The 115343-nt window shown below is 34.1% G+C and carries 98 protein-coding genes, 2 tRNA genes, 6 pseudogenes, 1 riboswitch and 1 other annotated feature (1 of these 108 only partly in view); of the genes and pseudogenes, 50 read left to right on the top strand and 56 right to left on the bottom strand.

Annotation, left to right across the window (positions count from 1 at the left end; all coding sequences use genetic code 11):
• The 22 genes from AK212_RS08950 to serS form a co-directional block, all read right to left on the bottom strand.
• On the bottom strand, nt 1-1196 hold the 5' portion of the coding sequence (locus AK212_RS08950; RefSeq protein WP_049394887.1) for an MFS transporter. Its footprint begins 181 nt before the window's first position; only the first 1196 of its 1377 coding nucleotides appear in the window; the start codon lies at nt 1194-1196; its stop codon lies beyond the left edge, outside the window.
• A gap of 28 nt (nt 1197-1224) precedes the next feature.
• Nucleotides 1225-4242, bottom strand: coding sequence for an NADH-dependent flavin oxidoreductase (locus AK212_RS08945; RefSeq protein ID WP_049394883.1), 3018 nt, complete (start codon nt 4240-4242; stop codon nt 1225-1227).
• Nucleotides 4243-4324: 82 nt separating this feature from the next.
• A complete protein-coding gene (locus AK212_RS08940; RefSeq protein ID WP_049394886.1) occupies nt 4325-5230 on the bottom strand; it encodes an FAD:protein FMN transferase in 906 nt (301 codons plus the stop codon).
• Nucleotides 5231-5637: 407 nt separating this feature from the next.
• Nucleotides 5638-5862, bottom strand: coding sequence for a hypothetical protein (locus AK212_RS08935; RefSeq protein ID WP_244881432.1), 225 nt, complete (start codon nt 5860-5862; stop codon nt 5638-5640).
• A gap of 45 nt (nt 5863-5907) precedes the next feature.
• On the bottom strand, nt 5908-6387 hold the full coding sequence (gene rlmH, locus AK212_RS08930) for a 23S rRNA (pseudouridine(1915)-N(3))-methyltransferase RlmH (protein WP_037552500.1): 480 nt from the start codon (nt 6385-6387) through the stop codon (nt 5908-5910).
• Between the two features lie 404 nt (nt 6388-6791).
• Nucleotides 6792-7592 (bottom strand): MBL fold metallo-hydrolase, encoded by an 801-nt coding sequence (locus AK212_RS08925; protein WP_053030343.1) that lies wholly within the window; start codon nt 7590-7592, stop codon nt 6792-6794.
• 578 nt (nt 7593-8170) lie between these two features.
• The gene (locus tag AK212_RS08920) at nt 8171-8962 is read right to left on the bottom strand and encodes a two-component system regulatory protein YycI (protein WP_053030342.1); all 792 of its coding nucleotides are present in this window, start codon (nt 8960-8962) and stop codon (nt 8171-8173) included.
• A complete protein-coding gene (locus AK212_RS08915; protein ID WP_053030341.1) occupies nt 8963-10297 on the bottom strand; it encodes a YycH family regulatory protein in 1335 nt (444 codons plus the stop codon).
• Nucleotides 10287-12113: a cell wall metabolism sensor histidine kinase WalK gene (gene walK, locus AK212_RS08910; protein ID WP_053030340.1), complete on the bottom strand. Its 1827-nt coding sequence runs from the start codon at nt 12111-12113 to the stop codon at nt 10287-10289. The genes AK212_RS08915 and walK overlap by 11 nt, the downstream gene beginning before the upstream one ends.
• A 12-nt stretch (nt 12114-12125) precedes the next feature.
• Nucleotides 12126-12827, bottom strand: coding sequence for a response regulator YycF (gene yycF, locus AK212_RS08905; protein WP_011274375.1), 702 nt, complete (start codon nt 12825-12827; stop codon nt 12126-12128).
• A 518-nt stretch (nt 12828-13345) separates the two neighbouring features.
• Nucleotides 13346-13418 (bottom strand) — tRNA-Asp (locus tag AK212_RS08900).
• Nucleotides 13419-13426: 8 nt separating this feature from the next.
• A tRNA-Glu gene (locus AK212_RS08895) sits at nt 13427-13501 on the bottom strand.
• Nucleotides 13502-13732: 231 nt separating this feature from the next.
• Entirely contained in the window at nt 13733-14626 is an 894-nt protein-coding gene (locus tag AK212_RS08890) for a hypothetical protein (protein ID WP_053030339.1), read from the bottom strand.
• Nucleotides 14627-15185: 559 nt separating this feature from the next.
• A complete protein-coding gene (locus AK212_RS08885) occupies nt 15186-16469 on the bottom strand; it encodes an adenylosuccinate synthase (protein ID WP_053030338.1) in 1284 nt (427 codons plus the stop codon).
• Nucleotides 16470-16747: 278 nt separating this feature from the next.
• Complete coding sequence (gene dnaB / locus AK212_RS08880; protein WP_053030337.1) at nt 16748-18142, bottom strand: replicative DNA helicase; 1395 nt, start codon at nt 18140-18142, stop codon at nt 16748-16750.
• Nucleotides 18143-18513: 371 nt separating this feature from the next.
• Nucleotides 18514-18960: a 50S ribosomal protein L9 gene (gene rplI / locus AK212_RS08875; RefSeq protein WP_016930923.1), complete on the bottom strand. Its 447-nt coding sequence runs from the start codon at nt 18958-18960 to the stop codon at nt 18514-18516.
• Nucleotides 18957-20924: a DHH family phosphoesterase gene (locus tag AK212_RS08870; RefSeq protein WP_053030336.1), complete on the bottom strand. Its 1968-nt coding sequence runs from the start codon at nt 20922-20924 to the stop codon at nt 18957-18959. The genes rplI and AK212_RS08870 overlap by 4 nt, the downstream gene beginning before the upstream one ends.
• A 27-nt stretch (nt 20925-20951) precedes the next feature.
• Entirely contained in the window at nt 20952-21878 is a 927-nt protein-coding gene (locus tag AK212_RS08865) for a YybS family protein (RefSeq protein ID WP_244881434.1), read from the bottom strand.
• Between the two features lie 123 nt (nt 21879-22001).
• Nucleotides 22002-22970, bottom strand: a complete 969-nt coding sequence (gene metX / locus AK212_RS08860) for a homoserine O-acetyltransferase MetX (RefSeq protein ID WP_053030334.1) — start codon at nt 22968-22970, stop codon at nt 22002-22004.
• A 69-nt stretch (nt 22971-23039) separates the two neighbouring features.
• A riboswitch (SAM riboswitch) is annotated at nt 23040-23141 on the bottom strand.
• A 100-nt stretch (nt 23142-23241) separates the two neighbouring features.
• The gene (locus tag AK212_RS08855; protein WP_053030333.1) at nt 23242-23571 is read right to left on the bottom strand and encodes an AzlD domain-containing protein; all 330 of its coding nucleotides are present in this window, start codon (nt 23569-23571) and stop codon (nt 23242-23244) included.
• A complete protein-coding gene (locus AK212_RS08850; protein WP_053030332.1) occupies nt 23568-24263 on the bottom strand; it encodes an AzlC family ABC transporter permease in 696 nt (231 codons plus the stop codon). Before AK212_RS08850 ends, AK212_RS08855 begins: the two co-directional genes overlap by 4 nt.
• 494 nt (nt 24264-24757) lie before the next feature.
• On the bottom strand, nt 24758-26044 hold the full coding sequence (gene serS / locus AK212_RS08845; protein ID WP_053030331.1) for a serine--tRNA ligase: 1287 nt from the start codon (nt 26042-26044) through the stop codon (nt 24758-24760).
• Nucleotides 26045-26130: 86 nt separating this feature from the next.
• Nucleotides 26131-26329, bottom strand: a binding site (T-box leader).
• A gap of 366 nt (nt 26330-26695) precedes the next feature.
• Here serS and AK212_RS08840 point away from each other — a divergent pair.
• Nucleotides 26696-27508: an NAD(P)H-hydrate dehydratase gene (locus tag AK212_RS08840; protein WP_053030330.1), complete on the top strand. Its 813-nt coding sequence runs from the start codon at nt 26696-26698 to the stop codon at nt 27506-27508.
• A gap of 97 nt (nt 27509-27605) precedes the next feature.
• Here the strand turns inward: AK212_RS08840 and gyrA are convergent, their stop codons facing one another.
• The 6 genes from gyrA to dnaA form a co-directional block, all read right to left on the bottom strand.
• Complete coding sequence (gene gyrA / locus AK212_RS08835) at nt 27606-30305, bottom strand: DNA gyrase subunit A (RefSeq protein ID WP_053030329.1); 2700 nt, start codon at nt 30303-30305, stop codon at nt 27606-27608.
• A gap of 96 nt (nt 30306-30401) precedes the next feature.
• Entirely contained in the window at nt 30402-32336 is a 1935-nt protein-coding gene (gene gyrB / locus AK212_RS08830; protein WP_053030328.1) for a DNA topoisomerase (ATP-hydrolyzing) subunit B, read from the bottom strand.
• Nucleotides 32337-32345: 9 nt separating this feature from the next.
• Nucleotides 32346-33461 (bottom strand): DNA replication/repair protein RecF, encoded by a 1116-nt coding sequence (gene recF / locus AK212_RS08825; protein ID WP_053030327.1) that lies wholly within the window; start codon nt 33459-33461, stop codon nt 32346-32348.
• Nucleotides 33458-33700, bottom strand: coding sequence for a S4 domain-containing protein YaaA (gene yaaA, locus AK212_RS08820; protein ID WP_174841934.1), 243 nt, complete (start codon nt 33698-33700; stop codon nt 33458-33460). Before yaaA ends, recF begins: the two co-directional genes overlap by 4 nt.
• A 394-nt stretch (nt 33701-34094) precedes the next feature.
• Complete coding sequence (gene dnaN, locus AK212_RS08815) at nt 34095-35228, bottom strand: DNA polymerase III subunit beta (RefSeq protein WP_053030325.1); 1134 nt, start codon at nt 35226-35228, stop codon at nt 34095-34097.
• A 300-nt stretch (nt 35229-35528) separates the two neighbouring features.
• Nucleotides 35529-36887, bottom strand: coding sequence for a chromosomal replication initiator protein DnaA (gene dnaA / locus AK212_RS08810; protein WP_053030324.1), 1359 nt, complete (start codon nt 36885-36887; stop codon nt 35529-35531).
• Nucleotides 36888-37569: 682 nt separating this feature from the next.
• Between dnaA and rpmH the strand changes: the two genes are divergently transcribed.
• From rpmH to AK212_RS08760, 10 genes are all read left to right on the top strand, one after another.
• Complete coding sequence (gene rpmH / locus AK212_RS08805) at nt 37570-37707, top strand: 50S ribosomal protein L34 (RefSeq protein ID WP_000240855.1); 138 nt, start codon at nt 37570-37572, stop codon at nt 37705-37707.
• Nucleotides 37708-37819: 112 nt separating this feature from the next.
• Nucleotides 37820-38170: a ribonuclease P protein component gene (rnpA, locus tag AK212_RS08800; protein ID WP_174841452.1), complete on the top strand. Its 351-nt coding sequence runs from the start codon at nt 37820-37822 to the stop codon at nt 38168-38170.
• A 156-nt stretch (nt 38171-38326) separates the two neighbouring features.
• Nucleotides 38327-39706 carry a tRNA uridine-5-carboxymethylaminomethyl(34) synthesis GTPase MnmE gene (mnmE, locus tag AK212_RS08795; RefSeq protein WP_053030322.1) on the top strand — a complete coding sequence of 460 codons (1380 nt, stop codon included), beginning with the start codon at nt 38327-38329 and terminating at the stop codon, nt 39704-39706.
• Nucleotides 39707-39822: 116 nt separating this feature from the next.
• Nucleotides 39823-41700 carry a tRNA uridine-5-carboxymethylaminomethyl(34) synthesis enzyme MnmG gene (gene mnmG, locus AK212_RS08790; protein WP_053030321.1) on the top strand — a complete coding sequence of 626 codons (1878 nt, stop codon included), beginning with the start codon at nt 39823-39825 and terminating at the stop codon, nt 41698-41700.
• Nucleotides 41700-42422 (top strand): 16S rRNA (guanine(527)-N(7))-methyltransferase RsmG, encoded by a 723-nt coding sequence (gene rsmG / locus AK212_RS08785; protein WP_053030320.1) that lies wholly within the window; start codon nt 41700-41702, stop codon nt 42420-42422. The genes mnmG and rsmG overlap by 1 nt, the downstream gene beginning before the upstream one ends.
• Nucleotides 42423-42467: 45 nt before the next feature.
• A complete protein-coding gene (noc, locus tag AK212_RS08780; protein ID WP_053030319.1) occupies nt 42468-43307 on the top strand; it encodes a nucleoid occlusion protein in 840 nt (279 codons plus the stop codon).
• Between the two features lie 157 nt (nt 43308-43464).
• Nucleotides 43465-43827 carry a DUF3147 family protein gene (locus AK212_RS08775; RefSeq protein ID WP_053030318.1) on the top strand — a complete coding sequence of 121 codons (363 nt, stop codon included), beginning with the start codon at nt 43465-43467 and terminating at the stop codon, nt 43825-43827.
• Between the two features lie 18 nt (nt 43828-43845).
• Complete coding sequence (locus AK212_RS08770) at nt 43846-44238, top strand: DUF3147 family protein (protein WP_053030317.1); 393 nt, start codon at nt 43846-43848, stop codon at nt 44236-44238.
• Entirely contained in the window at nt 44207-44743 is a 537-nt protein-coding gene (locus tag AK212_RS08765; protein WP_053030316.1) for a TetR/AcrR family transcriptional regulator, read from the top strand. The genes AK212_RS08770 and AK212_RS08765 overlap by 32 nt, the downstream gene beginning before the upstream one ends.
• A 260-nt stretch (nt 44744-45003) precedes the next feature.
• A complete protein-coding gene (locus AK212_RS08760) occupies nt 45004-45576 on the top strand; it encodes a helix-turn-helix transcriptional regulator (RefSeq protein ID WP_053030315.1) in 573 nt (190 codons plus the stop codon).
• A gap of 59 nt (nt 45577-45635) precedes the next feature.
• Here the strand turns inward: AK212_RS08760 and AK212_RS08755 are convergent, their stop codons facing one another.
• The 5 genes from AK212_RS08755 to AK212_RS08735 all read right to left on the bottom strand — a co-directional run bounded on the left by AK212_RS08755 (nt 45636) and on the right by AK212_RS08735 (nt 52985).
• The gene (locus AK212_RS08755) at nt 45636-49289 is read right to left on the bottom strand and encodes a Spy0128 family protein (RefSeq protein ID WP_053030314.1); all 3654 of its coding nucleotides are present in this window, start codon (nt 49287-49289) and stop codon (nt 45636-45638) included.
• Between the two features lie 412 nt (nt 49290-49701).
• Nucleotides 49702-49896: a VraH family peptide resistance protein gene (locus AK212_RS08750; protein ID WP_053030313.1), complete on the bottom strand. Its 195-nt coding sequence runs from the start codon at nt 49894-49896 to the stop codon at nt 49702-49704.
• 26 nt (nt 49897-49922) lie between these two features.
• Nucleotides 49923-51806 (bottom strand): ABC transporter permease, encoded by a 1884-nt coding sequence (locus AK212_RS08745; RefSeq protein WP_053030312.1) that lies wholly within the window; start codon nt 51804-51806, stop codon nt 49923-49925.
• Nucleotides 51796-52554, bottom strand: a complete 759-nt coding sequence (locus AK212_RS08740; RefSeq protein ID WP_053030311.1) for an ABC transporter ATP-binding protein — start codon at nt 52552-52554, stop codon at nt 51796-51798. Before AK212_RS08740 ends, AK212_RS08745 begins: the two co-directional genes overlap by 11 nt.
• 23 nt (nt 52555-52577) lie before the next feature.
• The gene (locus tag AK212_RS08735; protein WP_053030310.1) at nt 52578-52985 is read right to left on the bottom strand and encodes a YxeA family protein; all 408 of its coding nucleotides are present in this window, start codon (nt 52983-52985) and stop codon (nt 52578-52580) included.
• Between the two features lie 351 nt (nt 52986-53336).
• Between AK212_RS08735 and lepB the strand changes: the two genes are divergently transcribed.
• The 3 genes from lepB to AK212_RS08720 all read left to right on the top strand — a co-directional run bounded on the left by lepB (nt 53337) and on the right by AK212_RS08720 (nt 57397).
• Nucleotides 53337-53912, top strand: coding sequence for a signal peptidase I (lepB, locus tag AK212_RS08730; RefSeq protein WP_053030309.1), 576 nt, complete (start codon nt 53337-53339; stop codon nt 53910-53912).
• Nucleotides 53913-54094: 182 nt separating this feature from the next.
• Complete coding sequence (locus AK212_RS08725; RefSeq protein WP_053030308.1) at nt 54095-54751, top strand: hypothetical protein; 657 nt, start codon at nt 54095-54097, stop codon at nt 54749-54751.
• Between the two features lie 12 nt (nt 54752-54763).
• Nucleotides 54764-57397, top strand: a complete 2634-nt coding sequence (locus AK212_RS08720) for an AAA family ATPase (protein ID WP_053030307.1) — start codon at nt 54764-54766, stop codon at nt 57395-57397.
• 10 nt (nt 57398-57407) lie between these two features.
• On the opposite strand, the pseudogene AK212_RS08715 reads toward AK212_RS08720, so the two are convergent.
• Nucleotides 57408-57877: pseudogene (locus AK212_RS08715) on the bottom strand (transposase); the annotation flags it as partial.
• Nucleotides 57878-58207: 330 nt separating this feature from the next.
• Here AK212_RS08715 and AK212_RS08710 point away from each other — a divergent pair.
• Both AK212_RS08710 and AK212_RS08705 read left to right on the top strand, forming a co-directional pair.
• Entirely contained in the window at nt 58208-59275 is a 1068-nt protein-coding gene (locus AK212_RS08710; RefSeq protein WP_053030306.1) for a zinc-ribbon domain-containing protein, read from the top strand.
• Nucleotides 59275-60687 carry a zinc ribbon domain-containing protein gene (locus AK212_RS08705; protein ID WP_053030305.1) on the top strand — a complete coding sequence of 471 codons (1413 nt, stop codon included), beginning with the start codon at nt 59275-59277 and terminating at the stop codon, nt 60685-60687. The genes AK212_RS08710 and AK212_RS08705 overlap by 1 nt, the downstream gene beginning before the upstream one ends.
• A gap of 39 nt (nt 60688-60726) precedes the next feature.
• On the opposite strand, the pseudogene AK212_RS13395 reads toward AK212_RS08705, so the two are convergent.
• Both AK212_RS13395 and AK212_RS08700 read right to left on the bottom strand, forming a co-directional pair.
• Nucleotides 60727-60852, bottom strand: a pseudogene (locus AK212_RS13395) (rhodanese-like domain-containing protein); the annotation flags it as partial.
• Between the two features lie 132 nt (nt 60853-60984).
• On the bottom strand, nt 60985-61980 hold the full coding sequence (locus AK212_RS08700) for a YeiH family protein (protein ID WP_053030304.1): 996 nt from the start codon (nt 61978-61980) through the stop codon (nt 60985-60987).
• A gap of 115 nt (nt 61981-62095) precedes the next feature.
• On the opposite strand from AK212_RS08700, the gene AK212_RS08695 reads away from it, so the two are divergent.
• From AK212_RS08695 to AK212_RS08635, 13 genes and pseudogenes are all read left to right on the top strand, one after another.
• A complete protein-coding gene (locus tag AK212_RS08695; RefSeq protein ID WP_053030303.1) occupies nt 62096-62917 on the top strand; it encodes a LysR family transcriptional regulator in 822 nt (273 codons plus the stop codon).
• A 391-nt stretch (nt 62918-63308) separates the two neighbouring features.
• Nucleotides 63309-63509: pseudogene (locus tag AK212_RS08690) on the top strand (GNAT family N-acetyltransferase); the annotation flags it as partial.
• A 71-nt stretch (nt 63510-63580) separates the two neighbouring features.
• Nucleotides 63581-64123: a GNAT family N-acetyltransferase gene (locus AK212_RS08685; RefSeq protein WP_141763617.1), complete on the top strand. Its 543-nt coding sequence runs from the start codon at nt 63581-63583 to the stop codon at nt 64121-64123.
• A gap of 345 nt (nt 64124-64468) precedes the next feature.
• Nucleotides 64469-64954 (top strand): annotated as a pseudogene (locus AK212_RS08680) (FGGY-family carbohydrate kinase); the annotation flags it as partial.
• A gap of 602 nt (nt 64955-65556) precedes the next feature.
• Nucleotides 65557-66114: a TetR/AcrR family transcriptional regulator gene (locus AK212_RS08675; protein WP_016930942.1), complete on the top strand. Its 558-nt coding sequence runs from the start codon at nt 65557-65559 to the stop codon at nt 66112-66114.
• Between the two features lie 126 nt (nt 66115-66240).
• Nucleotides 66241-67125, top strand: coding sequence for a beta-keto acid cleavage family enzyme (locus AK212_RS08670; RefSeq protein ID WP_053030300.1), 885 nt, complete (start codon nt 66241-66243; stop codon nt 67123-67125).
• Complete coding sequence (locus tag AK212_RS08665) at nt 67125-68093, top strand: 3-hydroxyacyl-CoA dehydrogenase NAD-binding domain-containing protein (RefSeq protein ID WP_053030299.1); 969 nt, start codon at nt 67125-67127, stop codon at nt 68091-68093. The genes AK212_RS08670 and AK212_RS08665 overlap by 1 nt, the downstream gene beginning before the upstream one ends.
• Nucleotide 68094: 1 nt before the next feature.
• Nucleotides 68095-68568 (top strand): thioesterase family protein, encoded by a 474-nt coding sequence (locus tag AK212_RS08660; RefSeq protein ID WP_053020143.1) that lies wholly within the window; start codon nt 68095-68097, stop codon nt 68566-68568.
• A 140-nt stretch (nt 68569-68708) separates the two neighbouring features.
• The gene (locus tag AK212_RS08655) at nt 68709-69896 is read left to right on the top strand and encodes a betaine/proline/choline family ABC transporter ATP-binding protein (RefSeq protein ID WP_016930946.1); all 1188 of its coding nucleotides are present in this window, start codon (nt 68709-68711) and stop codon (nt 69894-69896) included.
• On the top strand, nt 69893-70525 hold the full coding sequence (locus AK212_RS08650; RefSeq protein ID WP_053020142.1) for an ABC transporter permease: 633 nt from the start codon (nt 69893-69895) through the stop codon (nt 70523-70525). Before AK212_RS08655 ends, AK212_RS08650 begins: the two co-directional genes overlap by 4 nt.
• Nucleotides 70526-70543: 18 nt before the next feature.
• Nucleotides 70544-71500, top strand: a complete 957-nt coding sequence (locus AK212_RS08645; RefSeq protein ID WP_053030298.1) for an osmoprotectant ABC transporter substrate-binding protein — start codon at nt 70544-70546, stop codon at nt 71498-71500.
• Complete coding sequence (locus AK212_RS08640; protein ID WP_016930948.1) at nt 71500-72159, top strand: ABC transporter permease; 660 nt, start codon at nt 71500-71502, stop codon at nt 72157-72159. The genes AK212_RS08645 and AK212_RS08640 overlap by 1 nt, the downstream gene beginning before the upstream one ends.
• 24 nt (nt 72160-72183) lie before the next feature.
• A complete protein-coding gene (locus AK212_RS08635; RefSeq protein ID WP_002502244.1) occupies nt 72184-72948 on the top strand; it encodes an alpha/beta hydrolase in 765 nt (254 codons plus the stop codon).
• Between the two features lie 216 nt (nt 72949-73164).
• Here AK212_RS08635 and AK212_RS08630 read toward each other — a convergent pair whose 3' ends face one another.
• From AK212_RS08630 to AK212_RS08620, 3 genes are all read right to left on the bottom strand, one after another.
• Nucleotides 73165-74106 (bottom strand): ketopantoate reductase family protein, encoded by a 942-nt coding sequence (locus AK212_RS08630; RefSeq protein ID WP_053030297.1) that lies wholly within the window; start codon nt 74104-74106, stop codon nt 73165-73167.
• A gap of 87 nt (nt 74107-74193) precedes the next feature.
• Nucleotides 74194-74412 (bottom strand): hypothetical protein, encoded by a 219-nt coding sequence (locus tag AK212_RS08625; protein WP_231119761.1) that lies wholly within the window; start codon nt 74410-74412, stop codon nt 74194-74196.
• A 252-nt stretch (nt 74413-74664) separates the two neighbouring features.
• Nucleotides 74665-76239 carry a BCCT family transporter gene (locus AK212_RS08620; RefSeq protein ID WP_053030296.1) on the bottom strand — a complete coding sequence of 525 codons (1575 nt, stop codon included), beginning with the start codon at nt 76237-76239 and terminating at the stop codon, nt 74665-74667.
• Between the two features lie 183 nt (nt 76240-76422).
• On the opposite strand from AK212_RS08620, the pseudogene AK212_RS08615 reads away from it, so the two are divergent.
• Nucleotides 76423-77012 (top strand): annotated as a pseudogene (locus AK212_RS08615) (GNAT family N-acetyltransferase).
• A gap of 579 nt (nt 77013-77591) precedes the next feature.
• Here the strand turns inward: AK212_RS08615 and AK212_RS08610 are convergent.
• Entirely contained in the window at nt 77592-79316 is a 1725-nt protein-coding gene (locus tag AK212_RS08610) for a glycoside hydrolase family 3 protein (protein ID WP_053030295.1), read from the bottom strand.
• An 18-nt stretch (nt 79317-79334) separates the two neighbouring features.
• Nucleotides 79335-80171, bottom strand: a complete 837-nt coding sequence (locus AK212_RS08605) for an HAD family hydrolase (protein WP_053030294.1) — start codon at nt 80169-80171, stop codon at nt 79335-79337.
• 46 nt (nt 80172-80217) lie between these two features.
• Here AK212_RS08605 and AK212_RS08600 point away from each other — a divergent pair, with 46 nt between their 5' ends.
• The 8 genes from AK212_RS08600 (at nt 80218) to uidA (ending at nt 90066) form a co-directional block, all read left to right on the top strand.
• Complete coding sequence (locus AK212_RS08600; protein WP_053030293.1) at nt 80218-81435, top strand: helix-turn-helix domain-containing protein; 1218 nt, start codon at nt 80218-80220, stop codon at nt 81433-81435.
• A 396-nt stretch (nt 81436-81831) separates the two neighbouring features.
• A complete protein-coding gene (locus tag AK212_RS08595) occupies nt 81832-82470 on the top strand; it encodes a bifunctional 2-keto-4-hydroxyglutarate aldolase/2-keto-3-deoxy-6-phosphogluconate aldolase (RefSeq protein ID WP_053030292.1) in 639 nt (212 codons plus the stop codon).
• A gap of 4 nt (nt 82471-82474) precedes the next feature.
• Nucleotides 82475-83485: a sugar kinase gene (locus tag AK212_RS08590; RefSeq protein WP_053030291.1), complete on the top strand. Its 1011-nt coding sequence runs from the start codon at nt 82475-82477 to the stop codon at nt 83483-83485.
• Between the two features lie 15 nt (nt 83486-83500).
• Complete coding sequence (locus tag AK212_RS08585) at nt 83501-84904, top strand: glycoside-pentoside-hexuronide (GPH):cation symporter (RefSeq protein WP_053030290.1); 1404 nt, start codon at nt 83501-83503, stop codon at nt 84902-84904.
• Nucleotides 84905-84919: 15 nt separating this feature from the next.
• Entirely contained in the window at nt 84920-86323 is a 1404-nt protein-coding gene (uxaC, locus tag AK212_RS08580; RefSeq protein ID WP_053030289.1) for a glucuronate isomerase, read from the top strand.
• A gap of 12 nt (nt 86324-86335) precedes the next feature.
• Nucleotides 86336-87382: a mannonate dehydratase gene (gene uxuA / locus AK212_RS08575; RefSeq protein WP_053030288.1), complete on the top strand. Its 1047-nt coding sequence runs from the start codon at nt 86336-86338 to the stop codon at nt 87380-87382.
• Between the two features lie 18 nt (nt 87383-87400).
• Nucleotides 87401-88243: an SDR family oxidoreductase gene (locus tag AK212_RS08570; RefSeq protein WP_011276885.1), complete on the top strand. Its 843-nt coding sequence runs from the start codon at nt 87401-87403 to the stop codon at nt 88241-88243.
• 17 nt (nt 88244-88260) lie between these two features.
• On the top strand, nt 88261-90066 hold the full coding sequence (uidA, locus tag AK212_RS08565; RefSeq protein ID WP_053030287.1) for a beta-glucuronidase: 1806 nt from the start codon (nt 88261-88263) through the stop codon (nt 90064-90066).
• Nucleotides 90067-90128: 62 nt separating this feature from the next.
• Here the strand turns inward: uidA and AK212_RS08560 are convergent, their stop codons facing one another.
• Nucleotides 90129-90518: a VOC family protein gene (locus AK212_RS08560; protein WP_053030286.1), complete on the bottom strand. Its 390-nt coding sequence runs from the start codon at nt 90516-90518 to the stop codon at nt 90129-90131.
• A gap of 36 nt (nt 90519-90554) precedes the next feature.
• Nucleotides 90555-91022, bottom strand: coding sequence for a bacillithiol transferase BstA (locus AK212_RS08555; RefSeq protein ID WP_053030285.1), 468 nt, complete (start codon nt 91020-91022; stop codon nt 90555-90557).
• A 259-nt stretch (nt 91023-91281) separates the two neighbouring features.
• On the opposite strand from AK212_RS08555, the gene AK212_RS08550 reads away from it, so the two are divergent.
• Nucleotides 91282-92055, top strand: a complete 774-nt coding sequence (locus AK212_RS08550; protein WP_053030284.1) for an inositol monophosphatase family protein — start codon at nt 91282-91284, stop codon at nt 92053-92055.
• A 116-nt stretch (nt 92056-92171) separates the two neighbouring features.
• Here AK212_RS08550 and AK212_RS08545 read toward each other — a convergent pair whose 3' ends face one another.
• The 5 genes from AK212_RS08545 to AK212_RS08525 form a co-directional block, all read right to left on the bottom strand.
• Nucleotides 92172-92915 (bottom strand): cyclase family protein, encoded by a 744-nt coding sequence (locus tag AK212_RS08545; protein WP_053030283.1) that lies wholly within the window; start codon nt 92913-92915, stop codon nt 92172-92174.
• A 151-nt stretch (nt 92916-93066) separates the two neighbouring features.
• Nucleotides 93067-95316, bottom strand: a complete 2250-nt coding sequence (gene metE / locus AK212_RS08540) for a 5-methyltetrahydropteroyltriglutamate--homocysteine S-methyltransferase (protein WP_053030282.1) — start codon at nt 95314-95316, stop codon at nt 93067-93069.
• Entirely contained in the window at nt 95313-97151 is a 1839-nt protein-coding gene (locus AK212_RS08535) for a bifunctional homocysteine S-methyltransferase/methylenetetrahydrofolate reductase (RefSeq protein ID WP_053030281.1), read from the bottom strand. Before AK212_RS08535 ends, metE begins: the two co-directional genes overlap by 4 nt.
• Nucleotides 97105-98280: a cystathionine beta-lyase MetC gene (gene metC, locus AK212_RS08530; protein WP_053030280.1), complete on the bottom strand. Its 1176-nt coding sequence runs from the start codon at nt 98278-98280 to the stop codon at nt 97105-97107. Before metC ends, AK212_RS08535 begins: the two co-directional genes overlap by 47 nt.
• Entirely contained in the window at nt 98277-99380 is a 1104-nt protein-coding gene (locus AK212_RS08525; RefSeq protein WP_053030279.1) for a PLP-dependent transferase, read from the bottom strand. Before AK212_RS08525 ends, metC begins: the two co-directional genes overlap by 4 nt.
• An 810-nt stretch (nt 99381-100190) precedes the next feature.
• Here AK212_RS08525 and AK212_RS08520 point away from each other — a divergent pair.
• The 4 genes from AK212_RS08520 to ychF all read left to right on the top strand — a co-directional run bounded on the left by AK212_RS08520 (nt 100191) and on the right by ychF (nt 103416).
• On the top strand, nt 100191-101018 hold the full coding sequence (locus AK212_RS08520) for a ParB/RepB/Spo0J family partition protein (protein ID WP_053030278.1): 828 nt from the start codon (nt 100191-100193) through the stop codon (nt 101016-101018).
• Nucleotides 101019-101200: 182 nt separating this feature from the next.
• Nucleotides 101201-102082 (top strand): mechanosensitive ion channel family protein, encoded by an 882-nt coding sequence (locus tag AK212_RS08515; RefSeq protein ID WP_053030277.1) that lies wholly within the window; start codon nt 101201-101203, stop codon nt 102080-102082.
• 21 nt (nt 102083-102103) lie between these two features.
• Complete coding sequence (locus AK212_RS08510) at nt 102104-102307, top strand: DUF951 domain-containing protein (protein ID WP_053030276.1); 204 nt, start codon at nt 102104-102106, stop codon at nt 102305-102307.
• Nucleotides 102308-102318: 11 nt separating this feature from the next.
• On the top strand, nt 102319-103416 hold the full coding sequence (ychF, locus tag AK212_RS08505; protein WP_053030275.1) for a redox-regulated ATPase YchF: 1098 nt from the start codon (nt 102319-102321) through the stop codon (nt 103414-103416).
• Nucleotides 103417-103527: 111 nt separating this feature from the next.
• On the opposite strand, the gene AK212_RS08500 is transcribed toward ychF, so the two are convergent.
• Both AK212_RS08500 and AK212_RS08495 read right to left on the bottom strand, forming a co-directional pair.
• Nucleotides 103528-103719 (bottom strand): hypothetical protein, encoded by a 192-nt coding sequence (locus AK212_RS08500; protein WP_011276869.1) that lies wholly within the window; start codon nt 103717-103719, stop codon nt 103528-103530.
• A 64-nt stretch (nt 103720-103783) separates the two neighbouring features.
• Nucleotides 103784-104590 carry a glycoside hydrolase family 25 protein gene (locus AK212_RS08495; RefSeq protein WP_053030274.1) on the bottom strand — a complete coding sequence of 269 codons (807 nt, stop codon included), beginning with the start codon at nt 104588-104590 and terminating at the stop codon, nt 103784-103786.
• Between the two features lie 287 nt (nt 104591-104877).
• On the opposite strand from AK212_RS08495, the gene rpsF reads away from it, so the two are divergent.
• From rpsF to rpsR, 3 genes are read left to right on the top strand one after another with little or no spacing between them, the layout of a single operon-like run.
• Entirely contained in the window at nt 104878-105174 is a 297-nt protein-coding gene (gene rpsF, locus AK212_RS08490; protein ID WP_053030273.1) for a 30S ribosomal protein S6, read from the top strand.
• Nucleotides 105175-105195: 21 nt separating this feature from the next.
• Nucleotides 105196-105708 (top strand): single-stranded DNA-binding protein, encoded by a 513-nt coding sequence (ssb, locus tag AK212_RS08485; RefSeq protein WP_053030272.1) that lies wholly within the window; start codon nt 105196-105198, stop codon nt 105706-105708.
• Between the two features lie 47 nt (nt 105709-105755).
• Complete coding sequence (rpsR, locus tag AK212_RS08480; protein WP_002447994.1) at nt 105756-105998, top strand: 30S ribosomal protein S18; 243 nt, start codon at nt 105756-105758, stop codon at nt 105996-105998.
• A 239-nt stretch (nt 105999-106237) separates the two neighbouring features.
• Here rpsR and AK212_RS08475 read toward each other — a convergent pair whose 3' ends face one another.
• Nucleotides 106238-106495: a hypothetical protein gene (locus tag AK212_RS08475; RefSeq protein WP_053030271.1), complete on the bottom strand. Its 258-nt coding sequence runs from the start codon at nt 106493-106495 to the stop codon at nt 106238-106240.
• Between the two features lie 217 nt (nt 106496-106712).
• Between AK212_RS08475 and AK212_RS08470 the strand changes: the two genes are divergently transcribed.
• Together AK212_RS08470 and AK212_RS08465 are read left to right on the top strand one after the other, a co-directional pair.
• Nucleotides 106713-107456 (top strand): amidohydrolase family protein, encoded by a 744-nt coding sequence (locus AK212_RS08470; protein WP_053030270.1) that lies wholly within the window; start codon nt 106713-106715, stop codon nt 107454-107456.
• Nucleotides 107457-107642: 186 nt separating this feature from the next.
• Complete coding sequence (locus AK212_RS08465; protein WP_011276862.1) at nt 107643-107891, top strand: GlsB/YeaQ/YmgE family stress response membrane protein; 249 nt, start codon at nt 107643-107645, stop codon at nt 107889-107891.
• A gap of 227 nt (nt 107892-108118) precedes the next feature.
• Here AK212_RS08465 and AK212_RS08460 read toward each other — a convergent pair whose 3' ends face one another.
• Nucleotides 108119-108352: a hypothetical protein gene (locus tag AK212_RS08460; RefSeq protein WP_053030269.1), complete on the bottom strand. Its 234-nt coding sequence runs from the start codon at nt 108350-108352 to the stop codon at nt 108119-108121.
• A gap of 455 nt (nt 108353-108807) precedes the next feature.
• Between AK212_RS08460 and AK212_RS08455 the strand changes: the two genes are divergently transcribed.
• Nucleotides 108808-109437 (top strand): LysE family translocator, encoded by a 630-nt coding sequence (locus AK212_RS08455; protein ID WP_053030268.1) that lies wholly within the window; start codon nt 108808-108810, stop codon nt 109435-109437.
• A gap of 23 nt (nt 109438-109460) precedes the next feature.
• Nucleotides 109461-110039: pseudogene (locus AK212_RS08450) on the top strand (histidine phosphatase family protein).
• A gap of 376 nt (nt 110040-110415) precedes the next feature.
• Here the strand turns inward: AK212_RS08450 and AK212_RS08445 are convergent.
• The 4 genes from AK212_RS08445 to ahpC all read right to left on the bottom strand — a co-directional run bounded on the left by AK212_RS08445 (nt 110416) and on the right by ahpC (nt 115157).
• Nucleotides 110416-111042 (bottom strand): NDxxF motif lipoprotein, encoded by a 627-nt coding sequence (locus AK212_RS08445; protein ID WP_053030267.1) that lies wholly within the window; start codon nt 111040-111042, stop codon nt 110416-110418.
• A gap of 136 nt (nt 111043-111178) precedes the next feature.
• Nucleotides 111179-112864, bottom strand: coding sequence for a hypothetical protein (locus tag AK212_RS08440; protein WP_053030266.1), 1686 nt, complete (start codon nt 112862-112864; stop codon nt 111179-111181).
• 185 nt (nt 112865-113049) lie between these two features.
• Complete coding sequence (gene ahpF / locus AK212_RS08435) at nt 113050-114573, bottom strand: alkyl hydroperoxide reductase subunit F (RefSeq protein ID WP_053030265.1); 1524 nt, start codon at nt 114571-114573, stop codon at nt 113050-113052.
• Between the two features lie 14 nt (nt 114574-114587).
• On the bottom strand, nt 114588-115157 hold the full coding sequence (ahpC, locus tag AK212_RS08430) for an alkyl hydroperoxide reductase subunit C (protein ID WP_053030264.1): 570 nt from the start codon (nt 115155-115157) through the stop codon (nt 114588-114590).
• Nucleotides 115158-115343 lie beyond the last annotated feature (186 nt).

Here is a 115343-nt window from a genome sequence, read left to right as displayed (position 1 = left end):
ATTTTGATAATCCCTGATGCAGTACCTGCTTTTTCTGACGGAACATTAGATACAGCTGTAGATAGCGCTGGTGTCGCAAAGAAACCTAATCCTAAACCTATAAAGATAAAGCCGATGCACGCTACAATATAATAAATCATGTTAGGCAACGAAGTGAAGGCTAAAAGTATAATACCCACTGTAATTGATATAGGACCTAGCATAAGTGGCAATTGCGGTCCTCGATTTTGCATAAAACGTTCACCTACACGTATCATTAATAAACTACACAACATATATGGAATTGTAATTAAACCTGCTTGTGCTCCTGTTAAATGTTTATCATCTTGAACATAGATATTAAATAATGCAAGTGAGCCTATATCCATATTCACCATTAAATTAGCTAATGTTGTGCCAATATAAATATTATTTGAAAATAAACTAAAATCTATGAAAGGTTCATTTTGACGTTTTTCAAATATATAGAAAGCTATTAATGTCACAATGAATATGGCAATTAATATTACAATAATAGGATTTAACCATCCAATTCTATCACCTTGAGTTATTACTATGTTAATACTTAACATCATAATGACAAAAATAATAATACCAATAATATCAAATTTTTTATTATGTGCAGATTCATCTTTAGATTCTGGTATGCCTTTAAGCAATATTAAGGCAAGAATTGAGAAAATGATTGACAACACGAAAATCCAACGCCACTCAATAAAAGTGGCTATCATTCCAGCAAATAGTGATGCTAATCCTGTTCCACCATATGAACCAAATGACCAATAACTTAGTGCCTTTTGTCTTTCTTCACCATGAAAGAATGAATTAATTAACGCAATAGTTGCTGGAAGTAGGCATGCTGCAGATAAACCTTGTAACACTCGACCTACCAATAATAAAAGTGGCGCATGAGATATAATCAGTGCAATAGACCCAAGTATACTAAGTATCAAACCTGCGTAAGTAATTTTAACTCGACCTAACTTATCAGATAAACCTCCTGCTACAACTATAAATACACCAGTTAAGAGTGATGTGAGACTGACCGCAATGTTAACAATACTCATATCTACATCATAGAAACGTTGAACATGTGGTGCGATATTCAAGAAAGACTGTGCAAACAACCAATATGTGAGAATCCCTAAAATAATCGCTACAATGAGTTGTTTTCCTTTATTAAACTGTTCACTCATCATTAAATGTCCTCCTGTTCTTCTTTATTTATTTCATTACAGCACTTTGACCAGCGATGCGACCAAAAGTGAAAATATCTGCCAGTGCATTACCACCTAGACGGTTACCCGCATGTATACCACCAGCAACTTCACCAGCTGCATACAATCCTTTAATGATATGACCTTCTACATCAACGACTTGTGCATGTATGTTGATTTTCAAACCACCCATAGTATGATGTATTGCAGGTTTTCGTGGTGTCGCATAGAATGGTGCTTTTTCGATTTTTAAATCAAATGCATTTTTATTGAAATCTTCATCATGTCCTAGTTCTACGAAAGTATTATATCTTTCAATCGTATTCACAAAAGTAGTTGCATCTATGTTTAATTTTTGAGCTAACACTTCTAAGGTATCAGCTTTTATTAAAGTGCCATCTTCTAATTCTTGATTTATTTTGTCTTCAGTCGTATTCATAGCTAGCGCTTTAATATTTGCGTCTGCAATAATATAGAAGATGCCGTCTTTTTGTTCTAATGCTGCCTTAGATAATACATCTCTACTTTCAAATTCGTTAACAAAACGATGGCCTTCCTTATTAATGAAGACGAAGTTTGAAGGTGTCACGATTAATCCTGTGAATAATGCACCTGTCTTAGGATCAGAAATCGGCATCATTTGAGAGAATCCCATACCTACGATGTCAGCGCCTGCTTGCACACCTAAACGTATACCATCACCTGTAATTGCAGGAGAATTTGTTGTTTTAATATCATCTGGAATGTTATCCCAATACGTATTATATTGTTGTATCATTTTAGTATTCGCTCCAAAACCACCTGTGGCCAACACTACGCCGTGACGAGTGTGAATCTTAACTTTAGCACCATTTGCTTTACGTGCTTCAATACCAACAACTTGATTACCTTCTTTAATTAATTTTTCTGCAGTAGTTTCTGTAAAAATACGACCATGATGCTGTTTAACGTAGTCTCCTAGATTTTCAATGTACTCTAAACCTTGTGCTTTCATTGGTTTATGACCACGACGCCATAGTGCACCAACAGGCATATCTACAAATGAACGATCAAAATGTACCCCTTTATCTTTCAACCAGTATACTGATTCCAAAACATTATCTGTGAGTGTTTTAACTAAATCATAATCACCTGAAATTTCGACATTATTACGATCTTTACGTCTTCCACCTAGATACGTTTGAATGCGATGTAATTCAACAGAATCGAAAAGATAATCATCTTTATTGCTACTTTTTTCAAGGTAATCTTTAATTTGACGCTTTAAAGTATTGAAATCTTCAAGATAAGCCTCATCTATATCCTTTTCATCATGATTTAATAACTGTATCAATGTGTCTTTTTCACCAGCGAGTGCAGGGAATGCACTTTGCCATTTAGGCTCAGCAGCATTGACTTGACCACCTGTTCGGATGGTATTGCCACCTATAGCCGCAAATTTCTCAAGCATGATGACTTCTTTTCCTTCGTCTAAAACCGTAGCAGCTGCACTTAAACCAGCACCACCTGTACCAATCACGACTACGTCAGTCGTCTCTTCAACGACCTCATCAGACCACTGAACGACTGGTTTAGGACGTGCTCGTAAAATATCTGGATCTTCGCCTGCTTGTTCAATTGCATCTGCAATGCCCTGTACGATGCCTTCACTTGTTACTGTCGCACCTGATATGACATCGACATTTAACGTTTGTCCATTGATGATATCTTGAGGTAAACGTTCAAAAACTGGGTTCGCTATACCTTCAGACTCTCCACTATCATCTACTTCAATACTTACAATTTTATCTTCCGACAATTGAACTTTCATTGGTAGATTGCCATTATGACCTTTTGCATAAACATGATACGTGCCTTTGTTAAATTTCACTTTTTTATTTTGTAGTGCTTTTAATCTTTCATATTTACGATGTTCTTCTTCTTTATCTAAAATCATGAAGTCCATCACTTTCCATAGAGGAGATGGTATGTGAAGTATTTTTTGGTCATGTATATCGACAAATTGTTCAACTTCTTCGTTTTGTGAAATTTTATCCGTCCATTGAGGTTCTACTAAATAGGCTTTCCCAACACTTAAAAGATCATAACCGAGTTCAAGGGCATGTTCTGCATCTTTTCGTTGCGCAATACTACCAACACCGATTAATGGAATTTGTGCCAATTGTGCACTTTGCATTTTATGATATTTATTAATTAAAGGTTCTGTATCTTCTTGATTCACTATGGACGTACGTTGATAACTGTTTGCTGATATATGGAAGTAATCGGGTTCATATTTTGCTAAAGTATTTAGTAAAAACATTGTATCTTCAAAACGTATGCCTGGCTCTTCAATTTCTTCAGGTGAGAATCGATATCCTATTATAAATTGAGAAGCTTCATTTTCATCAACGACATGTTGAACTTTTGTTAGTACTTCGATTGGGAATCGCGTACGTTTTTCACGACTGCCTCCCCATGTATCTTCTCTTCGATTAGAATGCGGAGAGAAAAATTGTTGTAATAAGTATGTGTTGGCACCATGAATTTCAACACCATCAAATCCTGCTTCTATAGCACGACGTGTCGCTTCTCCGAAATCTTCTATCATCTGATTGATTTGAGCATGTGTCATTTCTCTTGGTGGTACCGCATCAGGTCTTAATGCTGCAATAGGACTCGCAGATATGGGTTGTTCACCTTCATTGAACTTAGGATTCGCCATTCTTCCAGCATGATAAAGTTGTAAAATCGCTTTTGACCCCTTAGATTGAATCGCTTCTGCTAGACGTTTAAGTCCAGGTATTTTGTCATCGTTATCAATACCTATAGCTCCTGGGAAGCCTCTCCCATGGTTTTCAACAAAACAACTTTCAACAATAATTGCTGAAGCATCACCAGCCCTAAATTGATAATAATCAATCATTTCTGATGTAACACTTCCATCAAAATATCCAGCTTGGATAGTCATGGGCGCCATTAATACTCTATTTTTTAATTCGGCACCACATTTAAATTTAAAAGTATCAAATAATTCTTTACTCATAGCAATTCCTCCTAATACATTGTGATTTTTTTCACATTTATACTTAAAAATAAAATACTCTTTATGAGTATTTTTTAAAATTTTATAAATACCTTTGCATTTTTGAAGTCATTAAAACGTTTCCATCTCTTGTCACAATGATGCCTTCAACACCATCTATGAGGTTTAATAATTCAATATTTTGTTGTGATTGACCAAAACTACAAATTGTACTCCATACCTCGCCATCAATCCCATGATCAGATATGATTGTCACGCTAGCGATATCATTATCTACAGGATACCCTGTATTGGAATCCAAAATATGATGAAATAATTGATGTTCCTGTATGAAATAGCGTTCATAGATGCCTGAAGTAACAACTGATTGATGCTCTACATTTAATGTAACGAGTGATAATGCATCTTTATAAAAAGGATTGCGTATACCTACATGCCATTTTTCTAGAGTTTCCGGTTGTCTACCAATTGTTAAAACATTACCACCTAAATCGATAATGGCAGAAGCTACACCATGAGATAAAAAGTATTGCTGTAATTGATCAGCAAAATAACCTTTTACAATGGCTCCTAAATCAATCTCCATTCCTGGTCGTGTAAGAAATACTTCATGTGTCTTTGAATTTAGAACAAGATTTTCAGGATTCATACACATTAAAGCGCGTTGTATATCTTCTTCTTTAGGTTTCAATGCATCTTTGAAACCAATTTTCCATAATTTAACTAATGGCCCTATCAATATGTTCATCTTAAAATTAGAAGATAGTGTAGTTTCATAACCATAACGTATCATGTTAAACATCTCAGGATTAACCTTGACTGGTGCGATACCTGCATGTTGATTCACATTCATCAAATCTGATTTTGGATCATTAGCACTAAATTGAGATTCCCAATCATGAATTTTTAATTCAGCTTCTTGAAGTAATGTACTCGAATGTTGATGTTCAATCGATAAACGTATCACCGTCCCCATTGCTTTAACCATTAGCGTTTCCACTTTTGATTCCCCCTTTCTACGTGTATCACAACGCTAATATGTATATAAATTTTAAAAGCTATTTTAAATGAAATTATTACCTTAGTTTCTACATTCATATTAACACAATTTCAAATATTTGATTTTTACTTATTTAGATGTTCATAATTATGTCAAAAGTTAATCAAAGTATAAATTTTACTATTTTAAAAAATTCTTTATTATATATTTTTAATAAAAAAGAGTAGAACAGAAGCCGTACAGAATTCTTTATTCCATTCTTCACACAGTATTATGATCTGCAACAACAACTATTGATATTCCATTAGTATATATGCTGTATACCAAAATAAAATAAGAAAGCATTTCCTTTAGATTTTTATAGTTCTTAAAAATATCTAATTCCTTTAAATCATTTATATTAGAATACTCACTATAAAGAATATTTTCTTTTTTAGCAATTCTAAATATTTCATCTTGGCTAATAGATAGAAATATTGTTTGTTCCATTCATCATATAATTTTAAATCATGTGATCCTAGAGTATGTATATGTAATAGTGTCTTATGGTATTCACTAAAATTTATTTTACCTTGTTCTTTCATCATCTTATAGGCTTTTTCTACTTCTATGTCTCTCATTCGACCCCTTTCAAAGATAAATTTTTCACAATCTATTTTTTAGTTTTATTTGTGGTACGCTTCGCCTCGCATAATCTTAAATGCTCTATATACTTGTTCGATTAAGACGACGCGCATCATTTGATGTGGAAATGTCATTTTACTGAATGAAAGTGCGTAGTTGCTGCGTTTTAAGACGTCTTCATGTAATCCGTTTGATCCGCCAATCACAAAGACGAAGTCACTTTGTCCTTGTGTCATGCGTCGTTGCATCTCTTCAGCTAAACCTTCTGATGACAACATTTTACCTTGTATTTCTAAAGTGATGACTGTAGCTTGTGGCTTTATTTTAGCTAATAAGCGTTGGCCCTCTTTTTCTTTCACTTGTTCTATTTCTTTATCGCTCATATTTTCAGGTGCTTTTTCATCGGGTACTTCAATAATTTCAATTTTGGAATATGCACCTAATCTTTTTTCATATTCTGATATAGCCTGTTTCCAATATTTTTCTTTTAATTTACCCACAGCTAAGATTGTTATCTTCATAAAATCCTCCATAGATGTTAATAGTTATCCTACTTATCCACAAGTTATCAACTTGTTAACAGAATTCCCTCTAATTATAACAGTAATGTATACGAATTACGGTAAAATCTTTTAAAATATCCCCATTTCTTGTGATTATCCTTGTATATATGTGGATAAGTCTGTGAATAATGTGAGTATTTCTGTGTGTATTATACACAAAAGTGGATAACTCACCCTCATTTTAGGGATAACTTTAAGTAAGTCTTAAATATTTATTCACAGATTTAAGCTAAATCTTGTTATAATAAGGTTCATTTTGAATAATCATGTATAGTCCAAATTATTAGATAATTAACTCAATACATAAAAAAACGACCTACTTACAAATACTAAGTTTATAAGTAGGTCGTTCGTCTAATTAATTACAATGTATATATCGGTGTAGCTTGTGCTTTATCTGTATCACATAATAGCACTTCTTTTTCAGTGTCTATATCATGTTCATTTAATACTTGTCCAACGCTCATACGTGCTAAATCTTTCATATTGTTATCTTGTGATAAGTGTGAAAGGTAGATACGTTTCGTATTACCTGTAATCACGTCCGTCATCGCTAGTCCTGCATCTTCATTAGACACATGCCCCATATCACTTAAAATACGTTGCTTCGTCTTCCAAGGATAGCGACACATACGTAACATATCCACATCATGATTACTCTCGAACATAAAAGCATCACTACCTTGAATCATACCTTTCATTCTATCTGAAACATAGCCTGTATCTGTGATTATAGTAAATTTCTTATAATTGTTATGGAAAATGTAAAACTGTGGATCAATCGCATCATGCGATACATTAAACGATTCAATATCAAAACCTGCAATTGATTTTGTTTCATACGGATTAAAAATGAATTTTTGATCCATTGGAATTTTACTATCCTTCTTCTCTATTGCTTTCCAAGTATTTTCATTCGCATAAATTGGTAAACCATATTTACGCGCAAGCACACCCAAACCTTTAATATGGTCACTATGTTCATGAGTAACTAGAATGCCGTTTAAATCTTTTATATTTCTATCAATTTGACTAAATAACGCTTCCATCTTCTTGCCAGTGAGTCCAACATCTACTAATAGACTGCCTTTATCACTTTCAACATAAGTGGCATTCCCTGTACTACCACTCGCCAATACACTCATTCGTATCAAGCGACTCATCCTTTCTACTTCCGATAACTTACACTATATTTTAGAGTGCCTTCAGTCTAATTCCTTATATTCTGCACTCTTTAATTAAAAAAATGAAGTTTCGAACAAACCATATCATTCGAAACATTCCAGTCCTCTAAAATACCTTTATATTATACTATATCAATACAAAAATTAAAGTTCCAATCCCTTGTTTATGTACAACACTCACACATATAAATAAAATAAGTGCATGAGACCATCGTAGCCCCACACACTTACTATACTTTCCACACCAAATACCATTTCTTTCTAATTAAGAACAGAGAGGTACAGAGAATGGTATTCTATTAAAAATAACCATTCACACACTTACATACGCAGTTCTAAGATAGATAACGAAACAGAGTTGCGGAGACTCCTAGGGGAGCAGTGCTAGTCGAAGACTACAGGCTGAGACAGCACCCCAGGAACGCGAAGCAACTTATGTGAGTGATTATCTATCTAAGAACTATTTTACAAGACCGCGGCTCGACCCAGCCCCCTAGGCAAGCGTCGCAACAAATTGAGTAAATATTCATCTAAGAATTTCTTTACAACCCTGCTCCCTAGTTATCAATCACTTTAGGATTTGATGATGTCGCTTCAACATAATAGGTCTTCACATCTTCCTTACCTTTATGCTTCACTTTAATTTCCCAGTTTGCTTGCAACAACTGCACGTTCGTTTCTCTCACAACAGAGTAATATCCTAATCGTGCATCCAACACTTCATCGCCTGATTTTAAGTAACGATTAAAGTATAACGTTTCAATTGCTTTACGTGGTGTAATGACCTGTTTCTTAGGATTATTATCACTCTTCGCAGGTTCAATCTTATTCATTGCAGATTGCTCATAACTTGTCGCTTTACCATCATTTACATTAAAACGTAAACGTGCTTTGTTATTATTCATCAAAGGATAACCTTCATACGTCTGCTCGTATGTCACAGCATTAGATGAAACATCGCCAAGTTGATACATCTTACCATTGTAAATGTTGCTCATGATATAGTCTTTTAAATCACTTAAATTACTATCACTCACATTAACCGTACTATCGATTTCACCTGTTAACGTATTACCTGAATCCTCCGTTTCTAATGAGGACTTACCTTTCGCATAACTCTTAAAGTCTTTAGATTTAGCCGTAATCATCTGCATCTTCGTACCACTCACATCTTTATTTAGCAGATCATTCGAAATTTTAATTTCTTCTTGTTGAAATTTAACTTCATTATCACTTTCAGATTCATTGATTTGAGACTTCGTAACCTTATTCACGTAAATCAATACAAGCAGGATATTGACTAGAATAAATACGAAAATAAACAATGTCTTCGTTCGTTTCCAATTCATTTATTCAAGCCTCCCATCCTCATAAGCATACCAATCGCCATCGTATTGAATATACCACGTTGGCACAAGCTCACTATTACGCTGCACTTCTATATCATCTTTATCAGGTCGATCATCCTCTTTATAGCCAATGACCATATTCGTAACCTTTTCAAAATCTAGGTTATGATTATTTGCCAATGAAGAACGCACACTTTCAACGCTATCCAGTGACTTCGTTTCACCCTCTAAAGGTACACTAGAACGTAATAAAGCGCGTTTATAATCATAAATACCTTTGTCTCCCCAAGTCACTTCAATATCATTTAATTGCTGATCATTAAATGTTGGATAGCCATTGAGGAAGAGTTGATACGTCAATTCACCGGATGAATTATCTGTATTGAACAGACGGAAATCATCGTTAAAGAAGCCACCATGCCCATTAATATATTCAAATGTGCTTGGAATGGTTGAGTCCATATCACTCGAACTCGATTCATCTTCAGATAAATTTTTATAATGATATTTTTTACTTTCATCATTATAGTTCGCTACACCAGTGTTGTTATTATACGTCGTCGAACCACTCTTACCGCTTCGGATAATCACTGAGTCATCAAATAAAATCGCATTCATCGTTTCGACTGGAATCGTATCATAAACCATACGGTATGAACGCATATCTTTCGGATGACTTGGTGCGAATATATGTGTCGCTTTATCAATCGTATCTTTATTCGTAATCACTTCTGAATATTTCTGCATTTCATTATTTAAATGATCCATCACTTTAATAAAGTGATTTGCCTTTGCAGTCATCGTTACTTTCATAACTTCATGACGGTCTTCGCTAATCGCAAACAATTCTAAATTACCTTTAGGGTTTTGGCTAACGATGATTCGATTAAATTTGAAATTTTTAGGTACTTTCGCTGATGAATTTAACACTTGGCCTAAATACGTTGTTAAAGGCATATCATAAGTGAAATCCAGTACAGTAAAGTGGTGGTCATTTAACATAGGGATATTTAAATTATAATCTCGTTGAATGTGTTCCACTTTACTGACTTCGTGATTTTTCAATGTACCTATGACTTGAGACAACTGCGCTCGAGAAGGTGCCAAACCTTTCACTTTATCGCCTTTAACTTCTACAATTTGATACGGCGCTATGACATTTTCGATATTGGCAGACATGGGCTTGCCGATTGTCTTAGTATTGCTCTTTTTACTATCTGTACTATCGATGTTATTCAAGTCTGGCGAGAAATTCCATACCATAAACGTTAGTACCACACTCATCATGACTAATAGGAAAAGAATAATCGATTTAATATGTTCTTTACTCTTCATCCCAATCACCGTCGTCTATAACTTCACATGGAAGTGTAATAAATATCGATGTACCTTGTCCTTCAACACTGTTTGCCCAAATACGTCCATTGTGTGCTTCTACAATCTCTTTCGAAATGGCTAGTCCTAAACCAGTACCACCCATTTTACGTGTACGCGCTTTGTCTACACGATAGAAACGATCAAAGATTTTATCCACTTTGTTAATCGGGATACCGATACCATTATCTTTAATACGAATCGTCATACGATTATATAATGCATTCTGTTTCACGTGGAACTCGACGCGTTTTTCACCACGAGAGTATTTCATCGCATTCGTAATAACGTTATCAAACACTTGCGTCATCTTATCTGGATCGATTTCTGTGAAGATCGTTTCAGATGGAATTTCACGTACAAATGTCGTGTCTTTTGCTGCCATTTCATGACGATTAATAATCTTATTGATAAACATGTTAAAGTCGACAATTTCTTTCGTAATTTGTTCAGATTCGTTATCCATTTTCGATAATTGAAGTAAATCATTAACAAGACGAATCATTCGTTCTGTCTCTTCACGTGTAACAGATAAGAATGATGGTGCTAAATTGTCATCTTTCCAAGCACCTTCTTCAAGTGCCTCTATATAACTGTTCATAGATGTTAAAGGTGTACGCAATTCGTGTGATACGTTTGCAACGAATTCACGACGTTCACGTTCAACTTGTTGTTGCTCAGTAACATCATGTAATACCGCTATGTAACCCGTCACAAATCCAGTTTCTTGAACAATTGTACTGAAATTCACACGCGCGATAATCCCTTCCTCTTCATTCATATCTAATAAGAAACTATCGTTATTCTCTTGAATTTCATCTAATGAGAACTCATCTTCTAAATTCAATACACTAAGCATATAGTAGCCAATTAAGTCTTCTTTAGCCATACCTAACATTTTGATGGCCATGTCATTGACGATACGTACACGACCACGTCGGTCTGTTGCGATAATACCGTCACTCATGTGTGTGATAACTGAGTCTAATCGACGTTTTTCACTCTCAGTATTCGCTTGTGCTTCTTGAACACGCTTAGATAGGTTATTGAAGGCTAAAGCTAATTCACCGATTTCGTCATTACCATATATCTTAACGCGTTGTGTGTAATTACCTTTAGACATCTCTACCGTCTGATTACGCATATCCGTAATCGGCCTTGTAATCGTCCTTGCGATAAAGAAACCAAGTATCACTGTAATGAATAGGGAAATCGCAGTACCAATAATGAAGATTTGGTTGATGTTGTTCAACTGATTATAGACATCATTGATATTCGATTCTATGTAAATATTACCAATCGTCTCATTGCCATTTTTGACTGGCAAATTGTAAATCCAAATTCGTTCTTTACCGCTGCCATAGTCTTTTAAGACATTATGACTATTAGATTCACCTAGCGATAAGGCTTTTTGAACGGAGTTATCATTTACCTTTTGATTGATCATATTATGCGATGATATCTTCGCTGTAGCCATTATGATTTGATCTTTATCAATAAAACGAATTTCTTCAATTTCTTGACGGTTGGCATACTCATTTAATAAACTTTGAACTTCTTTTTGAGCATTAGATGGATCATCTCTATATATCCGCTCAATATTAACTTCAAGCTGTGTCGCATATTGCTTAATATTCTTCATGAAGTTATTTGTCAGTTCTTTTTCTAAACTATTAGTGAAATACAGACCGATAATCTGCATTCCAATAATAATCAATAACACATAAACAATAACGAGCTTGGTGTGAAGGGATTGTAACTGTTTCAGCCACTTCATAGTCGCAAACTCCTAATCGTGTTGTTGGAGGAAGTATCCAACGCCTCTACGTGTCACAATATACTCAGGGTGTGAAGGATCGTCTTCAATCTTCTCACGTAAACGACGAATCGTTACGTCAACTGTACGCACGTCACCAAAGTAATCATAGCCCCACACAGTTTGTAATAAATGTTCACGTGTCATCACTTGACCCATATGTTTAGAAAGATAGTGGAAGAGTTCAAACTCTCTGTGTGTCAATTCAATATCTTCTCCTCGCTTCTTAATAGAGTAAGCGTCTGGATAAATCACAATATCTTTGATTGTAATTTCATTTGTCGTACCACTTACCTCTTGCGCTGGCTGAGAATAATGACGACGTAAGTTCGCTTTCACACGTGCGATTAATTCACGTGTACTGAACGGTTTCGTAACATAGTCATCTGCACCCAGTTCAAGGCCTAATACTTTATCGATTTCAGAGTCTTTCGCTGTTAACATAATAATAGGCATTTCAAATTTCTTACGTACTTCACGGCACACTTCCATACCGTCACGACCAGGTAACATGATGTCTAATAATACGATATCTGGTTCTTCTTCATATATTAAATCTACTGCATCATTACCATCATAGGCACAGTAAACATCATAACCTTCTTTTTTCAAATTAAATTCTAAGATGTCCGCAATTGGCTTTTCGTCATCGACAACAACTACTTTTCTTGCCATATCTATAAACCTCATTTCTCAAATTATAGTTCTATATTTCAATATTCATTCTTATAAATTAGTAAAGATTAAACTGTGATTTGATGCGTTTTAATAAGTTTATAGCGCATATTAATCTACTATATAATTTACCATTAATATTCATGTAATTCTATTTTCATATTTAAAATTATAGAATAATATTCGTTTAAAGTTTACCACTCTAATTTAATATTACAAATAAGTTAAACCCTTTGAATACGGGACAAAAGTCGTAGTGACGCCTATTCAACGCATTATTACAGAAAGATGATACGACTCAATAGTTGTGTAGCAAGCGTTCTATTTTAAACCGATGATTAATATTAAGATTCTGTTGCGACGTCATCTATTTGTAATGCAAATGAATGTCTTACAATATTTTGATTTAGTTTGTATTGATTTTTTGGGAAAAGATTTCAAAAAGGGATTAAAAATAATATATGATAAATAGCATGATGAAGGCATAAAAAAATGCCTATCCTTTTGGATAAGCAATACGGTCTCGACGGGAATCGAACCCGCGATCTCCTGCGTGACAGGCAGGCGTGTTAACCGCTACACTACGAGACCTAAAAAAATGGTGACTCCTACGGGACTCGAACCCGTGTTACCGCCGTGAAAGGGCGGTGTCTTAACCGCTTGACCAAGGAGCCGTTCTTAAGCACAAGATAGATTATAGCACAGGCTTTATTTTGAAGACAAGACATTTTTTACATAATTTTAATATTTTTTTATAAATCCCTTAATTTTTAGAAAAGCATTATTGTAACAAGGATTTTAAGATAAAATATGTACCATTTTATAATCTTTTTACACTCATATTTGTATAAAAAATAGGCACTGAACGAATCAATGCCTATTTGAAAGTTGATAATAGTATTTAATTAGTGAGTTTTTCTAATTTGTTTCCTAGAAACTCTTACCATTAATTCCATAGGGTTTAAAGGCGATATAAATTTATCAGTATCAAATCTTGTAGTGAATAACAAATTATCCACGTCGATTACTGAAAGTTTATATCTTCCTTCTATTTTTTCAAGATAAGTAATAATACAACAATATATATCATTACCATTGTTCATTAAATTAGATATACCATTAAATGATTGTTCTAAATTTTTTCTATTTCTTGAGGAAATAGAATATGATTCTGGAAAAATCACATCAAAATTTTCACCATTTTCAAATGTTAATATAAAATGAGTTTTAATATCATAACTAATATCTCTAACTTTTCCAAAAACATTTATTGTTTCATTGATATTATTATCATTTATTTCATTAATACTTAAAGCTTTTGTTGGAATTCTACTACCTTTCAATCCAGTGTTTGGAGTTTTATTGGGGTTTGATATAATGGCAACAGTAGTATTTTTATCTTCATTTGTTTTTTCTCTTTTCTTGCTAATAGATGAGTTTTTAGTCTTTTCTTTATTACCTTTATTCTTAGGAGCTAAATATTTATTCATAGCATACTGAATCTTACTTCTTTTATCTCTAGAAGTTAAACCATTTTCAATATATTCTTTACCTCTTTCATTACTTACTTTACGACTTCTACTAAAAGAGTATGGACATTCTTCTATATGATTATGCTTTTTATATGTTCTAAGATATGGTTTAGCCCCATTTACATAAGTTAAGTTACAATTGCATCCTGGCGTGGGACAATATAAATTTTCTATTATGATACTGAAATTTGGGTGATTCTTAATTTTTTCTACATCAATTGTTTCTTTAGTACTTTCTTTGATATACACAGCTTGTTCGATTTTCATAAAATCTTCCTTTAATATTTATTTAGCTGCAAAATATGTCTTTACTTTTCGATTTATATGATGTAATATTGATTTTGTCGAAAAAATACTACATATAATAAATAGACAGTGTGCTATAAACTGGTTAATAGTATATTAACTATACCATTATAACATAGTGTCTATTTATTGTCTATTTAAATGATAAAAGGAATCAAAAATATTTTTGATTCCTTTTATCATTTTTCTTTTATAATTAATACAAAACCTAAACATTACTTTGTTTCTTAATTAAAGATGCGAAAACGAGTGTATTGCTCACTTCCACACCTTTTTCACGGGTTTCAGTGAGCAGGTTTTTCGGCAGAAATTCTCAAAAGCTCGACAAAACTTGAGAAACAGTTTTGCTCACTTTTCGATTCTGCTCAAAACCTAAACGCTCACTTCCACACCTTTTGATAGACGGGCTACGAAAAGCAGGTCGTTCGACAATAATACGCTAATCGCTTAAATCACAGAACGATTTTCGCTCATAGCTCGTTATTGCTCGCGACCTAACCGCTTTTCTTCACACCTTTTTCTACCATAATTGTTCTAATAAATTTGTTTGATCACGGTCTGGACCTACTGAGAAGATTGAAATACGTACATTACATAATTCAGAAATGCGTTCTAAGTATTTACGTGCATTGTCTGGTAATTCTTCCAATGTACGGCAACCAGTGATATCTTCTTTCCATCCTGGTAATTCTTCAAAGATTGGTTTACAACGGCGTAATTGATCAAGGTTAGCTGGATATTCTGTAATTTCTTCTCCATCTAATTCATATGCAGTACAAATCTTCACTGTATCAAGACCTGTAAGCACGTCGATAGAGTTAATTGATAAGTCTGTAATACCGCTAACACGACGAGAGTGACGTAAGACAACTGAGTCAAACCAACCTACACGACGTGGACGTCCTGTTGTTGTACCGTATTCACGACCAACCTCTCTAATATGATGTCCATCTTCATCAAATAATTCTGTAGGGAATGGACCGTCACCTACACGAGAAGTATATGCTTTACATACACCAATCACTTTAGATACGAAAGTTGGGCCTACACCTGTACCAACTGTTACGTTACCTGCAACAGGGTTACTTGAAGTTACGAAAGGATATGTACCGTGGTCAATATCTAACATGACACCTTGTGCACCTTCAAATAAAACTTTTTCTTCAGCTACAAATGCATCGTCTAAAATTTTAGAAGTATCCGTAACAAATTCTTTTAGACGTTGACCTGCAGCATAGTATTCATCAAAGATTTCATCGAAACGTGGGCAAGTTTCATTAAACATACCTTTGAAATATGCATTTTTAACTTCAATGTTTTCTTTTAAACGTCTTTCGAATGTTTCTTTTTCTAATAAATCAGCCATGCGGATACCAATACGTTGTGCTTTATCAACATAAGCTGGTCCGATACCTTTTTTAGTCGTACCGATTTTATTATCGCCACGACGACGTTCTTCATATTCATCTTGTGCTAAGTGATATGGAAGAATGACTTGCGCACGGTTAGAAATACGTAAGTTTGAAGTAGATACACCACGTTCATTTAAAGCGTCTAACTCTTTTAATAATGCAACTGGATCTACAACAACGCCGTTACCAATCACTGCTAATTTATCTTTGTAAAAAATGCCTGATGGTACTAAATGTAACTTATAAGTTTCTCCACCAAATTGAATCGTATGACCTGCGTTATTACCTCCTGAAAAGCGCGCAATAACATCTGCTTGTTCCGCTAAGAAATCTGTAATTTTACCTTTACCTTCGTCTCCCCATTGTGTCCCAACAACTACGATTGATGACATGTGAGCACCTCCAAAGTTTTCTCAATTAACCATTAAGTATTCTATCAATACGAACCTTATAATGCAAATAAAAATCGAACATTAAATTTAAGACATATCACATCATTACTTAAATATTATTCTATTCAATAAATCTTTTAAAACGTTGATATTTAGCGTATTAAAGTTCTTTTTATCAAAAATCATTATACATACTTAGGCTTAAAAATCATTGCCAAAACAAAATAAAAACCGTACATTTAAGTTTCCATATCTTTAAATGTACGGCAAAAATATTTTTATGACATGTCTGCATGTGCATAATCAATGTCTGTAAATTTATTATATTGTTTCATAAAGTGTAGCTTCACAGTCCCTGTCGGACCATTACGTTGTTTAGCGATAATGATTTCAATTTCGCCATTTTCATCATTTGATTGTGGTTCGAAACCTGCGTCATCATCCTCACCCTCGCCACGATTATAATAATCATCTCGATATAAGAAGGCAACGATATCAGCATCTTGCTCGATAGAACCAGATTCACGAATATCACTCATCATTGGTCGTTTATCTTGACGTTGTTCCACACCACGAGATAACTGGCTTAGTGCGATAACAGGACATTCTAATTCACGCGCAATCGCTTTTAATGTACGTGAAATCTCAGATACTTCTTGTTGTCTGTTATCAGAAGCACGAGAACCACTACCTTGAATTAACTGTAAGTAGTCAATCACAATCATATCTAAACCGTGCTCTTGTTTTAAACGACGGCATTTAGAACGTAAGTCTGTAATTCGAATACCAGGTGTATCATCGATAAAAATTTTGGTACGTGATAATTTACCTACTGCAATTGTAAATCGATTCCAGTCTTCTTCTGTCATCGTACCTGTACGTAATCGGTTAGAGTCCACATTACCAGAACTACAAATCATACGTGTTGCTAATTGGTCTGCCCCCATCTCGAGTGAGAAAATACCAACAGTATAATTACCTTCATGTGTCGCTACCTTTTGCGCAATATTAAGAGCGAAGGCAGTCTTACCTACTGAAGGACGGGCTGCTAAAATAATTAAATCATTTCGGTTGAACCCAGCTGTCATTTGATCTAAATCGCGATATCCGGTAGGGATACCCGGTGTTTGACCACTATTTTGATCGAGTTCTTCAGCTGTTTCATAAACTTGCCCTAATACATCTCTAATATCCTTAAATCCATCACTTTGTCGATTAGATGATAGTTCAAGAATGCGTCGCTCTGCATCACTTAAAATCGCATCTAATTCGAGTTCATTATCATAACCATCATTCGCAATGCTATCCGCAGTTTGAATTAATCTGCGCTTCAATGCATGATTTGAAACGATATTTGTGTAGTACTGAATATTACGTGTCGTTGGTACATTATTTGAGAGTTCCGCTAAATATTGAGGACCACCAGCCTCACTTAATGTACCTTCTTTAGTTAATTGATCCATTAACGTTACGACATCAATTTCATCACCATCTTCATTCAGATTCATCATCGCTCTGAAGATGTGTTGGTGGGCACCTCTATAAAAGGACTCAGGAAGAAGCACTTCCTGAGTCGAATTAATCAATTGTGGATCTAAAATAATTGCACCTAAGACAGATTGTTCAGCTTCATTGTTATGTGGCATTTGTTTTTGCTCATACATATTATCCATTGATTCATACACCTCTAAATCTAATCCATCTATAGTTTCTCAAACGCAGTGCAACATTGTTCAATTAAATTTTAATTCTTGTTTTACTTTTTCAAGTTAAATAATAACTTTATTTTTAAAATTACGATTTTGAAGAATTCCACTTAAGATAAAATAGTAAATTCTTTTTAGAAAAAGAGAAATTTTGTGGTTGGATAACGAAGCGTAGTTGAAAGACTCCCGAGGGAACAGTACAAGTTGAAGACCTTAGAATTACCCACAGATTTATCTGTGAGGTAATTCTGGCTAAGACTGTACCCTAGGAAAGCGTATCAACATAAGCGTAGTTAAAAGCCAACCAACAAAATTTCTTTCCGCTAGGAAAGGAAAACTTACTTTTCTACTGTATGAACACGAATAGTACCTTCAACTTCTTTATCTAATTTAACAGGTACATTTGTATAACCTAATGCATGGATACCTTGAGGTAAATCCATTTTACGTTTATCAATTTTAATATCATGTTGTGTTTTAAGTGCTTCAGCAATTTGTTTTGTACTTACAGAACCAAACAATTTGCCACCTTCACCAGTTTTAGCACTTACTTCAACTTCGATTTCTTCTAATTTAGCTTTTAATGCTTTAGCGTCATCGATTTCTTTTTGTCTGTCCGCTTCAGCACGTTTATTTTGTTGTTCTAATTGTTTTAAATTACCTGGAGTTGCTTCAACAGCATAGTTATTTTTAATTAAAAAGTTATTAGCATAACCTACTGGTACATCTTTAATTTCGCCTTTTTTACCTTTACCTTTAACGTCTTGTGTGAAAATTACTTTCATGCGTCTTCACTCCTACTCATTTGTTCTGTAATTGCTTGTTGTAATTGTTCAATCGCTTCTTCAATTGATAATCCTTTCAATTGCGTTGCAGCGTTCGTTAAGTGACCGCCGCCACCTAATGCTTCCATCGTTAATTGAACATTAATAGAGCCTAATGAACGTGCTGAGATACCTATTAAGTTATCTTCACGTTTAGCCACAACATAAGAAGCTTCTATACCTTCTAAACTTAACAACTCATCCGCAGCTTGTGCAACTGTAACAGGATGATAAATTTTTTCGTTAGAACCATGTGCTATCGCTATACCATTATCTTGAACTTCAACTGTTCGAATAAGCTCTGAACGATTAATATACGTATCGACATCATCTTTTAAGAAATGTTGTGTTAATATCGTATCTGCGCCGTGAGCACGTAAATAGCTTGCAGCGTCAAACGTTCTAGAACCTGTACGTAATGTGAAGTTACGTGTATCAACGATAATACCTGCATACATGACTGTAGATTCTAAACGTGTTAAACGTTGTTCAGTTGGTTGATATTCTAATAACTCTGTCACAAGTTCTGCTGTCGAACTTGCGTAAGGTTCCATATAAACTAATAACGGGTTAGAAATAAAGCTTTCTCCTCGTCTATGATGGTCAATGACCACTTTACGGTTAGCTTTATTTAAAATGTTCTCATCTAATACCATCTCTGGTTTATGTGTATCCACAACGACGATCGTAGATTTAGATGTCATCATATCCCAAGCTTCATCTGATGTGACGAATCGCTCTTTCAATTCTGGTTTCTTATCGATTTCATCCATTACACGACGTAATGTTGGATCAATATCTTCCTCATTCAAGACTACGTAGGCTTCTAAGTTATTCATTAATGCGAATCTTGATACACCTATCGCTGCACCAATCGCATCTAAATCGGGACGTTTGTGTCCCATAATAATTACTTTGTCGCCTTCGGTTAAGATATCCTTTAATGCATGAGAAATAACACGCGCTCTTACACGCGTACGTTTTTCCATCGGGTCAGTCTTACCGCCATAGAATCGTACATTTCCGTTCATATTTTTAATTGCTACTTGGTCACCACCGCGACCTAATGCTAAATCTAAACCAGATTGTGATAACTCACCAAGATCAATTAAGTTCTCAGTACCTTCACCGACACCGATACTCAATGTTAATTGGGCACGGTAACCAACACTTTTTTCGCGTAGTTGGCTAAGAATTTCAAAGTTCGATTCTTCAACTTCGGCTAATATTTTTTGATTTAAATACGCAACGAACTGGTCAGAATTATAACGTTTGAAGAAAATATTATATTCTGATGCCCAACGACTAATCACTCGTGTTACCATTGAGTTGATTTCAGAACGTTGTGTGTCGTTCATATTTTGCGTGATTTCATCATAGTTATCTAAGAATAATGTTGCAATAATCGGTTTTGATTCTTCATATAGTTCATTGGTATGCACTTCATCTGTGATATCAAAGAAATATAGACAATTTTCCTCTTCAGAATGACGTACATGGTAATGATATTGGCCATGTTCGATTTCGACTTCCTGTACCTTTTCCAACTGCTTTAAAATATTCGGAAAAACTTCATTGACTGGTTCTGAGATGACATTCGTTTCTAAGTGTTCAGACATGTACTGGTTAATCCATTCAATATGATCATCAGCATCAAGAACGACCATGCCAATTGGCAATCGTTTAATTGCCCTATTGCTTCCAGCCGAGATATGACCACTTAAATTATCCACATAATTATCCATTTTCAACAAGGCCTGTCTTACTAATACAATGCCAATAATAATCATCACGACTAAAATAGCTGCTGCAATAGTCGCGACTAATGGTTTAAAGATAAACCATACTACGACAAGTGCAATTGAAGTAAGTACCATTAAAATAAATGGTATGAGTAATGCCTTCTTAGTGGATTGACGGTTCATTATTCCACCTCTATTCACTTTTTAAAGTCATTTTTTAATCATTCGTTTTAAATTAATTCCTAAATCAAGTACACCAAGTAATGCAATGATATGTGTTGCTGGTGTAATAATTGTCCCCACAACCATCAGCAATATCGTTACAACATTTGGAATACGTTTTGCTTTACCAAAGAAATGAATTAAACTCAATCCTTGGATATACATCAGTAATGATAACACAACTTCGAAATTTAATACGATGCTTTGGAAAGTACTTGGCCCTGTTGCGAACATTACGCATAATAAAACAACCATATAAACCCAAAGTAATGAACGATTAAGTTGCCAAGCAAATAATGGTTTAAAAATTGGTGTAGCTACTTTAAATTTACGAAGAATTGGAAATGTAATAATTAAGTTAATTAAGACTAAAATAAAGACTATAACGATTATAAAACTTGGAAGCTGGACTGCCATTTGACGGAACCATTCTTCTAGAATCGTTTTATAATCTGATTCTACGCCTGTCGTTACAACCGCATTGTGCATTGCATCTTTGAAAGGCTTAATTAATGTCGTAGCGCTAGGTATCTTTTTAAACGTTTGTAATAGCATAAATGCGACTAAAGTAAATATACTTAAATATGTTGTAGCTATAAATAAGATGCGTTCTTTAGAGGCACGTTCTTTCAATAATTGGCCAATAATAAAGCTAAGTATTAAAACTAAAATCATGGCACTTAATACAAATGTATTACCCAATAATGTGGCAAGAATAACTGTGATTAGCGCTCCAATTCCAAATGATGGAATAGATTTATTCCATAAAATAATGCCTGGAATCGTAGCGAATAAACATAGAATCAGCCCTAGTATTGGTAATACATACGTAACTAAAGCAACCATAACAAGTGCAATTGTTCCTATAATTGTTGCTTTAGGATGTACTTTTGAAAACACATTCGCCACTCCTATACTTTTTTTGACTATAACCTCTATTTTAACCTCTAAGCAAAATTAAAACAAATTGTGAAGATTGAGTAATATACGATTCCATCATTGCGTGTTTTCTTCTATATTCTAACTTACCCGCTTCATCTATTTTCGTTTGAAGTTCGTTACTTTAAGAAAATGATATAAGTTCGGTGCCCAGTCATTGAAATTTAATAAAAAGCCATCATGACCTACATTATCTGGAACGAAGAAATGGCGATGATATTTAAAACGCTCCCCTACTGCTCTCACTTGATCATCTGGATATAATAAATCATCCGTGAAGCCCATAGTTAAAACCTTTGTATCTAATGATTGATAAACGTCATCCACATTTGTACGTCCACGGTCAACATTATGACTATCTAATACATTTAACATTGTTAAATAGCAGGATAAATCATAAGTTTCTTTAAATTTATTACCTTGATGTCGTTGATAGCTTACAACTTCGTCGGGTGAAAAGCGTTGATCATAACTTTTAGATGACCGATACGTTAGAAATCCTAATTGTCGGGCAATACTAAGGCCTTCTTTGCCACCAAGATGAATCGCCTCACGTGCAATTTCGTTGAACGCACGACTATACGATGACGTCTTATCCGTAGCCGCTAGAATAACCGCCTTATCCACTTGAAATTGATGGTTGTAGAGCAGTTCCATAACTTGCATTCCACCTAAACTACCACCAATTAAAATATTAATCTTGTTGAAACCAAGCGCTTGAATCCCCATTTCAATTGCTTTCACAATATCCCTCAACGTTAAATGCTCCGGAAAATTAGGATCAGTTAAAGGAGAACTTGAACCAAAGGGGCTACCGATGACATTGAACGTAAGAAATTGATAATCATAAATCGGCATATAACCGCCATCTATGATTTCACGCCACCAACCAGGCGCATCATCTGTGCCATATGTTAAATGATTACCAGTTAGCGCATGGCAGACCACAACAAGTGGTTGCCCCGCATAGCCCACATGTTCATAACGCAATTGTAAGTTTTTAATCATTTCGCCTGATTCAGTTGTAAAAGGTCCTAAATTTAATGTTTCTACCGTGTAATTGGTCATGCGGTTACCTCCTTTGAATACTAAAAAAATCGCCTATACTCTTCAAAGTATGAGGCGATTCGTCTCTATTACTTATCATTCGAGTATCTCGTTGGTCGTAGCACCGTGCGTATGCATCGCCGGTTGCTGAAGTTTCTTAGGGCCGTGTCCCTCCACTTCTCTTAATAAGTTCTATTATCTCTATTCATTTACTTATTCAAATTGTAATTTGAATTTATTGTATCTAATTGTATAGCTAACTTCAATCGTTAGCTATTGGGTTCTGCCTTTTCTAAAAGAAAAAACGTAGACCTGCAATCAGCACAATACCTACTAAAATAGTTGTAGTCAGACTACGCGTGAAAAGTGCGATAAACACCGTTGGAATCGTCACAAGAATAAACGGAATATTAAGGGTGTATCCTGCTACACCTTCCTGTTGTACGATAATGCCATCTAATATCAGTGCTGTAAATAATGTAATTGGAATAAACGATAGCCATTTAATCACCGTTTCCGAGAGTTGAATACGTGAAATCATTAAGAATGGAACTACTCGAATGATTAACGTTACAAGTCCACATAACACGATTAAGATAAACATATGCCAAGATGTTGTCATTTATCCATCACCACCCCTAATGTTGCTGCTAGCATCGATGCAATCAGAATTGCAACGTATGAAGGCATAAACCAACTTAAGCTAAGCATCATCACGATAACAAATACGATAAGTACAATGTATATGCGTAGTTTAGATGATGTAATTGACTCAAATTGTGCCATGGTTAAAAAGATAAACATTGCTGTAATCGCAAAATCGAGACCTAGCATGTCTGGATTAGAGATATATTTACCAAGTAACGCACCAACAATACTAGCTAGTGCCCAAAATGTATATGCGGTTAAATTTAAGCCATGTAACCACCGATCGTTTATCTTCTCCCCTTTTAAATGCGGTGTGATAGCGACGCCAAATGTTTCATCTGTCAAAATTGAAGACAGACCTAGACGATTCCAAATACCATAGTCTTTATAATTGGGTGCTAACGTCATTGATAATAGGAAGAAACGTGAATTGACAATCAATGTTGTAAGAACAATAGCAGAAATCGGTGTGCCTGTAGCAACGAGTGCACAAATAATAAATTGTGCTGCGCCAGCATAGACAAGTAAACATAATAATAGTATTTCAATGATACTAAAATGTTGTGACGCAGCTACAATGCCAAACGATAAACCAATCCCAACGTATCCTAACAAAGTAGGTATACATTCTTTAACGCCTTGCTTAAACGTCACATGTGATGTCATCTTTGTAACCTCCCTTTATACTTAATATTTTAGAACAGTATTTTATTAATAATTTCAGTCTAATATACGGATGCTAGAGTGGCAACAACGTTAGACATAGGGTTGTGTGATGTTAGACTAACAGACTACTTAGAACTACTGATTTAAAGGGGTATTTAATATGTCTATTTTTGACAACAAAGCGTATATTACAGATCTGAAAGCAGTCTAAATCCACTCTTTTTACTTCATCACTTTATTAAGAAAAAGTGAATTTTTTAGCATGATTGATTGTATATTTAAGACATCATAGACCACAATTCAATGTAGTTTCATTGAAGCATTCCTACCACCAATTCACTTTGTTTATGACATTCATATTGGTTTAACACCATAAAAAGAGAGCTGAAAAAGTGTTATATAAACACCTTCTCAGCTCAGTTAGCTACTGCGAGTTTGCACTACGCTTATTCTGAACTCTATAAATTAACGTTATAAGCTAACTAATAATTGAATTAGTCGTTAACTGGACGGATTTCAGTTTTACCACCCATGAATGGTACTAATGCTTCAGGAATTGTAATTGAGCCATCTGCATTTTGGTAGTTTTCAACGATTGCTGCAAATGTACGACCTACTGCAAGACCACTACCATTTAATGTATGTGCTAATTCTGGTTTAGAAGCCGCATCACGTTTGAAGCGGATGTTAGCACGACGCGCTTGGAAATCAGTACAGTTTGAGCAAGAACTGATTTCTTTATAGTTGTCATAACTTGGTAACCAAACTTCTAAGTCATATGTTTTACTTGCACTGAAACCAATATCGCCAGTACATAAGATAACACGACGGTAAGGTAAACCTAATTCTTCAAGAATTGCTTCCGCATTTTGTGTCATATCTTCTAATGCATCCCAAGAATCTTCTGGTTTTTCGATACGTACCATTTCAACTTTGTCGAATTGGTGTAAACGGATTAAACCTCTTGTATCTCTACCTGCTGATCCAGCTTCACTACGGAAACAAGCAGTTTGAGCAGTGAATTTTTCAGGTAGTACGCCTGGTGGAATAATTTCGTCTCTGTAGAAGTTTGTTAATGGTACTTCTGCAGTTGGGATTGTGTATAGACCTTCTTTTTCAACTTTGAATAAGTCTTCTTCAAATTTAGGTAACTGACCAGTACCAAACATTGTATCTGCGTTAACTAATTGAGGTGTCATCATTTCAGTGTAACCATGTTGTGTTGTATGTTTTGTAAGCATGTAGTTCATTAATGCACGTTCTAATAATGCACCATCTTTAGTTAAGTATACGAAACGCGCACCTGAAATTTTTGCAGCACGTTCAAAGTCTGCCATTTTTAATTCTTCAACTAAGTCCCAGTGTGCTTTAGGTTCGAAGTCAAACTCACGAGGTGTACCCCATTTTTTAACTTCAACATTTTCTTCATCAGAATCCCCTTGTGGTACATCTTCAGCAATTAGGTTAGGAATACGAATTAAGATATCTCTAACTTTATTATCCACTTCATTAAGTTTAGCGTCGTTTTCTTTGATTTCGTCACCAAGTTCACGCATTTCTTTAATAACGTCGTCTGCATTTTCTTTATTACGTTTCTTTTCAGCGATTTCTTCACTTACTTTGTTACGACGTGCTTTCATTTCTTCAGTCTTACCAATTAATTGACGGCGTTCATTATCTAATTCTAATACCTCGTCAACAACTTTAGGATCATCTCCACGTAATTCAATTTTGCTCTTAACTTTGTCAGCTTCTTCTCTGAATAGTCTAATGTCTAACATGTAACATTCATCCTTCCCAATTTTTTGAAAATTTTTATTTTGGATAACATGCGTCTTGCTCAATAAAAAAAGACCACATCCCCTTTACAAGGGACGTGGTCTACGCGTTGCCACCCTATTTAACAATTTGACACAATAGATGTATCAAATTGCACTTTCCTTAAAATAACGGTTATTACCGGTTGTTCACAATTGTAGGTAGATTCGCATAATCATCAATTACTTGTTCACACTCAACACAAGCTCTCTGAAATTAATTGATTATGTTACTTGTCCCACGAACAATAACTTATTAAGTTATTTTTAATATAGCAAACTCCTCTATAATTAGCAAGTAAATGCTAAATAATATTATATTTATCTTATTGTATACGCCCTCTATAAAGCCATGTAGGGACCTTATGATACGTATAATTAAATATTCTTCATAATAGTGTTGACGAAAGTCTTTCACAGGTATAATATTTTCTATTGTATTTAAAAAAGGTATAGACAAACAATCCAATTTAGAACTCAATCACCTAGGTCATTATGGATGCTATCGCTACGCATTTCATTGTCACTTGAAATTTGAGTTATATACAGTATTGGCGGTACACACATTTTTCTAGCATTATACGTTCACAACGTCTTCAAGGGAGGGTTTAATTTATGGAAACATTAACAACTGTTAATATTCCGAAGAGAAAAGAAGAGACACATAAAGGTGACTATGGAAAGATTCTACTGATAGGTGGAAGTGCCAATTTAGGAGGCGCAATCATGTTAGCTGCGCGTGCATGTGTTTATAGTGGAAGTGGGTTAATTACAGTAGCTACACATCCTACAAACCATGCGGCACTCCATTCACGTTGTCCAGAGGCAATGGTAATCGATATTAACGACACTAAAATGTTAACGAAAATGATTGAAAACACTGATAGCATTTTAATTGGACCAGGGTTAGGTGTTGATTTCAAAGGTAATAACGCAATTACGTTTTTACTACAAAATATTCAACCACACCAAAATTTAATTGTTGATGGTGATGCGATTACAATATTTAGTAAATTAAAACCTGATATTCCAACTTGCCGTGTTATCTTTACACCACATCAAAAAGAATGGGAACGTTTAAGTGGTATCCCTATTGAAGAACAAACTTACGAACGTAATAGAGAAGCTGTTGATAAGTTAGGTGCTGCTGTTGTACTGAAGAAACACGGTACTGAAATATTCTTCAAAGATAAGGAATATAGACTGACAATTGGTACGCCAGCAATGGCAACTGGTGGTATGGGCGACACATTAGCTGGAATGATTACTAGCTTTGTTGGCCAGTTTGATGATTTTAGAGATGCAATTACAAGCGCAACATATACACACAGTTATATTGGAGAGAAATTATCTGAATCCATGTACGTTGTGCCACCTTCACGTTTAATTAGTGAAATCCCATATGTAATGAAAGAGTTAGAAAACTAATTGAATTAAATAAAAATAAGACTTCCCTAGTGAAAGGGAAGTCTTATTTTTATTTAATGAATATATTCTATTATCGCTGATCACTATAGATTAGCCTTTAATTCTCGTCGTCTTCATCATCGTTAGATGCATTATCAATGTCTTCATTCACACGATCCATAAAATCTTGTCTAACTTCAATACGTTCATCTGTTGCATTATCCTCAGCTACTGTTTCCGTATCTTCATCCGCTTCCGTATGGAGTGCATTACCTGGTGTATCATCATCTACAACTTCTTCGCTAGGGCTTTCTGTACTTTCTGCATTTGTTTCACCATCTTCAACTTGTGCTGCTTCAGTTGCATCTTCATCTTCTGTTTTATCAATGACTTTAGCAACCGTTGAAACAAATTGATCTTCACCTAGTTTCATTAAGCGTACACCTTGTGTTGCACGACCATTTTGAGAAATATCTTCTACTTCTAAACGAATAATCACACCACTATTGGTAACAATCATTAAATCTTCTTCACCAGTAACTGTTGTGATACAAACGATGTTACCATTACGTTCTGTAATCTTTGCAGTCTTAATACCTTTACCGCCACGGTTTGATAAGCGATATTCACTTACTGGCGTACGTTTACCATAACCATTTTCAGTGACAACAAGAATTTCATCTTCACTATCGGCATGGGCAACATCTAGACCTACTACAACATCATCTTCACGCAATGAGATACCTCTTACACCTGCAGCAGTTCGACCTAATGGACGTAAACTTGTTTCTGCAAATCTGATTAATGAAGCGTGAGATGTACCAATTAAGATGTCTTGGTGACCATCTGTAAGACGGACTGCAATTAATTCATCATCTTCTTTGAAACCAATCGCAATTTTACCATTCTTATTGATATGTGAGAAATTGCTTAACGCAGAACGTTTCACAATACCGTTTTTAGTTGCAAATACTAAGTAACTATCTTCATCTTCGAGATCTCTAACCGCAATCATAGTACTGATTGTCTCATCATTATCCAATTCAATCGCATTGATGACTGGAATACCTTTAGATTGTCGAGATAATTCTGGCACTTCATAACCTTTAAGTTTGTATACACGACCTTTATTCGTGAAGAATAAAACATGGTCATGCGTACTTAACGTAACAAGTTGGCTGACGAAGTCTTCTTCCAATGTATTCATACCTTGAACACCACGTCCTCCACGGTGTTGTGAACGATACGTAGAAACAGGTAATCGTTTAATATAGTTATTATGACTTAATGTAATAACAATTTGTTCTTCTGGAATAAGATCTTCATCTTCGAGATCATCTAAACCACCTAATTGAATTTCTGTACGACGTTCGTCACCGAAACGTTCTTTGATGTCTGTTAATTCATCTCGAACTAATTGAAGTAACACTTCGTCATCGGCTAAGATTGCTTCTAATTCAGAAATATAGCCGAGCAATTCGTTATATTCATTTTCAATTTTATCTCGTTCTAAACCTGTTAAACGTCTTAAACGCATATCAAGAATTGCTTGTGCTTGGCGTTCAGACAATTTAAAACGCGATTGTAATGTTTCCATTGCGACTTTATCTGTTTCTGATTCACGAATTGTCGTAATAATCTCGTCAATATGATCTAACGCAATGCGTAAACCTTCTAAGATATGTGCACGGTCTTTCGCTTTTTTCAAGTTATATTCTGTACGACGGCGCACGACAGTCTTTTGATGCTCTAAGTATTCAACTAAAGCTTGTTTTAAATTGATTAATTTTGGACGTCCATTAACCAGTGCAATCATATTCACACCGAATGACGTTTGTAATGGTGTTTGTTTGTAGAGATTGTTCAAGATAACATTGGCGTTTGCATCTTTACGTACATCAATAACTACTCTAACACCTGTACGTAAACTTGTTTCATCACGTAAATCTGTAATACCTTCGATTTTCTTGTCACGAACAAGTTCTGCTATCTTTTCAATCATACGTGCTTTATTAACTTGATATGGGATTTGAGTCACTACGATACGTTGGCGACCGCCACCACGTTCTTCAATTTCTGCACGTGCACGCATTTGAATGGAGCCACGTCCTGTTTCATATGCGCGTCGGATACCACTCTTGCCTAGGATTAAACCAGCTGTTGGAAAATCAGGGCCTTGAATATCTTCCATAAGTTCTGCAATCGTAACATCTGGATTCTTACTTAAATGTAAAACACCGTTGATGACTTCAGTTAAATTGTGAGGAGGAATATTTGTTGCCATACCTACAGCAATACCTGATGCACCGTTCACTAATAAGTTAGGGAAACGAGAAGGTAAGACTTCCGGCTCTCTTTCAGTACCATCATAGTTATCTAAGAAATCAATCGTATCTTTATTAATATCACGTAATAGTTCTAATGTAATTTTAGTCATCTTCGCTTCAGTATAACGCATGGCAGCGGCACCATCACCGTCCATTGAACCGAAGTTACCTTGACCATCAACAAGTGGATAGCGATAGCTGAATGTTTGTGCCATTCTAACCATGGCATCATAAATTGATGAGTCTCCGTGAGGGTGATATTTACCCATTACATCCCCAACGATACGTGCTGATTTTTTATATGGTTTATCAGGGGTCATACCTTGTTCATTTAAGCCATATAAGATACGACGGTGTACAGGTTTTAAACCATCACGTACATCAGGTAACGCACGTGAAACGATAACGCTCATTGCATAGTCTAAAAATGATTCGCGCATCTCGCTGGTTATATTTCGTTCATTTATTCTTGATTGAGGTAAGTCAGCCATCAAGATATCCTCCTTCTATAATCAATTCACTTAAAATAGCAAGACTGCAAGCCATTCGCTATACAGTCTTCAACATGTTCATTCGTTCACGCTAATTTAGAAATCTAGGTTTGCATATACTGCATTGTCTTCGATAAATTGTCTGCGATTTTCAACGACATCACCCATTAACATTTCAAACGTTTGGTCCGCTTCAATCGCATCATCTAATTTAACTTGTAACATCATACGGTTTTCAGGATTCATTGTCGTTTCCCATAATTGATCCGCATTCATTTCTCCTAAACCTTTATAACGTGAAATTTGCCATTTAGGCGTAGGACTTAATTCTGATTTTAATTTATCAAGTTCACGATCGTTAAATACATAATATTTTTGTTTACCTTGTGCCAATTTGTACAATGGTGGTTGTGCGATATATACATATCCCGCTTCAATTAATGGTCTCATGAAACGATAGAAGAACGTTAGTAGTAGCGTTCTAATATGTGCACCATCGACATCAGCATCTGTCATAATTACAATTTTATGATAACGTGCTTTAGTGATATCGAACTCGCCGCCAATACCAGTACCAAAGGCTGTAATCATTTGACGTATTTCATTGTTATTTAGAATACGGTCTAGACGTGCTTTTTCAACGTTTAAGATTTTACCTCTTAATGGCAAGATTGCTTGTGTTTTAGAGTCACGACCTTCTTTTGTAGACCCCCCGGCAGAGTCACCCTCTACTAGGAAGATTTCACTTTCTTCAGGTTTCTTACTTGAACAATCGGCAAGTTTACCTGGTAAGCTTGAAATTTCTAAAGCTGATTTACGGCGTGTTACTTCACGCGCTTTTTTAGCTGCAACACGTGCACGTGATGCCATGATTCCTTTTTCCACAACAATACGCGCAACATTTGGATGTTCGTATAAGAAACGTTCAAAATGTTCAGCAAACAATCTATCAACAATTTGACGTACTTCAGAGTTACCTAATTTCGTCTTTGTTTGTCCTTCGAATTGAGGATCACCATGTTTAATTGATACGACAGCTGTTAAACCTTCACGTGTATCTTCACCAGACAATCTTTCTTTGTCATCTTTAATGATTTTACTTTGTGTGCCGTAACTATTTAATATACGTGTTAATGCACGTTTAAAGCCATCTTCATGCGTACCACCTTCATACGTATGAATATTGTTCGCATAAGATAATAAGTTCGTTGCATAACCACTGTTATACTGCATAGCGATTTCAATTTCTACATCATCTTTAGTTTGGTGAATATAAATCGGCTCTTCATGAATTGGCTCTTTATTTTCATTTAGTAATTCAACGTAAGATTTAATACCGCCTTCATAATGATATGTATCTTCACGTTGTTCTTCATCTTCACGTTCATCTCTTAAAGTGATTGAAATACCTTTGTTTAAGAATGCCAGCTCTCTAATACGTTTTTGAAGTGTTTCATAGTCATAAACGGTTGTTTCAGTGAATATTTCGCCATCTGCTTTAAAGCGAATCACTGTACCTGTTTTATCAGTGCTACCTACTTCTTTAAGATCAAATTGTGGTACACCTTTTTTATATGCTTGATGATAGATTGTATCGTTACGATGAACGTATACCTCTAAATCTTCAGACAATGCGTTAACAACTGAAGAGCCTACACCATGTAGACCGCCAGATACTTTATAACCGCCACCGCCGAATTTACCACCAGCATGTAGTACAGTTAAGATAACTTCAACTGCTGGACGACCCATTTTTTCTTGAATATCAACAGGAATACCTCGACCATTGTCAGTTACTTTAATCCAATTGTCTTTTTCAATAATTACTTCAATTTGATCTGCATAACCAGCAAGTGCCTCGTCGATACTGTTATCCACGATTTCCCATACTAAGTGGTGCAAACCTCTCTCTGAAGTTGAACCTATATACATACCAGGTCTTTTACGAACGGCTTCTAACCCTTCTAATACCTGTATCTGTCCAGCACCATAGTTATCTGTGTTGTTTACATCTGACAATGTATTCACCATCACTTTCTATTACTTTATAATTTCACCTTGATTGATTCGATAAAGCTTAGCATTGTTCATAATCTCATGGTCTATGCCGTCTACGGATGTTGTCGTTACAAAGGTTTGTACTTTATGTTGAATCGTGCTTAGTAAATGTGTTTGTCGAGAATCATCTAATTCGCTTAACACATCATCTAGTAGTAAGATTGGATATTCTCCAACTTCAATGTTCATTAACTCTATTTCTGCTAGTTTAATGGATAATGCGGTCGTACGTTGTTGTCCTTGAGACCCATATGTTTGCGCATCCATATCATTTACATTAAAGCCTAAATCATCTCTATGCGGGCCAAATAAACAAACGCCACGTTCCATTTCACGCTTAATGTTGTCATTTAACAGTGTAATCACTTCGTCTAATAACGCTTGCGCATCTTTATCCATATCACTGAGTTTTATACTTGGTAAATAAGTCAACGATAACGTTTCTCTGTCATTAGTGATACCAGCATGAATCGGTTTAGCCAATGATTCTAATTCTTTGATGAAATGTGCTCGTCTCAACGTTACATTCAATGCATATTGCGCAAATTGTTGGTTTAAGACTTCTAACATCGTAGTGTCTTGTTTATGACCAAGTTGCAACTGCTTTAAGTAGTTATTCTTCTGTTTAAGAATACGTTGGTATTGAGCCAAGTCATTTAGATAAACTGCAGAGATTTGACCTAATTCCATATCAATGAACCGTCTTCGTATCTGTGGTGCACCTTTGACAATATTTAAGTCTTCTGGCGCAAAAAGAACCACGTTAAGATGTCCAACATACTGCGTTAGTCGACTTTGTTCTAAGTGGTTCACTTTTACTTGTTTACCTTTTTTAGTTATAAACATCGTTAATGGCATCGTTCCATGTCTATAATTTAGTACACCCTCTATTTTAGCATACTCTGAGTTAAACCGTATAAGCTCCTTGTCATTCGATGTGCGATGACTTTTAGCTAAAGCTAATGTGTAAATTGATTCAAGTAAATTCGTCTTCCCTTGTGCATTTTCTCCGATCAGAATATTCACATCAGGATGACATTCAAGCGTAACTTCTTCATAGTTACGATAATTCTCTAATTGGAGTGTTTTAAGTTTCATTGTTCACCTTGATGAATAATGATTACAGAATCAATTTCAGGGATATCAGGGAAATCAATTCGATCTTGGTTGGCTAGCTTTTTACCACGACGTGTTTCGCGTTCACCATTAATTAAAACTTCATAATCTTGTAAGAACCATTTAGCTTGGCCACCTGATTCTATAATGCCTTCAGTTTTAAGAAACTGGCCTAACGTAATATCGCCTTCAACCACTACTTCTTGAACCAAAATAATCACTCCGTTTCTTTATGTGTCATTAATATATTATACCTTTTTTAGGTTTAAATTTCATTTAAAATGGAATGTGAAACCGTTTACTTCACAATATCTTTATACATATTTAGATTTTGAAGGAAAATTGCCTATATTTTTCAAATTGAAGCGGCTTTTTTTGAATAACCAAAGGCGTTAAAAATGATTTCATTACTCATATAGCCCTATTTTTAATTTTAAGGGCCATTTTTGCGTAAAAAGAAGTTGTTTAGAGTTATCCACTAGTTTTTAAGATTAACATCTATATTGAAGGCTGAATGTGCTTATTATGTATTTTAAAAAGGAGTTAGACAACATTCTTTAAGAATGCATTGTCTAACTCCTAATTTTTTGATGTTGAGGGTATGGCCCTCTAAAACTAATATGTTCTAATTGGTAAAATTAATTGCGTAACAGAGTCATCTGCTTTTGGTTTAAGAATGAATGGTTTCATCGTACCAAAGAATTCTACTTCAACTTCATCATTATCAATTGCTTTCAGCGCATCCATCATATAACGAGAGTTGAATGAAATCTTCAAGTTGCCACCTTCCACATCAGTTGCTGTCACTTCTTCTTTTACAGTACCGATTTCAGGTGATGTTGATGATAATTCTACAACGTCATTACCTGTGCTCAACTTAATAACATTGTTACCACCTTCTCGTGCTAATAAAGAAGCACGATCAATTGCGTGATAGAATTCACCGTTGTCTAAACCTAATTTAATTTCATAATTCTCTGGGAATAGACGTGTCGTATCTGGATAATGACCTTCTAATAAACGAGAAATAAAGTTTACATTACCAACTTTAAATAATACTTGGTTTGAAGCGAAGAAAATATCGATTTCTTCATCACTATCACTCATAATTTTATTCAATTCTGATAAAGCTTTACCTGGAATGATGACATTTTTGTTTTCTGACTCATCTTCCAACTTCAATTTTCTTACAGCTAAGCGGTGTGAATCAGTCGCAGTGCATATTAATTCATTATCTTGTATAAGCCAGTTCACACCAGTAAGTACTGGGCGTGTTTCTGAGGTGGACACTGCGAAATTTGTTTGTGCAATGATATTTTTTAAGACTTTTACTGATAATTGAATGGCGTCATCACGTGATACTTGAGGTAATAATGGATATTGATCAGGATCTAAACCACTTAAGTTAAATTCTGAATGTCCAGATGTAATCAGTGTTTGGAATTGTTCGTTTGTTGATAATTTTACGTCTTTACCTGGTAATTTTTTAATAATATCTACGAAGAAACGACCAGGAAGCACGACTGAACCTGTTTCAGAAATAGTGACAATATCCTCACCATCAACTTGTTTAGGGATTGTAATTTCAATAGATATCTCAGAATCTGAACCAGTAAGAATGACCTCGTTGTCTTTAGCATCGATTTTGATACCTGTTAAAATCGGTAATGTTGTTCTTGGTGAGATGGCTTTTAATGTGTCATTTAATTGATTAATAAAATAATCTCTTCTAATTGTGAATTCCATCATTAATTTAAACTCCTTCCAGTCGTTTATATATAATTATATAGGTTTTAAATTCATAGTAATAGTAGTAGGGCTTGTGGATTAGTGGATATGTTAAGAAAATCCTTATGTGCCAAAGTTATACACATGTGGATAAACTGTTGATGCTGTGTATTACTTTTTAACATTATCCACAATTGCTAACAAAATCATCTTGCTCACTTGTCAGACTTATTGGCGCTTCATTCAAGGTAACAGACCATTTACATTATTTCCCACGCTTAAACGTCGTAATCTGTTGTATAACAGTTTCGAATGTTTACATTATTGATTGCGAATTTCTTTTTCTAAATCTTCTACTTCTTGTTTAAAAATTGGATCTGCTTTGATATCCTTTGCGATTTTCTCGTGTGCATGAATAACCGTTGTATGATCGCGACCACCGAATTCTTCACCAATCTTAGGTAATGAGAAATCAGTAAGTTCCCTTGATAGATACATAGCGATTTGACGAGGATACGCAATTGATTTGGTACGTTTTTTCGCACTAAAATCTTCAATACGAACGTTATAATAATGCCCAACGACTTTCTGAATATCTTGAATTGTAATTTTTTTAGATTTAGGAACTTGAATAATATCTTTAAGTGCTTCTGCTGCTAATTCAGTTGTAATCGGTCTGCCTTGAAGCTTCGAATAGGCAAGTAAACGCGTGAGTGCACCTTCTAATTCACGAATGTTTGATTGAATTTGATTAGCAATATAATTTAATGCTTCAGCTGGAATTTCTAAATTTTCTTCTTCGATTTTTTTCTGAAGAATTGCCATACGTGTTTCATAATCAGGAGGCGTAATATCAACGATTAAGCCCCATTCAAATCGAGAACGTAAACGGTCCTCTAATTTAGCGATTTCTTTAGGTGGGCGGTCACTTGAAATGACAATTTGCTTCTTATTTTGATGTAATTCATTAAATGTGTGGAAGAACTCCTCTTGCGTTTGTTCTTTATTTTGAATGAATTGAATATCGTCAATCAGTAACACGTCAATGTTTCTATATTTCTCTCTAAAAGCTTCAGGTTCATTGTTACGAATTGATTTAATGAAGTCATTTGTGAATTTTTCACTTGAAGTGTATAGCACTTTAGCATTTGGTTGATTACTGAGAACATGATGACCAATCGCATGCATAAGGTGCGTTTTACCAAGACCAACACCACCATAAATAAATAGAGGATTGTATGCTTGGGCTGGTGCTTCAGCAACTGCAAGACTTGCTGCATGTGGAAATCTGTTACCAGGTCCAATAACGAACGTATCAAATGTATTGTGTGTATTAAATTGATCTGTACCTTCATGAACATCCTCAATGATGTGACGCTGAGGTTCGCTGCTTGGTGATTTGGCTTTACGACTCTCTTCATCAAGTTCTGCTAATTGTTCAGCAGTGAAAAATTTGGGTTCAACTTCAAAACCAATAACATCTTTCATAATTGTTTGAATAACTTCTTTATAGTTAGAATTTAACCATTCTGCATAAAATTCATGTATTACGAAAATAATCGCAACGTTATCACGAATTTCTTTAAGCTCCGTATCTTTCAAAAAAGTATTAAATGTCGATTTAGATATTTCTGATTCAGCAACGTCTAATACTTTTTTCCAAATTTCTTGTTCTGACATATAATAAACTCCACCTTCTTTAAATTTAAGACTTATACACAGACATTTAGACAAGTGGATAAAAATAATCACAGCATGTTAATAATTATCCACAAGTTAATAACATTCGGTGGATAACTTTATATATGCTATGATTTATTCACACTAAAAACGTATATAAAATCAATAAATAAATCCTGTTAAAATAATGAATTAGACGACTTATCCACACAATTATACTTTTTAACCAAGAGAGATGTCAAATAGGTGTGAATATGTTGTTAAATTAGGTATAAATCTGTTAATAATGGTTATATTATCCACAATTATTGAATGGTCATCTGTGTATAAGTGGATAATTTTTGAAATAAAAGCACCATGTATTATAACAGCCTTGGGAAATAATTTATAAAGATGTATTTAAAATGAATAACGAAAGTACTATAGACTCGGCGCAAAATGTATAAATATTAAAAAATGATTTTGTGACAAAGTTTACTAAAAAATTAGTATCTTACTGCAAATGCTGCTTGCTTTATAAATAGTAATTTGTTATATTGTAGTAGTTGCTTGAATTATGACTAGATAAAATTGAATTAAAACAAGAATTCTGATATCAGAAAGTATAATTTATCTATTAAAATAATCAGGATCACTACAAGAGCGAGTGAGCTGGATAAATATGTAGATGGAGGTGTTTTGCATGGTAAAACGTACTTATCAACCAAATAAACGTAAACATAGTAAAGTTCATGGTTTCAGAAAACGTATGAGCACTAAAAATGGCCGTAAAGTTTTAGCACGTCGTCGTCGTAAAGGCCGTAAAGTTTTATCAGCATAAGATCACTGACTTCTCAGTGGTCTTTTTTTTCGTTTCAATAGGTATAAATTGGGACACGCTATATCAGAACGAACATAAAATAGAATGGCAAAGAATAATATAAGCGAGTGATGTGAACGTGGAGAAAGCTTACCGTATAAAAAAGAATACTGATTTCCAAACCATTTATAAAAGAGGCAAATCGGTAGCAAATAGACAGTTTGTTGTTTATACCTATAATAGTAATAAAGATCATTTCCGATTAGGAATTAGCGTATCTAAAAAGTTAGGTAATGCAGTGACTCGAAACAGAATTAAACGTGCGATTAGAGAAAATTTCAAAGTTCATAAAGAAGATATCATCGCACGTGACATTATCGTTATCGCTAGGCAACCAGCTAAAGACATGTCTACACTTGAAATTCAAGGTAGCTTAGAACATGTACTTAAAATTGCGAAAGTGTTTAATAAAAGGATTAAATAAGCAGGGTAGGGGAGATGTTAAGACTACCGTCAGTCTGACGTCAGACAAACAGGAGCCTTACCTTTACAACAATCAATCAACTTGTTAGCAATTTTAATAGAAACAAATTACAATGTTATAATGAAATTTTACTTGAATAAGGAGGCGAGGATAATCATGGATTTCGATACAATTACTAGTATTTCAACGCCAATGGGTGAAGGTGCAATTGGTATTGTCCGTTTATCTGGACCGCAAGCCGTTGAAATTGGAGATAAACTATATAAAGGAAAGAAAAAATTAGAAGATGTAGATTCCCATACGATTAACTATGGTCATATCGTCGATCCAGAAACAAATGAAATTGTTGAAGAAGTTATGATATCTGTGTTGAGAGCACCAAGAACATTTACCCGTGAGGATATTATTGAAATTAATTGTCACGGTGGTATTTTAACCATTAATCGTATATTAGAACTAACAATGACGTATGGTGCTAGAATGGCAGAGCCGGGTGAATATACTAAGCGTGCATTCTTAAACGGACGAATTGATTTATCTCAAGCTGAAGCTGTTATGGACTTTATTCGTTCTAAAACAGATCGTGCTTCTAAAGTTGCTATGAATCAAATTGAAGGGCGTCTCAGCGACTTAATTAAACAACAACGACAATCCATTTTAGAAATTCTCGCGCAAGTAGAAGTGAACATTGATTATCCTGAATATGACGATGTTGAAGATGCTACAACAGAGTTCTTATTAGAACAATCTAAAAAAATTAAAAACGAAATTAACCTTCTATTAGAAACTGGGACACAAGGTAAGATTATGAGAGAAGGTCTTTCAACAGTAATTGTTGGTAAACCAAATGTAGGGAAATCATCAATGTTAAATAATCTTATTCAAGATAATAAAGCGATTGTAACTGAAGTTGCAGGTACGACGCGTGACGTCTTAGAAGAATACGTTAATGTCAGAGGTGTACCTTTAAGATTGGTAGACACTGCGGGCATTCGTGACACTGAAGATATCGTTGAAAAGATTGGTGTTGAACGTTCACGAAAAGCCTTAAGCGAAGCAGATTTAATCTTATTTGTCTTAAATAATAACGAACCTTTAACACAAGAGGATCGTACTTTATATGAAGTTATCAAAAATGAAGATGCTATTGTCATTGTAAATAAAACAGATTTAGAACAACATTTAGATATAGATGAAGTTAAAGAAATGATTGGTGATACGCCACTTATTCAAACCTCTATGCTTAAACAAGAAGGCATCGATCAACTAGAATTACAAATACGTGATTTATTCTTTGGTGGCGATGTTCAAAACCAAGATATGACATATGTATCTAATTCAAGACATATTTCTCTATTGAAACAAGCTAGAAATGCAATTCAAGATGCGATTGAGGCAGCGGAATCTGGTATTCCTATGGACATGGTTCAAATTGATTTAACGCGTACATGGGAACTATTAGGTGAGATTATTGGTGAATCCGCAAGTGATGAATTAATTGACCAATTATTTAGTCAGTTCTGTTTAGGAAAATAATGAAATTGCAGATCATAGCCATTCGAGAACGAAATAATAAACATTAAACAAATTAAGACGGTAGGAAGTCTTAGTAATAAAATATAGAAAAAGGAAATTTAAAGGAGGTCAATCAGGTGGTTCAAGAATATGATGTAATTGTCATTGGTGCTGGGCATGCAGGAATTGAAGCAGGTTTAGCATCTGCAAGACGTGGTGCCAAAACGCTAATGTTAACAATTAATTTAGACAACATTGCCTTTATGCCATGTAATCCATCAGTAGGTGGTCCAGCTAAAGGTATTGTCGTTCGTGAAATTGACGCATTAGGTGGCCAAATGGCAAAAGCAATTGATAAAACGCATATCCAAATGCGTATGTTAAATACTGGTAAAGGCCCAGCTGTACGTGCATTACGTGCGCAAGCCGATAAAGTATTGTACCAACAAGAAATGAAACGTGTAATTGAAGATGAAGATAATTTAGATATCATGCAAGGTATGGTAGACGAATTAATCATTGAAGATGATGAAGTTAAAGGTGTGCGTACAAATATCGGCACTGAATATCGTGCACAAGCGGTTGTAATTACTACAGGTACGTTTTTACGTGGTGAAATTATTTTAGGTAATATGAAATATTCAAGTGGTCCAAACCACCAACTTCCATCTATTACGTTAGCTGATAATTTAAGAGAATTAGGCTTTGAAGTTGTACGTTTTAAAACGGGTACACCACCACGTGTGAATGCAAAAACAATCGACTACTCTCAAACTGAAATTCAACCAGGTGATGAGGTAGGTCGTGCATTTAGCTTTGAAACTACAGAATATATACTTGATCAATTACCATGTTGGTTGACGTATACAAATGATCGTACACATAAAGTCATCGATGATAACTTACACTTATCAGCCATGTATTCAGGTATGATTAAAGGGACAGGTCCACGTTATTGTCCATCAATTGAAGATAAATTTGTCCGTTTCAACGATAAACCTAGACATCAACTTTTCTTAGAGCCTGAAGGTCGTCATACGAATGAAGTATACGTTCAAGGACTTTCAACAAGCTTGCCAGAACATGTGCAACGTCAAATGTTAGAAACAATTCCTGGTCTTGAAAAGGCCGACATGATGCGTGCCGGTTATGCGATTGAATATGATGCCATTGTACCAACGCAATTATGGCCAACATTAGAAACTAAAATGATTAAAAACTTATATACAGCCGGTCAAATTAATGGTACATCAGGATATGAAGAAGCGGCTGGACAAGGTATTATGGCGGGAATCAACGCAGCGGGTAAAGTGTTAGGGACAGGAGAAAAAATCTTAAGCCGTTCAGATGCATACATCGGTGTGTTAATTGACGATTTAGTTACGAAAGGTACAAATGAACCGTATCGTTTATTAACTTCTCGTGCTGAATATAGATTGCTATTACGTCATGATAATGCCGATCTACGTTTAACAGATATGGGTTATGAATTAGGTATGATTTCTGAAGAACGCTATGCACGCTTTAATGAAAAGCGCCAACAAATTCAAGATGAAGTTGAACGTCTAACTAATATTCGCATTAAACCAAATGAACATACGCAATCTGTTATTGAAGCACATGGTGGTTCACGTCTTAAAGATGGTATATTGGCGATTGATTTATTACGACGTCCAGAGATGACTTATGATACGATTTTAGAAATCTTAGAAGAAACGCATCAATTACCTGAAGCGGTTGAAGAGCAAGTTGAAATTCAAACGAAATATGAAGGTTATATCAATAAATCATTACAACAAGTTGAGAAAGTTAAACGTATGGAAGCGAAAAAAATTCCTGAAGACTTAGATTATAGTAAAGTTGATAGTTTAGCGACTGAAGCACGTGAAAAATTAGCTGAAGTTAAACCATTGAATATTGCACAGGCATCACGAATCTCTGGTGTTAACCCAGCAGACATTTCAATCTTACTTGTTTATTTAGAACAAGGTAAATTGCAAAGGGTGAAAAATTAATGAGTGGCGTAGAATGGCTAGCTAAAGAATTAAGTGAACATGGAATTGAGTTGTCAGATAAACAAAAAGAACAATTTCAGACATATTATCGTCTACTTGTTGAGTGGAATGAGAAAATGAATCTCACTAGTATTACAGATGAACATGAAGTTTATTTGAAACATTTCTATGATTCTATTACACCAAGCTTTTATTATGATTTTAATCAGCCCTTAGCCATTTGTGATGTTGGCGCGGGTGCTGGTTTCCCAAGTATTCCGTTGAAAATTGTATACCCTGAGTTGAAAGTGACGATTGTAGATTCACTAAATAAGCGTATCCAATTTTTAAATCATTTAGCTGCCGAACTCGGCTTAACACAAGTTAGCTTTGTGCATGATCGAGCTGAAACATTCGGCAAAGGCGTTAATAGAGAAACATATGATGTTGTAACCGCACGTGCAGTAGCCAGACTTACAGTGCTAAGTGAATTATGCTTGCCTTTAGTTAAAAAGGGTGGCCATTTCATCGCATTGAAGTCTTCTAAAGGAGAAGAAGAATTAGAAGAAGCGCAATTTGGGATTAGTATATTAGGTGGCGTCTTTAGTGATTCTTACACTTTCGATTTACCTGAAGATGCTGGAGAACGACAAATGATTATAATTGATAAACGTCGTCAAACATCTAAAAAATATCCTAGAAAACCTGGTACGCCTAATAAATCTCCTTTACTAGAAAATTAATAGCACTTACATGTTAAAATTAATTTTAAGAGGAGTGAATGGATAATGAAAAAACCTTTTTCAAAATTATTTGGATTGAAAAATAAAGATGACATCGTTGGATACATTGAAGAAGATCGCAATTCTAGCGTCGAATCCATTCAAATTGAGCGTATTGTACCTAACCGTTATCAACCAAGACAGGTGTTTGACTCAAGTAAAATTACAGAACTTGCGGAATCCATTGATGAACATGGGCTATTGCAACCGATTGTCGTGCGACCAATTGAAGAAAATATGTATGAAATCATCGCAGGTGAACGCCGTTTCAGAGCGTTACAATCCTTGCATAAAGCACAAGCCGATGTCATTATTCGTCATATGAATGATGAAGAAACTGCTGTTGTTGCTTTAATTGAGAATATTCAGCGTGAAAATTTATCTGCAGTCGAAGAAGCGGAAGCATATAAAAAACTGCTTGAAATTGGTGGAACTACGCAAAGTGAATTAGCTAAAAGTTTAGGCAAAAGTCAGAGTTTTATTGCGAACAAGTTGCGTTTACTGAAGTTAGCACCTAAAGTCATCAGTCGTTTAAGAGAAGGTAAGATTACAGAGCGTCATGCTCGAGCAGTCTTATCTCTTAAAGAAGAAGATCAAGAACAACTCATTGAACAAGTCATCAATCAAAAGTTAAACGTTAAACAAACAGAAGCACGTGTTAAACAAAAAATTGGACCTGAAAAGGTTAAAGCCCAATCTTTCCAATTCTCCAAAGATTTAACACAGGCACGTGATGAAGTTGGAAAGAGCGTTCAAGCAATTGAACAATCTGGTATACGTGTAGAACAACGTGATAAAGATCATGATGATTATTATGAAATTAAGATAAAAATTTATAAAAGATAGTGAAAAATCTCCTTTTAGGCAGTGTCTGAAAGGAGATTTTTTTATAAAAATTTGAAAATTAGTTTTATTTCGTACGCCATTTACATTATACTGAAATAGTTTTACAATATTATTAAACGAAACGTATCGTTTAATAATTAAAGAAGAAGGGTTTAATGTGTTTGGAATCTCCGTTTCTAGTGCTATTCTTCATTTTGTTATTGGAGGTCTTGCAGTAGCATTTGCATCTATTATGGCCGAGAAAGTCGGCGGTAAAATGGGTGGTATTATCGCTACTATGCCGGCAGTCTACTTAGCTGCAATCATAGCGCTTGCGATAGATCATCGTGGTAATCAACTCGTGCAAATGTCAATTCATCTTAGTTCTGGTGCGATTATTGGTATTATATCGTGCATTGTTACTGTCTTTCTAACTTCTCTTTATATTAGTAAAAGAGATTATAAAAGAGGTACAGGCTTTGCATTGATATGTTGGCTTGTCATTTCAATTGGCATGTTTGTCGTTAGACATATGAATTAATCATTGGAGGCTTTTGTAATGAAATTAGCATTAATCAAATTCCTTGTTGGGGGATTAGCGGTTACACTCAGTTATATTATTTCTGTAATATTACCTTGGAAAGAGCTAGGTGGTGTCTTTGCGACATTACCGGCAGTATTCTTAGTTTCATTATTTATCACAGGTATGCAACATGGTGATGTCATTGCTAAACACGTAAGTAGAGGTGCAGTGTTTGGTATGACTGGCGTGTTAATTAGTATATTAGCAACATGGGGGATGCTTTATTATACAAATCAATGGCTATTAAGCATTGTTGTTGGCTTTATTGCGTGGTTTGTAAGTGCAGTAATTATATTTGAAATCGTTGAAATTATTTCGCATTTAAGAAGGGGAAAACATGGCTGGAAGACCGAAAGATCCGACAATTAATTATAAAATCTTTAATGAAATAGATAAATTGTTAACTAAGACGCATTTTAGAGAAATTACAATTGATCAACTATCTGAAAATACAGGCGTTTCCAAAGCGACGATTTACCGTCGTTGGAAAGATAAGTCATCTATTATTGTAGATATGTTTGTAAGTAGAACACAGATTTTCGAAAATGATAATAAAGATTTATATACGGGATTATATCAATATTTAATAAAAATAATGGAAATTTATAAAACGAATCTTGGACGAGCGGTAATTGAGATATTGATTAGTAATCAACAAAATGATGCACGTGAGTTATTTATGAAAGGTTATTTTAAAAGTAACCGAAAAGTATTAAAATCGATTATCGCACAACATATCAAAGAAGCGGACCAAGATTTATTTATTGATTTAATTTTCTCACCTATTTATTTCAATATTTTAATTAAACCTGAAACTTTAGATGAAGCCTATATTAAAAAGATGCTTGATGTTATTTTAAAATCGTTTAATTAATAATGGCTTATAGCAAAGAGGAACTGCGTTTTAATAAATAGCGCAGCTCCTTTTTTTAGACGTCAGGAAGTCTTGTAAATGTTGATATTACAGCATGTAAAAGGATTTTGACAATGAAAAAGATGTGATTGTCAAAGAAATTTGGTAGTTTTTTATATACAGAGACGTTTCTATGGAGTTGAAGTGAGATACGATTATTCATTTCGATCTTGCTTCTATTCTAGGCAAGATTAATCTAAATGGTTAAGGAGTTATGGATGATGGAAATCGGTCAACAAATTCGAAAATATAGAGAAAAAGAAAATTATTCTCAAGAGTACCTAGCTGAAAAATTATATGTTTCAAGACAAACGATTTCTAATTGGGAAAATGAAAGAAGTTATCCAGATATCCATAATTTATTAATGATGTGTAATTTATTTAATGTTTCATTAGATGATCTTGTCAAAGGAGACGTGAAACGTATGGAACATGAAACTATTAAAAAAGACATGGATTTTTGGACGTGGATGATGTTGGTTTGGATGTTATTAGCATGTGTTTTAATAGGACCACTTTTATTTTATTTGAGTTGGTGGGGCGTTGCGATTACCTATGTCATTTTTTCTGTAGGTTTTTATAGTAGTACGCAAATCGACAAAATTAAATACAAGCACGGTATGGATAATTACGATCGAATCGTTGCATTTATGAATGGTCAAGATCCTAATGAAGTTCAGACAAGTAAAACACGTAATCTCATTACGAGCATCTTATCATTTGTCTTTGTAGTAGGCGCATTTGTAATCATATGTTGGTTGAGTATTTATTTATCATTTAAATTTTTACCATAATCAATGAAAAAGACCTAAGAAGCGCAATTGCTTCTTAGGTCTTTAGTAATTAAAATTGATTATTTATTACATTTTCTTTTTCTACCGAACAATAATACGCTACCTAAACTTGCAAATAATGTGGCTAATAATGGTGTGTTAATATTAACATCTCCGCTACCAGTTTTTGGTAAGTGTTTCGGTTGATTTGGTTGTTCAGGAGTTGGTGGCACGTGATGTGTCGGTGGTACTCCTGGTTTTTCAGGTGGGTTACCTGGCGGGTTAACAGGAGGTTTACCCGGTGTTTTAGGTGGGTTATGTGGTGGTTTGCTTGGTGTTGGTGGTACTGGTGGTTTAACAGTATTGTTAAACTCAGTATCATTTACTCCGACTGATTTACCGCCTGAACTGAAGTAAGTTACAGTTGCTTGTAAATTACCAGTTTCCGGATTTTCAGTAACGACCACTGTTGCTGTGATAGACATTGTATCGTAAGCAATATTTGTGTCTGTTCCCACTTTTTCAGTGATTTGGTAAACGTAAGTGCCTACTTTATTAAATTTAATTGGCAAGAAATTCACTTTACCATTCGCATCATTTGTTGCTAATTGTACTTGGTGATTAGGGTTGTTTAAATCAGTTAAGATGAAGGTATAATCTCCACCTTTAAGTTGACCACCTTCCAATTTTTTAGTCACTTTGAATTCAAAGTTTACTGGTACAGGTTTTACCTTGTTTACACGTTTTTCTGATGGTTTAGGAGGTGGGACTTCATTACCACCTTTGGCTGGGTTAAAGAATTGAACAGACTGATTCGCTACGTTAGTGATGTCTTTGTTAGCTTTAGCACTGTCTTTAATAACGCCGACAATATCTAATTTGTAATAACGTCCAAACGGGATTTGTGTATTATCTAAGACATGATCTTTTACTAAACTTTCTTTAGACGTGGCTGTGATGACACCATTCTCATCTGTAATGTCAAATAAGTTTGTAACGTCTTGTCCAGTGATACCGTCATATACCTTAATACTTTGAACAGCTACGCTTGTTTCATCATAGTCATCAGTAATGCCTAATTTATTAATTTTATTCTCTGGTGTTAAGTGCGTTGTATCTAACCAAACTTGATATACAATTTTATTCCCACGATTAAGTGTTTTAGTATTTATGTTTTCTGGTTCATTATTAGTTGTTTGATCTGCATAAGGATTCACATTAGTATCTGCATATTTATTCGCTAATTCATTATCATCATCTAATAATTTGTTGCCTGTAATGTCATATTTTTCCACTGATAAATCAAATTTTTCAGGTTGGAATACAGGTGTTGGTGGTGTTGGTGGAACAAATGTATTGTTAAATTCAGTATCCGCTGGTGCGAGTGATGTTGCTGTAAGTACGTGTAAATCTTTAGTTACATTTACAGTTACAATTGCTTTCATAGAATCACTATTGATATTCGGTAAGTTACTAGGAACTTCTTCAACAGTATATGTGAAGGTTTTACCAGCATCGACATTCGTATAAGTTGGACGTTTACCTTCAATAAAGTTGAAGTTAATTTGACCTGTCGCATTATTTGTACCTGTAGCGATAACTTCGCCGTCAGCATTTTTCATAGTGAATTGAAACTCTTCATTATTTAACGGACGACCAACTAATGATTTTGTAAAATGAACATCAAAGTCTAATTGCTTAGGTGCTACATAATAGTTAGTAAATGCTTGGTTATTATCAGTGTCTGACTCATATGCATAACTCACATTTGCATTTAAGACACCATTTTCTTCGGTTACTGTAACAGTTGCTGTAATCGTTAATGGTTCAGCATCAAAATTCGGATTGAGATTAGTTTTATTTTCTGTAATTGTATAGGTATAAGTACCTGGTTTGGTAAATGAAATCTTATCAAATGTAACTGAACCATCTGCTGCATTTGTTTTTGATTGCGAAGCCTCTGGAATAGCTGGTGAATTAGGACCAGCTACAATATTGAAAGTGAATTCACCTTGCGCTAGCGTATGTTCCCCTTTAACTACTTTGTTTGCTTTTAATGTAACCTCAACAGGGTCGATTGCTGTGTAATAATAGATAATTGGATGTGCTTTAGCTAATAAGTTTTGTAAACGGAAGTTACTGCCGCGTCCAACTTGTACACCATTTATTGATTGATTAGGTGCAAAAAGGTTACCTACAGCACCTTCACCTGCACTTGCTGGCTGTACAAGGAATGGAATATCATATCCAGGTATAAAAATTTGTTTACCTAAATCATTTTTATTTCTTTCGCCAGGTCTTAACGTTGCTTCATACACTTTGACATAATTTGTCGTATCAATACCTGTGTTTTTAGCAGATTCAGACATATGGTCGGCTGATAAAGTCCAAATTTCGATACGTGTAGTACCATCTTCTCCAATAATTTCTTTTATACGTTTGACGCCGCCATTATTCGTTTCAGCATCCACATATCTTAACCCAACTTGATATGGGCGCACCATTGGGCCAGACATATGATCAGGCTCAGCAATTTGATATAATTTGTAACCTTCAAATTCACGTGAATTTGAAGCGGTATAGATTTGTCCATCCATTCCTTTAATTGTATAATGTGCTAACTCCTTTTCAGTGAAATCTGGTTGATATGTTTGCGCATTGATATCAGTCTTATTTGCTTGATATGTAGGGTTGTTTTTATTAACAACACGATAATAGGTCGTTTCAGGAACAATATGAGGCACATAATATTGTGGATCAGTAATGGTTGTTCCTTCGTTCGCTCGGTTAAATAAATCGTAAATTTGTATGCCGCTACGTTGATCTTCTAAGCTACCATTTTCATCTATTTCAAAACGTGCTCTAATTGTTGAAACCGTATTTTTGAATGAGTCTAATGTATTTAAGAAAGTGAAATTGATATGACCATATTTCGCTTTTTGAGGATTTTGAGCAGCTACTGCTCTTTCTAAAGAATTTTCACCAATAGATACAATGCCAGGTGAATTAATTTGTTTTGTTTCTACTACAGAATTTGTCTCACCGTTAACTAACTCAATCGTTACGTCATTAGAGTCGTCGAAAGGTTTAGATAAACGATAATAATACTTTGTATGATAGGCAGCATTAAAAGCTTTAAGGTCTGTTATCGCAAATGTATATTGATTTGGATCAGAATTTTTTTCAAATACGACATTTGGTGTTGGAATTGTATTTGAATCTTTAGGTTGTGGAATGACAACATCCCTACTTTTAACCGATGCGCCATTAGCATCATCCATATTAGGTGTTGCAGTTGTCGTTGTATCCTCTAAAACGCCTTCTGAAGCAATTGGTGACGTTGCAGAACGACGTGAACGAGTATGTGAAGTTTTTTCTTTTAATTGAGGTGAAGCGGTAATTGCTTGCGCGTTTGCTTTTTCTTTATCAGGATTAGTCGTTTTACTAGTTGTTTGAGACTGAGTTTCTGTTTTTGTTATCTTTTCTGTATTGTTTAGGGGATCAGAATGAGATGGTGAAGCTGTATTACGTACGACTTCATCTGTTGAATGATTGACTTTGCTTTCAAAAGATTGAGGATTGGAAGTCGTATCCGTTTGTAACGTACTATTATGTAATTCACTCGCATGAGCTACATCCTGAAAGCCTACAAATAAAAAGGCACCTAATAAAACGGAGCCTGTTCCTATTGAAAACTTTCGAATAGAGAAACGATACTTAGTTTTAAATTGCATTTCTTGATGTCCTTTCTTAGATGAATTAAATATATCTGTTAATTTAATTATAAAATATATAAAATAAAAAACAATATTAAAACAAAAAGGTTATAATTATTAAAATACATAGCAAAAAGGAGTAGGGAGTGGGACAGAATTCTTTTTAAATTCGTCGTCACCCCAACTTGCTTTGCTTGTAAAATCACTTTCGTGATTTTTTGTGTTGGGGCCCCGACTCCCAGCTTGCTTTGCTTGTAGAATTTCTTGATGAAATTCTCTTTGCTGGGGCCCCGCCCGCAAGGATGACTAGAACTGAGAAAAGCTTGGTTTAAGCGCATTTTCAGTTCAGTCAGCTACTGCGAATTTGCAAAATAGCACCATCATATTATTTATGTCCCACTCCCATTCCAATCTACTTTGCAATTGACTATCAGTTGTCTTGTTTTTCTTCATAACGTTTCAAGAGATAACCGCCACCAAGTAAGCCTACCGGCACTCCAATAAATGGTGTTGCAATACTACTCAAGACAAAGACGATAAGTACTAACATTAGGCCATTAAACCAGTTGACTTTTAAACTTAATAAATCCTCATAAGATTTACGAATTAATTCTTTAATATTCATTTAAAAACATCCTTTCTTCTTAATTATTATATAGCGTGTTTTACAATTCGATTTGCGTGAACAAACGATATCACAGCAAAGATAAGATACACAAGTGAATACACAATCATCACAATGATAATTGGTGTTGGAGAAAATTCTCCCATCAGTTTCATAAATACTAGTGCTGCAAATAAGGCGTGTAGTAACGCAATAATTAAAGGTAAACCAAAGTTGAATAATATCTTTAAGGCCAAACCTTTCGTCATATCAGTATGTGTGAAACCGATACGTCTTAAGATACGGTAATTGTTAATTTCATCTTCAGTTTCGTCCATTTGTTTAATATAAATAATGCATCCAGCTGCGATTAGGAATGCTAGTCCTAAGAATGAAGTCACAAACATTAAAATACCGTTACTTTCATCAAGCATTTGTTTTGTATCGCTTTTCAGCGCTACAGTTGGACTCACTTTTTTAGCTAATTTTTCCGCTTTTGATATGTCTTGGTGCTGTTTAATATCGAAACCATAATGATGTAATAATTGATCTTTCAGTTTCAATTTATTGTAAACGTCTGGACTCACTTTTAATACGGGACCACCTATAGACACATTTGATGGGATGACTTCATTGTCATTATTTTGATTTACAAGTAATGTCACTTTCTGTTGGCCTTGAAGTGTCATATCATTATCTGTATGAACACTTACCATACCTGACAGTGGACCTTGTGTGTTCGTAATTGTAGCATGGTTACCTTTGATTTGCGCATCTGACATAACAATGACACCAGCATTTTGTATACCGTTAGATGTTTTACTTTTTAACACATCATTTTTGAGCAGTTTCGTATTACTTCCCTCTAATGTTATAGTGTCATATTGAATATGATGTTGTTTTAATAATTGCTCATATTTTTGAGCTGATTGCGATTTAGTAAAGTTAATGTCTTGAGGAGATGATGTTTGAATCATATAATCCGTATTGGCTTTACTAATTGCACCAAAACATAGAATCGTTACCGTTATTGCTGAAATAATCGCGATAATTGTTAGTGACATCGCATTTTTCTTCATGCGGTGCATAATAGATGATGTAAATACAACATCTGTAATTGAAACACGACCATGTTTTGATTTTTTCAGAGATTTAAATATGATAGATACTGAACTTCTAAAGAATAGATACGCCCCTACAACAGTTAGAAATAAAATGAGAAAAGGTGTTACTAAGGCCATCGTTAATCCTTGGAATTTGCCAAACATTTCAGTGGAGATGTAATAGCCTAAGATAATCATGACAATGCCTAGAATACCGGCAATAAGTTCAGGAACAGTAATTTTTGATTTAGTCGCTTCTGATTTTGTACTATCTTTCATCATAGACAGTATCGTTCTTCTTTTTAGAAAAAGGTAGTTCTGAAACATAATCAAGATAAATGCGAGTACAAGCATTACTATTGTTTGAATTAATGCAGGTAATTCAAATCCTATCGACACGTCTACTTTCAGGTGCATCATTTTCACTAGAATATTAAGTAAAAGTTCGGAACCAACAATGCCTACTAAAATACCTATGATACCTGTGAAAATAAAGAAAGTAAGCTGTTCAATTGCTAGCATTCGTAAAATATTTTGTCGTGTTAAACCGATGAGTTGAAATAATGCAAATTCACGTGTTCGACGTTTAATAAACAATTGGTTCGCATACATTAAGAAAATGATAATTGTAATAAATAGGAACACTGCGCCTACTTTAGCACCCTCTTGTATCACTTTTGGAGAACCACCGTTATTGATACTATGCGTATACTGCAAAGTGACAAAGCTAAAGTATAAAATAATACTAAAGATTAATGAAAAGAGATATAGTGCATAATTTTTAAAATTACTTTTTAAATTTTTGAGTGTAATCTGATTAAATGTCATTTGCGACACCACCTAAGGCAGACTGTAATTTGATAATTTCATCATAAAATTCACGTTTTGACTTATGTTCTTGGTGGATTTCTGAATGAATATGTCCATCTTTCAACATAATGACACGCTGTGCAAAGCTTGCAGCGGATGGATCATGGGTTACCATAATAATAGTACTATCGAATTGTGCATTCATTTCTTCAAGACGATTGAGTAAGTCTTGCGCACTTTTCGAATCAAGTGCGCCAGTTGGTTCATCCGCAAAGATAATCGATGGTTTATGAACGAAAGCACGTGCTGCTGCTGTACGTTGTTGTTGACCACCTGATATTTCACTTGGATATTTATTACTTAAATCATAAATACCGAGGGCTTCCGTTACTTCTTTATAATTGTGTTCCATTTCATCTTTATTCACTTTTTGAACAGATAACGGCAACATGATATTTTCTTTTACGGTTAATGTCGGTAACACACTGTAATCTTGGAAGATAAATCCGAGTTCTTTTTTGCGAAATTGTGCTAATTGTTTGTCCTTTAGCTTATTAATTTCATTGCCACTTACTTCGACAGTTCCTCCAGAAATACTATCGATCGAACTAATGACGTTGAGTAACGTCGTCTTTCCTGAACCAGAAGGGCCCATTATGGCGACGAATTCTCCTTTGTCCACTGAAAAGTTAATGTCGTTTAGCGCTTTATATTTTTGTTTATTTCCATATACTTTTGATAAATGATTGACGTTTAAAATTGGCATGTCCATCGCACTCCTTGTTCGTTTTATAATTTTTCTTTTGCTTGAGTTGGAATTTCTGATTGTTTGATTTCTTCATAAGATGTAATAGTGTGAGATTTCTCACTTACAACTAGGTAATGATTCGTTTTTAATTTTTTAGATGCTGTATAATCAATCTTTTTAGCTTTACCGTCTTTGGTGTAACCTGTTTGGTTGTAATGGTAGATATAGAAGTCTTTTTCCTTATCAACGACTTCTACGTTTGATGGTTTTTGTGTCTTAACATAATAGTTATATGTTGGTGCTACGGGGTTCAATTTATTCCAATCATTGACTGCATGATTGTTAGGGTGTTGATTGGAATAGGCATCTAATCCAAATAATCCTCCAATTAAGACAATTGCAATAGTAATGACTGCAATGACTGTATTTCTTAAGGTTTTCAATATCATCACTCCTTATTTCTATTACACTTATAATTGTAGGAAGATTGCGTCAGTACTGCCTTTATCTAACCTTACAAAGTCGCTGTTATTTCTTACGAATATGAAAGATTGACTTTATTTTTGAAAATAAAAGTGAGAAGGCACACTTAAATGTGATAACTTGAATAGTAATGTTCTAAGAGGTTTGTTACGATGAGGCTAACAATATGTTAGAGAAGACCTCATGATAGCATGCGGTGTCTTTAGTAAGAACTTGAGGGTAATATCGTTATCGGATTTAAAGATGAGTGAAACGACTTTGCAATGATTTTGTGATAAAGTAAGTTATGTTTATAAAAGATGATAGGCGGGGTTTAATTGAAAAAAGAGATAATTGAATGGATTGTAGCCATTGGTGGCGCACTTTTAATTGTAGGTATTGTATTAAAATTTATCGGCACATCATACACAGTATCAGGGTCGTCGATGTATCCAACTTTTCAAGATAGAAATAAAGTGATTGTAAGTAAAATTTCTAAAACATTGAATCACATTGATAATGGTGATGTTGTTGTCTTCCATGAAGATGCACAACGTGATTTTATTAAACGTGTGATTGGTACGCCTGGTGATAAAGTAGAGTACAAAGGTGATCAATTGTATGTGAATGACAAAAAGGTATCAGAGCCGTATTTAGATTATAATAAGAAACACAAACAAGGTAAGTATTTAACTGGTACATTTAAGACAAGCCAAGTGAATGGTGCTGACGGTAAGAACAAAATCCCTAAAGATAAATATTTAGTTTTAGGTGATAACAGACAAAATAGTATAGATAGCCGTTTCGCTGAAGTTGGTTTAGTAGATAAAGATCAACTTGTGGGTAAAGTTGTATTAAGATATTGGCCATTTAATAAATGGGAAGCTGGCTTTAACCCAGGTACATTCGAGTAAATAAAAATAGAAATTGTTAATATATAGCTCTCTTCAAAGTAGCCATTTAAAAAATGATAACTTTGAAGAGAGCTTTTTAATACTTTGATGACAAAAACTAATTATTTTATTAAAATTATATACAAATAAATAAATATCGTTATAAATTAAAAAGTATCTAAAATATAAGTGAGGATTTAATATTGAAATGTAATGATTGTGGAGAAAAAGTAAATGGATTACAAAGTTTTTGCCCTAATTGTGGAAAAACCCTAAAAGAAGATAGTATTAATAAAGATGATGAAAAAGATGTTAGTGATTTAAGAAAACAATTTGGAGCAGGAAATCAGCAATATAAAGATACTGAGAATAAAGAAGATGAAAAAGAGTTTACAGTACAATTTGGAGCAGCTTCCAATGCAGTAAATACTGGTGATATACATAATAAAGGAAATAATAGCCAGTTTGGAGCGGGTTCAAACAAAGTAAATACTAACCTTAAAAATAAAGTTATGAATATTTTTAAACTTGATAATAAGGAGGAATGGGTAAGAAGATATTTTATTTCTATCTTAGTTTTTTGCTTATATGTAGCTTGGTTAGAAGTACAAATGAGTAGGGTAATATTAATTTTAAATTTTCTTTTATTTCCATTCATTATGTGTGTAGTTGATCATTTTGTCAGAAAAATTATTGATAAATCGAGTTATATCGATGACATAGATCGCATAGGTTGTATATTTGCAACTATAAAAATTGTGATAAAATATGTCTTTTTACTATTCGTTTGGAATTATTCGTTTATTTTAGGGATTGTTGCGCTTATTTATTTATATGTATTAGCAAAAAAATTAGGATAGGAGTTATTGATAATGAAGAAACCAATACTTGTGGGTAAAGGTTTTAGAAAAGTGAGCTTAGAAAAAATGCTTCAAGATGGTTTAGCTAGAAATAACGATGTGGTAGTATTTGATAGCCTTAAAAATGACGTACATCGTTGCCATGATGGAATTTCATTGGAAGATATTAACATAAAATTTCGAGGAGAGTCCTCACCTGAAGAAACAAGTTTAGAAACAACTTTTGACATTGAAAATAGTGATGTTATTTTTGAGAACTTAACTATCGATGCATCTAAATTAGATAAAAATGCATTATCAATCAACAATAGTAATGTACAGTTAAATAATGTAATTGTAAAAGGAAATGACAATAAAGTAGCGTTTTTTGCTAAAGAAAATAATTATATAACATTAAATAGTGTAACGATAGAGACTAAAATTGAAAAAGAACAAGGCGGAATTTATCTAGGTAACTCCAAAGCTTTTGTTGCGAATTCATTGATAATGGGTATGAGAACGTCTGACTACTCATGTACTAAAATAAAAAACACGCTAATTGTTGGATTTATATCAGCTATAAAAGAAGCACAAGTTTTTGCTAATGATTTATATATAGAAAATGAAAATTTTGAATATGATATATGTGCTAGAGATAAAGGTCAACTTACTATAGAAAATTTAAACATTATTTCAGGTAAATCATTCGCGCAATTAAGCGAGAGTTATCTTTCAATCAATAAAGTTAATACAAATAGTATAGGTGGATTTACCGTGGAAATAGACGATTTTTCTGACGCAATCGGTGAAGAACTACACATAATTAACCGTGATGAGCAAACGCAAATAAATGATTTGATAGAAGCAGAAACAACTAATCAAATAATGCAAACTCATGGTTATAGTGACTTAGAATATGATTTTAATGAAGATGTTGCTGAACTTTCTATAAAAGAATATGAAGAAGCAGAGAATCTCCTAGAAGCGGACTATGCAGAAAATGAAGAAGAGACAAATCGTTTTGAGAAAAATAATCAAAATGAAAGTAAAGCAATAGATAAATTAAATGAACTTATTGGTTTAGAAAAAGTAAAAGAAGCTACCAAACAGTTTATAAATGTTGCTAGAATAAATAAAATAAAAAAAGAAAGAGGTCTTCAACAAAGTTTACCATCAATGCATTCTATGTTTGTTGGTAATCCAGGAACAGGTAAAACGACAGTAGCCAGATTAATTGCAAGAGCTCTGTATGAAGAAGGCGTAATTGAAAGTGATAACTTTATTGAAGTATCAAGACAAGATTTAGTTTCTGAATTCGTTGGAAGAACTGCTACTCAAACTTTTGAAATATTGGAAAAAGCTAAAAATGGTGTGTTATTTATCGATGAAGCTTACACATTAGTAAATAATGAAGGCGATAAAGGTACAGGACAAGAAGCTATTGATGTAATTCTTAAGTATATGGAAGATTATAGAGAAGAAATTATGATAATATTTGCAGGATATACCAATGAAATGGTTGATTTTATAAACTCTAACCCAGGATTGTCATCCAGAATTCCGAACACTTTTAATTTCGATGATTATAACTTCGATGAATTATATGCAATAGGAAGTAAGGATTTAATTGATAAAGGATATGAATTTGACTCTAGTAAATATGAGAAAGTCATGGATAGTGAATATAAATTTAATTTTGATAATAGTAATGGTAGATGGGTTCGTAACTTTAATGAGAAATTAACAATGCAACAAATGCAACGTATTTCTGAAAGTGGAGAATATCTTGATAATCAAGTGCTAATTACTATCAATAATGAAGATTTTGAAATTTTCAATAGACAAACAAATGAAGATAAGGAGACTTTACAATCATTATTAAATGAATTAAATAATTTAGTAGGTTTACAGAATGTTAAAACACATGTCAATGCTATAGTAAATGAAGTGAAATTTAATCAAATGCTAGAAAAACAAGGTAAATCAATTAGTACGAGCAATTACCATATGATTTTTACAGGATCACCTGGAACAGGTAAAACAACAGTGGCGAGATTGTTAGCTAAAGTATTTGGTCAACTTGGGATACTTTCTAAAGGTCATTTAATCGAAACTGAACGCAGTGAAATGGTTGGTAGCTACATTGGGCATACTGAAAAAAATACTAAAAGAATAGTAGAACAATCATTAGGTGGTGTGTTATTTATTGATGAAGCTTACCAATTGATGCCTAAGGAAAAATCAAGTAATGACTTCGGTATTCAAGCTATAGAGACACTTATTACAGAATTAGAAAATAAACGTGGGAAATTTATTGCAATTTTTGCAGGTTATGAAAATGATATGGAACGTTTTTTAGAATCTAATGAAGGACTACAATCTAGAATTCCTTATAAAATTCATTTTGATGATTATGCGCCTAAAGAAGTAGCTGACATTGTGATTTTAGCCTTAACTAAGGACCAATGGATTTTTGATGAAAAATTATTAAGAGAAGTAGTTGAAAATAAATATAGTGAGTTAGACGACGAGAAAAAATCAAATGGTAGATGGGCTCGTAACTTTGTACAAGAATTATTAGTAGTGCATAAGAGTGAAGTGATTAATTCTAATGATATAAATATCGATTTAACTATGATTAGTGATCAGACAATTTTAAATATGTAATGACATTTTATAATCGATTTATACAAGCGATGACGGCAGTCTTATGAGTTTTCTCATTAGGCTGCTTTCTTAATTTATTAATAATAGACGACATGATTATCATAGTTACGCAGGCCCCGAATAAAATTAATCACTATCCAAAATAAAAATTGTATAAATTTTTTATTTCCTCGCTTATTCATTGTGCCTCTAAAGTGAGTGATACCGTATTGATATCGTTTGAAATCAATACCAACATAAGTATGGACTTGTTTGTTCGATTTAAAGCGCGTAATAACAGCAATTTTAATGATTAACATAGCTTCTGTAAATTCACCAATACCAGGAATTGATTGTATATTTTCGCAACATTTTAATTTTTGCGCTAAATTAACCATTTCTTTATCTAAATGAGACAAGTATTTTATAGAATCTTTTAATTGTCTAATTTATAAGTGAAGTTTTTACTAGAAAAGAAGAAGGTTTAACACTTGAATAACTTATCTTCATAGAGTTAAAAAATATTTGAAATTAGATTATTTAAATCTTATTAAACAAAATCTGAATGTGAATAGATTTTTGCGATATTAATTGCTAATTATGCTAGTTTATGGGCAACAGTGGGATCCGTTTTCTAATATCTTTGTATGTTTTATTTTAATATTAAGCGAAGCAATATTTAGGCAAATGTATAAAATGCATATGTCGAAATATTGCTTTTTAGAATATATAATTTTTTTGATAGAAAGTTTAAAATAATGTAGAAAACAATACAAAATAAATGATATACTTTTTGAAGATTAAAAAAATTAAAAATTGGAGGGAACACCTATGCAATGTCCAAATTGCGGAAGTGCAATCGAGCCTAACGATTTATTTTGTGGCGAGTGTGGCCATAAAATAGATAAACAGTCCCAAACGGTTAATTCTGCTGAGAAAGATATCTCAAATGCAGAGGCGAATGGGCGACGATACGATACAAGTGCATCATTGGGAGAAGAACACGTAACGACATCAAATCATAATGAACCATTATCTAGAACAAACAACACAACACAAGATAAACGTAATAATGACGAAGGCAAAGTGATAGATAACCAGCATGTACCTGAACATCATTCAACAACTCAACAACATCAAATGCATCAGCCACAATCAAATCAACAACCTCACAACAACGCATCACATACATATCACAGTCAACAACAATACAATGAGCCGTATTCAAACTATCAACAACCACAACAATCAAGCCAATTTAGTGAACATGCAAAAGAAGTGACAGAAGAAAGTAAAGGTTTCTTCAGAAGTGCTTTCGCAGCACCTGACCAAGTTCTAAAAAGCCAACAAGCATTTAGTTTTAAATTGTTATTTTCTTTACTCGTTATTGGTTTATTAGTCATCGCACTGTTACTTGCGATTGCAATACCTTCAACAATTGGTTTATTTGAGACACCTAAGAGTCAAATTATCTTTTCGATTATTGTAGCCATCATTTTATTCTTAGCGGTTATCGTAGGTGCGACGTATGGTATCACACGTTTAGTAGTGAGACAGCCAATTCCATTCAGAAAAGTATTGTCGGATTTTGTATTGATTAATAGTGTTTCAGTCGCAGTATTAGTACTTGCATTGATTTTAATGTTTGCTAATTCATATGGATTTGGTGGCGCCTTGTTTATGCTATCCATCTTGTTAATTGTTATTTCAGGTGTGTACATGATTGCTAAATATAGTGCCAATCATCATACGCGCTTCTCAAGTTTTTATGGTGTGATTATTTACATTATTGTTTTCTTCTTATTTGTAACGATTTTTGGGGAATCTTTATTTAACCAAATCTTTGCTAACTTAATCAGTGAGTTCAATAATCTATTTGATGGGAGTTCGATCTACTAATGAAATATTGTAGTAATTGTGGGCAACCGCTTCGTGAAGGTGTGAAGGTATGTACAAATTGTGGTAAGCCTGTTCACCAATCTAAGTCGAATAGCGCTAATACACAACATGAACATAACCAAAATCATCATAACCAACCTCGACAAGATATGCATGAACAACATTCAAATCAGGGATACAACAGTTATAACCAGCAAGGTTATGCCCCTAGACATGATCAACAACCACGTAAAGGCGATAATAAAAAGACGTGGATTATTATTGCTGTTATAGCTGTATTGCTCATCGCTTTAATCGTTGCATTTTCATTATTAAAAAATCAATTTTCTCCGGAAAAGCAAGCATCAAATATTGCACAAGCAATCAAGAAAGACGATGAAAAAGCGTTAGCCAAAGAAGTTACGACACAAAACGATCAGAAGTTAAGTCAGGAAGAAGCACGCGCGTATTTAAACTATATTAAAACAGAAGATGATTTAAATAATGTTGGGAGCAATGTAGAACAAAGTGCGAAAGAAATTAAAGATAATCGCTTCAACAATTTGTCTGTCGATGCTAATGGGAACAATGTGTTAAATATTTCTAAGGATGGCAAGAAATTCTTATTCTTTGATAATTACACATTTAATGTTCCACAAAAATCCGTAAGCATTTATCCAAGTAGTAGTGGAGATATTACTTATGAGTATAATGGTAAAAAACGCACGACAACAGTTTCTGAAGATGAAGAAAAAACGCTTGGTACGTTCCCAATCGGTGATTATAATTTAAAAGCTACGAAAGATATTGATGGCAAGAAATTCAAAGGGGCGTTAATGATTAACATGAGTGATAGTAATATTGCTTATGAATCATTTAAACAAAAACGTTTCACCGTTAGCGTTGATGGTGGCTATATGTTAAATAACGTAAAAATATATGCGAATGATAAAGAAATTGGAAGTGAAACATCTTCTGAGACATATGGACCATACGATCCTGATGAAGAAGTAACGGTATATACACAAGGCACATATGAAGGTAAAACGTTTAAATCGGATTCAGTGAATGTGACAAGTGCTGGAGACGACGATGATGATGTCACAGACGTCACAGTAACGTTTGATGATGATGAAATTGATAACTATATCGATGATAAAATGGATGCAGATAGTGACAGCGATGATTCTGATTCAAGTTCAGAAGAAGTAACGCGTGACAATGTCATTGATAAAGTAGAATCATATGAAGGTCATACGTTAGATACGGACACATACACATACAAAGAACCAGAGAAAACAGATGACGGCAAATGGGGCTTCTCATTTACTGATAAAAATGGAGATTTAGCCGGTTCTTATACCATTGATACGGATGATGGTTATGTAACAGAATACGATGAAGACGGGGAAGAAGTCGGTTCAGGTTATTAATAATTCAATAGCAATAAGGGAGTCGGATTACCGACTCCCTTATTTTTCATATTTCCAATCTAAAACATTGTCTTCTAATTCCTCAATCGGTATGGAGATTGCTCCAGGGAAATAGCCACTTTCATATTCTTCTGTGGGACGCACATCTAATAATAATAGTTCACCATTTTCAACTGGAGAGAGATAATGAACAAAACAGAAGTCTAATCAAGTATTGAAGTACAATGATTGGAAAACGTGCATTTCAGTATTTTAGAATGCACGTTTTGTTGGCATATAAACGTATAACATCATCATCTATGTAAACATTATATACGCGATTAGGAGTGTCACACTAGATAGACAAATTGAAGTAATAAAGATAACGATAGAAGGTTTAAGTGCGCTTGAGATGACGTCTTTTAAAACGATATTTAACCCCAAAGCGACCATTGCCATTAACATACATAAAGTTGTGATGACATTAATAATATTCATAAACATTGAAGGTATAGGGATAAACGTATTTATACAAGCCATTAAAATAAAGCCAATTAGAAAATAAGGAATATGAACTTTTTGTTGTTGTTGATCTGAATTTGATTGATAACGCATATACAGAATTAAGACAATACTTAATGGAATAAGTAAAAAAACACGACCCAATTTTCCAAGTAAAGCAAACGTCATTGTCTCTGGTCCACCAATACCTGCTGCTAAAACGACTTGAGCGATTTCATGTAAACTTATACCTGCCCAAGCGCCATAAGTTATCGCAGGTATTTTAAAAATAGCCTCGATGGCTGTATACATTAGCGCAAATATAGTTCCAACTAGCGCAATAATACCTACACTGATTGCGGTGTCTTTCTCTTTAGATTTTAAAATTGGTGCTGTAGCAGCAATCGCTGCAGCGCCACATACACCTGTACCGATACCAAGTAGTATAGAGATATCTTTATTTCCTTTAAGCATACGATTTAAAACTAAAGTTAAACTAATTGAGAAGATAATGACGAATATATCAATTAGTAATAATTTCCAGCCTTTACCTAGAATATCTCCCATATTTAGTTTTAATCCATATAAGATAATCGCAAATTTTAATAAACGCTTCGATGCAAAAGTAATGCCAGGACGAAGATGTTCTGGATAACCTTTGATTTGGCGGTATATCATCGCACAAATGATTGCAATAGCTAAAGCCCCAATTGTATGTAAAACAGGAAATTGAGCTAATATATAACTGGTAATTGCAATCACAAATGTAAACATAATGCCTTTTATAAATGACGCTTGCGTTAATGATTTCATATGTATTTCTCACCTCGATATGAAATCTTAGCACGTTATTGTTATAACGTTAAATAAATAATTAGTATAGTATCTATATCAAAAATGATATATTAGACTTGAAGGAGAATGATACATGGATCCGTATAAGGTATTAATTGAAGTAATCAAAACAGAAAGTTTTACTAGAGCAGCAGAAAATTTATATACGTCACAACCGTCTGTTAGTCGAGATATTAAACGTCTAGAATTAAAATATAATGTGAATATATTTGAATTTAAGTCTCCATATTTAAAACTAACGAATGATGGAGAAAAGCTTTTACAATATGCATTGCAACGGGAAAGTATTGAACAAGAATTATGGCAAAATTTAGCATCTGAATCCGAAACCATCGCAGGCACGCTTACGGTCGGAAGTAGTTATACATATGGTGAATATTTATTATCAGAAAAACTTACCATTCTTATGCAACAACATCCGAAGTTACATATTCATTTACGTATTAATAATTCAGATTCAGTTATAAACGATATTAAACACAATAGAGTAGATATTGGTATTGTAGAAAAAGACATTCAAGATAATGCGATAGAATGTAAAACAATAATTGAAGATGAAATGGTGTATATTTATAAAAAATCAATTAAACCTAGAATGGATATCTGCTTCGTTAGAGAAAAAGGATCAGGAACGAGATTTTATCAAGAGGCAGGACTTTCCGAACTAAAATTAAATCCATATTTAGTAGAAATTAATAATATTAGTATTATTAAACAAATGGCAGAGGCTGGAAATGGATTTGCTATTATTTCCAAATCAGCAATTAATCCTGAAGATTATGAAAATTTAGTGATAAAAACACTTAATGTGAAACGTCATTATTATCTAGTTAAACATGTTGATAAATATATCGATAAAAATATTAGAACTGTCATTGAAACGATTATGAAATAATATATATAAGATGTGGAGGGGGACAAAATTTATCTTAAATGCGCTGTCTCCAGTGTGCTTAGCTTGAGTAATGTCTTAATGAAATGCGCTCTGCTGGGCGCCTCAATCACAAGGATGACTAGAACTGGGACAAGCTTGACTTAAGCGTCTTCTCAGTTCAGTCGGTTACTGCGAATTTGCACAATAGCATTATTATATTATGGATGTTTCAGACTCCAATTTTTTATTGTCGCGGTGCGGAATCTAATGTGTCATTTTTTAATTTCAAGCATTTTATGCTAATACAAAATAGAATGAAATTTAAGCTTTTAATAAAAATACATATATTTATGTTACTATATATGTAATTTACCGAATAATTTGACAATTTTAACTGGAGGCGATATCGATGATGTTTGGTTATCAAGTGAATGAACATGTGACGTTAAAAATATTAGAAGAGCGTGAAGCGGATCAACTTTTCAAATTAGTAGATAGCAATCGTGAATATTTAGGCGAGTTCTTGCCATTTGTCGAATATACAACTGAAGTTGCGCACAGTAAGACATTTATTCAGTCGGCGTTACAACAATTTACGCGTGGTGACGGCTTTCCATATCCACTTTAGTAGCGGTTTTTCTTTGAGATTTATTAATAATTAAATACATAGGCGGGATAGTTATGATTTTTGGTTACCAAGTAGATAAAGATATTAAATTAAAGATATTAGAAGAACGAGAAGCAGAACAGTTATTTAAATTAGTAGATAGCAATCGTAACTACTTAGCAGAATTTCTACCTTTTGTCGAACATACAAAGAAGGTGGAAGATAGTAAACACTTTATCCATTCAGCGTTGCAACAATTTATCGATGGTAATGGATTTCATTGTGGAATATGGAGTAATAAAGAACTGATTGGGGTCATAGGATTGCACTATTTAGACTTAGTTAATAAAACAACTTCGATTGGTTATTATTTAGCAGAAGACTTTCAAAAGAAAGGTATTATGACTAAATGCACTAAAGCACTTATTCAATATGTATATGAAGAATATGATATTAACCGAATCGAAATACGAATGTCTACTAAAAATAAGAAAAGCCGAGCTATACCAACAAGACTTGGATTCACACAAGAGGGTATATTGAGAAGTGATGAACGTTTACAAGGAGAATTTTCAGATAGTTATGTGTATAGTTTACTCCGGGAAGAATATGATGATTAATTCTATTGTAAATATACATTCAAATTTATTTACAAGATGATTTTATAATAATTTTTTAAGTAATCAATAAACGTATGATATCCACTTATAGATTCATTCCGAATATAATAGAGAATAGAGTTATCTCTTTCTATTTTTAAGCTTATTGTTTAGTAAAACTATATATATTAAATTAAAAAAACCACTTTCAATTTACGCTCCAGAATAAATTGAAAGTGGTTAAAATTTTTATGTTAGATTAAGAATATTACAAGTGTAGGATAACACAATAAAAATTATTGTAAAGATGGAGTCAGTTATGGGGTATAAATTATAATATTACAATATTTAAGTTTAAAAGTGATAATTTCCGGAGAATTTATTACAGAGGTTCAACAGGGTTATCCTATGTTAGTACGATCGATAGATAGTTCATTCAATTTAGCTAATGTAATGAAGACTCACATATATAGTGCATTTAGTACATTAAAAATTGGTATTGACTTATTAAAAAAGAATGAAGATATTGAAATTAATTCAATATATGGACACGGAGGTATATTCAAAACCAAAAAAGTTGCTCAAACATTTTTGGTAGCAGCAATGCAAAGTCCCGTTAGTGTTATGCAAACTGCTAGTGAGGGTGGAGCATGGGGGATTGCTGTTTTAGCTAGATATCTTGTAGCAGAAAACTATGTAAATTTATCTAGTTATCTTAATGAAATTGCTTTTAAAGATACTGATTCTATCAAAATTGAACCAAATTAAAAAGAAATAGAAAGCTTTAATCGTTATATTGAACGTTTTAAAAAAGGTCTTCCTATAGAACGTCTTGCTAACGAACAACTTTAAAGAAATCACAAATAAGCAAAGGGAGAAAGTGAATTATTGTGACTAACGATTTAACTAAACAAAATCGACAATTTTTAGGATTACCTGGGGAATTCTCAGATAGTTTATTGAGAGAAGAATATGAAAATGAAATTTAAAGATGAGAAATTAGTTAAATTTAATAGTATCTTTTAATTATTTACTTATCTACTTGACATAAAGCATTTTAAATGATTGTTTACAAAGATAATCAATAATTAAAATGAAAGAAAATACACTTATATTAAGTTTTTCACTTCTACTCTTATACAATCAATACAAAAGGTTAAAAAATTTAAGTTCAATTTGATTTAAGTCATAGAGCTAGGACTTTCGTAAAAGAAGTTTATATTCAATATAAATTAGGTTACATACACAGTTGGGATAGGAAGAAGAATGCATTTTGAATTCTTTGTCTTATTCTCACATACTTTATACATTTTTTAAGTGTAATCATTTTTAATATAGTTAAAAAGATTAGAACATAAAACTTTTTTTAAAATAATTTATATAATATAATAATCTCTATCTATTTAAGAGTATTATGTAAACAATATTGATTTTAATTGGAAGAGGGTGAATTGATGACGAGGAAATCTAAGAAACAGTATATTTTAGAATCTGCAGCTAATATAGTAAATAGACAAGGTACTGACTATTTAACATTAGATGCAGTAGCAAAAGAAGCAAGTATAAGCAAGGGTGGTTTGCTTTATCATGTTAAAAATAGAGAAGGTCTAATAAAAGAACTTGTCAATTATGCTAATGAATTATATCGAGAAAATGTAAATAGTCATATTGATAATACACATTGTAAACAAGGACAATGGTTAAATGCGTTTATTGAAGCAACGAAAGAGCATCGTGTTGAAAATGCGCCTATTACTTCTGCAATGCTTGCTGCACAAGGTTCAAATAAAGCACTACTCTTACCATTAAAATCTTTATATGAAGATTGGCAATCTCAAATTGTTAATGACGGTCTAGATGAAATAGATGCAACAATCATTAGGTTAGCTGTTGATGGTTTATGGTTATCAGAAGTTTTTGGAATAAGTGCAATTGATGAATCAATGCGTGAAAGAGTAATAAATCGGTTAAAAGAAAACGTAGAAGTAGGTATTAATAAAGAAAAAAAATAAATTTTCAGGTTTTAAGCTGTTAGGTGAGATTGAAACTTTTCAGCTTATTTTTTATGCTACGGTTGAAACTTTACCGACCAGTTGGTATAGTTTGTAACGTATTTAAAATATAAAGGAGTGCTTATCTTGAAAAAAGTGTTATTAACTGCAGCAATTACAGGCGCTGGAGATACAATTGACAAAAATGAAAATGTTCCAGTAACACCACAAGAACTTGCTGATTCAGCAATTAAGTGTGCAAAAGCTGGAGCAACAGTAGCACATATTCATGTTAGAGACCCTAAAACAGGCGGGGTGAGTCATGATCCAGAACTGTATAGTGAAACTGTAAGACTCATTAGAGAGGCAGACGAAGATATTATTATTAATGTAACAGCTGGTGGCGGTGGCGACTTTATTCCAAGTCAAGAACACCCAGAAACAGGTGGTAAAGGAACCTGGATTCAAACGCCTAAAGAGCGTCATAGACCAGTAGGTGACACATTACCAGAAATGTGTACGCTTGATTGTGGCAGCGTTAATATGGGAGATTCGATATATATTAGTCCCGCTTCATGGCTGAGAGAACAAGCGCAAATGATTAAAGATGCAGGTGTACAACCAGAACTTGAATGTTTTGATACAGGTCATGTCAGTTTTGCAAAGCAACTTGTTAAAGAAGGCTTAGTCGAACAACCTATGTTCCAATTTTGTTTAGGTATACCTTGGGGCGCTGAAAATGATGCTCAAACGTTAGACTATCTTATTTCAAGAATCCCTGAAGATGCACAATGGTCTGCATTTGGTATTGGTAGAATGCAATTACCGACAGTTAGAGAAGTTGCTAAACGTGGTGGAAATATTCGTGTTGGTCTTGAAGATAATTTGTATATTTCAAAAGGTGTTAAAGCAACTAACGAAGCATTAGTTGAAGAAGCTAAGAAAATAATGAAAGAATATGATTTAGTCCCATTAACACCTGCAGAAGCAAGAGAGAAACTTAATCTTAAAAATAATCAAGGAGGTAAATAATGAAGTTCGCAGTAGTTGGAACAGGCGTAATTGGTAGTGGCTGGATAACAAGAATACTCGCTCATGGGCATGAAGTCGTTGCTACAGATCCTAGCGAAGGTGCCTATGAAAGAATGCTAACACAAGTTAAACAAAACTGGCCTTATGCTAAAAAAATGGGGTTAGCTAAGAATGCATCACTAGATAATTTAAGCTTTACTACAGATTTGAAAGCAGCAGTTAAAGATGCAGACCTTATTCAAGAAAATGTTCCGGAAGTAGAATCTATTAAAGATTCTGTTTTAAAAGAAATTGATTTTTATGCGAAACCGTCTGCTATTATTGGTTCAAGTACTTCTGGCATTATGCCAACAGAGTTACAAAAAAATTTAAAATATCCTGAACGTTTAGTAGTAGCACATCCTTTCCATCCAGTATATATCTTACCTCTTGTTGAGATTGTACCAGGTCAAAGTACTTCAGAAGAAACGATTATTAAAGCTGAGGAAATTTATGAGAATATTGGCATGGATGTCCTCCATGTAAGAAATGAAATTGAAGGACATATTGCAGATCGTCTAATGGAGGCATTATGGAGAGAATCTCTACATATTGTTAATGATGGTATTGCGACAACAGAAGAAGTAGATAAAGCATTTACGCATGCAGCTGGTTTACGTTATGCACAATATGGACCATTCATGACATTTCATCTTGCAGGTGGCGAAGGTGGTATGAGACACATGCTTAAACAATTTGGTCCTGCATTGAAAAAACCATGGACTAAGTTAATTGCGCCAGAATTGACGGAGGATCTTTACGAAAAAGTAGTGAGCGGTAGTGAAGCGACATCACAAGGATATACAATGTCAGAACTTGATCAAAAACGTAATGAATTCTTGATTAAAGTAAAACAACTCGCAGAAGAATATTGGCCAGAAGATACAGATTCAATGAAAAAATCTAAAAAACATCAAGTGGTAAATTAATATGTCAGAACATTATATTTACCAAACAAATGTAAAAAAAGAATGGGTTGATTATAACGGACATATGAATGATGCTGAATACAACCGTGTTTTTAGTGATGCAACAGATGCATGGTTAGCATTAATTGGTCTTAATCAAGAAACAATTCAAAGATTGCAGTATACAATTTTCACATTAGAAAATCATATAACATTTTTAAAAGAAATGAAAGAAGACGAAAATATTCAGGTAAAAGTACATCTTTATGATTACGATAGTAAACGTGTACACGTTTATATGGAGATGTTTAATAAGGATGATATATGTAGCGCCATATATGAAGTTATGTTGATGGGAATAGATATAAATACAAATAGATCAGCACCTTTTCCTGAACAAATATTAGAATCTATAGAGTTATATTTTAATACAACACCTATTAATGAAAGACCTAAACAATTAGGACATCGAATAGGAATTAATAGAAGAAAATAGAGGCTAATTTAGTAGTTAATAATTGAATGATTGAAATATGGAGGACTTAATGTGCCTTGTTTTTACTTAGTAAACTTTGTATAACATACACTTTAAGTCCTCAGTTTGTAATAAATATAAAAAAAGAGAGGACTGGATATATGTTAAGTATTAGAAACTTATCAAAAGTCTATGCAGGTGGGAAAAAAGCAGTAGATAATATGAACATTGATATTGAATCAGGAGATTTTGTTGCTTTCATAGGAACAAGTGGGAGTGGTAAAACAACCGCATTAAGAATGATTAATAGAATGATCGAATCATCAGATGGTGAGATTACAATTAATGGTAAGAATATTAAAGATATCAATGCAGTAGAATTAAGAAGAAATATTGGTTATGTGATTCAACAAATTGGTCTAATGCCTCATATGACAGTTAAAGAAAATATTGTACTTGTACCTAAACTATTAAAATGGTCGCAAGAGAAAAAAGACAGAAAAGCAAAAGAGTTGATTAAACTTGCAGATTTGCCTGAAGAATATTTAGATAGATATCCTTCACAATTATCTGGTGGACAACAACAACGTATTGGTGTAGTACGTGCCTTGGCAGCTGAACAAGATATTATTTTAATGGATGAGCCATTTGGTGCATTAGATCCAATTACCAGAGACACATTACAAGATTTAGTGAAAAAATTACAAAAACAACTAGGAAAAACATTCATTTTTGTTACACATGATATGGATGAAGCAATTAAATTAGCAGATAAAATTTGTATTATGTCTGAAGGTAAAGTAATTCAATATGATACACCAGATAATATTTTACGTCATCCAGCTAACGATTTTGTTAAAGATTTTATTGGTCAGAATCGTTTGATTCAAGATAGACCAAATGTACGAACAGTAAAAGATGCAATGATTACACCAGTCACTGTACATATTGATGAGTCATTAAATGATGCAGTTAATATTATGAGAAACCGACGAGTAGACACAGTTTTTGTAATTGATAATAAACATCATTTACTTGGATATTTAGATATTGAAGATATTAATCAAGGACTACGTCAAATGAAAGAACTTATTGATACAATGCAGCGAGATATTTATCGCGTTAAAGTTGATAGTAAATTACAAGATACTGTACGTACAATTTTAAAACGTAATGTAAGAAATGTACCTATTGTTGATACAGATGGTAAAACTCTAATCGGATTAGTAACTCGATCTAACTTAGTAGATATCGTATACGATACACTTTGGGGTGAAATTGAAGAAGAAACAATAAATGAAGATGAAGGCATTGTCGAGCCTAAAGAAATAGGGGCGGATAAAGTATGAGTTATTTAATAGACAATGGTGGCATATTAGTTAATAAAACTTTTGAGCATCTGTATATATCAGTAGTAGCGTTATTACTTGCTATGATTGTTGCTATTCCTTTGGGGATTCTACTATCAAAAAGAGAAAAGTTATCGAAGATTTCTTTAACTGTAGCTGGAATCTTACAAACAATTCCAACTTTAGCAATTTTAGCTTTAATGATTCCACTTTTTGGTGTGGGTAAAACAACAGCAATTATTGCATTATTTATTTACGTATTATTACCAATTTTAAATAATACAATTGTAGGTGTCCAAAATATTGATAACAATGTAAAAGAAGCAGGACGTAGTATGGGTATGACAAATTTTCAATTGATGAAAGATGTCGAATTACCATTAGCTTTACCAATGATTTTAAGTGGTATCCGTTTATCTTCAGTATATGTAATTAGCTGGGCAGCTTTAGCAAGTTATGTTGGTGCTGGAGGACTAGGTGACTTGATTTTCAATGGTTTAGCTTTATATGAGCCAATGATGATTATCGTAGGTACTATTTTAGTAACTGTACTTGCACTAATTGTAGATTTAATTTTAGCTCAAATTGAAAAGTGGATAGTTCCGAAAGGACTTAAAGTTTCCAGATAAACAATAAAGGAGGACATTATGAAACATTATAAAAAATATATTGCAGTTTTTGTACTATGTCTAACTGTGTTGTCTGGATGTAGTTTACCAGGTTTAAAAAATAGTAATTCAGATGACGATGTTAGAATTACATCTTTAGGCACAAGTGAATCTCAAATCATTTCACATATGTTAAGAATTTTAATTGAACATGATACAAATAATAAAATACAACCTACTTTAATTAATAACTTAGGATCAAGTGTTATTCAGCATAATGCTATTACAAGTGATCAAGCAAATATGTCTGGTACACGTTATACAGGTACTGATTTAACAGGGGCATTAGGGGAAGATCCAATTAAAGACCCTAACAAAGCAATGAAGGCAACACAAAAAGGCTTTAAAGATAAATATCATCAAACATTCTTTAATTCATATGGTTTTGCAAATACTTACGCTTTGATGGTAACGAAAGAAACAGCAAAAAAATATCATTTAGAAACAGTCTCTGATTTGAAAAAACATGCAAATAAATTAAGGGTAGGTATGGATAGTTCTTGGGAAAGTCGTAAAGGTGATGGCTATTCAGGATTTAAAAAAGAATATGGTATCGATTTTAAAACAGTAAGACCTATGCAAATTGGCTTGGTTTATGATGCATTACATTCTGGTAATTTAGATGTAGCAGTAGGTTATTCTACTGATGGTCGTATAGCGGCATATGATTTGAAAGTACTTAAAGATGATAAACATTTCTTTCCACCATATGATGCAAGTCCTTTAGCGACTGATCAATTATTAAAAGAAAAACCAGAATTAAAACCAATTATAAAAAAATTGGAAGGTAAAATTTCAACTGAACAAATGCAAGAACTAAACTATCAAGCAGATGGAAAAGGTAAAGAACCAGCAACAGTAGCAGAAGATTTCTTAAAAAAACATAATTACTTTGACGATGAAAATGACTCTAAACAGAAAGGTGTTCAAAACTAATGGAAGGTAATTTATTCGAACAACTAATACATTATTATCAAACAAATTTTGGTTATCTATGGGAGTTATTTATTAATCACTTCTTAATGTCAATATATGGAGTATTATTTGCTGCTATTATCGGTATACCTCTTGGAATACTTATTGCAAGGTTTGGTAAGTTGTCTGGAATTATTATTACATTAGCTAACATTATTCAAACAGTGCCTGTAATTGCTATGTTAGCAATTTTAATGTTAGTAATAGGACTAGGTATTAATACTGTTATTTTCACTGTTTTCTTATATGCACTTCTTCCTATTATAAAAAATACGTATACTGGTATTAATGAAGTGGATATCAATATTAAAGATGCTGGAAAAGGAATGGGAATGACACGTAATCAAGTTTTACGTATGATTGAGTTACCACTTTCTTTATCAGTAATTATTGGAGGCATACGTATTGCACTAGTAGTTGCAATAGGTGTTGTTGCTGTTGGTTCGTTCATTGGAGCGCCTTCACTTGGTGATGTCGTTATTCGTGGTACGAATGCTACTGATGGCACACTATTTATCTTGGCTGGTGCATTACCCATCGTTGTGATAGTAATCCTTATAGATATTATTTTACGTCTAGCAGAGAAAAAATTAGATCCAGCTACACAAACGAATAATTAATAAAGTATTTAAGGAGTAGATAATATGGCTTTAATCCAGATGAATTATTTATCAAAAACGCTTGGAATGCATCAATCTTTAAATGTTATTTTACCTGAAGATGACAGTTATTTTGATTCAGCGAACGAAACAAAAAAACTTAAAACAATGATGTTATTTCATGGACTATCTAGCGACACTCATTCGTATATGAGATATACAAGTATAGAACGCTATGCTAATGAATATCAATTAGCGATTATAATGCCTAATGCAGATCACAGTTTTTATACGAATATGGCTTTTGGACACAGTTATTATGATTACATTTTAGAAGTTTACAATTATGTACACCAGATTTTACCGTTGTCTAAAAAAAGAGAAGATAATTTTATTGCAGGGCATTCAATGGGAGGATATGGAACAATTAAATTTGCATTAACACAAAGTCAATTGTTTTCTAAAGCTGCTCCTTTATCTGCTGCATTCGACGTTTCTATGCTTAAAAAATACAAATGGTATGATTTTTCACCAGAGTCTATAGTTGGAACAGATAAGGAGATAGTTGGTAGTAATTTTGATCCTTATCATCTCGTTGATAAAGCTATAGAGAAAAATATTGATTTGCCAGAGTTATTAATTATGTGTGGTACAGAAGATGAACTTTATAAAGGTAACTTAGATTTTATTAACTATTTAGATAAAAAAAATGTACAGTATGACTTTATAAAGAGCTCAGGAAAACATGATTATGCATTTTGGGATAAAGCTATTGAAAAAGTAATTAAAATATTTACAAATAATATATAAAATAATAAGACCATTAGTCTAACAATTTTGACTAGTGGTCTTATTATTTTATTCTTATATAGAAAGATTTAATATTGATTATTCATTTACAAGTTAATTTAAAAATCAATATATATATTATTTAGGGCAATGACAACAATTGAGTTTTATCAAAAAAATACCAATTCTTTCAAATAATTCACAAAAAAGTATAGTTTAATTTTACATTATTTCATATTAACGTTTATTTAACTTCATTTCTAATTGATGAATGAGATGAGTAATCAGTTCATTATTAGGAGTTGCGATACCTAATGATTTACCATAGTTCACAATTTGACCATTTAAGTAATCTATTTCAGTTAAACGACCATGATTATAATCTTGATGCATTGAAGGATAGTGTAAACCTTGTGCATGATCAGGATAAGCTGCTTCAATTTTCGAGATTAAGTCGTAAATATGAATATCTACATTTTTAGCATGTGCTACGTCGACAATTTCTTCAATGATTGGGCGTATCATTGCTCTAGAATGATCATAAGCGCCCAATTCACCGATTGTTTTATCTAATATCGTGCACAGTGGATTTAAAACACTGTTAAGCGTGGCTTTAGACCATATTGCTTTAAATACATCATTACTGATAGTGGCATTTAAATGAGCTTGATTTAAGATATCTGCAATTTCTTGAGTACGTGGGTCTTTTTTACCATCAGCACGTTGAAAGTCAATTGAACCTTCACCTTCTAATAGCAATTGACCTGGACCACGTAATCCAGCTGTCCACATTGTTACGGCTAAGAAAATTTGTGATTTTGGAACGAATTGTGATAGACGTTCGTCATGGCCTAAACCATTCATCATACATAAGATGGCAGTATCCTCGCTAATTGCTCCCTGCTCTTTTAAAATTTGCATCATTTGTTCAGATTGCATTGATTTTGTTAAAAGTACGATAATATCATAGGTTTGATTGACCTCTTCAGGGAATGTGGCATGCATTTCAACAGTATAAGTATCATGTTCAGTTTGAACTTCTACTCCTTTTTCATTTATTCGATGAACATGATCTTTCCAGTAATCTATTAATGTAACATCTTGTCCACTTTGTTTTAGGTAAGTACCAATACGACTTCCCATTGCACCCGCCCCAGCAATTGCAATTTTATTAGCCATACTTAACACTCCTTATTTTTCTTGTATTCTATCTATTTCCACTAAAATATGTTAAAAATATAGTCTAAATTACATAGATTTAAGCTACTAATCATTTTCTGATGATTTGTCTTGTGCTTGTTGCTCCTCAGAAGACGATGATTCTTCTTGCACATTATCATCATTATGATTAGATTCCGTACCTTCTTTATCTTCCGATGATTGATTTTTGGTGATTGTTTCTTCTTGATTGTCATTAGTAATTTGATTATTGTCTTCTTGATTTTGACCATACTTTTGTTCTTTAGCTTTATTAAATTGTTTCATTTCTTCATCAGTTGCATTAGTATAACTATCTATGACTTCTCCACGATATTTATTAACCTTAATTGATCGTATTGTTTATGTATATATACCATACAAACCAAAAAAGTAAGATAGAATTCATTTTGAATTTGTTGTCCCCAAAAAAGAGGACTAAAGTTGAAAAAAGCTTGCGACAAATGCATTTTCAATTTAATCATCGACTACCATCAATATACAAAACTTGAGACATTTAATAATGTCTCAGGTTTTGTCCTATTTAATTTTAGATTGTTGGTTTGTGTTATTTTTAATATAGTTCTTTTTACGTTGATGATCAGGTTGTAAGGTTAAACCTAAGAATTTTCTTTCTTGATTTGCATCTTTGAAAAATGAAATCATCATTAAAATAACAACAAAACTAAATGGTAATGCTGAAATAATAGCAGCTGATTGCAGAGCATCTAAACCTGTCGATCCACCAGATAGTAAAAGTACGTAGGCAATCGCTGATAACATGACTCCCCAAACAATCTTAACAAAACCGGATGGATTTAAACGTCCAAATGATGTTTGCATACCTAATACAAATGTAGCTGAGTCTGCGGATGTAATAAAGAACGAGCCTACTAAGATAATAGCGATAAACGATAAAATTGTACCCATAGGCATCTCATTGAAAATACCAAATAATTGTGTTTCAGGTGGCATACTAAAGGTATGTTTAGATTGCTTACCAATTTCAATACCAGTAATACCAAAGGCTGTAAACCATAGCATACTAATAATTGTAGGAACACCTAATACTGCTATAACGAATTCACGAATTGAACGACCTTTTGAAATACGTGCAATGAAGATACCTACAAACGGTGACCAACTCATCCACCAGCCCCAATAATAAATCGTCCATGACTGTAACCATTCATGTTTTTGTGAATTAAGTGGAGCAACATCAAAGCTATTAAAAATAAGGGTATTCAAATATTCACCAATTGAGGATGTAAACATATTCATAATTAAAATTGTAGGACCTACAATTAGAATAATAATAAGTAACATCGCAGCTAAAAGCATATTTAAATTACTTAAATACTGAATACCTTTGCTTAAGCCACTCCAAGCACTAAGTAAGAATAAAACTGTAACAATAAGAATAATAACACCTTGAATAAGCTTATTGTTTGGCACTCCAAATAAATAATTTAAACCACCGTTAATTTGCATGGCACCAACACCAAGTGACACTGCAACCCCAATAATAGTAGCAAAAACAGCTAGAACATCTATAACAGTACCTAATGGACCTTCTACTTTATTCCCGAAAATAGGACGTAATGTACGAGAAATGAGTCCTAAGTCATTTTTTCTAAACTGTGTATATGCAAGAGCCAAAGCAACAATACCGTAAACTGCCCAAGGATGTAGTCCATAATGTAAGAAACTTGAACGCATAGCTTCAGCTAGAGCAGCTTCTGTTTCTTTACTCGCTGTTGGTGGAGATAGATAATGTGAAATGGGCTCAGAAGATCCATAGAATACAAGTCCAATACCCATACCTGCACTAAATAGCATTGTTAGCCATGAAATAGTATTAAATTCTGGTTTATCATCTGGTTTTCCTAATTTAAGCTTTCCAATTGGATGAAAAATAAGTGTGATACAAAATATCAGAATAATACTAATAAGTAACATATAGTACCAACCGAATGTTTCTGTAATAAAACTTCCGATTGCTCCTGAAATTGAACCAAATTGATTAGGGAAGATGGCTCCAATAATTACCAGTAACCCTACAGTAACTGAAGCAAAAATAAACACATTTGAAAACTGTTTAGATTTGTTTTCCATGTATTTAACTCCTTTCAAATTTAATAAAATAGATGTATAAAAGCTTAACATATATAGTTAAAAGAATAATGAATAAGTTTAAAATTTTACAAACTCGTAATAAGTTTATACCTTTGAATTGTGTAATATGTTGCTTTGGTTATAATTTCTTTCATGTTTTAAAAAATATAGGAGATTCTAATTATATTTGGATTTCAAATTAATGCACTCTTGAAATTAAAAATATCTGAAGAACGAGAAGTGAAGCAGAATAACTATTTAAATTAATAGATAGTAATCGCAAGTATCTATCAGAATTTCTACCTTTTGTTGAATAAATAAAGAAGGTTGAAGATAGTAAAAATTTTATCTATTCACTATTGCAACAGTTTACACGCGAATAAGAAATGAGGAGTTGTATTTAAAAACCGCACTGATGCGGATATGGATTTCATTGTGGCATATGGTATGACGATGAACTTGTAGGTGTCATCGGCTTGCATTATTTAGACCTTGTTAACAAACGTACGTCTATCGGTTATTATTTGGCTGAGCATTTTCAAAAAAAGGGAATTATGACGGCATGCACAAAGGCGTTGATTCGCTACGTGTACGAAACGTTTGATATTAACCGCGTAGAAATTCAAATGTCGACACGAAATCCGAAAAGTAGGGCCATACCTGAACGACTTGGCTTTACGCAAGAAGGTGTGTTGAGAAGTAACGAACGTTTACGTGGCGAGTTCTCGGATAGTTATGTGTATAGTTTGTTGAGAGAAGAGTATTATAATTAAGCATTTTATACTTATCAGTTCGATTTGACGTTGGATTTAAGTTATTCTACATTTGAACCAACGACCTTTAATCATAAATTGATAAAGAGCTTTGATGCATGAACAAAAAGAGTATAAATGAAGAACCTAAATGGTGTATCGTTTTTAATTATACTTCAACTATATTTCTTTTATTGGCATAATAAGTGTCATTTTTCTTCCTTTCTTTGATATCATGAAAAATATTGTTCCACTATTTTTCATGATGGGATTATTAATTAACATCATTCCAAATATTTATAAGAAGAATATTTTCATTGTATATTTAGATATATTTCTCTTCATATTAATAATAATAATTAAAATAATTATTTGATGAACTACACATTATCTTGAACAAAGAAAACAACGCTAAGAGTCCGGGACATAAATAATATAATGCAGCTATTTTGCAAATTCGCAGTAGCTGACTGAACTGAGAAGGCGCTTTAACAAAGCTTTTCTCAGTTCTAGTCATCCTTGCGGGGGTGGGACGACGAATTTAAAAAGAATTCTGTCCCACTCCCTTAGCGCTTTTGTATATATTTAAATATTATATGATTATAATTTAGCTTGCCATTTGTCTGTCCAAACTAAATCATTTGGCACGCCTTTGAAATCTGACTCGCCCATGATTTTATCGACAACGGTTTCTAATGTTGTTTTATTTGAATGGTACGCGTTGATATAGGCTTTGACCATTGTTGCATCATGTAGGTGTGTTGTGAAATTGAGTGATGTAAAGACGGTAGGCACTTCATGAACGTACCATGGAATTTCGTTACTCATTGCAGTTGACCATCGGATGCGATAGTTATTTTCAGCAGCGTATCCAACGATATTTGCGAATACGAGTGCAGCATCAACGTTATCACGATATTCTAATGTTTTACCTTTTACACGTGTAGAGCCATCATTAACTGTCACATTAAATCCACGATCTTCAAGGATAGATACTAAGTTATGTTCGACAGTGTCATCTGATTTGTAAATACCATTTTTCTCACCTTCGATGATATACAAGCGTATATTCTTGTGTGTTTCAGGGCGTATTGGTAATTGATCTAATGTGTTCTTCACTAATGTGATGCCTAAATCGGCAGCTTCTTGTTGCATTGCCAAGTGTTCATCACAACCGATAATGCTAAGTTCGTCTTCATTTTTAAGTAGTGTACCCTGTGCTTGCTTTTTAGGTAAATGTATTTTAGCTTTTAGTCCTAGAATACGTCTTACTGCATCATTTAGACGGTCGTCAGTGATCACGCCGTCTTGATAACCTTTTAACATGAAGTGGAAGTCTTCTTCTAAATCATTGAAGAATAAGAACATATCGCAACCGGCAGCAATCGCTTGAGGCACATAGTCTTCACGTTTCATGGCTGCAGTCATACCTAACATATGACTTGCGTCTGTTACGACTAAGCCATTAAAAGCTAAGTCGTCTTTTAATAAATCGGTAATTAATTCTTTAGATAATGTTGCTGGTAAAATATCTTTGTCTGCTAACTCAGGATTGAGTTTTTTAGAATAATGAGGTAATGCAATATGACCTGACATGATCATTTCAACCCCATTATTAATGTGATTTTCATAGACTTTTCGGAAACTTTGATCCCATTCATCTGTTGTCATTTCATTTACACCTAATACAAGGTGTTGATCGCGTTCTTCAGTGCCATCACCCGGGAAATGTTTAATACAAGTGATCATATCTTGTGTTTCGTTAAAGCCATTAATAAAGGCATTGGTATATTTAATCACGGTTTCTGCAGTTGTTCCATATGCACGTGTGTTCACAATTGTGTTACGCCAATTTTTTAAAATATCAACGCAAGGGTCAAAGTTAATGTTAACGCCAAGTGCTTGTGATTCTCGACCAGATACGTAACCTGCATTATAAGCGACTTTACTGTCTTGAGCGGCTTCACATTGAGCTGCTGAAGCGATATACGTACCGTCTTTACAAGCCCCATTGCCACCAGAGTCACAGTTTGCAGCGACAAGTAAAGGCACTTTACTATGTTGTTGTAAATCGTTTAATAGCGCTTGAACTTGTTGCTTGTTTCCACCTTGATAGCGGGCACCACCGATATGATATCGATTTAAAATATCTTTATTTGTATACTCAGAATCGTTAAAGTCGCCATCTTCTTCTAATGAAAATAAATTAAAGAATAATTGACCTATTTTTTCTTCATCAGTTAAATGTGACAATGTCTCTTCAACCCATTGAATTTGTTCGTCATTTAAAAAGTAAGGTTTAGCTTTCAAATCTACTCGTGCCATAGTTATCATGCTCCTTTTCTAGTCAAAATTATTATAAAATTGTTGAATTACATGTTCTTGAATAGTATTATCAAACTGATTATTAATGAATAAATTTAAGTATTTGTCTTTAAATTCAAGCCAAGATGTCGCTTCGTTTCCAGCTAAAATTGGATAGAATAACACATCATTATCTTGTGCCGCTTGCATATCGCCTTTAGCATCACCTAGAACGAGTACTTGATTTGCATCGTATAAACGTTTGAGTTGATTAATGCAATGTTTTTTTGTGCCAGCTTCTTGCGCGAAGATGCTAGTTATAAAAGGTGTGAGTTGGTGTTCAGTCCATTCTGTCTCAACTGCTGATAGGTTTGCAGATGAAACAATCACAATATCTGCGTTATGATAGGCGCGCTTTAAAGCGTCATATACATATTCAAAAGGACCAATACTCGGAAGACGTTGGATGAGTTGATTAACGCGGTTCGACCAGTCTAACGCTAAACGTAAACCTTTTTTATCAGGGTTAGCTTCAATATCTTGTTGCAATTGTGGATTTGAGAAAGTCGTCGTCGTATCTACCCATGATTTAATGTCATCGTAGCCATCTACAGTGCGACCTTGTTGATGTAATTCAGTTAATATTTTTTCAAGTCCTTGAAATCGATTAATACCACGTGTGATTTCATATAGGTTAAATTGATTCCAACGATTTAATACGTCATCTTTGATATCGTCTAGATTCCAAATATCAAGTAGTGCTGGTCCAAATGCACGTTCATGTTTAATGGTCATTGTATCCATGCCACAGCCATCTGAGTCTACGCAGATAAGGTGATCATGTTGAGGTTGAAAATGTTCTAGTGTGTAATTCAATGTTTTCAATCCTTTCTTGTAATAGTCATAAATGAGGGTGATTAATGTGATAAATCGAGAAGTTTTTGGTATTTTACAAACGCATGCGTTTGAACTATTAATGGTATCTCTTGAACGATATGATTTGGAAGATCTCAAGCATATAAGTAGTCACTTGAAATCGCCTTTTACCAATACAAAGAGCAAACGCTATAAAGCAGAACTACAAAAACTTTTAGAAAATATGAAAAGTAATATGATTTACCACTATGTGAATCAATTTGATGCACACTTTTTAATGTTTAAATATCGAAAATCGCATCAAGTTATTATATTAGGTCCATTTTTACTTCAAAGACCGAGTGAAAATAAATGTCTCGAAATGCTTCAAGAAGTCCAAATTAAACATTCCAAACTTACCATCTTAAAACAATATCTTCTGCAAATACCGGTTTGTCAGTATAGCCAAGCGCTCAATATGACGCATCTAGCTGTTCGATATTTAAAAAATAGAAATATTCATTATAGTGTTGAAGATATTGATTTTAGCTTTCATCGTAACCCAGAATCACACGCCAAAGATAAGGCACAATATGAATTCACATTTAATAAGATTAAAGAACGCTACGATATTGAAAATAGAATGCTGACTGCCATACAGAATGGTAATGCTGATGAAGCACTCAATTTATTTAAATTAATGAAAGTTTCAGTATCTGGCATACGACGCGTCACAGATGATTTATTAAATCATAAGTATAGAGGGTTTCTTGTTAATACGTTATGCCGGAAAGCCATTGAAAAGGCTAACGTCAATTTATTGACCATCAATGATATCTCAGGGAAGTATGCTGCAGAAATCGATGATGCCACTGACATTGAAGACTTAGATAACGTAATGGAAAACCTCATTTATGAGTATGCACAGACCGCATTAAAGGTTAAATCTCTTAAGTACAGTGCTAACATTAATACTGTCATTCAACACATCAAAATTAATTTGGATCGTCCACTTTGTCTAAATGAATTGGCTGATTTAGTTGGGTTGGCACCATCATACCTGTCAAGATTGTTTAATCAGGAAACGGGACAATCTGTTTCGCAATATATTATGCAATTACGTGTTGAAAAGGGAAGAGATTTATTAATTCATACACCTATGAAAGTTGATGAGATTTCAAATTACATAGGTTTTAAACAGCAAAGTTACTTTACAAAATGTTTTAAAGCTAAGTATCAACTGTCACCGTTAGAATATCGTAAACAATATAGCTCGGTGAATTAAACTTAGAAGTGATGCGTTGAACTTTGCTTGCAATTTAAAATTATCATTCATTTATATTTATCACTAGTTCAAGTAATAGAAAATTTAGAAAATTTGCTACTTTTTTAAATTTAAGGTCAATAATTTATAAAAATCATTAAAATTTTACAAAAAATATAAGCAATTTATACTGTTTTTTTAGTATTTATTTTGATGATATTTCGTTGTAATTCATCATCATTAAGAAAATAGAAATATGCTATAAACCCTTTCATATCAATCTTTTTAGGAGTTTGATAGGAAGGGTTTATTTTTGCTTGAAAGCGATTTCTGACTGCGCTAAATTGACGATTCGCCATTTGCAAATATAATGAAATTGGGTTGGCAAAGAAATTAGAAATAAGGAGCTTTGCGAAAATGAAAAAAATAAAAATATTAAATCAATTGCATGAAAATTATCTCGTCGCAGTTGTCAGAGGTAAAAGCAAAGATGATGCAATCGCTGCTGTTCAACAAATGATAGAAGGTGGCATTTATAATATTGAGATTACCTTTACAACGCCTCAAGCAGAAGAAGTTATTCGACACTTAAGTGCGACAAGCGATGAACATATCGTCATCGGAGCAGGTACTGTATTAGATAGTGCAACAGCACGAATCGCTATTTTAAACGGTGCTGAATATATCGTAAGCCCTCACTTAGATATTGAAATAGCTAAAATGTGTAACAGATACGCAGTGCCTTATTTACCTGGATGTGGTTCTGTAACAGAAATTGTACAAGCAATGGAATCAGGCGTTGACTTAGTTAAATTATTCCCTGGAGACTTGCTAGGCGCGAATTTCATAAAAAATGTACATGGACCTATACCACATATAGAATTAATGCCTTCAGGTGGCGTATCTTTAGATAATTTAGAAGATTGGTATAACAAAGGTGCTTACGCGGTAGGCATTGGTAGTGCATTGATGAAAAATGCAAAAGATGGAAACGACACTGTAATTAAAGAAAATACAGAAAAATTTGTCAGAAAATTTCAAACAGTAAGTGGGTGAGCACATGTCATTCATTACTTTTGGCGAGATATTGATGCGATTAAGTACACCGCATCACCAAACATTTGAACAGGCACAAGCATTTGATATTCATTATGGCGGGGCCGAAATGAATGTTGCGATAGGTTTATCGGGCTTAGGTATCGATACCGCAATGGTAACGGCTTTACCTAATAATGATATTGGAGACAACATCATACAACATTTAAGACGTTACAACGTGAATGCCGATAAGGTGAAAAGCGCTAGTGGCAGATTAGGTCTTTATTTTACTGAGAGTGGTTATGCACAAAGAGCAAATCGTCTTATTTACGATAGACAAATGAGTGTATTTAGCCAATTAAATCCTGATGAATATGAAGTTGAAAGCATATTAAAAGCGCATGAATGGTTTCATATTACAGGTATTACGGCAGCACTAAACGATGCGTTATTTGAGTTCTTGAAAAAAGCGGTCAAAATAGCTAAAACATTAGGTCTTTTTGTAAGCTGTGATTTGAACTTTAGAGATGCGTTGTGGGATTTTCAAACTGCGAGAAGAAAAATGTCTGAACTCTTATACGACGTGGATTTAATCTTTGGTTATGAGCCATTATCACTGCCAGGTGAAGATGGCAAAGATTTAAAAGATGGTTTAGATCGAATGGCTAATATTGAAGACATTAGACCGTTTTTAACGAAAATACATCAAACATACAACATTAACTATATTGCATTTACACAGAGAAAAATTTTTAACCATAAAAGAAACCGCTTACAAGGATTTCTTTCTACACCAAATCAACTCGAACAAACTGAAACAATTGAGGTCGATATCTTAGATAGATTAGGCACGGGTGATGCATTTAGTGTAGGTATCATTTATGGAATTATGAAGCAATGGGATTTAAAAGATACTGTTCAATTTGGGATCAATAACATGGTTTATAAGCACAACGTCATTGGTGATTATAGTTATGCCAATCTTGAAAAAATAAATACGTCTATTGAAAGTAACAAAGATATCAATAGATAGAAAGAAGGCAGTATTATGGGAACTACAGTTGAAACAAGAGAAAAGCAAAAAGTGCAGAGTCTCAATAATATTCAAAAATCAACATTAGGTTTTAAAGAAAAGTTATCTTATGGATTTGGTGATTTAGGTAACGGCATGATGTTTGATATGGGACAAATTTACTTAATGATGTTCTTCACAGATATTTTAGGTATTTCAGCTTTCTACGGTGGTCTTGTATTTTTAGTTGCAAAAATCTTTGATGCATTTGTAGATACAGGTGTAGGGACGATCGTCGATTCAAGAACAAATATAGGGCCTAAAGGTAAATTTAGACCATTCATCTTATATGGCACGGTGCCCCTAGCAATCTTAACGGTGCTCTCATTTACCGCACCTAATTTCAGTGATACTGGAAAGGTCATTTGGGCGTTCGCAACTTATTTAATGTTTAACGCGGCTTATTCAGTCGTTAATATCCCTTATGGCTCATTATCAGCTGCAATGACAGTGAATGCGGATGATAGAACACAGTTATCTGTATTTAGAAACTTAGGATCACAAAGTGCATTATTCATCGCAGGTATTGCCGTTGTACCATTAGTTTCAAAATTTGATAATCACGCAATTGGTTATCCAGTAGTTGTTGGTATGCTTGCAATCTTTGGTGTGATATTCCATTTGATTTGCTACAAAGGTGTTAAAGAACGTCACGTGATCGAACGTCCGAAAGAGAAAGGCGTCAATAAGAAAGCCTTCTTCAACTTAGTGAAAAATGAAGCCTTTGCCGTCTTAGCTATCTTCACACTATTAACGATTATGTCTATGTTCTTAGTACAATCAACACAACTTTACTACTTTAAATATGTATTAGATAAACCGAATCTTGTTGGTTTAGTCAGTACATTAAACTTTATCGGTCTAATACCAGCATTGTTAGCAACTACATATATTAGTAAAAAGTTAGGTAAGAAATATACAGCCCTCATTGGTATTGGCGGATTTGTTATCTTCGAAGTCTTAAACTTCTTATTCTTCGGAGAAAATTATGTCATGTTCTTAATCATGAATACGATAGCACAATTCTTCTTAGTTATTCCTAACACAGTTGTATGGGCATTCATTGCAGACGTTGTGGAATACGGACAATGGAAATTCAGATTACGTTCAGAAGGTATCACTTATTCAAGTTATAGCTTTACTAGAAAAGTATCACAAGCACTTGCAGGTTTCGTACCTGGGTTAGCATTAACGTTCATTGGTTATCAACCTAATGTTGACCAATCAGCGGGTACAATCTTTGGACTTAAAGTTTTATTCTTTGCAGTACCGGCAGTGGCATGTACCATCGCATTCATTATCTTCTTTATATGGTACCCACTTACAGATAAACGACATAAACAAATTGTTAAAGAACTTGCATTGAGAGAAGAAATTTAAAGGAGCGTATACGATATGGCTTTTATAAATGAACATTTTATGTTGAATAATGAAACAGGAAAACATTTATACCATGATTTCGCGAAAGATATGCCAATTTATGACTACCATTGTCATCTAGACCCTAAGCAAATTAGCGACAATGTGGTATGTGACAATATTACAGACTTATGGCTCAGTGGTGATCATTACAAATGGCGTGCAATGCGTGCACAAGGCATTGAAGAACAGTATATTACTGGCGATGCTGCACCACTTGATAAATTTAAAAAATGGGCAGAAACATTAGAAAATTCAGTGGGCAATCCGTTATATCACTGGTCACAACTTGAATTGAAAATGTATTTTGACATTGAAGATTTACTGACTAGTGATAACGCTGAAGCTATTTATCATCGTGCTAATGATTATCTAAAACAACATCACACAACAACTCAATCATTGATTACTGATTCGAATGTCAACTTAATTTGCACAACAGATAATCCTACAGACGACTTAAACTATCATGATGCTATTAAAGCACAGGATGGATTTAACACGACTGTCCTGCCTGCATTTAGACCTGATGATGTATTTAAAGTTGGCGACCCAGCGTTTACAGACTTACTACAAAAGTTAGAAAACCTTACGCATCCAATTACGACACCTTCTGACTTTATCGAAGCGTTATATAAGCGCATTCAATATTTCCATGATAAAGGCGGTCGATTAGCTGACCATGGTTTAGAAGAAATGCATTTTGAGGCTTATACCGATCAAGCTATTCAAGACATTTTCAAGAAAGCTTTAAATCATGCAGATATTTCAACATATGAACGATTCCAGTTCCAAAGCTACATGTTAAATGAATTGAGTAAGGCATACCATGAACGTGGTTGGGTAATGCAAATTCACTTTGGTGCAATTCGAAATAATAATACAAAGATGTTTGAAAAAGTAGGAAAAGATGCTGGCTTTGACTCAATTAGAGACCAAGACAATCTTGCGTATCATTTAAATGCAACACTAGACATGATGGAACAAGAAGGACACTTACCTAAGACCATCTTGTATAACTTAAACCCAATTTATAATGATATCGTGGGTTCTACGATTGCGAATTTTCAAACTGAACCAGGTATTAAAAGTAAAGTACAACATGGTGCAGGTTGGTGGTTCAACGATACGAAAAGAGGCATGTTAAGACAAATGTCATCATTAGCTGATCAAGGGTTGCTAATGCATTTTGTTGGTATGTTAACAGATTCAAGAAGCTTTATTTCATATTCAAGACACGATTACTTTAGACGTATATTATCTTCATTCATTGGGGACTTAGTTGAAAAAGGTGAAATCCCTAATGATGATCAACTATTAAAACGCATGATTGAAAATATTTGCTATAACAACGCTTATAACTACTTCAAATTAATATAGGGGGACAAGACAATGAAAATGACATTTAGATGGTACGGCAAAGATGATCCAATCAGCTTGGAATATATTAAACAAATACCTGGAATGAAAGGTATTGTAAGTGCAATTTATGATGTACCGGTTGGTGAAGTTTGGCCATTAGATAAAATTAAAGCATTAAAGCAAGAAATTGAAGATGCAGGTATGGAATTATCGGTGATTGAAAGTGTACCTGTACATGAAGATATTAAATTAGGTAAACCGACACGTGATAAATACATCGAAAATTATTGTGAAACACTTCGAAATCTAGGACAAGCAGGTATCAAGATTGTGTGTTACAACTTTATGCCAGTATTTGATTGGACGCGTTCACAATTAGACTACCGCTTAGATGATGGTTCTACTTGCTTAATCTATGATGAACAAGATGTTGAGAAAATGAATCCATTAAGTGGTGAATTATCATTGCCAGGATGGGATTCAAGTTATACGAAAGAAGATTTAAAACAATTATTTGATGATTATAAAGAAGTAGATGAAGAAACGCTATGGGACAACTTAAATTACTTTATCCAAAAAGTAATACCGGTTGCTGAAGAGGAAGATGTTCTGATGGCGATACATCCGGACGATCCACCATGGAATATCTTTGGTTTACCACGTATTATCACTAACAAAGAAAATTTAGAGCGCTTTATTAACTTGTATGATTCTAAATACAATGGTTTAACGATGTGCTCTGGCTCATTAGGTGCTGATCGCAGAAATGACTTCGTTGACATGTTACGTTACTTTGGCGAGAAAGGCCGCGTCAACTTTGTACATGCACGTAATGTTAAATTAATTGGCGATAAATCGTTCCAAGAATCTGCACATTTATCTGAAAAAGGTTCAATCGACATGTATGAAGTCGTTAAAGCTTTGCATAGTTTCGACTATCATGGCCCTATAAGACCAGACCATGGACGTATGATTTGGGGCGAAACAGGTAAACCAGGGTATGGATTATATGATCGTGCGTTAGGCGCAACTTATTTAAACGGTTTATATGAAGCGGTTAGTAAGAATAACAAATAAAAAAGGAGAAATGAACTTATGAAATTACCATTCGATATTGATTTAACAGATAAAGTCGTTGTCATTACAGGTGGAACAGGTGTCATTGGCAGTGCGATGTCTACTGCCTTAGCACAAAGTGGCGCTAAAGTTGCGATGGTTGGCCTTAGAGAGGATGCAAGTGGCTTAGTTGAAACAATAAAAGCACTCGGCGGAGAATCTCAAGTATTTCTAGGCGATGTAACAAATAAAGAAGACATGAAACGAATTAAACAGGAAGTCAATGATACTTTCGGTAGTGTCGATATTTTAATAAATGGTGCAGGCGGTAATGCGCCTAAAGGTACTACAGATGACGAACGCTTTGAAGGTGACTTAGATCAAGATAAACAAACATTCTTCAACTTAGATGAAGAAAGTGTTGGCTTCGTAATGGATCTTAATTTCCTAGGTACATTTATTCCGTCACAAGTTTTCGCAACGGATATGTTAGATAAAGCAGACGCAACGATTATTAATATTTCATCAATGAATGCCTTTACCCCACTTACAAAAATTCCAGCTTATAGTGGTGCAAAAGCAGCAATTAGTAATTTCACACAATGGCTAAGTGTGTATTTCTCTAAAACAAATATTAGAGTAAATGCCATAGCCCCAGGCTTTTTACTAACAAAACAAAACGAAGCATTACTACTAAATGAAGATGGCAGTTATACAGCGCGCTCTGAAAAAATTATTAATGCTACGCCAATGGAACGTTTCGGTAAACCGGAAGAATTGGTAGGTGCATTATTATTCCTAGTTAGTAAAGAGGCGTCAAGCTTTGTTAATGGTGTTGTATTACCAGTAGATGGTGGCTTTAACGCATATTCAGGTGTGTAATATAAGGAGGAATGAAGATGTTATACCCAATTAATACAGAAACCAGACAATTATTAGACGTGTCTGGTATATGGAAATTTAAATTAGTAGGCTATAAAGAACATGTCGACGTAAGTCAAGCTTTAGATACAGAAGATGTAATGGCTGTACCAGGTTCTTATAATGATCAAGGTGTGATTCAAAGTATTCGACAACACGTTGGCGACGTTTACTATGAACGTGAGATTATGATTCCAAAGCACCTCAAAGGTGAACGTATTGTATTAAGATTTGGTTCAGTAACGCATCATGCGACGGTTTATTTAGATGGTAAGGAAATCGTGACACATTCAGGCGGCTTTCTACCATTTGAAGTGAATATTACGGAAATCGCTACAACAGGTAGTCATCGATTAACGGTTAAGGTCAACAATATACTGACGCATAGCACATTGCCGGTAGGTAATTATAGTGAACGTGTTGATGAAGATGGAACGGTTACGCCAGTTAACACGCCAAACTTTGACTTCTTTAATTACGCAGGCATTCATCGCCCTGTAAAAATATATACAACACCTCAAACATATATTCAGGATATTGTGATTAACCCAGAAGTTAAACAAAGTGGAGAAAGTATAGTGAATTATAAAGTGGATGTTCACGGAAACCGCTCAGATATTGATCGAATTAGCGTAACGATTATAGATGAAGATGGACAAGTTGTTACTCAGAACAATGAAGCTGAAGGTGCAATGTCTATTGATCATCCACATTTATGGCAGCCACTTAATGCGTATCTTTATCATATGAAAGTTGAACTTCTGAATGACGGCGAGGTTGTTGATGTATATACAGAACGATTTGGTATTCGCTCTGTAGAAGTAAAAGATGGTCAATTCCTTATCAATAATAAACCGTTTTATTTCAAAGGATTTGGTAAGCATGAAGATACATTTTATAGTGGGCGTGGCTTAAATGAGGCAGCCAATGTAATGGACATTAATTTGATGAAATGGATTGGTGCCAATTCTTTCAGAACAGCGCATTATCCATATTCCGAAGAAATGATGCGTCTAGCGGATGAACAAGGTATCGTTGTGATCGATGAAACGACAGCGGTCGGTGTACATCTTAACTTTATGGTGGCTTTAGGTGGCCAATTAGAACATGATACTTGGAAAGAGATTGATACACATCAAGCGCATAAAGAAGTCATAGAAGGTTTGATTGAAAGAGATAAGAACCATGCGTGCGTAGTTATGTGGTCAATCGCTAATGAACCTGCTTCTAATGAAAAAGGCGCAAAAGCTTATTTTGAACCATTTGTGGAATTAGCGAAACGTAAAGATCCACAGAAACGACCTGTTACAATTGTTACCATTTTAATGGCACAACCTGATGTATGTGAAGTGCAAGATTTAGTTGATGTATTATGCTTAAATCGCTATTACGGTTGGTATACGCAATCTGCAGATTTAGCAAGTGCGAAAAAAGCACTGGATAAAGAATTAGCACAGTGGTCTGAACGACAACCTAACAAGCCAATTATGTTCACAGAATATGGTGCTGATACCGTTGCAGGTATGCATGCGATTGATGATCAAATGTTTACGGAAGAATATCAATTGAATTACTATAAAGCGAACCATGAAATTATGGATAAATACCCACAATTTATCGGTGAACAGACATGGAATTTCGCAGATTTTGAAACATCAAATGGTATCATTCGTGTTCAAGGTAATAAGAAAGGTATCTTCACACGCGACCGTAAACCTAAAGCGATTGCACATTATTTTAAAGAACGTTGGCATAACATTCCTGATTTCAATTATAAATCATAATGTATGACTTCCTTTTCATTAAAATAGACCTCATAGGATGCATCAATATGCATCCTATGAGGTCATTTTTGTTCTATAATTTGAATTAAATTACCACATGTATCATCAAAAATGGCCATTTTAGCGCTACCCATTGTCGTCGGTTCAACGGTAAAATGAACCCCTTTTTGCGTTAATGTGTCATACGTTTGTTGTACATTGTCCACGCCAAACATGGTAATAGGTATGTTGGTTTCAAATAGACGCTGTTGATAGTCACCTGCAATCGGATTACCATTGGGTTCTAAGACCAATTGGGCAGCTTCTGGTTGATTAGGGGACACTAAAGTGAGCCATCTAAAACCTCCGCCTACAGGTTCGTCAATTTTCTTTTCAAAGCCTAGAATATTTGTATAAAATTGTAAGGCTTCTTCTTGATTCTCTACAAAAATACTGTTCGCAATAATGTTCATACGTACCCCTTCAATTTATATAATATGGCGTTTAAATTAGTGGTCTTGTTTCAGAACACGAGCCATTTCTTCAATTTTACCCGCATGTAATGGGACATGAATGGCATTTAATACTAGTAATTCGTTCACCGTTTTGCAACCAGCAATCGGTTGGTCTAATGCTTGAGAGAGTTGCTCGTCAGTTAGTTGACGTACGCGATCTGGAATCGTTTGTAAGTCCTCTTTAATAGATTCAATTGATGGAACGTCTTGCCCATCCCAGTTAGCAGGACTAGAACCATAACCAAATAATGTAGTATATTTGTCGATATCTACCGCATTTTGGGCACCCATCGATAAAGCTGAATCAAAGATTGTTAAGACATGGCCAAATTGCCAATGTAGCGTATTTGGAAATACATCATTGTCTTTATCTAATACTTCCTCAATGTTCCAATTATCATAAACGGACAGTAAGTAGTTTACACCAGTATCAATCACATCATAGACTGTTTTATTACTCATTTGCGTTTCCTCCCACATGTTTAAAGAATTGACTATTAAGCGTCTACCCGTTAAACGTGCTTGTCAATCAAGTGATACGATAGTCTTATTAAAGAAAATGACTAAATGGCAGCGTATTTAATAGATGTTTTATTAGAAAAAATATATAAACTTCATATAAGAACTTAATAGGTTAACGAATCTTAGGTATATTTATATAAAGGATAATGTTAAATCTAAAAAATTAGTTTTTAGATAAGAAAGTAAGAGGTGATAAAAAATGTGCGCAATTCAAGAGATTGATTGTCGTATTGAAGCATGGATAGCACATATTGCACGTAAGGTTGATATGATGTTGAATGATGTGGCGGTTGAAACAAAAAAGCATGATTTAGATTTAGTGACGAATATCGACAAGGAAGTTCAAGCTGATTTCACTCAACTTATCAAAGAATATTATCCAGAACATCAGATTATGGGTGAAGAAAAAAGCAATCATGAGGTTGATATGTACCGTGGCTATGCTTGGGCGATAGATCCTATTGATGGTACAACGAATCTTGTGAAACAACATAAAGATTATTGTTTAATAGTAAGTTTATTCTATGATGGCGAGCCTTTACTAGCCTATACATATGAATTTTATCAACAAAAATTATATAAAGCTGTAAAGGGTAAAGGTGTGACGGTTAATGGCGTGCCACTACGTGTAGACACGTATCATCACCTCAAAGATGCGTTGATTTCTATTGATCCAAAACGTGCGCGTTCCGAGTTATTAAAGGCATTGATTTCAAAATCACATGGCTTTCGATTTATTGGTGCTGGTGGCATTGGTGCGTTGCGAACAATTACAGGGGATTTCGGAGCAAGTATCGATATGGGCGCAAATCTATGGGACATGAGTGCGCAATTATTATATGCGAAAGAGTTAGGACTAATTGTGACAGATATTCAAGGCAATGCTATCGATTTAAATCACGTTAAGGGTGCAATTATTGCACATCCAGATATTCATGAAGACATTATCAATATTATAAAAACGTATCAATAAAATAATCCTGCCACATACCGGCACTTACGCGTAACGGTTGATGTGACAGGATTTTTATAATATTAGGAAAGTTTTGGCTTTGATCGCTCAATATCAAGCCTAAAACGTGTCATTGATTAAGGTTTAATCGCAAATGCACGTACTGGGAATCCAGGTGCATCTTTGGGTTTCGGACTAATTGCGTAAATGACCGCACCACGCGTTGGTAATTGGTCTAAATTCGTTAACAATTCAAGTTGGAATGTGTCTTGTCCAAGAATATAACGTTCTCCAACGATATCTCCATTTTTAGCAGTATCCACTGACGCATCTGTGTCGAAAGTTTCATGTCCGATTGATTTCACACCACGTTCTTCGATTAAGAACTTCAAGGCATCTAAACCCCAACCTGGTAAATGTTGATTACCTTCAGCATCTTTATTTTCAAATTGTTCAATATCTGGCCAACGTTTTGACCAATCTGTACGTAAAGCGACAAACGTACCGTCTTCAATACGCCCATGTTTCGCTTCCCATGTCTCTAAATGGTCACGTGTGACGATGAAGTCAGCATTTTCTGCAGCCTCTTTTGAAAAGTCTAAGACAATAAGGGGCAATACTAATTCTTTTAAGTCTAAATCTTCTAAGTAACGTTTATTCTCAACAAAGTGAATAGGGGCATCAATGTGTGTGCCATATTGTGTGACAATATTCCAACGTTGCACGTAAAACCCATGTTCTTTAACGGTAAAGAGTGTCGAAACTTCACCTTTTTCAAATTCACTAAAGCGAGGTATTTCTGGGTCAAAGGTATGTGTTAAATCCACCCAAGTTGCTTCTTTCAGTTGATTTAATTGGTTCCATAATGGATAGTTTGGCATGTTTCATACCTCCAATAGTAATAGTTATTCTATGTTAGTTTTGGCAGTGGCTGACTGAACTGACCCATCGCTTTAGAAAAGCTCGCTTCAGTTCTAGTCAACTGTGCCGGGGCTGTACGACGAAATTACAAGTGATTTCTGTACAGCTCCCCTATGCGGGTTTGTTTTGGTTATTTGCTTCGCGTTTTTTGCGAACGGTATTTACAAGTACAGTTAGAGCGTCTTTAACTTCTTCTTCTTTACGTGTTTTTAAGCCACAGTCAGGGTTAACCCAGAATAATGAACGGTCAATTTGTTGTAGAGAACGATCGATTGCTGTAGCAATTTCATCTTCAGTAGGGATACGTGGACTATGGATGTCATATACACCTAACCCAATACCTAAATCATAGTTGATATCTTCAAAGTCTTTGATTAAATCACCATGACTACGTGATGTTTCAATTGAAATAACATCAGCATCTAACTCATGGATGGCATGAATGATTTGACCAAATTGAGAATAACACATATGCGTATGGATTTGTGTTTCATCTTGGACTGAAGAAGTTGCTAATTTGAATGAATTGACTGCATCTGCAAGATATTGTTCATGGTATTCAGAACGTAATGGTAAACCTTCACGTAAAGCTGGTTCGTCTACTTGGATGACTTTAATACCCGCTTCTTCTAACGCTAATACTTCTTCATCAATCGCTAGAGCAATTTGATCTTGAACGACTTTACGTGGCACATCGACACGTTCGAATGACCAGTTTAAGATCGTTACTGGACCGGTTAGCATACCTTTAACAGGTTTGTCAGTTAAACTTTGTGCATATACCGTTTCTTTGACTGTTAATGGCTCAGTCCATTTGACATCTCCGTAAATCACTGGTGGTTTAACGGCACGTGAACCGTATGATTGTACCCAGCCGAACTTAGTGACTAAGAAGCCTTGTAGTTTTTCACCGAAGAATTCAACCATGTCATTACGTTCGAACTCACCATGAACGAGTACATCTAGACCGATATCTTCTTGAATTTTAATCCAACGTGCAATTTCACTTTCTAGGAAATCGTTGTAAGCTTCATCTGAGATACGTTTATTTTTCCAATCAGCACGATATTTACGTACTTCTTGAGTTTGTGGGAATGAACCAATCGTTGTTGTTGGTAAGTCAGGTAAGTGTAAACGTGCGTCTTGTGCTTTTTTACGCTCAGGGAAAGGTGACTTACGGCTTGTTGGTACGCTATCAAAATCATATTCAAGATTTTTGAATGATTGACTTTGGAAACGTTCATAACGTGTTTTGAATTCATCATATTTCGCACTGTCGTTATGATTAAATAGGCGACGTAGTGCGTCTAATTCGTCTAACTTTTCAGTAGCGAAACTTAAGCCGTCTTCAATAGATTCATCTAATGTTTCATCATCTAATGATACTGGTACATGTAATAAAGATGATGACGGTTGGATAACGATATGTTTCGCATAGGCTTGTAATGATTCAATTAATTGTTTCTTAGCTTCGATATCTGCTGCCCAAACGTTACGGCCATCAATAATACCAGCATATAATGTTTTAGATGCGTCGAAGTCACCTGCTTGAATTTGTTGTAAGTTATAACCGTGATCATGTACAAAGTCTAATCCTAAGCCACCTACTGGTAATGAACTTAAGAATTTAACATTGGCACGCTCAAAGTAAGTTTGAATGACTAATTTGTCTGCTAAGCCTGCTATATCAAAGTAGTTATAGGCTTCTCTTGTAATCGCTTCATAGGCTGCGCTCTCATCTGTTACTAATACTGGTTCATCCACTTGGATATAGTCTGCGCCAGCATCAACGAGTGCTTGAAGCACTTCTTTATATAATGGTAAAAGTGTTTGAACTTTCTCCTCGAAAGATTGATGACCACCTTTAGACAATTTCACAAACGTAATTGGTCCTACGATGACAGGATGCGCATTGACGTTAAGTGATTTTGCATAATTAAAGCGATCTAATAATACATTGTGATTCACTTTAGGTTCAACGTTATCCCATTCTGGCACGATATAATGGTAATTCGTATTGAACCATTTAATTAAAGCGCTCGCTACATGTTCTTTATTACCACGTGCAATATCAAATAATAAATCATCATTGACTTCGCGACCTTGGAAACGTTCAGGAATGATGTTGAATAGTAATGATGTATCGAGAATGTGGTCATATAGTGAGAAGTCACCGACAGGTACACTGTCTAAATTATAATGCTTTTGTAATAATAAATTTTCTCTGTGAAGATCACTTAACGTTTGATCTAATTCTGCTTTATCAATTTTTTTAGCCCAATAGCTTTCGATGGCTTTTTTCCACTCTCTTTTTCTACCTAATCTTGGGAATCCTAAATTTGAAGTTGTAATTGTTGTCATGATATTGCCTCCTTGTTTTGGGTAATTGCTTTAGAATACGCTGCGAGTTCTAATGAATAATCGATACGTTGGAACGGTGTGATGATGTATAAACCATTGAAGTACTCATGCACTGTATCAATCAATTCTTTAGAGAGTCTCAAACTTAATGCTTTAGTTTTTTCTTTATCATCTTTTACTGCTTTAAATTGGCTTAATACGTCTTCAGACATTTTAATGCCAGGCACTTCGTTATGTAGGAAAAGTGCGTTATTATAGCTTGCGATAGGCATGATACCTATAAATAGAGGGACATTCAGATGTTTCGTCGCCTCGTATACTTCTTTGATTTTTGCTTTACTGTATACAGGTTGCGTAATGAAGTAATTCATGCCTGCAGCTACTTTTTTCTCAAGGCGTTTGACCGCACCGTCGAGTTTACGTACATTAGGGTCAAATGCACCAGCGATGTTGAAGTTTGTATGTTTCTTCAGCGCATCACCATCCGTGTTAATACCTTGATTGAATCTTAATGCTAATTCGGTTAATCCTTTTGAATTGACATCGTAGACATTTGTGGCACCGGGTAGATGACCTACCTTTGACGGGTCGCCTGTAATTGCTAAAATTTCGTTAACGCCGATAAGTGATAAGCCAAGTAGATGTGATTGCAAGCCGATTAAATTACGATCTCGACATGTAATGTGTACGAGTGGCTCAATATCGTAACGTTGGCGTATAATACTTGCCGCTGCAATATTGCTAACACGCACGGTAGCTAGTGAATTATCAGCTAGCGTTACTGCATCAACTTTGGCCTCATCGAGTTTGCCGATATTTTCAAAGAAAAGATCTGTATCTAAATGCTTCGGTGTATCGAGTTCGACAATGACTGTCGGTCCATTTTTAACCTTTGTCGTTAAGTTATGTTTATACGTACGCGTCACTGCTCGATTCGTTTGGCGATTAATTGGAATTACTTTTTTATTGGTAACAGGTTTCAAATCTTTGACGGATGATTTGATATAAGCAATATGTTGTGGTGTTGTGCCACAACAACCACCAATCAACCGTACACCTTCATTTATGAGTTCTTGCGCAACATCACCGAAATATTGTGCGTTATCACTATATTTAAATTCACTATTCTCGATATCCAGTAAGCTCGCGTTTGGATAACATGATAGGTATGCGTTCTCTGGTAACGCAATATGTGAAAATGAACGTTGCATGTGATGTGGACCGTGGTGACAATTAAGGCCTACAACATTGGCACCACAAGCAACTAATTGTTGTAACGCTTGATTAATTTCGGTTCCATCGACTAAGTAATTCGTATTTGAAGCGGTGAGTTGAGCAATGATTGGAATATCGTACTTACGACGTGTTGTTGTAACGATGTTTGTAAGTTCTTCTAAATCGTAGTAAGTCTCGAATAATAACCCATCAACACCTTCTTCAACGAGTGTATCGATTTGATTTTCAGCATGGTATTGAATGGTGGACAAAGGCAACTCCTCTTGTTGTAAACTTCTAAAACCACCTACCGTACCAAGTATGAAAGTGTCCGGTTGTGCCGCACGTTTCGCAATAGCTACAGCTGCTTTATGAATATCCTTCACTTTATGTTCTAAGCCAAAGCGTTTAAGCTTTTCAAAGTTAGCACCGTACGTATTCGTCTGGATGATATCAGCACCGGCCTCTATATAAGAACGATGTATTGACTCTACTTTCTCCGGATGTGTTAAGTTATATGCTTCTGGACATGTATCGAGTCCCTCTGAATAGAGGATTGTTCCCATTGCACCATCAGCTACTAAAACGTTGTTCTGTAATTGATTCAATAATCGACTCATTGAAAGCCTCCTTTAATGCGTAGTTAAGGTCAGCAATTAATTCTTGAGGTTGTTCTAGACCTACGCTTAATCGGAATAAGCCAAAGGTAATGCCACGTTCATTTCGAACATCTTCAGGAACAGCAGCATGTGACATTGTGGCAGGATGAGATAAAATGGTCTCAACACCTCCGAGACTAACGGAAACGAGAGGTAACGTTAAGGCATCCACAAAATCTTGTGCCTTCGTTTCATCTTTTAATCGGAAACCGATGACGGCACCACCGCTATTTGCTTGTGACAAGTGTAATGAACTGTTCCCTGGATAATATACTTCGGCAATTTCTTTTCTTTCATTTAAAAATGTGACAAGTTGCGCTGCATTAGCTGTTGATTGTTTAAAGCGAACGGGTAATGTTTTTAAATGTTTGGCTAACGTCCAACTATCATGTGCTGATAATGCAGTGCCAGTCCCATTCTGTAAAAGATATAATGCATCTGCGACGTCTTTGCGATTTGTGATGGCAGCACCAGCGATAATATCACTGTGTCCACCTAAAAATTTAGTAGCTGAGTGAACAACAATATCAGCACCAAGTGCAAGTGGGGATTGACCCAATGGAGTCATGAATGTATTGTCCACTGCTAAAAGTAACTGATGACGTTTCGCAATCGATGCGACGGCACGTATATCTGTAATTTTGAAACACGGATTCGATGGTGTTTCAACGTAGATGAGTTTAGTGTTAGGTTGAATCGCTCGTTCAATTTCCTCAGTGTGTGTGGCATTAACTGTCGTAAATTGAATATTAAAGCGATTGAGAATTTGTTCGGTAAGTCTGAATGTACCGCCGTATACATCGTCAGGAAGAATCACATGATCATTTGCTTTTAGTGTTAATAGCACCGCTGATATTGCAGCAATACCTGACGCATATGCAAATGCGTAGTTGCCACCTTCAAGCTTTGCCAATTTCTCCTCAAGAAGTTGACGGTTGGGATTACCACTTCTGGCATAATCGAATTTTGCATTGCCACCGAGTACCTGTTGGTGAAATGTTGAAGAGTCATAAAGCGGTGGGTTAGCTGAATCGTAATCAACACCTCTATGTTCATCAAAAATAACTTCAGTTTCTTTTGATAAGGTCATGAAATCACTCCTACTTTAGAATTCTCCAGTGCGCGTAAAATATCTGACTCAATATCGTTATAATCCTCAATACCTATGGATAAGCGTATGAGATATTCATCTATGCCACGTTTATCTTTTTCTTCATCAGGCATATCGACATGTGTTTGTGTGTATGGGAAAGTGATAAATGTTTCGGTCCCACCTAAACTTTCTGCAAAAATACAAATTTCTAAATTTTCCAAAAATTTAGCAACGCTAAAGTCTTTGTTTAGGCGTAAACTTAACATGCCCGTTTTTCCACTGTATAGAACTTCATCTATAGCATTTGAAACTTTACATCGTTCAGCTAATTTCTTAGCATTTGCTTCTGACCGTTCAATACGTAAATGTAGTGTTTTTAAACCACGCTGTAATAAATAACTATCAATAGGGGACAATGTTGCACCAATCATATTATGCAATTGTCCAAGTTGTTCGGCTAACGCTTCATCTTTCACTGTTACAACACCTGCGAGCACATCGTTGTGACCGCCAATGTATTTGGTTGCTGAATGAAGCACGATGTCTGCACCCTCCTCTAAAGGAGTAGATAGATACGGTGTTAAAAATGTATTATCGATAATAGTTAACAGATGATGCTTTTGACTCAAGATGTAATACGGTTCAACATCAATTTCAATCATTTGTGGATTCGAAATGGGCTCTATGAAAAGTGCTTTCGTATTTGGTGTAATACTGTCAACGACTTCCTGATAATTTAAAAAGTCGACATACTTAAATTTGATACCATATTGTTTCTCGTAAAAATCAAATAATCTGAATGTACCACCGTATAAGTCGAAGGCGACTAATATCTCATCACCTGGTTGAAACAAGTTACAAATGAGCTGTACTGCAGCCATGCCACTTGACGTAGCAAACGAAGCAATACCACCTTCTAATTTCGCGAAGGATTCCTCAAATGCAGAACGTGTTGGGTTCTTAGTTCTTGTATAGTCGTAGCCTGTTGACTGACCAAGGTGAGGATGTTGATATGCGGTAGACAAATAAATCGGATTGGCTATTGCGCCAGTAACATCTTTAGTTAATGATATTTGTGCTAATTGTGTATCTTTCATGTCAAATCCTCCATTCATTTATAATCCAATAAAAAAAGCTTCCGTCCTTTAAACCCGATATGTATCGGATGTAAAGGACGAAAGCTTGTTTCGCGGTACCACCTTTGTTTATTACTTTATTGCTAAAGTAACCTCAAACAGTACGCCATTATGTGAATAACGTGTACTGAGATGGTAGACGCTAATCCATTCGTTATCTGAAACTTCGGATAAATGAAAGTGCTCATTAAAAAACTCATTTAACTTGATTACAAGTAAATGAGTATTAACGATGAATAGCGACGTCTAGAATTCCAGTACGCCATTAAACAATAAATGTTAATACTGTATCGCTATAACGGGCGAACCCGTTGACACCTCGTATTGGCATCAACACTCAAAGGCCATTTTCAAACTTTCTTTCAATGTCTCTTCTCAGCTATGGAGACTCTCTGTATTAGCAGTGTAAATTCTACTTTCCTTATTACAGTGTGTAATTTGTGTTTTTTTAAGTTAATTCATAGCTTACAGACCTAAGTCATATTTGTCAACAACTTTTCTGAAAATTAAGATTATAAAGTCAAATCAGAAAACGCTTAAAGCATTGATAACATCATGATAGGCGCACATAAAAAATTATTTTTTATTTCATCGACCTTATCTACTTGTTAAACCTATTCTATATTTTTTAAAATAGATAAGTGCTAATCAAATGCGTGCCATAATAGTTATAATGAGAAGGTAAGTGAGTTTGATGTAATCGCATTAAGCCTAGTGCAAAGATAAAGTATTAAATGTTTAGTAAATGTTGATTGAAAGGGGTGAAAGATAGTGGATCATAAACAAGATGAACGATTGGCCTTAAGTCAAAATGAACAAATTCAAAACGTTGATATTTCTCAAATTAAAGCCAATCCATACCAACCTCGCAAAACCTTTGATGATGAAAAGTTAAGCGATTTAGCAACGTCCATACAGACACACGGTATTTTACAACCCATTGTATTACGCCAAACTGTACAAGGTTACTATATCGTGGTTGGCGAAAGGCGATTTAGAGCATCTCAATTAGCAGGGTTAACTGAAATACCAGCAATTATCAAAGAATTATCTGATTCGGACATGATGGAATTAGCGATTATCGAAAATTTACAACGAGAAGATCTTAATGCTATTGAAGAAGCGGAGAGCTATCAACGTTTGATGAAAGATTTAGGATTAACGCAACAAAAAGTAGCTGAGCGATTAGGTAAATCACGACCTTACATCGCTAATATGTTGAGATTGTTGAATTTGCCACAAGATGTTTCAAAGCAAGTCAAAGAAGGTGCGTTATCCGGTGCGCATGGACGGACATTACTAGGAATTAAAGATGTTAGTAAGATGAAGAAGATAAGTCAACAAGCAATACGTGAAAAGTGGAGCGTTAGGTATCTTGAACAAGTTGTAAATGAACTGCAAGACGGCCGGCAGTCTAAAGAAAGTAAAGAACCAACGCCAATGAAACCCAAATTCATTCAAAAACAAGAACGTCTATTAAAAGAAAAATTTGGCACTAAAGTAGAGATTTCAACGCGTAAAAATACAGGTAAAATAACATTTGAATTTAAATCAAAAGAAGCGTTTCAGCGACTCATTCAACAACTTAATGAAGATTAATGGTACATATCCAAATGTACTGTTAGAATGGGATCTTTGAGTTAGTGAGCAAAGTTATGTTACATTTTAAGCTTTAGAGAGAAAATAATATTGAAAGTAAAGCTTAAGACGGATACATATTGTGCAATAAATGCGTATAATAATTAAATTATAAAATAGTTAAATAGGGAGGTTGCTATTATATGAATCAGGTTAAAAATGTATTGTCTTCATTATTTGAACCATTAACAAAGATAGAAACATATGAGAATTTAGCTATCAAAATAGCATTAATTCTCATATATATTATTGTTGCGTTGATTGTTATAGCAATATTAAATAAAGCAATTGAACAAGCATTTAAAATACAAAACCGTAGTAGCAAAGGAAATAAAAAGCGTTCTCGAACATTAATTTCACTAGTTCAAAACGTAGTGAGTTACATCGTATGGTTTATTGTGATTACTACCATCTTAAGTAAATTTGGAATTAGTGTTGAAGGTATCATCGCGAGTGCTGGGGTCGTTGGTTTAGCTGTTGGTTTCGGTGCGCAAACCATCGTAAAAGATATTATTACAGGCTTCTTTATCATATTTGAAAATCAATTCGACGTTGGTGACTATGTTAAAATCAATAGCGGTGGTACAACTGTAGCAGAAGGAACTGTGAAATCTATCGGCTTAAGATCAACACGTATTAATACTATTACAGGTGAATTAACCATATTACCAAATGGTAGTATGGGCGAAATTACGAATTTCTCTATTACCAATGGATTCTCTATAGTAGAAATTCCAGTATCTGTGGAAGAAAATTTAGATAAAGTTGAAAAACGTCTAAATAAATTATTTACAGCAATGCGTAGTAAATATTACTTATTTATTACTGATCCAGTCGTGGAAGGTATTGATTCGTTAGATGAAACGAAAGTAACGTTTAGAATATCTGCTGAAACGATTCCTGGTGAAGGTGCATCTGGCTCAAGAATATTACGTAAAGAAATTCAAAGAGTGTTTGTCCAAGAAGGTATTAAATTACCACAACCAATTTACATTAAAAATAATAATCAACAAGGCAAATCTTAATTATTATTGAGGGGTAATTTCATGACGTCAAATTATGGAATAAATGATATAGTAGAGATGAAAAAGCAACATGCATGTGGAACTAATCGATTTAAAATCATTCGTATGGGTGCTGATATTCGTATCAAATGTGAGAATTGCCAACGAAGTATTATGATTCCACGTCAAACGTTCAATAAAAAAATAAAGAAAATATTAGTATCAAATCAAGATACTGAAGGTTAGGAGAATGATTAATGGCTTTAACAGCAGGGATTGTAGGCTTACCAAACGTAGGTAAATCTACCTTATTTAACGCAATAACAAAAGCGGGAGCATTAGCCGCTAACTATCCGTTCGCAACAATTGATCCAAACGTAGGTATCGTAGAAGTGCCAGATACACGTTTAAATAAATTAACAGAAATGGTTGAACCTAAAAAAACAATTCCAACGACATTTGAATTTACAGATATTGCAGGGATTGTAAAAGGTGCCTCTAAAGGTGAAGGTTTAGGAAACAAATTCCTTTCACACATCCGTGAAGTAGATGCGATATGCCAAGTTGTACGTGCGTTTGATGATGAAAACGTTACACACGTATCAGGTCGCGTCAACCCATTAGATGATATTGAAGTCATCAATATGGAGTTAGTGTTAGCAGATTTAGAATCTGTCGAAAAACGTTTGCCTAGAATTGAAAAAATGGCACGTCAAAAAGATAAAACTGCTGAAATGGAAATGAGAATTCTCTCTAGAATTAAAGAAGCACTTGAAAACGGCGACCCTGTACGTAGTATAGACTTCAATGATGAAGATCAAAAATACGTTAACCAAGCGCAACTACTAACATCTAAAAAAATGTTATATATTGCCAATGTCGGTGAAGATGAAATTGGTGACGAAGATAATGATAAAGTAAAAGCAATTCGTGAATATGCAGCGAAAGAAGATTCTGAAGTTATCGTTATTAGCGCGAAAATTGAAGAAGAAATTGCTACATTAGATGACGAAGATAGAGCGATGTTCCTTGAAGATTTAGGTATTGAAGAACCAGGATTAGATGTACTTATCAGAACAACATATGATTTATTAGGCTTATCAACATACTTTACTGCAGGTGTACAAGAAGTACGAGCTTGGACATTTAGACAAGGTATGACAGCACCACAATGTGCAGGTATTATTCATACTGACTTTGAACGTGGATTTATTCGTGCTGAAGTGACTAGTTATGATGACTATGTAGAACATGGTGGCGAACAAGGTGCTAAAGAAGCGGGTAAACAACGTTTAGAAGGTAAAGAATACATTATGCAAGATGGCGATATCGTGCACTTCAGATTTAACGTTTAATCATTTCTCAACGGATTATGTGAGTAAAATAAAAAGCAATGTAAGTTTCGCTTAGCTTAAGTGACAAGAGACTTACATTGCTTTTTTTATATCATTTGTTTCATTTATATCTTAAAAGAACGGTATAACTTTACTTGCTTCAATAATGTCTTTGGTGCTAAAAAACTGTTTACCTTCTCCAGTATAAGCAGGTTCGAGAATCATATTGGCTTTCGCACAATATAACCATTCTGGATTGATACCGCAATTTAAGACTTCTTGAAATTCTTGAAAATCTTTATTCCAATCTAAATCTAATTGCATATTTTACACCTCGACTTCATTATAGAACAAGTGTTCGTAAAAATAAAGTGTTATGTATGTATTTTTAATCAATAAACCAATCAGCCGTAACATTGGCATCTAAGTAATTCGCATCAACATTTTGGTTTAACTCTGGTGCATAGTAATGATCAGTGTATTGCCATAATACTTTCTCTCTATTAGGTTCTTGTGTTTGATATGCTGCTAACCAATAACCATCATAAGCACTCACTGCGTTAGGAACATTGTTAATCATAAAGTTCTCATAAGAATAAAATAATATTTTTTTATTTCCAGCAAGTTGTCGCATTTCATCTGCCCAAGATTTTGTGGCAGTGTCAGCATCACCAGAAGTAATGGAATTTTGCTCAAAATCATTAACATAGAATGATGCTTTAGGCGCACGATTATAAAGCGTTTGTGCTTCATTTCGAGCGTCATCGGCATTTTCATACATGCTGTATGAGTATACACCAAATTTCATATTATTGTTATCTAGTAAAGTTGAATTGTTCTCTAAACATTTATCGACATATTCGGAGCCATATTGACCTCGAATAATAATAAAATCATAATCTTGTTTTAATTGTTTGATTTGGGCGTCAGTTAAGTTGCCTTGCCACTCTGAAATATCTAATACACGTTCACCGTTTTGTGTGGTCACTGCTTTGGATTTTGATGAAAAGGTTGAACGATTACTTGTTGAAGCATCTTGTTGGTCGGGGTTATTTTCAAGATATTGTTGATATCCATACCCCATTGTCCCTTTTTGGCTACCTCCAGAATGCTCAGAAGCGTTTGCATTTAACGCACCTACAGAAGTCGCCATAATAGTTAAACATGCAATAGATGATGTTGCCTTTTTAAACATTTGAGCTCTCCTTTAGATATTATATTTTTTAGAAATAATACTATGTAAAATGCAGTTGTGATATTAGTATAAAAAGTTCTAATTCGCAACTTTATATAAGACGCGATTCATATATAAGAAAATTAAGTTATAGGCAATACAAAATAGTGAGGCGGAGGATACATAAAATATATTGTAAAAAGTAATACTCTGTGCTATAATTCTTGATTGTGAGTAATGAAAATTATTCCTTGCTTATCGTTAGTATTCGATAGGCCGCATAGACCACAAGGAGGTGCAAGTATAAAATGAGAACATATGAAATTATGTATGTCGTACGTCCAAACATTGAAGAAGATGCTAAAAAAGCACTTGTTGAACGCTTCAACGGTATCTTAGCTTCAGAAGGATCAGAAGTTTTAGAAGAAAAAGACTGGGGTAAACGCCGTCTTGCTTATGAAATTGAAGATTTCAAAGAAGGTTTCTATAACATCGTACGCATTAAAACTGATAACAACAAAGCTACAGACGAATTCCAACGTTTAGCTAAAATCAGTGACGATATCATCCGTTATATCGTTATCCGTGAAGACCAAGATAAGTAATAAAGTAATGGGGGCGTTTTAATGATAAACAGAGTTGTATTAGTAGGTCGTTTAACTAAAGATCCAGAATACAGAACCACTCCCTCAGGCGTAAGTGTAGCGACATTTACTCTAGCAGTTAATCGTACTTTCACGAATGCTCAAGGGGAACGCGAAGCTGACTTCATCAATGTCGTTGTGTTTAGAAGACAAGCAGAGAACGTGAATAATTATTTATTCAAAGGTAGTCTAGCTGGCGTTGATGGTCGCATACAATCACGCAGTTATGAAAATCAAGAAGGTCGTCGTATCTTTGTTACTGAAGTTGTAGCAGATAGTGTTCAATTCCTTGAACCTAAGAATGCGCATGGTGGCCAACGTAATCAAAGTAATAACAATGATTTCCAAGACTACGGTCAAGGATTTGGTGGTCAACAATCAGGACAAAATACGTCTTATAATAACAATAATGCATCAACTAATAAACAATCTGATAATCCATTTGCAAACGCAAACGGACCGATTGATATTAGTGATGATGACTTACCATTCTAATAACAAAATGAACGTATAAAAATTTATTCCAAAGGAGGTAATTAACCATGGCAGGTGGACCAAGAAGAGGCGGACGTCGTCGTAAAAAAGTATGCTATTTCACAGCAAATGGTATTACACACATTGACTATAAAGACACTGAATTATTAAAACGTTTTATCTCAGAACGCGGTAAAATTTTACCACGTCGTGTAACTGGTACTTCAGCTAAATATCAACGTATGTTGACTACAGCTATCAAACGTGCTCGTCATATGGCTTTATTACCATATGTTAAAGACGAAAACTAATATATAATTAGTGTTTAAACCCCGTAGGCCTAAAGCTTACGGGGTTATTTTTGTGCTTTGAATTGTAGAATATATCTAATGACTTTATAAAAATACGTTTTTTAATAGAATCTTCTTAATATCTTTGAGTGGAATTTGTACGTTAATCGAACCCTACAAGAAGGAAATTTCGAAAAAATTACATCTAACTACACAAAAAATCCGACTTCTTTATCGAAGTCGAATTTAATAATTTTAAATTATAAACGAATATCGATATCGTCAATTTGCTGTTGATATTCTTTGTATTTACTTTCGACTAACATTTGATAAGGCGTGTCGAAGAAGTCTGCAAGAATCATTGCATCTTTAAACTTAGGTTCGTGTTGGTGATTTTCCCATTCCCATAATTGATGGGGTTCATAATGTGTACCATATTTTTCGTTAATTAATTCAGTTAATTCGTTAATTTCAAGATTTCGTTTAGTTCTTAAATTAAAAAGTGTATGTGAACTCATGAAACATAACCTCCTAAAATTCAAGTTTGAATTTAAATTATTTTTTCTTACTTTCCAAGTTTATTTATTGTAAGTAAGTTTTTTTAAGTCTTTTATATATAACCTAAGTTATTTTACTATACTAGTCCTGTTCACAATAATTATCAAGTTTTTTAGTTGATAAATATTAATTATGTTATCTTTATTTCAAGAAATATAAATAAAGAGGGAATTTATAATGAAACTATTTGATTCGCATTTTCATATCATTGACTTTGATTATCCGGTTAAAGAGAATAATGGCTACATCCCCCCATCATTTAAGGTTAATGATTATTTAAATCATACTAAGCAATTAAATGTTGTAGGAGGTGCAATTGTATCAGGGTCATTTCAAGGGTTCGATCAAGATTATTTAATAACGGCATTAGATCAACTTCAAGGTCAATTTGTTGGGATAACGCAGCTACCTGCATCGACCTCTGACGATGAAATTCTTCGATTAAATGATAAAGGGGTTAGAGGTATTCGATTTAATGTTAAGCGCGGTGGGTCTGAAGGTATAGCGCTTATCAAGACGTTTGCGCAAAGGGTACATGATTTAGTTGATTGGCATACTGAAATTTACATTGAATCTAAACAATTAAAAGACTATCAAGAAATTATAAGCTCATTACCCCAAGTATCAATCGATCATCTCGGCTTGACTGTAGAGGGCTTTGAGGATTTAAAAACGTTAGTTAAACAAGGTGTTTATGTTAAAGCAACTGGATTTGGACGTATAGAGATAGATCCCATTAAAGCCATTGAGGAACTAATTGAAATTAACCCTGAGGCCATTATGTTTGGTACTGATTTGCCCTCTACTCGAGCAAAGCGTCCTTTTAATGAACAAGATATTAAGTTAATTGAAGGACATTTTGATGAAGAGACACAAGAGAAAATCTTTTATAAAAATGCATTAAAATTTTATAGAATTTAAGAGTGAAAATCGTATTTGTAGTAAAGGGTAAATAAGTGTTTATAAATTATCCATATTACTTAAAGTGCAATTAGATATTAGTTTAATTAAAAATATAATAAAATTTAATTTTAATGTTTATTCATGTTGGCGTGTGGTATATATAAGAAGTATACAAAAATAGAAGATGTAAGGAGAGTTCTGAATATGGGCTTTATTGTTATGTTAATAGTCGGAGGATTAATCGGCTGGGTTGCCGGTATGATCATGGGTAAAGATATCCCAGGTGGTATCATCGGTAATATCATCGCTGGATTAATCGGTTCAGCAGTAGGTAGTAAATTATTAGGTACTTGGGGACCTGTATGGGGTGGCGTACCAATCATTCCAGCACTAATCGGTGCAATTATTGTTATTTTCGTTGTTTCTTTAATTTTAAAAGCACTTAGAAAATAAGAATAATATCTAAAACAGTCTGGGATATAAATAGTATAATAATACTATTTAGCAAATTCGCAGTAGCTGACTGAACTGAGAAGGCGCTTAAATCAAGCTTTTCTCAGTTCTAGTCATCCTTGTGGGCGGTGCCCCAACAAAGAGAATTCCACAAGTAAAGCAAGATGGGAGCGGACGACGAATTCAAAAGAATTCTGTCCCGCTCCCTTTTTTAGTTTAATGAAATTTTAATTAATTAAAGCCTGATGGTTATGAATATCTTCAAAATCATAGTTCTTAATAATCTCACATCCTAATGGATGTCTGCCATTATCAACATGTTGATTAACTTCTTCTAGTACTTCTAAAATTTCATATTCTGGTGTTTCAATATTAAATGAATATCTAAATATATGTCCGTGATCAGATTTAACAGTTGCCATGAGTTCGTCATTAATCATTTTATAGCCTAGCAATTCCATTATTGATTCCCCCCAATAAGTGTGATTACTTAGTTATAATGTAGCATGTAAAAATGCATGATGACAGTAATTTTACTTAAATGCTAATGATTATCATTTCGGTGTTTATTTTGTGAGGAATACTAGGAAAAGGGATTAAAATTGGGCATAAAAAGAGGGTGACGTCGGGTTAAGGCGTCACCCAGGAGTATTATGTTCATGAATATAAAAGACTTTGTAGTTATTATTTAACTACACCCTTATACTACCATGTAACCGACCATAATGACAATGAAAAGTACTTAAAATATTAAAAAATTTCGTTTAGTCCTATGATTTGTAAAAGTCGTATTTAAGTTAAGTATTAAAAGCTAAAGGATCGTGCTACTTTTGAAATTTTAGACTACCCGTAGACTTACATTTACAATTTAAGTATGCCATAATCTATATAATATTAAATTGAAGTGGGTGTGTATATGGATGGCATCTTAACCTTTATTTCTATTACGTTACTTATCATTATAGTGCCTGGTCCGGATTTTTTAATTGTTATGAAAAATACAATCCATTCGGGTAAAGTAAATGGGGCAATGTCAGCATTAGGTATCACTTCTGCACATGTCATTTATTCGTCATTAGCTGTGTTGGGCATTATATATATCCTTACAAGTTTATATTACATATTTTTGATCATTAAAATACTTGGTGCGTGCTATCTAGTGTATTTAGGCGTACAAAGTATTCGCACCGCACGTCAGTCGATGAATTTTAATACAACTCGTATTGGCATCGATGATGTGAGCTATTTTACTTCGTATCGTCAAGGCTTTATAAGCACTATTTTAAATCCTAAAGCACTACTGTATTATGTGAGTGTTTTACCTCAATTTCTATCAACTGGTGGTATTGAAGTAAAGTCACAAGTAGCCATTTTATCTATAATTGTCATCATCGTTATCTTAATTTGGTTTTTATTCCGTGTATTTGTATTTCAATATATTAAGTTACTATTCAGTCAACCGAAAATAAAAGCTGCATTCGATTATATGGTAGGTATCATTTTAATTGGATTATCCATTCATTTATTATTAAGCAAGAGTAGTTAAATTAAAGTAAAGGATTGTAGTATATGAAACTATATTTAGTTAGACATGGTGAATCACAATCAAATTATGACAACAAACATAAAAGAGCTTATTTCTGTGGTCAATTAGATGTACCACTAACTAAAAAGGGTATTGAGGGTGCACAAAATTTAGAAAGTTATTTTAAAGAAAGATAAATTGATCACGTCTATGTATCCGACTTAACGCGTACGCAAGAAACCTATCGCTATATCTTTCCTTATGAGATACCGACGACAATTACGTCATTGCTTCGTGAACGTTCACTTGGTGTGTTTGAGGGCGAGTATAAAGATACGTTGATGCATGATGCGAAGTATCATCGTTACTTTAATGATCCGGAATATAAAGATTTCCGTCACAGTTTCACTCAAAAAGCGCCTGAGGGTGAGAGTTATAGAGATGTGTATCATAGAGTTCATCTATTCTTTGAACAATTGAATCGTCATGATGATAAAACAATTGTGATTGTAGCACATCAAGTCGTTATTCGTTGTATATTTGCATATTTCAATATGATTGATGAGGATGAAGCATTAGATTACAATGTCGACAATTGTAAGCCGTACTTTTTAGAAATATAATATGTATGAAAATAATTGTTTAACAATTAAAAGAGGCTAGGACATACATAATATAATGGTGCTATTTTGCACATTCGCAGTAGCTGACTGAACTGAGAAGGCGCTTAAATCATGCTTTTCTCAGTTCTAGTCATCCTTGCGGAGGTGGGCCGGGCCACAACACAAAAAATCACGAAAGTGATTTTACAAGCTAAGCAAGTTGGGGTTCGGGGCCCCAACACAAAAAATCACGAAAGTGATTTTACAAGCTAAGCAAGTTGGGGTTCGGGGCCCCAGCAAAGAGAATTTCATAAAGAAATTCTACAAACAAAGCAAGCTGGGAGTGGACGACGAATTCAAAAGAATTCTGTCCCACTCCCCAATCTTAGTATGTTTTTTATTTATCTAATACGTCAGATTTAATATTTTTATCATCTAGGAATTTTTGGATTTTATCTTGTTGTTTACCATTCACATCACCTGCATAATGCGTAGGCACATCGACAACATTAATTGTATTTTGAGGTTCATAATTAAGTTGCTCAATACTCTTATCTACATCCGCAATCGTACTATTTAAGGCGTGGAAGTAGTTAATAATTCGCTCCGTATTTTCTTTATAACCAGAAGGTAACGTATTGTTTTTTACGAAATCTTTGAAATGTATATCGTTTTTAACGGCCAAATTTGATAAGTTGCTAAGTTTTTTGGCTTGTTCATCCGTAACGTGTGTTTGACCTGTACTTTGACGGTCAATTTGGCTTTGCATTACATATTTATTATCTAAAATATCACTATTTACATCTAAATATTTTTTAATGGCTTTATTCATTTCATCTTCAGTTAGTTTTTGATTCTTTTTATCGGAAGTGAAAATATCGCTCTCTTTCAACGCTTTAGCATTTTTAGGTGCATTAACACCATTACTATGATGGTCTGTTGAATCATTATTCTCCTTAGGTGCACAAGCACTTAATGTTAGTAATAATGATAAAAAGAGACCTATTATTAAACTTTTCTTCATAGGTTTCTAAAATCTCCTTTATTAGTAACGCAACTATAATTTTACATAGTAATAGATTATCATTTATTGAAAAATAATTGAATGTTAAGTGCTTAAAATCACAATTATCTATGAACAATTTGTGGCATTTATCCATCTACATATTTTGTATTTCTACTATTGTATTACCTTTTGCAAACCAAAGTCTTAAATGAGTCCAAACCTGTTCTACTTGCTCAGTTAGTTTATCCTCGGGAATAGGGTACAGCATATCTCCTGCAATCATAACTTCAATAGCCATAATCGCTTCATCTAAGTCTGAAGATGAACGTAATTCGTGGAATAACATAGTCATATCCGTGTGTATCTCTTCTTTATCATCAGTAGTGAAGTAGTGTTTTATGAACGTTTTAAATTCTTTAATCACTTTGTCCGCTTTATAATATTCATGGACATCGAAAGAAAGTAACTCTTTTAATGTCTTTGGTTCATAATAATCAAGATCTAATGATTCAACATAAGTTGGGTCAATATAATGTGCCATTACTGGATGGACTAAATACCCTTGCTTAATAACTGTGAAGTGATGCATGTTTAAAGATTGAATATGGAATTTAATTTCATTGCTTGATTTGGATGTGTTTAATAATCGTTTTAATAATTTTGAAACGAATTGCAGTGACACGACACCATATAAATTTGTTGCTGCAGTATAAAATCTAAATAAGGTAATTTCTTTATCACTTTTATTTTGATCCTTCATTTCGCTTATTTTATATTCAACATGTGCTTCTTTTAACAAATTATTAACACTATTCGTAAATGTAGAATCTAGAATTTCATCGCTTAATAATTTTTCTAAATCATGCTCATCGATGTTTTCAACGCCCATATCTATAAGTTTGTTAATATGATCGCTATTTACATCGAATAAAAGATTCAATTCTTCATCAATATAGTCATCTTCATCTAAGAAGGGGACGTCGTTATTAATAGTCAGTAAATCGGGCAAAAGATTATCTAACCCACCAATATCATTCACATATTGTGAAAAATGATTCATAACATCCTGTGGTATGATAATAACTTCGCTACGTATATCAAATCTTAAAATAAATAGATGTCTTTCTAAGACCTGGAAATCCATACCTAAGTATGCATTTAATGCATTGAAGTCATAATTCGTATTAACATTTTTACCAGATTTATATGTATCTACAAAGATATCTAGTATTCTACGGGGCATTCGTCCGAATTCCTGTTTTAAAATTGAAAAATCTCGGAAGAAAGCGTCATTTATTAAATCGATAATTGAGGCTTTTTTCTTATTAGAGAAACCTTTAATTTTATAAGAACGACAAATATCTTTTAGACTTTCCATATTATATTCAGCCATTTCCTCTTTAAGAGAAACGTTTTTATACTTTTCAATTGCTGTATATTGCCCATGAAGTTTCATAACATAATCTTCTTCTCTGATGGTTTTTGGTGGAAAATCAGGGTACTTTTTGTTTAAAACCACTTCGTTCAACATAGTCAGTATGAGATTATTTACGACAAACGTATCTTCTTTTACAAATGTAACAATGCCATATTTATAACAAATAGGTAACTTTTTTAATTTTCTCTTATTAATTAGAATGAGTGATTCACCATTTTTTAAAAAAGTACTAATATAATTTTTCTCAGATTGACTCATCTCATTGTAAAGTCGCGTTAATGTTTTAGGTTGTGAAGCGAGTTCAAACAACATATCAGCTTTGCTGTAATAAGATGGTGGATTTACAAGTTGCTTCAAGTTACTCGTTTGTTCCTCTGAAATTAGGGATAGTGATTCATGCATAAAGAAGACATCCAATGTTATTTATCTGTATAAGTTTAGATTATCATAGATAATATGAAAGTCATACACAAACAGAGACCCTTACATGGGTCTCTGTTATATATGAAGATATTTGATAGGTTAAGTGATTGATAGGGATAAGAAAGCAAGGTCATAAAGATCTTACACCTATCCTTAAATAGTAATTAATTTCTAATGATATAATCGAATGCATTTAATGCCGCATTGGCACCAGCACCCATAGAAATAATAATTTGTTTATTTTTTTGGTCAGTAACGTCACCAGCCGCAAATATACCTGGAACGTTTGTATTGTTATTACGATCAATAACAATTTCGCCACGGTTATTTAATTCTACTGCGTCACCAATCCAATGTGTGTTTGGTACTAATCCAATTTGTACGAAGATACCATCTAAGCTTAATTCTTTCATTTCGCCAGTAGTTAAATCTTCGTAACTAATACCAGTTACATGATCTTCACCTAATACTTCAGCAGTTCTTGCATTCGTGTGAATGTCTACGTTTGATAGTGAACGCAAACGATCTTGTAATACTGTGTCTGCTTTAAGTTCTGATGAATATTCAAATAAAGTAACATGTTTAACAATTCCTGCTAAGTCGATAGCAGCTTCAACACCAGAGTTTCCTCCACCGATAACTGCAACGTCTTTATTTTCGAATAAAGGACCATCACAGTGAGGGCAGAAAGCAACCCCTTTATTAATTAAACGATCTTCACCAGGAATGTTAAGCTTACGCCAACTTGCACCTGTTGAAATAATAGCAGTCTTAGTTTCTAAAACAGCATCATTTTCAAGTGTGACACGGATGGCTTGATCTGTCTTCTCAATATTAGTAGCACGGATGCCTGTCATTGTATCAATGTCATATTCATCAATGTGTGCTGCGAGATTAGCTGAGAATTGAGAACCTGTTGTTTCTTTTACAGTGATAAAGTTCTCGATACCAGCAGTATCATTAACTTGGCCACCAATACGGTCAGCAATAATACCAGTACGTAGTCCTTTACGAGCAGTGTAAATGGCTGCACTACCACTAGCTGGGCCACCACCGATGATTAAAACATCGTAAGGGTCTTTACCTTCGAATTCAGAAGCGTCTTGTGTACTGCCTAATTTAGTTAAGATATCTGAAATAGTCATACGTCCATTGCCAAATTCTTCACCATCTAAGAATACTGCAGGAACAGCCATGATATCTTCTGATTCTTCACGGAATACAGAACCATCAATCATCGTATGCGTGATATTAGGGTTAACAACACTCATTAGGTTTAATGCTTGAACAACATCAGGACATTTTTGACACGTTAAACTAACGTATGTCTCGAAGTTGTATTTACCTTCTAAACCTTTAATTTGATCAATGATAGATTGTTTCTCTTTAGGGGCACGACCACTAACTTGTAAAATTGCTAATACAAGTGAATTAAATTCATGACCTAAAGGAATTCCGGCAAATGTGACACCAGCTTCTTCATCAGGTTTGCTAACTGAGAAACTTGGCGTACGTTTTAAATCTTTTTCTACGATTGTAATGTGTTCAGACATTTCAGCGATTTCGTCTAAAAGTGCTTTAAGCTCTTTAGATTTATCATCAGAACCGATACTTGCTCTGAATTCTACATCGCCTTCCATAAGTCCTAAAAGTTGCTGTAATTGTTGTTTTAAATCAGCATTAAGCATTCTTTAATGCCTCCTTAAATTTTACCTACTAAGTCTAATCCTGGTTGTAATGATTCAGAACCTTCTTCCCATTTAGCTGGGCAAACTTCACCTGGATGTTGACGTACGTATTGAGCGGCTTTGATTTTATTTACTAATGTGCTTGCGTCACGGCCAATACCATCTGCATTGATTTCAGCTGCTTGAACAACGCCGTCTGGGTCAATAATGAATGTACCACGTTGAGCTAATCCAAGTTCTTCGTCTAATACGTCGAAGTTACGAGTGATTGTTTGTGAAGGGTCACCAATCATTTGATATTGGATTTTGCTGATAGCATCTGAATGATCATGCCAAGCTTTGTGTACGAAATGTGTATCAGTTGATACTGAGAATACATTGACACCTAAGTCTTGTAATTTGTCATATTGGTTTTGTAAATCTTCTAATTCAGTTGGACATACGAATGAGAAGTCAGCTGGGTAGAAACATACGACACTCCAAGAACCTTTTAAATCATCTTGGCTTACTTCTTTGAATTCGTCATTTTTAGGATCATAAGCTTGCGCTGTGAATGGTAAAATTTCTTTATTGATTAAAGACATAACTTAAATTCCTCCTGATTATCGTGAATATTAATTAGAACTACATAATAATAATTGCTTGTTTATAATAATTCTAATTTCTTAAGTATTATTATTACATGCTATTTCTTATTCGTCAACTTAATGTACTTATAAGCGATAAAATGCTGTTTTAACATTGTTTGAACAGGTTTTTTAACATGTCGT

Origin of the sequence: Staphylococcus borealis, assembly GCF_001224225.1 — a bacterium.
Lineage (GTDB): Bacteria > Bacillota > Bacilli > Staphylococcales > Staphylococcaceae > Staphylococcus > Staphylococcus borealis.
The sequence above is the reverse complement of the archived record's forward strand: the minus strand, read 5'-3'. Positions and strand labels throughout refer to the sequence as shown.

Coding starts and splice junctions, on each gene's coding strand:
- AK212_RS08945 (WP_049394883.1), bottom strand. CDS start 4,242: ATGAGTAAAGAATTATTTGATACTTTTAAATTTAAATGTGGTGCCGAA.
- AK212_RS08940 (WP_049394886.1), bottom strand. CDS start 5,230: ATGGTTAAAGCAATGGGGACGGTGATACGTTTATCGATTGAACATCAA.
- AK212_RS08935 (WP_244881432.1), bottom strand. CDS start 5,862: ATGAGAGACATAGAAGTAGAAAAAGCCTATAAGATGATGAAAGAACAA.
- rlmH (WP_037552500.1), bottom strand. CDS start 6,387: ATGAAGATAACAATCTTAGCTGTGGGTAAATTAAAAGAAAAATATTGG.
- AK212_RS08925 (WP_053030343.1), bottom strand. CDS start 7,592: ATGAGTCGCTTGATACGAATGAGTGTATTGGCGAGTGGTAGTACAGGG.
- AK212_RS08920 (WP_053030342.1), bottom strand. CDS start 8,962: ATGAATTGGAAACGAACGAAGACATTGTTTATTTTCGTATTTATTCTA.
- AK212_RS08915 (WP_053030341.1), bottom strand. CDS start 10,297: ATGAAGAGTAAAGAACATATTAAATCGATTATTCTTTTCCTATTAGTC.
- walK (WP_053030340.1), bottom strand. CDS start 12,113: ATGAAGTGGCTGAAACAGTTACAATCCCTTCACACCAAGCTCGTTATT.
- yycF (WP_011274375.1), bottom strand. CDS start 12,827: ATGGCAAGAAAAGTAGTTGTTGTCGATGACGAAAAGCCAATTGCGGAC.
- AK212_RS08890 (WP_053030339.1), bottom strand. CDS start 14,626: ATGAAAATCGAACAAGCTGTGTATATCAAAGAAAGTACTAAAGAAACA.
- AK212_RS08885 (WP_053030338.1), bottom strand. CDS start 16,469: ATGTCATCAATCGTAGTTGTTGGGACACAATGGGGAGACGAAGGTAAA.
- dnaB (WP_053030337.1), bottom strand. CDS start 18,142: ATGGATAATATGTATGAGCAAAAACAAATGCCACATAACAATGAAGCT.
- rplI (WP_016930923.1), bottom strand. CDS start 18,960: ATGAAAGTAATTTTCACACAAGACGTTAAAGGTAAAGGTAAAAAAGGC.
- AK212_RS08870 (WP_053030336.1), bottom strand. CDS start 20,924: ATGAACCGTCAATCCACTAAGAAGGCATTACTCATACCATTTATTTTA.
- metX (WP_053030334.1), bottom strand. CDS start 22,970: ATGACCAATTACACGGTAGAAACATTAAATTTAGGACCTTTTACAACT.
- AK212_RS08855 (WP_053030333.1), bottom strand. CDS start 23,571: ATGACAACATCTTGGCATATGTTTATCTTAATCGTGTTATGTGGACTT.
- AK212_RS08850 (WP_053030332.1), bottom strand. CDS start 24,263: ATGACATCACATGTGACGTTTAAGCAAGGCGTTAAAGAATGTATACCT.
- serS (WP_053030331.1), bottom strand. CDS start 26,044: ATGTTAGACATTAGACTATTCAGAGAAGAAGCTGACAAAGTTAAGAGC.
- AK212_RS08840 (WP_053030330.1), top strand. CDS start 26,696: ATGGAAACATTAACAACTGTTAATATTCCGAAGAGAAAAGAAGAGACA.
- gyrA (WP_053030329.1), bottom strand. CDS start 30,305: ATGGCTGACTTACCTCAATCAAGAATAAATGAACGAAATATAACCAGC.
- gyrB (WP_053030328.1), bottom strand. CDS start 32,336: ATGGTGAATACATTGTCAGATGTAAACAACACAGATAACTATGGTGCT.
- recF (WP_053030327.1), bottom strand. CDS start 33,461: ATGAAACTTAAAACACTCCAATTAGAGAATTATCGTAACTATGAAGAA.
- dnaN (WP_053030325.1), bottom strand. CDS start 35,228: ATGATGGAATTCACAATTAGAAGAGATTATTTTATTAATCAATTAAAT.
- dnaA (WP_053030324.1), bottom strand. CDS start 36,887: ATGTCAGAACAAGAAATTTGGAAAAAAGTATTAGACGTTGCTGAATCA.
- rpmH (WP_000240855.1), top strand. CDS start 37,570: ATGGTAAAACGTACTTATCAACCAAATAAACGTAAACATAGTAAAGTT.
- mnmE (WP_053030322.1), top strand. CDS start 38,327: ATGGATTTCGATACAATTACTAGTATTTCAACGCCAATGGGTGAAGGT.
- rsmG (WP_053030320.1), top strand. CDS start 41,700: ATGAGTGGCGTAGAATGGCTAGCTAAAGAATTAAGTGAACATGGAATT.
- noc (WP_053030319.1), top strand. CDS start 42,468: ATGAAAAAACCTTTTTCAAAATTATTTGGATTGAAAAATAAAGATGAC.
- AK212_RS08770 (WP_053030317.1), top strand. CDS start 43,846: ATGAAATTAGCATTAATCAAATTCCTTGTTGGGGGATTAGCGGTTACA.
- AK212_RS08765 (WP_053030316.1), top strand. CDS start 44,207: ATGGCTGGAAGACCGAAAGATCCGACAATTAATTATAAAATCTTTAAT.
- AK212_RS08760 (WP_053030315.1), top strand. CDS start 45,004: ATGGAAATCGGTCAACAAATTCGAAAATATAGAGAAAAAGAAAATTAT.
- AK212_RS08755 (WP_053030314.1), bottom strand. CDS start 49,289: ATGCAATTTAAAACTAAGTATCGTTTCTCTATTCGAAAGTTTTCAATA.
- AK212_RS08750 (WP_053030313.1), bottom strand. CDS start 49,896: ATGAATATTAAAGAATTAATTCGTAAATCTTATGAGGATTTATTAAGT.
- AK212_RS08745 (WP_053030312.1), bottom strand. CDS start 51,806: ATGACATTTAATCAGATTACACTCAAAAATTTAAAAAGTAATTTTAAA.
- AK212_RS08740 (WP_053030311.1), bottom strand. CDS start 52,554: ATGCCAATTTTAAACGTCAATCATTTATCAAAAGTATATGGAAATAAA.
- AK212_RS08735 (WP_053030310.1), bottom strand. CDS start 52,985: ATGATATTGAAAACCTTAAGAAATACAGTCATTGCAGTCATTACTATT.
- AK212_RS08720 (WP_053030307.1), top strand. CDS start 54,764: ATGAAGAAACCAATACTTGTGGGTAAAGGTTTTAGAAAAGTGAGCTTA.
- AK212_RS08710 (WP_053030306.1), top strand. CDS start 58,208: ATGCAATGTCCAAATTGCGGAAGTGCAATCGAGCCTAACGATTTATTT.
- AK212_RS08705 (WP_053030305.1), top strand. CDS start 59,275: ATGAAATATTGTAGTAATTGTGGGCAACCGCTTCGTGAAGGTGTGAAG.
- AK212_RS08700 (WP_053030304.1), bottom strand. CDS start 61,980: ATGAAATCATTAACGCAAGCGTCATTTATAAAAGGCATTATGTTTACA.
- AK212_RS08695 (WP_053030303.1), top strand. CDS start 62,096: ATGGATCCGTATAAGGTATTAATTGAAGTAATCAAAACAGAAAGTTTT.
- AK212_RS08675 (WP_016930942.1), top strand. CDS start 65,557: ATGACGAGGAAATCTAAGAAACAGTATATTTTAGAATCTGCAGCTAAT.
- AK212_RS08665 (WP_053030299.1), top strand. CDS start 67,125: ATGAAGTTCGCAGTAGTTGGAACAGGCGTAATTGGTAGTGGCTGGATA.
- AK212_RS08660 (WP_053020143.1), top strand. CDS start 68,095: ATGTCAGAACATTATATTTACCAAACAAATGTAAAAAAAGAATGGGTT.
- AK212_RS08655 (WP_016930946.1), top strand. CDS start 68,709: ATGTTAAGTATTAGAAACTTATCAAAAGTCTATGCAGGTGGGAAAAAA.
- AK212_RS08650 (WP_053020142.1), top strand. CDS start 69,893: ATGAGTTATTTAATAGACAATGGTGGCATATTAGTTAATAAAACTTTT.
- AK212_RS08645 (WP_053030298.1), top strand. CDS start 70,544: ATGAAACATTATAAAAAATATATTGCAGTTTTTGTACTATGTCTAACT.
- AK212_RS08640 (WP_016930948.1), top strand. CDS start 71,500: ATGGAAGGTAATTTATTCGAACAACTAATACATTATTATCAAACAAAT.
- AK212_RS08635 (WP_002502244.1), top strand. CDS start 72,184: ATGGCTTTAATCCAGATGAATTATTTATCAAAAACGCTTGGAATGCAT.
- AK212_RS08630 (WP_053030297.1), bottom strand. CDS start 74,106: ATGGCTAATAAAATTGCAATTGCTGGGGCGGGTGCAATGGGAAGTCGT.
- AK212_RS08625 (WP_231119761.1), bottom strand. CDS start 74,412: ATGAAACAATTTAATAAAGCTAAAGAACAAAAGTATGGTCAAAATCAA.
- AK212_RS08620 (WP_053030296.1), bottom strand. CDS start 76,239: ATGGAAAACAAATCTAAACAGTTTTCAAATGTGTTTATTTTTGCTTCA.
- AK212_RS08610 (WP_053030295.1), bottom strand. CDS start 79,316: ATGGCACGAGTAGATTTGAAAGCTAAACCTTACTTTTTAAATGACGAA.
- AK212_RS08595 (WP_053030292.1), top strand. CDS start 81,832: ATGAAAAAAATAAAAATATTAAATCAATTGCATGAAAATTATCTCGTC.
- AK212_RS08590 (WP_053030291.1), top strand. CDS start 82,475: ATGTCATTCATTACTTTTGGCGAGATATTGATGCGATTAAGTACACCG.
- AK212_RS08585 (WP_053030290.1), top strand. CDS start 83,501: ATGGGAACTACAGTTGAAACAAGAGAAAAGCAAAAAGTGCAGAGTCTC.
- uxaC (WP_053030289.1), top strand. CDS start 84,920: ATGGCTTTTATAAATGAACATTTTATGTTGAATAATGAAACAGGAAAA.
- uxuA (WP_053030288.1), top strand. CDS start 86,336: ATGAAAATGACATTTAGATGGTACGGCAAAGATGATCCAATCAGCTTG.
- AK212_RS08570 (WP_011276885.1), top strand. CDS start 87,401: ATGAAATTACCATTCGATATTGATTTAACAGATAAAGTCGTTGTCATT.
- uidA (WP_053030287.1), top strand. CDS start 88,261: ATGTTATACCCAATTAATACAGAAACCAGACAATTATTAGACGTGTCT.
- AK212_RS08560 (WP_053030286.1), bottom strand. CDS start 90,518: ATGAACATTATTGCGAACAGTATTTTTGTAGAGAATCAAGAAGAAGCC.
- AK212_RS08555 (WP_053030285.1), bottom strand. CDS start 91,022: ATGAGTAATAAAACAGTCTATGATGTGATTGATACTGGTGTAAACTAC.
- AK212_RS08550 (WP_053030284.1), top strand. CDS start 91,282: ATGTGCGCAATTCAAGAGATTGATTGTCGTATTGAAGCATGGATAGCA.
- AK212_RS08545 (WP_053030283.1), bottom strand. CDS start 92,915: ATGCCAAACTATCCATTATGGAACCAATTAAATCAACTGAAAGAAGCA.
- metE (WP_053030282.1), bottom strand. CDS start 95,316: ATGACAACAATTACAACTTCAAATTTAGGATTCCCAAGATTAGGTAGA.
- AK212_RS08535 (WP_053030281.1), bottom strand. CDS start 97,151: ATGAGTCGATTATTGAATCAATTACAGAACAACGTTTTAGTAGCTGAT.
- metC (WP_053030280.1), bottom strand. CDS start 98,280: ATGACCTTATCAAAAGAAACTGAAGTTATTTTTGATGAACATAGAGGT.
- AK212_RS08525 (WP_053030279.1), bottom strand. CDS start 99,380: ATGAAAGATACACAATTAGCACAAATATCATTAACTAAAGATGTTACT.
- AK212_RS08515 (WP_053030277.1), top strand. CDS start 101,201: ATGAATCAGGTTAAAAATGTATTGTCTTCATTATTTGAACCATTAACA.
- AK212_RS08510 (WP_053030276.1), top strand. CDS start 102,104: ATGACGTCAAATTATGGAATAAATGATATAGTAGAGATGAAAAAGCAA.
- ychF (WP_053030275.1), top strand. CDS start 102,319: ATGGCTTTAACAGCAGGGATTGTAGGCTTACCAAACGTAGGTAAATCT.
- AK212_RS08500 (WP_011276869.1), bottom strand. CDS start 103,719: ATGCAATTAGATTTAGATTGGAATAAAGATTTTCAAGAATTTCAAGAA.
- AK212_RS08495 (WP_053030274.1), bottom strand. CDS start 104,590: ATGTTTAAAAAGGCAACATCATCTATTGCATGTTTAACTATTATGGCG.
- rpsF (WP_053030273.1), top strand. CDS start 104,878: ATGAGAACATATGAAATTATGTATGTCGTACGTCCAAACATTGAAGAA.
- ssb (WP_053030272.1), top strand. CDS start 105,196: ATGATAAACAGAGTTGTATTAGTAGGTCGTTTAACTAAAGATCCAGAA.
- rpsR (WP_002447994.1), top strand. CDS start 105,756: ATGGCAGGTGGACCAAGAAGAGGCGGACGTCGTCGTAAAAAAGTATGC.
- AK212_RS08475 (WP_053030271.1), bottom strand. CDS start 106,495: ATGAGTTCACATACACTTTTTAATTTAAGAACTAAACGAAATCTTGAA.
- AK212_RS08470 (WP_053030270.1), top strand. CDS start 106,713: ATGAAACTATTTGATTCGCATTTTCATATCATTGACTTTGATTATCCG.
- AK212_RS08465 (WP_011276862.1), top strand. CDS start 107,643: ATGGGCTTTATTGTTATGTTAATAGTCGGAGGATTAATCGGCTGGGTT.
- AK212_RS08460 (WP_053030269.1), bottom strand. CDS start 108,352: ATGGAATTGCTAGGCTATAAAATGATTAATGACGAACTCATGGCAACT.
- AK212_RS08455 (WP_053030268.1), top strand. CDS start 108,808: ATGGATGGCATCTTAACCTTTATTTCTATTACGTTACTTATCATTATA.
- AK212_RS08445 (WP_053030267.1), bottom strand. CDS start 111,042: ATGAAGAAAAGTTTAATAATAGGTCTCTTTTTATCATTATTACTAACA.
- AK212_RS08440 (WP_053030266.1), bottom strand. CDS start 112,864: ATGCATGAATCACTATCCCTAATTTCAGAGGAACAAACGAGTAACTTG.
- ahpF (WP_053030265.1), bottom strand. CDS start 114,573: ATGCTTAATGCTGATTTAAAACAACAATTACAGCAACTTTTAGGACTT.
- ahpC (WP_053030264.1), bottom strand. CDS start 115,157: ATGTCTTTAATCAATAAAGAAATTTTACCATTCACAGCGCAAGCTTAT.